Raw genomic sequence first — 87331 nt, 5'->3', positions numbered from 1 at the left:
CCACGGATAGGGAAGTCCTGAACTTCAATCTCAGGGAGGAAACCTTTTGAGTGAAGATGGAGATCAGAGTACTCAGCAGGAATAGTGGCTTTCTCCTCTAAATAAAGAATAAAGCAAGTATCCTGAGAAACATGATTGACTAGGGTAAAGTAATCAAGGATTCCTGAAGGCAAGAACAAGCTTAAAGAAGCAACAGGATCAATCGTTTGGGAAGAGGATGTTTTCATGATGCAAAAATAAGAATTTTAACGCAATCCCCCAAGGTTTCAGACTGAGCCGATATTGGATTTATATCTTCGAAGAGAGAAGAAAAAGATGGAGAATATTTGAGAGTTTATCATAAATCACAAAAAAACAATTAAATATTCCAATCTTCCATAATCAGGTTTTCTTTACTTCAAAATAAGAATGAAACAAAACAGAAATATTTTTCAGTGGTGCAAATGTGGTGCAATTGTATAAAAAGAAAATCGCAAGCGGTTAATTACTAACTACTTGCGATTTTTCTTTGTACTCGAAGCGGGACTTGAACCCGCACAGCCGCAATGGCCAAAGGATTTTAAGTCCTTCGTGTCTACCATTCCACCATTCGAGCATCCTTTCAAAGAAAGAGCGGAAAACGAGACTCGAACTCGCGACCCTAACCTTGGCAAGGTTATGCTCTACCAACTGAGCTATTTCCGCGTTTTTTCAACGGGTGCAAAGATAAGTAGTTTACTTGTTTCTGCCAAATCTTTTCGGAGGAAAGTTTAAAAAACTATCCTCAGAAAGTTTATTTTATCTTCCAAGCAGTGCTTTCTCCGCTTTCTCCATTCCACAAAAGTTGAATCCATCAATCACTTGCTGCATCAATGCGGAGATTTCTGCATTACAAAGGTTACCAATACTACCTTCATGAGTATGGTGTACTTCTTTAGTATGCGAGAATTTACCTGCTTCAATATCCAAACCTACCTTTTTATATGCATCACGGAAAGGCATACCTTCACGTGCCAAACGATTTACCTCTTCCACACTAAAAATAAGAAGGTATTTGTCATCATCAAGAATATGTTCATTTACCTTTATTTCATTCATGATATAGGTTGTCATCTGCAAACAGTCTTTCAGTTCCTGAAAAGCAGGAAGGAAAACTTCTTTGATAATCTGCAAATCACGAAAATAGCCGGAAGGCAGATTGTTCGCAATCATCATAATCTGTTGGGGAAGCGATTGCAATTTATTGCATTTAGCACGTGTCAGTTCAAACACATCAGGATTCTTCTTATGAGGCATAATGCTGGATCCTGTGGTGCAGTCATCGGGCAACTTGACGAAACCGAAGTTTTGACTGTTAAACATACAGGCGTCAAAAGCTAATTTGGAGATTGTTCCGGCAATCGTAGCCAATGCAAAAGCAACATTGCGTTCCATCTTTCCACGCCCCATTTGAGCATATACAACATTGTAATCCATTGAATCAAAACCTAATAAGTCAGTCGTCATGGTACGGTTCAGAGGAAAAGACGAACCATATCCGGCTGCTGAACCTAACGGATTACGATTGCACATTTTAAATGCTGCCTGCAAAAACAGCATATCGTCCATAAGACTCTCGGCGTAGGCACCAAACCACAAGCCAAAAGAAGAAGGCATTGCAATCTGCAGGTGTGTATACCCCGGCATCAAAACGTTTTTATATCGTTCGCTCTGACGGATCAAGACATGAAAAAGTTGTTCTACTGCCTCGGCAACCTCTTTAATTTGCGTACGGGTAAAAAGTTTCAAGTCCAACAGAACCTGATCATTTCTGGAACGGCCACTATGTATTTTCTTTCCGATATCACCCAAACGACGGGTCAACATCAATTCTACCTGCGAATGTACATCTTCCACCCCGTCTTCTATCACAAATTCACCTTTTTCGGCCGAGGCATAAATACTCTTCAATTCCACCAGCAACTGGTCCAGTTCTTCTTTCGTCAACAACCCAATGCTTTCAAGCATCGTAATATGAGCCATAGAACCAAGCACATCATGCTTGGCTAAATAAAGATCCATCTCACGATCACGACCTACCGTGAAACGTTCGATATCCTTATTTACCTGTACGGACTTCTCCCAAAGTTTCTGTGCCATAAAAAAAAGTTTAATATTCAATAACTGCCAGCATATCAACCATCTTCTCCAAACCTTCCTGGAGAGGTTTCTGCACCATTGCTTTCATAAATGGATTAAGATCCATTCCGATAGTAACCTTCACTTTACACTCTTCTTCTGCAGTTTCAACCAGTTGAATCCACATATTAAAAGGAAGAGGAGAGTTAGTTGTTGCCAACTTTATACATTTACAAGGATCGCGCTCTACAATTTGCAAAGTCAATTGCCCAATAGGGGAAACACTAAAACACAACGTGTCCGAATCAAAACTCAAATCCTGCACCTTATCTTTTGGCAAACGGTCTTTGACTGCTTCCAGATTACTTAAATCCGAAAGTTTATTATATACGCGCTCCTGGCTGTAAGGTATTACCTTGACACTACTCTCAAAATTACTCATAAACTTCTATTAGTATAAAACAAAAAAAGAACAATCCGGCCAAATATTGTCCGAACAGTTCTTTTTACCAAATATGTTTGATCAAAAAATGAATCTTATTTTCCAGCATCCCAATGAGCAGGGTCTTTACGCCATTCGTTCAATGTCTGTATGTCTTCTTTTTCAATATAACCTGTACGAAGAGCAACATCAAGCACTGCTTCATAATTGGTCAACGTTACCAAAGTCACCTTCGCATTTTTGAATGCCTCTTCTGCTACCGGGAATCCATACGTATAAGCTGCAACCATACCGATTACTTCGCAACCATCGCGACGAATTGCTTCAACAGCCTTCAAACTACTACCACCTGTAGAAATCAAATCCTCTACGACTACGACTTTCATACCCGGACGAAGTTCACCTTCAATCAGGTTCTCCAATCCATGATCTTTGGGGGTAGAACGAACATACACGAACGGCAGATTCAATGCATCAGCCACTAAAGCTCCCTGCGGGATAGCACCTGTAGCCACACCAGCAATCGCATCCACCTGTCCGAATCGTTCCAATATCAGACGTGTAATTTCAATCTTCACAAAATTACGAAGAGAAGGATAGGACAGAGTTTTACGGTTGTCACAGTAAAAGGGGGATTTCCATCCAGAAGCCCATGTAAAAGGGTTAGCGGGTTGAAGTTTAATAGCTTTAATCTTCAACAGTTTCTCCGCAAATAGTCTCTCTAAGTTTTTCATAACTAAACTAACTATTAATTATTTGCCGCAAAAGTACAGAAATTGAACGAGAATAAAAAGAAGAATCCGTTTATTTTTTCAGTCAATTTGTTCCTCTTCATCGGGAATGTCGATACAACGCTTAATATCTTTCAGTTCAAAACCACGACTCATAGCGAATCGCATCAGCTTTCCATTCAATTCATAATCGTCTGCTGCATGGATACTTTTCCGTTTGGAAGCCAGCAGGTCACGCAGAATAGAAAGGTATTCTTCTTCATCAATTTCGTTCAGATAACGCCATGCCACATCAGATGGGATCTTCTTCATATAAAGCCCTTGGGCTATTTTCATTTTCCCCCACTTGGCAAAGCGGAACTTGTCATTCACAAAAGCTCTGCAGAAACGTTCATCATCGATAAACTTCTCTGATTCCAGTCGGTCAAGAATACGCGCAATGGTATCATAGGCAATTCCCCAACGTTGTAACTTCTCATTTATTTCTGCCCGGCAATGCTCGGCAGTGGAGCAGTAAGAGGCTACGCGATTCAAAGCCTCTTCATCAGTTAATTGTGCACTCATCGGTTAGCTGTAACTATTCTATCTTTTCCAAATATGTCTTTTATAACACGAACATCACGATATTGGTTCATTTCAAGTATGTGTGCTGTTTCCCGGCCATAGGCCTGGTTGATTTCAAAATAAAGTTTCCCACCCGGCAAGAGCAATTCACTTCCCAGACGGGCTATACGATTATAAAACCGTAAAGGATCCTCGTCAGGAACAAACAGGGCCAGCCCCGGTTCCCAATCAAGGACATTAGCGTCCATTTCGTTCTTTTCCGTTTCGGTCACATAAGGCGGATTGCTGACAATAACATCGAAAGACGGTATCTTTTCCCAGTCATCGGCCAGAACATCTCTTTGTAGAAATCTCACCCGAGCTTCCAAGGCGTCATTGTTTTTACGAGCAATAGCCAATGCTTCTTCCGAAATATCCCAAGCTTCTACTTCTGCATCCGGAAGTTTTTTATCCAAAGAGATCGCAATGCATCCGCTTCCCGTACCTATATCTAATAGACGACGAGCATTCGGATTCTCCTCTACTATTAGTTCTACAAGCTCCGCGGTCTCCGGCCGGGGAATCAGCACGCCGGAAGCAACCTTAAAATTCCTTCCACAAAACTCCGCAACACCACGAATGTACTGTATAGGTTCATTTTTCTGTAAACGGAATATAATGTTTTCTAATTCACGCTGTTTGCATTCGGATAAAATTATATCTTTGCCCATGTAAATATCGAGCGCATCTAAACCTAACATGTCGCAACAAATCAGCATCGAAAGGGCTTTTACCTCCTCCGGTGGATAGATTTCCTGCAAAGATTGGCGAATGTAAGCGGTGATACGATTCATATTTTCACAATTTCGGAGTGCAAAAGTAAGAATAATATGGCGAAGAGCACCAAAATGGAAGAAGAAAAATACATGAGACGTTGCATTGAGCTTGCAAAGAATGGGTTATGCAACGTATCTCCAAACCCGATGGTAGGGGCCGTTATCGTATGTGACGGGCGAATTATCGGCGAAGGTTACCACATTCGCTGTGGCGAGGCGCATGCGGAGGTTAATGCGATCCATTCTGTCAAAGATGAGTCATTATTGAAACGTTCTACGATTTATGTCAGTCTGGAGCCTTGTTCCCACTATGGGAAAACGCCTCCTTGTGCCGATCTTATTATAGAGAAGCAGATACCACGCATTGTTATCGGTTGTCAAGACCCTTTTTCAGAAGTGGCCGGACGGGGAATTCAGAAATTACGGGATGCCGGACGAGAAGTGTCAGTCGGTGTATTAGAGGAAGAATGTAAATCGCTGATTCGCCGTTTTATCACTTTTAATACACTTCACCGCCCTTTCATTACACTGAAATGGGCAGAATCAGCCGATCACTTTATTGATATAGAACGTACAGACGGAAAACCGATAGTCCTCTCCTCTCCTCTTACTTCCATGCTAGTGCATAAAAAAAGAGCGGAGGCGGATGCGATTATGGTAGGCAGGCGAACTGCTTTATTGGATAATCCGTCACTTACGGTACGCAACTGGTATGGGCACAACCCGATACGCGTTGTGTTAGATCGCACGCTATCCCTACCTAATGATTCACAAATATTCGATGGCAACGTGCCTACATTAATCTTTACTGAAAAGCAACAGCCAGAAAAAAAGAACATCACATATATCACCATCAACTTTAGCCATAACCCACTGAAACAGATCATGGAAGCATTGTATCAACGAAAAATACAATCATTATTGGTGGAAGGAGGCAGGCAATTGCTGCAATCATTCATTGATAATGAGCTATGGGATGAAGCCTATATCGAAAAGTGCCCCAGCCGGTTACACTCCGGTATTAAAGCACCTCAAATGGACGATAATTTTAGTTATTCGATAGAAGAACACTTCGAAAGACAAATTTGGCATTATGTTCGTCGATTATAGCTAAGATAGTTCTATTCAGGGGGTTTTACGTCGATAAAAACAGTGTTATTATCTATAATTTTATATAAAACTTACCTGTAATGTTCATTATCGGAAAAAATGTTTCTATTTTTGCAACTTGTAAATAAACACAATCTTTCAAATGAAAATAAAGTTTTTATCATTCATTGCGAGTTTTTTCATGGTGTCATTTGTTATAACGTCATGTCTTGATGACGATAATAACATCGAATATAGCCCGGATGCAACTATACATGCGTTTGCACTTGACACTGCAGGCCTTGGGAGTTATAAATTCACTATTGACCAATTATCACGTGAAATCTATAACGAAGACTCTCTTCCTGTTCATGCCGACACCATCATTGACAAGATTTTAATCAAAACATTAACAACGGCATCAGGTGTCGTTACGATGAAGGACAAAAGCGGAAACGATTCCGTTTTAAACATCAATGATTCGATCGATCTTCGGAAAGAACTTACTATAAAAGTATGGTCAACAGAAGCATTAGCGGGTATATCTCCTAATCAAACTAAGGAATACAAGATCAAAGTAAATGTGCATAACTATGATCCGGATTCGTTAAGATGGAAGTATATGGATAAAATTAATAACCAAATTCAAATTACAGGAGAACAAAAGTCTATTATTTTTGGAAGTGAAGTTTTCACATACTCTGTAGTGAACAACAAGTTATATGTATATAAGAATTCTTTAACTAACTTCGGCAATGGGGCTCCACAAGCAACTGTAGGATTACCGGAAGATAAACTTCCGACTTCTATCATTGCCTTCCAATTCAACAGAAGCAAAACCATGTTATATGCCACCTCCAATGGTGATGGTAAAGTATATGAATCGGCAGATGGGGAAAATTGGAATGAATCAACGATATTTGGTAAGGGAGTGGAATTGCTACTAGCCACATTGACTAATAACGATGTCAGCAGAATTTGTTATATAAAGAAAGGAGCAGATGAACAACGCTATTTCTATTATCAAACAAATGATGTACCAAAAGAGACTTTGGATAACGCTGAAAATGGAGGAAAAGTGCCATCTAATTTTCCAACTAAAAATATATCCTATACAGTATATAAGTCTTCGACAAATATTAATTCAGTCCTTTTAGTAGGAGATACAGAAACTACGACTTTGGCTGATGACAGTAAATTAGAAACGACCATTGTATGGGCATATGACGGAAACAAATGGGTTGAGTTCTCAACTACTTCCTCTGTTGCATACTGCCCTAAATACACTCAACCATCTATTATATATTATAATGACTTAGTATACATATTTGGTCAAGACTTCAGTTCTATTTATGTTTCCAATCAAGGGTTATTCTGGAAAAAGGCGAATGCTAAATTTTCCTTCCCCCATAGAGATTGGAGCAAAGGAGGAACTCCAGATCCCGATGTAGATCCTGAATTCAGAGGCAAAACCAACTATTCAATGGTACTAGATCCTGATACTCAAAATCTATGGATTATCTTTAGTAAAGGAAGTGCTAGTTTCAAAGAAGAGGTAGAAAAAGAAGAAAGTACGAAGGCAACCACAACTGAAACACGCACATATGAACATGATTCAGAGGTATGGCGTGGTCGTCTTAATCAGCTATGGTTTGATTTGGCAAATGCCGGGAAATAAAAACGTATACGTTTAAAATAAAAAGATGTCCTATATAGAACAAATAGACAAAACTCGGATACCACAACACGTAGCCATCATTATGGATGGAAACGGACGATGGGCAAAACAACGAGGGGAAGAACGTACTTACGGTCACCGTGCTGGCGCAGAAACGGTACAGAATATTACTGAAGATGCTGCCAGACTGGGGATTAAGTACCTGACACTTTATACCTTCTCAACCGAGAACTGGAATCGGCCGCAAGACGAGATAGCGGCTTTGATGAATCTATTGCTAGAATCTATTGAAGAAGAGACACTGATGAAGAACAATATTCGCTTCAACGTAATCGGTGATTTCAAGAAGTTACCGGTTGAAGTTCAGAAAAGTTTGACGTCATGTATAGAACGCACGTCCAAAAATAGTGGAATGTATATGGTACTAGCTCTTAGTTACTCATCCCGTTGGGAAATAACAGAAGCGGTACGGCAAATAGCAACGCAAGTAAAAACGGGAGAAATATCTCCCGAGCAAATAACCGATGAGTGTATCTCATCTCATCTGGATACTAATTTTATGCCCGATCCGGATTTACTGATCCGAACGGGAGGAGAAATCCGGCTAAGCAATTACCTTCTATGGCAATGTGCTTATTCGGAGCTTTATTTTTGTGATACCTTCTGGCCGGACTTCGACAAAGAAGAACTCTACAAAGCCATTTGGGAATACCAACAAAGGGAACGCCGATTCGGCAAAACCAGTGAACAGATCAGCTAATATAACTCGAAACATCAAATTATAACATAAATGCATTATCGTATTTCCTTTATATTCATAACGTTTGTCTGCCTGTGCTGCTTTGCGACAACAGGCGTTGCGCAAAATGCTAATACTGATGAAGACTCAAAACCTGTCATCTTATACTCCGGAACACCCAAAAAGTATGAGATAGCAGATATTAAAGTTGAAGGCGTAAAGAATTATGAAGACTATGTATTGATTGGACTATCCGGACTATCGGTAGGACAAACAATTACTGTGCCGGGTGACGAAATCACTGGAGCAATCAAACGTTATTGGCGTCATGGTTTGTTCTCAAATGTACAAATCACAGCCGAGAAAATAGAAGGCAACAAAATCTGGTTAAAAATCAGTCTGACACAACGCCCACGTATCGCAGATGTACGCTACCACGGTGTGAAAAAGTCAGAACGTACCGACCTTGAGGCCAAGCTAGGAATGGTAAAAGGTATGCAGATTACTCCGAATACCGTAGACCGTGCCAAAACATTGATCAAACGTTATTTTGATGACAAGGGATTCAAAAATGCCGAAGTAATCATCGCACAGAAAGACGATCCTTCCAGCGAGAATCAGGTGATTGTGGACATTGATATAGACAAAAAGGAGAAAATCAAAGTACACAAAATCACCATTGCAGGAAACACTGCAATCAAGGCTTCCAAGCTGAAAAAAGTAATGAAGAAAACCAATGAGAAAGGTAAACTTCTAAACTTGTTCCGCACCAAGAAATTCGTGCCGGAAAACTTTGAAGCAGATAAACAACTTATCATCGACAAGTATAATGAGCTGGGATATCGTGATGCAATGATCGTTAAAGACAGCGTTTCACAATATGATGAAAAGACGGTAGATGTATATTTGGATATAGACGAAGGTCAGAAATACTATCTCCGCAACGTGACATGGGTAGGTAATACTCTTTATCCGTCGGAACAGTTGAACTTCCTACTTCGTATGAAGAAAGGCGATGTATACAACCAGAAGTTGTTGAATGAGCGTGTTTCTACAGACGACGATGCTATCGGTAACTTATATTACAATAACGGTTACCTCTTCTACAACCTTGATCCGGTAGAAGTAAATATCGTAGGCGACTCTATCGACCTTGAAATGAGAATCTATGAAGGCCGTCAGGCTACTATCAATAAGATTAAGATCAGTGGTAACGACCGTTTGTATGAAAACGTCGTTCGCCGTGAACTTCGTATCCGCCCGGGACAGCTGTTCAGCAAAGAAGACTTGATGCGTTCTTTACGTGAAATCCAGCAAATGGGCCACTTTGACCCGGAAAAACTGCAACCGGATATTCAACCGGATCCGATGAACGGAACTGTTGACATAGGTTTGCCTTTGACTTCCAAAGCCAACGACCAGGTAGAGTTCTCTGCCGGTTGGGGACAAACGGGTATCATTGGTAAGTTGAGTTTGAAGTTTACCAACTTCTCTGTAGCCAACCTGTTACACCCGGGTGAAAACTACCGTGGTATCCTGCCGCAAGGTGACGGCCAGACATTGACTATCAGCGGACAGACGAATGCTAAATACTACCAATCATACAGTATTTCATTCTTCGATCCATGGTTTGGCGGTAAACGTCCGAACTCATTCTCTGTATCGGCCTTCTTCTCTGTACAGACAGACATCAGTAGCCGTTACTACAATTCCAGCTATTTCAACAACTACTACAACAGCATGTATAGTGGTTACGGTGGTTATGGTATGTACAATTACGGTAACTATAACAACTACGAAAACTATTATGACCCGGACAAGTCTATCAAGATGTGGGGACTTTCCGTAGGTTGGGGTAAACGTCTGAAATGGCCGGATGACTATTTCACTCTTTCTGCAGAATTAGCTTACCAACGCTACAACTTAAGCGACTGGCAATACTTCCCGGTAACCAATGGTAAATGTAATGACCTTAGCATTTCATTAACTTTGGCACGTAACTCTATTGACAACCCGATCTTCCCCCGTTCAGGTTCAGATTTCTCATTGTCAGTTCAGCTTACACCGCCTTACTCATTGATGGACGGTAAAGACTATAAGGGATATTATAGTAACCCTGAAACAGGTAGCATTACCCAAGACAACATGAATAAACTTCATAAATGGATAGAATACCACAAATGGAAATTCAAAGGCAAAACGTATACTCCGTTGATGGACCCGATTGCACATCCGAAATGTCTGGTGTTAATGACACGTACTGAATTCGGTTTGTTAGGTCACTACAACCAATACAAGAAATCTCCGTTCGGAACATTCGACGTGGGTGGTGACGGTATGACCGGTTATTCAACTTATGCAACTGAAAGTATCGCTTTACGTGGTTACGAAAACAGCTCATTAACTCCATACGGATCTGAAGGTTATGCTTACGCACGCCTCGGTATTGAATTAAGATATCCGTTGATGCTGGAAACAAGTACTAACATTTATGTGTTAGGTTTCCTTGAAGCTGGTAACGCATGGCACGATATCAAGAAATTCAATCCATTCGAGTTGAAACGTTCTGCCGGTGTCGGTGTTCGTATCTTCCTGCCGATGATTGGTATGATGGGTATTGACTGGGGTTACGGTTTCGATAAAGTATTTGGTTCTAAACAATACGGAGGAAGTCAATTCCACTTTATCTTAGGACAAGAATTCTAATGTATCATCAAAAACTAAACGTTATGAGAAAGTCTGTTCTATTAATCATGGTGCTGTTTGCTGTCAGCATGGCGGCAAATGCACAGAAGTTTGCACTGATCGATACGGAATATATCATGAAGAATATTCCGGCAGCTCAAAGTGCTAATGAGCAAATGCAAGAAGCTACGAAGAAATACCAGAGCGAAGTAGAAGCCCTGGCAAAAGAAGCACAGAAGATGTTCCAAGACTACCAGGCAAAATCTTCCACTCTTTCTGCCGCACAAAAGACAAAGACAGAAGATGCAATCGTAGCTAAAGAAAAAGCAGCAGCCGAGTTGAAGCGTAACTACTTCGGTCCGGAAGGCGAATTAGCCAAGATGAGAGACAAGTTGATTACTCCGATTCAGGATGATATTTATGAAGCCGTGAAAGCTATATCACAGCAACATGGATATGATTTAATTATCGACAGAGCCTCTGCTACAGGTATAATATTTGCAAATCCACGCATAGATATTAGTGATGAAATACTAAGAAGATTAGGATATTCAAATTAATTTCATACATTTGCAGCTGGAAATAACTAAAAATCATTCAAATAAATTATAGAACTATGCTAAAAAAAATTGCACTTGTAATGTTGCTTGCACTCCCAATGGGTGTATTTGCACAGAACCTGAAATTCGGCCACATTAATGCACAGGAAATCATCACTGTGATGCCGGAATTCACCAAAGCTCAAAATGACATTCAGACTTTAGAAAAACAACTTACTGCTGAACTTCAGAGAACGCAGGAAGAATTCAACAAGAAATATCAGGAATTCCAACAAGCTATCGCTAAGGATTCTCTTCCTCCCAACATCGCTGAAAGAAGACAAAAAGAATTGCAAGATATGATGCAAAGACAAGAGCAATTCCAACAAGATGCTCAACAGCAAATGGCGAAAGCACAAAATGATGCCATGGCTCCTATCTATCAGAAGTTGGACAATGCTATCAAAGCCGTAGGCGCTGCTGAAGGTGTAATCTACATCTTCGACCTGGCAAGAACTTCGATTCCATACGTAAACGAATCACAGAGCATCAACTTGACTAGCAAGGTAAAAGCAAATCTTGGTATCAAATAAGAACTGACCAAGAATAAAGAAATACCAAAAGGGAAAGAGAAAGAAGGATCAACTTCTTTCTCTTTCCCTTTTTTTGGCGTACATTTGCGTATATAAATCAAGTGTGTCATGAAGCAACATCTATCCCATACGCCCGGACCGATCGGAGTATTTGACTCCGGTTACGGAGGTCTGACCATCTTAGATAAAATAAGAGAAGTATTACCGGAATATGATTATATCTATTTGGGAGATAATGCACGTGCTCCTTACGGAACACGTTCTTTTGAGGTCGTATACGAATTTACCCGGCAAGCGGTCAACAAACTATTTGATATGGGCTGCCACCTGGTTATATTAGCTTGCAATACAGCTTCCGCAAAAGCTTTGCGCAGTATTCAGATGAATGATTTACCAGGCATCGATCCGGCTCGCCGTGTGCTCGGAGTCATCCGCCCTACCGTAGAGTGTGTCGGAGAGATAAGCAAAAACCAGCATATCGGTGTACTGGCAACAGCAGGCACCATCAAATCCGAATCGTATCCGTTGGAAATACACAAGCTATTTCCTGAAATCCAGGTCAGCGGCACAGCCTGTCCGATGTGGGTATCACTAGTTGAAAACAATGAATCACAGGACGAAGGAGCAGACTATTTTATCCGGAAGTACATCGACCAATTGCTATCGAAGGATCCTCAAATAGATACTGTCATTCTCGGATGTACTCATTTCCCCATACTTCTACCCAAAATCCGGCAATATATTCCGGAGCATATCAGTGTAATTGCGCAAGGCGAGTATGTTGCGGAAAGTCTGAAAGACTATCTGAAAAGGCATCCCGAAATGGATGCAAAATGCACGAAAAATGGGAACTGCCAGTTTTACACGACCGAAGCGGAAGAAAAGTTTTCAGAATCGGCCTCTACTTTCCTAAAACAGCAGATTAATGTAAAACACATCACGCTCGAATAAAATTTAAGAAAAAAAGTAACCATTTCTCTCTCTTTTTTGTTATATTTGTAGATAACCCCTAATAAGCAAGATCATGAAAGAAGAAGATTATAGCAAAGCAATAGAAGTATTCTCCGGATCCCCATGGGAAGCCGAGATCATCAAAGGGCTATTAGAAAGCAATGACATCCGTTGCGTAATCAAAGATGGGATTATGGGTACACTGGCACCCTATATCGCTCCTTCCGTATCCGTTCTTGTCACCGAGGATCAATACGAAGCGGCCACCGCACTTATCAGGAGCCGGGCCGAGAAAGATAACGACTGATGCGGTCGAGCCCTTCGCGGATATTCTCCAATGAGTTTGCATAGGAGAAACGTACATATCCTTCGCCTCCCGTACCAAAATCCACCCCGGGAGTAATGCCGACGTGTGCATGTTCGAGTACATCGAATGCAAAACGATAAGAGTCGGTAGTAAATTTGCGTGCGTCAGCAAAAATGTAAAATGCCCCTTGAGGTTCTACTTTTATTTCAAAACCCATTTCCCGAAGGCGGGCAATCATATATCGGCGACGCTCATCATAAACCTGCTTCATCCGTTCCACGTCCGGTTCAGCCTGCCGCAATGCGGCAATCCCTGCCTGCTGGGCAACACTGGACGCACAGATAAACAGATTTTGCTGTAACTTTTGCAAAGATCGCATACAAGATTTAGGTGCGATCAAATAGCCCAACCGAAGCCCCGTCATCGCAAAGCGTTTAGAGAATCCGTTCAGGACAAAAGCCTGATCGGTATATTCAAGGATACTGTGTGCACGCCCTTCATACACAAGGCCGTGATAAATTTCATCTGAAATGACAGGAACTCCTAATGCAGCTACGTCCTTCAAGAATTTTTCATCCAACAACATTCCGGTCGGATTCATCGGAGAATTGATAAAGATAGCCGCAGTATGCGGATTCACACACTTACGGATAGCCTCTATGTCGTATTGCAGATATTCTTTAAACAAAGGAACCAAAACAGGTTTGGCTTGCGTTGCCAACACAAAATTGCGATAGCAAGCGTACCCCGGATTGGAAAGAATCACTTCACTATCCGGATTGCAGAGCAACATCAATGCAAGAAGAATAGACGGAGAAGACCCGGAAGTCACGACAATACAATCCGGATCTACCGTTACCCCATATTCGCGCAGATAAAAAGCGGCAATTTCCCGTCGCAGTTCCGGATCACCCAAAGAATGTGTATAATGAGTCAGATGACGATCATAAGCCGCTTTTGCCGCTTCCGCCACACAGGCCGGCACATCAAAATCAGGTTCGCCAACTTCCAGATGAATAATATCAATGCCTTGTTTTTGCAATTCGTTCGCCCTCTCCAACACATCCATTACGATGAAAGAGGTCATCTGTTCTACTTGTGGGTTTGTATGTTTCATTGCTTATCTTTTCTCTATCTGACTGCAAAGATAATTCTTTTTAGCCTGTTTTGGTAACATATCGGTAAAAAGCTCTATATTTGTGCTTTCAAATCGTTAGTAGGAATGAAACAGGAATTTACACGAATCGCAGTAAAAGTAGGAAGCAATGTATTGACACGCCGAGACGGAACGCTGGACGTTACCCGTATGTCGGCACTTGTTGACCAGATAGCGGAATTACATAAATCCGGGGTGGAAATCATTCTGATTTCTTCGGGAGCTGTTGCTTCCGGGCGCAGTGAAGTGCATCCACAGAAAAAACTCGATAGTGTAGACCAACGCCAGTTGTTTTCTGCCGTAGGTCAAGCTAAGCTCATCAACCGTTACTACGAACTTTTCCGCGAGCATAGTATTCCTGTTGGTCAGGTGTTAACCACGAAAGAAAGTTTCGGTACCCGCCGCCATTATCTGAATCAGAAAAACTGTATGACGGTAATGCTTGAAAACAATGTTATTCCTATTGTCAACGAGAATGATACAATTTCCGTCAGCGAGCTTATGTTCACTGATAATGATGAATTGTCCGGACTCATCGCTTCCATGATGGATGCACAGGCTCTCATTATCCTAAGCAACATCGACGGAATTTACAATGGTTCTCCTGCCGATCCGGGTTCTTCTGTTATCCGGGAGATCGATCACGGAAAAGATTTATCCAATTATATTCAGGCAACGAAGTCCAGTTTCGGACGGGGGGGAATGTTGACGAAAACAAATATTGCCCGCAAAGTAGCTGATGAAGGAATTACAGTGATTATTGCCAACGGGAAACGGGATAATATTCTGGTAGATTTGCTTCAGCATCCGAAAGAAACGCTTTGTACACGTTTTGTTCCTTCAAACGAACCGGTATCCAGTGTCAAGAAATGGATTGCTCATAGCGAGGGGTTTGCCAAAGGAGAAATTCACATCAACGAATGTGCGACAGAAGTTCTAAACTCTGAAAAGGCTGTCAGTATCCTCCCCATCGGAATTACTCACGTTGAAGGTGAATTTGAGAAAGATGACATTGTGCGTATCATGGACTTTCAAGGAAATCAAGTGGGCGTTGGAAAGGTGAACTGCGATTCCAAGCAGGCACAAGAAGCAATCGGTAAGCATGGAAAGAAACCGGTAGTACATTATGACTATCTATACATTGAATAATCAATAATAAGGTCAACTGTAGATAGGGTTAGTAATATTGCAAGTCAACCCGAAGCAGTGATAAGAAATTGAAGCTATTATTCAGGAGAATATTAGCATCTTGATTGAAGGAAAGCGTTTATTTTCGGTTGTATAATGTATTGTAGATAAAACATCTGCATTGAGACGCCCGTATATTGCTGATATACCACCACAAAAGCAACATTTATTTCTGCTTTCAACAAGTTTTATTCACATCATTCACTATATTTGCATAGTTTATCTTTCCATTTAATGCAAAAAAGGAGCAAATGACTACAAATTTAAACGAAACCTTTGCTGCCGTACAGGTGGCAAGTCGGGAATTAGCCTTGCTGAATGATGACATCATCAATCAGATTTTAAATGCAGTAGCTGACGCAGCAATTGCAGAAACACCTTTCATTCTTGCAGAGAATGAAAAAGACCTCGCACGGATGGACAAAAATGATCCGAAGTACGACCGGTTAAAATTGACGGAAGAACGTTTAAAAGGCATTGCTGCCGACACACGCAATGTAGCTACACTCCCCTCTCCTTTGGGTAAAGTGTTGAAAGAAAGTGTTCGCCCCAATGGGATGAGATTGACAAAAGTCAGCGTTCCTTTCGGAGTGATAGGAATCATTTATGAAGCCCGTCCGAATGTCAGTTTTGATGTTTTCTCCCTTTGTCTAAAGAGTGGAAATGCCTGCATATTGAAAGGAGGAAGTGATGCCGATTGTTCCAACCGGGCTATCATCAGTGTGATTCATGAAGTATTGAGGAAATTCAATATCAATCCGCACATTGTAGAACTACTTCCGGCCGACAGAGAAGCTACGGCAGCATTGCTGAATGCAGTGGGTTACGTAGATCTGATTATCCCCAGAGGCAGCAGCAGCCTGATCCATTTCGTACGCGAGAATGCAAAAATTCCCGTTATTGAAACAGGGGCAGGTATCTGTCACACTTACTTTGATGAATTTGGAGATGTAAACAAGGGGGCAGCTATTATTCATAATGCGAAGACACGCAGGGTTAGCGTATGTAATGCGCTGGACTGCGCCATTATACATGAGAAGAGACTGACCGATCTCCCTATGCTTTGCGAGAAACTAAAAGACAGCCATGTCATTATCTATGCTGACGCACAGGCTTATCAAGCATTAGAAGGCAGCTATCCTACCGAACTTCTGGAACACGCCAAAGCAGAAAGTTTCGGCACAGAGTTTCTGGATTATAAAATGGCTGTCAAGACCGTAAAAAGCTTCGAAGATGCCTTAGGACATATTCAGGAAAACAGCTCCAAACATAGCGAGTGTATTGTTACCGAAAACAAGGAACGTGCAGCCTTATTCACAAAGATTGTGGATGCAGCTTGCGTATATACCAATGTATCTACTGCCTTCACTGACGGAGCGCAATTCGGATTAGGAGCAGAAATCGGAATCAGTACGCAAAAACTACATGCGCGCGGTCCGATGGGACTGGAAGAGATCACCTCTTACAAATGGGTCATCGAAGGAGACGGGCAAACGAGAAGAAATTGAGACGATACCTTTATCGTTAAAAATCAAACAAGGTATTGAACGAAACTAATTGAAAATTAAGAATTAAAAGATAAATGATATGAATAAATTTACTTGCGTACAGGACATCGGCGATTTAAAATCAGCCCTTGCAGAAGCATTCGAAATTAAAAAAGATCGTTTCAAATATGTAGAACTGGGACGAAACAAGACTTTGATGATGATCTTCTTCAACTCCAGTCTGCGCACCCGCCTTAGCACACAGAAAGCTGCAATCAACTTGGGAATGAATGTAATGGTACTAGATATCAATCAAGGTGCATGGAAACTGGAAACCGAACGTGGCGTAATTATGGATGGCGATAAACCGGAACATATCTTAGAAGCCATTCCGGTGATGGGCTGTTATTGTGATCTCATCGGAGTACGCTCTTTCGCCCGTTTCGAAAACCGCGACTTTGACTATCAGGAAACGATTATCAATCAATTTATCCAATACTCCGGACGTCCCGTCTTTTCGATGGAAGCGGCAACACGCCACCCATTGCAGAGCTTTGCCGACTTGATTACCATTGAAGAATACAAGAAAACAGCACGTCCTAAAGTGGTCATGACCTGGGCTCCACATCCACGTCCATTGCCACAAGCTGTTCCCAATTCTTTTGCCGAATGGATGAACGCAACGGACTACGAATTTGTCATCACCCACCCCGAAGGTTATGAACTCGCCCCGCAATTTGTAGGCAACGCAAAAGTAGAATACGACCAGATGAAGGCTTTCGAAGGAGCCGACTTTATATATGCCAAGAACTGGGCAGCTTATTCCGGCGACAATTACGGGCAGATATTAAGCAAAGATCGCGATTGGACAGTCAGCGACCGTCAAATGGCAGTTACCAACAACGCTTATTTCATGCATTGTCTTCCGGTTCGCAGAAATATGATTGTGACAGACGATGTGATCGAAAGCCCGCAATCGATCGTTATTCCGGAAGCGGCCAATCGTGAGATTTCGGCAACTGTCGTTCTGAAGAGACTATTGGAAGGACTGAAATAACCGAAAAATAAAGAGGCCGAAAAGCCTCTTCCATCAACGCATAAGAACAAAAGAACATCTCCTTAAAATCCTACTTATAAATATAAAAACAGGATTTGAAAATTGAGATGTTCTTTTGTTCTTATTGTATTTAAAATAAAAGCGGGCTATTACTTACCCCGCTCTTTACCTTATTTCTCTATTTCTTTGCCAGCCTCCTGCCAGGAATTAAATCCTTTATCAAGCTCAAAGACCTTATAGCCCTTCTCACTCAAAATTGCCGCAGCCTTCTTGCTCCGATTACCACTACGGCAATACACAGCCACCGGTTTATCCTTCTGTAATAATGAATCAGCCATTGAAGCAAAAGAATCATCCATCACATTGATATTGATTGTCTTCGTGATGTGCCCCTCCGAATATTCCGCAAGTGTGCGGACATCCAGACGTTGTATATCCTCATTCTGAATAAGAGAATCAAATTCCTCTACATTCATGGATTGAAAATCTCCTTTCTGCTGACAAGAGAAAAGGGAAGAGAGAAATAAAAATATCCCCACGATTAATTGATTCAATTTAAACATATATACTCTATTATTCAATTCTGCCCAGGAGTATAGTCAAACCCGGGATCACAATACTTTTCAGATACTACCGCAGATCCATCCTTATCGTACGTACAATATTTAAACTTAATATTTATAGTCCGGCCAGGATGCTCTTCATCAATATATTGCGCCAAAGGAACAGAGATGTAAGCACGCCGATTATAGTATTCTTCATCACTGTTCGCATCATGGTATAATAACATATTCACAATACCATTTGTTTTAAGTTCAGACACATCTTCCACTATGCCGAAAGTATGTCCTTTGCCTGTACTGACTTTTAGATTCAGAATCATATTCAGATAATCCCTCCCCAGCCAGATACTGACCACCTCTACCGGGTCTTGCTTTATACCGTCTTTATACACCGGATCATCTTCCGGCTTAGGCACCGGCACAATGAGCGATTGCAAAGAATATATAGTAGCCGCACTTCCATCCGGAAGCACTTCATAGTTACTCATTACACGTCTGGAGGTATTTGCGGCAATAGTAGAACCCGTACGGTCTTCCGCCACAGGCAAAGCCTCTCCCTTATCAGGAATAAGCGTTTGTATACGACCGTCTTCCCCGGCCTCTACAGTCACAAATTCCAGTTTCACCGAAGGATAATAATAATCATCATCTCCACAGGCAGTCATCAGGAAAAGCAATCCCCACAACCAAATAACATGTAATTTTCTTCTTTTCATCGGCAAGCTGCTAAATAATTAACTAACGGATTGGAATACATTAATAACAACTTCTCACGCAAAAAGTCCTCATCCTTATTCGGAATCTTGATCTTTGCCAATTGTTGTTCAATATAGTTCATAAACTGTTGTTTCTCTTCTTCCGTGTAATTGGACACGAATTCCGTCGTGCCATTCAGCCAATCGTACGCCACATAATTTCCCGGATATATCTGGTAGTTACGATGAATGCGGCGGTCAATACAGGCAGAGATACGGGCAAACAAATCCGGTTTCGGCAACGAACGGTCCAACTCTTTCAGATCATCATTCAGACAAGGGGCAACCTGAAAATGTACCCTGCCTTTATATCCGAAAAGACCGGTTTGCATATTAATCAAATCGTCCTGCGTCGTCTTCTTATACCCTTCGATGTCTCTCTTCAACTGAAACTCCTGCGCTTTCAGAAAATCACACGGGTCATATTCGTATGAAATAGCAAGCGGAGCAATATTCATTTCCATCAAACGGTCTATCAAATCACCTTCACCACCCATTGCCAGCATTTTCAACACACTGTCTTGTGTACGGTCATTCGAATCTTTTGCACGTCCTTCACGCTGCGCAATCCAAATAGACTGTTTGTTCTCCGAAATGGTGTAATGCATATAACGGGACATACGTGCTGAAGATTCCAACATCTGCCGCATTGTCAATGCCCGCTGCACAATGAATGATTTATTGACACGTACCAGTTTCTTAATCCAGGGATAAATCAGCAAATTATCTCCAATCGCTATTTCTACCGTATCCATTCCCTGGTCAATCAACAAAATAGAGAGAAAGCCCGAATCGAGAATAATGTCTCTATGATTCGATATATACGTATAAGCTTTACTTTTATCCGGTATGGCGGTATGATCCAGTGTCAGCCCGGCGGTATGATCTGCCGCTATCTTCCACAAAATGCCATAGCAAAATGCCTCCTGAAAATCAAGTTTAGTCTTACAGGCACGCATTTTCTGCGCCAGAAGTTCAAATGGAACGTTCGGTATAGCCCCGGTAGCAGCTTTCTGAAAAGCCGGATCGGCAATCAGTTCCTCAAAGATTTGAGGAAGTTCCTCATCATTGTAAGGACGAATTTCATTAAACTCTGTCAGATCCATCACGTGATTAAAATTTGTTTTCAATAATATCGGTCATCACATCCTTTATATCCAGTCCGGCTGCACGCACCTGCTGGGGAATAAAGCTGGTAGTAGTCATTCCCGGAGTAGTGTTTACTTCGAGAAGATTCAGTTTTTCACCGGCAGTCACAATATAATCTACACGGATAATGCCGGAGCAACCTAATATATCATAGATAGCCGAAGTCAACATCTGCACACGCTTGGTCAGTTCGTCCGAGATACGCGCAGGAGTGATTTCATCTACCTGTCCATTATATTTAGCATCATAATCAAAGAACTCATTGTGCGTCACCACTTCCGTAGGCGGGAAGATGACTGTCTTCTCTTTGGTCTTATAGCAGCCGCAAGTCAGTTCCGTTCCATCCATAAACGCTTCTACAAGCACTTCTTGCGCCTCTCCGAAAGCTTTAACAATAGCCGGCTGTATTTGTTCTTTTGTCTTTACTTTCGTAACTCCGAAGCTCGAACCTCCCAGACTAGGCTTGATAAAACAAGGCAGACCGATCTTTTCCACTACTTCCTCGTCAGAAATCGATTGTCCCTGGCGCAGCAACAATGATTCGGCAATGCGCACTCCAAAAGCTTTCAGATATTGATTGCAGGTAAACTTGTCGTATGTAATGGCAGCTGCCAATACTCCACAACAGGAATACGGTATACGCATCATATCAAAATAGCCTTGCAGGCGACCATCCTCACCGGGCGTACCATGGATGGTAATATAAGCAAAGTCGAACACAACCTTTTCCGTTCCGTTCGTAAAACTAAAGTCATTTCTATCTACCGGCACTTTATTTCCGTCCGGCAATTGTACTTCCCAGCGACGGCCTTCCATCTCCACGATATACAAATTATACTTTTCCTTATCAATAAAGGAATAAATACCCTGTGCACTACGCAGGGAAACTACGATTTCAGAGGTATCCCCTCCTGCTACGATAGCGATGTTGCGTTTCATTCTAATTCTCTATTACTTATATAGCCTCTCCACTTCTCGATAAGCCGGGTCATGTCATCCGGAAGTTCGGAAGTAAAGTACATCTCCTCACCTGTGACGGGATGCACAAACCCCAACGTCATAGCATGCAAAGCCTGTCGGGGACAAGTGTCAAAGCAATTATTTACAAACTGTTTGTATTTACTAAAATGAGTTCCTTTCAGTATCTCATGCCCGCCATAGCGTTCGTCATTGAACAATACATGGCCGATATGCTTCATGTGGACACGAATCTGATGGGTACGTCCTGTTTCAAGTATACATTCCACAAGGGTTACGTAGCCCAGTCTTTCCAATACACGGTAGTGCGTAACGGCATGCTTGCCCACCGTCGGGTCGGACATCACCGCCATCTGCATCCGGTCTTTCGGATTGCGGGCGATATTACCGACAATCGTTCCTTCATCCTGTTCCACAACGCCCCACACCAGAGCACGATATCTGCGTTTGGTAGTCTTATTAAAAAATTGGAGTCCCAGATTTGTTTTGGCATCCGGTGTCTTGGCAATCACCAGCAAGCCCGAAGTATCTTTATCGATGCGATGAACAAGTCCCACGTGCGGGTCATTGGCATCGTAATCCGGTATATCCTTCATGTGCCAGGCGAGCGCATTGACCAGCGTACCGTGATAGTTTCCGTGTCCCGGATGCACTACCAACCCTGCCGGTTTATTCACCACCATTACGTATGGATCTTCATAAACAATAGTAAGGGGAATATCTTCAGGAATAATTTCGTTTTCATAACGGGGGCGATCCATCATCACCGTTATGACATCCAGCGGTTTCACTTTGTAGCTACTCTTCACCGGCTTGCCATTGGCCATAACGAACCCGCCTTCAGCAGCCTTCTGAATACGGTTGCGCGAAGCATTGACAATACGTTCGAACAGATATTTGTCGACTCTGACCATCGCCTGTCCCTTATCTACAACCACGCGGAAGTGTTCGTAAAGCTGGGATTCGTCACCGACAGGTTCTATATCGTCCAAATCATTCTCCAGTTCATCCGGAAGTTCTTCCTCTATCATGCGAGTCCGTTTCTGTTATTTATCTATTAAAACCAACTATCATCTTGAGTAGATGACGATTCTGACGTAACCGGCTGGTCCGTATCTACGGAAACATCGGCTGAATCTTCTTCCGACGTATCACCGGAGCCGTTTCCGACCATCAATGTTAACGAAGATCCCACAGGTATTTTCTCACCCGCAGCCAACTGGCGTCCCTGGTACTTCACGCCGTATACCCAGTCTTTCTCACCATTTACCAATTGAACCTGATTCAGTTTGAAACCGGCATTTAGCAATTTAGCCTGCGCCTGGCGGAGCGAGCTGTTGTCCGCCACATCAGGAATAGCACGCAAAGGGACATCCAACGTATTGACAGTCAGATATACCGTACGTCCTTCTTTCACTTTCTCGCCGGCTCCCGGCTTCAGTTCGAGAATGATACCTGCTGCTTTATCCTTTACATATTTGGTATCAGAAATCACATATACCAAACCGTGATTCCGGAACATTTTCGCTGCTTCGTCCACCGTCATCCCTTTCACATCGGGAACGGCAACAGTTTCACCATGATGAGTATGTATATCAAGCCATTTCAATACACCGAATATCATCACTACCACCACAACAATCATGGCGATCATGTTCACCCAGAAGAATTTATTTGTTTTAAAAGAAAAGAATTCTTTAATAGTCATACGCATTGCTGTTAATATGCGCCAAAGATACGACAAAATAGTTGAACTTTTAAAAAGTAGGCGATGAAAAATGTCCTCATCTATTATGCAAGAACGCTTATCATCGCCAGAATTGCTGCAACTATAATCCCCACTCCTATAGATTTCAACAACATTATTATATTTATGCGGGGTTTCAAATCCCCCGAATCTGCTCTTCTATTACGTATGTTTGTTTATGAGTCTTGTTCTATTCCACAAAGAAAAGCAAAAAGTCATAAACAAGAGCAAACAATAGCGCTTTTTAACATACTATTCTCCTGAAAATCAGGAAACAAAAAAGGCGAAGATTAAATTCCCCGCCTTTTTTGTTTCCTGATGACAAGTGATTATCACTTTTGTCCGTTGTACTCATCAGAAACAGTCAGTTTCTTTCTGCCTTTTGCACGACGAGCAGCTAATACTCTACGACCATTAGCCGATGCCATTCTCTCACGGAAACCGTGTTTGTTCTTTCTCTTTCTGTTAGAGGGTTGAAATGTTCTTTTCATTACTGTATCTTGTTTTTATGTTATTATTCTACGTAATCGGGCTGCAAAAATAGGCATTTTTTTTAAATTAACCAAGAGATAACTCATTTTTGCTCAAAAGTTTTTGTGTTTTTTACCGATTTAGATTACTTTTGCAGTCGAATTCCTGCGAAAACAATTAAATAACAATAATATATTAAGAAAAATAGCAGTATGATTAATGCTCAAGACATCAAAAACGGAACTTGTATCCGTATGGACGGAAAGCTCTATTTCTGTATCGAATTCCTGCATGTAAAACCAGGTAAAGGTAATACTTTCATGCGTACTAAACTGAAAGATGTAGTCAGCGGTTACGTTCTTGAACGCCGTTTCAACATCGGTGAAAAGTTGGAAGATGTACGCGTAGAACGTCGTCCGTACCAATTTTTGTATAAAGAAGGAGAAGATTATATCTTCATGAACCAGGAAACATTCGACCAACACCCTATCGCTCACGATTTGATTAACGGTGTTGACTTCCTGCTCGAAGGTGCAGTATTGGAAGTTGTTTCTGACGCTTCTACTGAAACTGTTCTTTATGCAGATATGCCGATCAAGGTTCAGATGAAGGTGACTTATACAGAACCGGGCGTGAAAGGTGATACAGCTACCAACACACTGAAACCTGCCACTGTAGAATCAGGAGCAACCGTACGTGTTCCGTTGTTCATCAACGAAGGTGAAACAATTGAAATCGACACTCGCGATGGTTCTTATGTAGGACGTGTAAAAGCATAATTGACAAGAACATATATAAAAAACCGGAAGTTTTTGGACTCCCGGTTTTTTTATGTCTTTACCGATATTTATTTGTATCCGGCTGCTTTCGCAATTCTTTTAGGAATCTCCGTGTTATCAATCTTTTCTCCAAACAGTTGAGAACCTGCGCCGATAGCAAATACAGGTACATAACCGGCAGAGTGACCGCCACTTACCCAACCTACCATAGCAATCTCATCCATCACTTCCTTAGCACGTGCAGCCATCGGTTCACTCTTAGAGTACATACTTTCAGCAAATACGACTTTATTCTTCACGAATGATTTTTCAAACTCATCACGTAATTTCTTTTCCTGTTCCCAAGAAATAGGGAATTGTTTCCAGAAACCCATTTCTTCGCCCAGGAATGTTTTCATATCTTCCCAAGTCACTTTATTGCCTTTTGATTTTCTCAATTCGCTGATACGTTGTGAAAGTCCGTCAGCAGAATGTTTCTGATGCTGCAATGCTTTCAGGTTCAATTCATATTTTCCTGTACCCAGCACAATACCACCTGTTTCATGGTCGGCAGTAACGACAATAAGGGTTTCTTTCGGATGCTTTTTATAAAACTCATAAGCTACCTTGATAGCATTATCCATATCCTTTACTTCGTTGAACACTGTAGCAGCATCATTCGCATGACACGCCCAGTCTATTTTGCCACCTTCTACCATCAAGAAAAACCCTTTCTTATTATCTTTAGTAAGAAAATCAATGGCACTTTCTGTAATCTGCGCTAAAGTCAAATCACCTTCTTTACGATCGATAGCATAAGGTAAACAAGATGGATTAGCACCTTCTTCCTGAATCAGGATCATCTTTTCTGCTTTTGCAGCTTTTGCCTTATAGTCATTGTAGCCACGTGCTACTGTATATCCGGCTTCTTCAAAAATAGGGAAAATACTTGGGGCTTCTTTCTTGTCAAAAGATGTAGTCGGTTTAAGAAAACCACCACCTGCATAAAAATCAAAATTTGCTTTTGGCAAATCCAAAGCTATTTCATAATATCTATTACGATCGGGTTGATGTGCATAGAATGCGGCAGGAGTAGCATGATCTACACTAACAGAAGTAGTTACACCAACTTTCTTACCAGCTTTCTTTGCCTTTTCTGCTACAGTCTGAATAGCATTCTTGTCCTCTCCCACAGAAATTGCATGATTATAAGTCTTCTTGCCTGTTGCTAATGCAGTACCTGCAGCAGCAGAGTCGGTTACTGAATTTTTAGCAGAGAAAGTAGTTGCCATAGTAGCAACCGGGAATTGAGTAAATAACAAAGGTTCAACACCAATACGGCCATTTTGAATTTCCGCCTGATACATCTCCGTACCATTTACTTGATTGACTCCCATTCCATCCCCGATGAAATAGAATACGTACTTTGCCTGCCCGTTGGCTACAACGGAGATAAAGACAAAGAACAATGTGTAGATTAACTTTTTCATTCTCTAGTATATTTATTTTTAGATTATTTGTCTACAAAGGTAGAAAAAAAGAAGAAATTATCCGGATGCCATATTACAAATTCATCACATCTTGCTCAAACCTGTCCTTATCACCGGCAGCCTTGTTACGCATCCGGCTACGATAATTATAGATAGTCGCCAAAGAGTAGCCCAGAAAATGGGCTATCTTGTTACTATCTATCACTCCCAAGCGAATAAGGGCAAAAATGCGGAGTTCCGTTGTCAGCAGTTCATCGGATTTCGGGTATATGCGCCCTTCTTCTACCAGCAGTTCATTAAAGGCGGTAATAAAGTTCGGGAACAGTTTCAGGAAAGACTTATCAAACTCATTATAGAATTCATTCCGCTCGTCACGGATAAACTGCTCGGACTTGATGGCTTTGAACAAGTCTTCAATACGTGACGCCATAGCCAGCTTCGCCAGTGAACGACGGTAAGTTTCCAGCTTATCCAGATAGTTGACGCATCTGTCCAGATAGCGGGCGATATACACCTCTTTAATTTTCCCCGTCTGTTCCAGTTCTTTGTTTACTGCCTGCATTTGTTTGTTCGCCAAGCTTAAGTCACGCCGCATGGCAGACAGTTTCTTCATCCAACGATACAAATAGAAAACAGCAATAAGGAGAAAGAAAGACAACAGACTGACGCTGACAAGCATTGCCTGTGAAACCACACGTTCTTTTTCTTCCTTCAGTTTATAAGCCTTGTCGATAATAGGAAAGAACTCCGTCACCTCAATAAAACGCAGGCGGGCATTGCAAGCTACGGCGTCTTCCATCGAACAGCTCAGATATTTGTAAGCGCGGTCTACATCGCCCAGTTCATACATCAAGTGTGCCAGTTTCTGCAATGAAGCATATTCCCTGACCGAAGATTCCAAATCGGCAATAGCTGTCAATATCAGATAATATACTTCTTTTTCCATATCGCCTTTCATGCCATATGCTTCGGACAGCGTATAGTAGATATAGACTTTCTGACGTTCGTCAACCGCATCCTTCAACGCGTCGCTGAGCATCACCAAAGCTGTATCAGCCTTACCTGTAACGATACATTTCTCAGCCAGTACAATCGTACGGTTTATTTCGGGCGGCATTATACCAATGATAGAGTCCCTGTATAAATCTGTCTTTGTCAGGTATTTCTTCTTTTCCTCTTTATTAGTGGTATAGTCTGCAAGCCAACCATAACAGGCACGATAAGTCTGATAATAGGATAGTAATGTTTGTTTGTCCAGCTTCTCCGAATTTATGCTCTCCAGTTCTTTCATGGCTTCAATATACATTCCCATCACTCCCAATACTGTTGCACGGTCAATTATTATCTCATCTGCCAATTCCGGACGGGTCAGTTGGGGGAGAAGCTGTTGTCTCCTGTTTATATAATAAAGTGCAGAATCTGCCTGATAATGAAGATAAGCATCGAACAAAGAACCATACAAGCGATATTTATCAGCAGGAGCAACCGAATGAGCGAGCTGCATTTTCAGCGCATCAATAGCTTTCTCTTTCTGAACCTGAAAAGTCTCTTTCTTATTTATAATATCATCCAGTCTTTTAAGGACTGCCGCATTATCATCCGTCTGTGTCGCAAACAGTAAAGTCGGACAAACTAAAAGAAAAGCTAAGATATAGGCTATATTTCTCATAGGTTACTTTTTAAAGATGTCACAAATATAATGAATATAGTAATGATTATGAAACAGACGGTCAAAATAATTTTAATTCCTACTTGTATTTTCTCATAGTCTTTTCACAAGCAATGCATTCATTTTCAACAAAATGAGCATCACAAGTATTTATATTTATATTCTAGTCCCCAAATGCTTTCCCCTATCCCCCTACATTTGCAACATCGGTTCGCCGAGCAAACATTTAAAATCTATGTTACCATGAAAAAGAATTTTCTATTTGTAATCTTACTTGTACTACTATTTGGTTGCAGCCCGGTATATGCCGCAACTGTCATAAAAAAAGTAGTCCCTGCTTTTTGGTGGGCAGGTATGAAAAATCCGGAGTTGCAGGTTTTGCTATATGGAGAACATATAGCATTTGCAGAAGTCAGTATCTCTTCCGAAGACATCACCTTGCAAGAGGTTGTCAAGCTAGAAAATCCAAATTATCTGATTGTCTATCTGAATATCTCGGAAGCAGCCCCGCAGACATTCAACATGATTCTGAAACAAGGTAAAAAACAGACTGTAATTCCTTATGAACTCAAAGAAAGAAAGCCGGGTTCTTCTCAGATAGAAGGTTTCAACTCTAGCGATGTGCTTTATCTCATTATGCCGGATCGTTTTGCTAACGGTGATTCTTCTAATGATATAATTTCCGGAATGTTGGAAGCCAGAGTAGACCGTAACGACTCCTTCGCCCGCCATGGCGGTGATTTCAAAGGGATAGAAAAGCATCTGGATTATATCGCGGACTTAGGTGTGACGAGCATATGGCTGAATCCGATTCAGGAGAATGACATGAAGGAAGGCTCTTACCACGGTTATGCCATCACTGATTATTATCAGGCAGACCGCCGCTTTGGGAATAATGAAGAATTCCGGAACCTTGTAGACCAGGCACATGCCAAAGGGATGAAAGTAGTCATGGATATGATTTTCAACCACTGCGGTAGTGAAAACTATCTATATAAGGATATGCCATCCAAAGACTGGTTCAACTTCAAAGGCAACTATGTGCAGACAACTTTTAAGACTGCCACCCAACTAGACCCGTATGCTTCTGATTACGAAAAGAAAATAGCAGTTGACGGTTGGTTCAGCCAGGTTATGCCAGATTTCAACCAACGGAACCGCCATGTAGCTACTTATCTGATTCAGAGCAGTATCTGGTGGATAGAGTATGCCGGTATTAACGGAATCCGCCAGGATACGCACCCTTATGCGGACTTTGACATGATGGCTCATTGGTGCAAGGCAGTGAACGAAGAATATCCCAAATTCAATATTGTAGGCGAAACTTGGTTAGGCAGCAATGTACTTATCTCTTATTGGCAGAAAGACAGCAAACTGACCTATCCTAAAAACACCTACCTGCCCACTGTTATGGACTTCCCATTGATGGAACATATGAACAAAGCTTTCGATGAGGAAACAACCGACTGGAACGGCGGACTGTGCCGACTTTACGAATACCTGTCGCAAGATATCGTCTTTGCCAACCCGATGAATCTATTGACTTTCCTGGATAATCACGACACTTCCCGTTTTTATCGTTCGGAAGCGGATACTAAAAACCTGAACCGATACAAACAAGCATTAGTGTTCCTTCTGACAACACGCGGAATTCCACAAATATATTACGGAACAGAAATCCTGATGGCTGCCGATAAAGCCAACGGTGACGGATTACTTCGCTGTGACTTTCCGGGCGGCTGGCAAAATGATACTCATAATTACTTCGATGCGGCAAACCGCACTCCGCTACAAAATGAAGCTTTCTCTTATCTGAAGAAACTGCTCCAATGGAGAAAAGGAAACGAAGTTATAGCCAAAGGAAAACTGAAACACTTCGCACCGAGTAAAGGTATCTATGCGTACGAAAGGAAACAGGGTGATAAATCAGTCGTTGTTCTCCTGAATGGAACAGACCGGGAACAGACTATCAGTTTGGATACTTACCGGGAAATACTGCCTGATACTTCTGCATACAATGTATTGGAAGATAAAAAAGTAGAATTAGGAAAGGATTTAACACTTCCGAGCCGTGGGATATACCTTTTATCCTTTTAAAGAAGTTCACTACGACTTATATTTATCCGAAGTACCCAAGCAGTTATTTAGCTATAAATCAAAATAATAAAGTTTATACTAACTTGTATTTTTATTCCAATTGGAAAACTCAGTTCAGACGGTCGCTACATTTGCAATATCCGAAACAAAAGGAATAAAAACATAGGTTAGCTCACAATTTAATACCATAAAAATAAAATGAAAAAGAATCTTTTGCTTATCGCATTTTTCTGTATCTCGTTTATAGCGAATGCACAACAGAAACTCACTTCGCCGGATGGAAATCTAGTAATGACCTTCCAGGTTAACAAAGAAGGTGCTCCAACGTACGACTTGATTTATAAAGGCAAAACGGTTATCAAACCAAGTACCCTGGGACTGGAATTAAAGAAAGAAGATAATACCCGCACAGATTTCGACTGGGTAGACCGCCGGGATCTGACAAAACTTGATTCAAAGACTAATCTTTATAACGGATTCGAAGTGAAAGACGTCAAGACTTCCACATTCAACGAAACTTGGCAACCGGTATGGGGAGAAGAAAAAGAAATCCACAATCATTATAACGAACTGGCAGCCACGCTGTATCAGCCCATGAACGACCGTTCTATCCTTATCCGTTTCCGGTTGTTCAACGATGGTTTAGGATTCCGCTACGAATTCCCGCAGCAAAAATCTCTGAACTACTTCATCATCAAAGAAGAACATTCCCAGTTTGCAATGGCAGGCGACCACATCGCTTACTGGATACCGGGCGACTATGACACTCAGGAATATGATTACACTATCTCCCGCCTGTCAGAAATCAGAGGTTTGATGAAAGAAGCCATTACTCCGAACTCTTCTCAGACTCCTTTCTCACAGACAGGCGTACAGACTGCACTGATGATGAAAACGGATGACGGTTTATATATCAATCTTCACGAAGCTGCTCTCATCGATTACTCATGTATGCACCTGAATCTGGACGACAAAAATATGGTATTCGAATCCTGGCTGACTCCGGATGCTAAAGGAGACAAAGGTTATCTGCAAACTCCCTGTAATACTCCGTGGCGTACCGTTATCGTCAGCGATGATGCCCGCAATATTCTTGCATCCCGCATCACTCTGAACCTGAATGAGCCATGCAAAATCACAGATGCCGCTTCATGGGTGAAGCCTGTGAAATATATCGGCGTATGGTGGGATATGATTACCGGAAAAGGTTCATGGGCTTATACCGACGAACTGACTAGCGTAAAACTGGGAGAAACGGATTACTCTAAAACCAAACCGAACGGCAAACATTCTGCCAACACTGCCAACGTGAAACGCTATATTGACTTCGCCGCAGCAAACGGGTTCGACGCTGTATTGGTAGAAGGCTGGAATGAAGGTTGGGAAGACTGGTTCGGCAATAGCAAGGACTATGTATTCGACTTCGTCACTCCGTATCCGGATTTCGATGTAAAAGAAGTACATCGTTACGCAGCGAGCAAAGGTATCAAGATGATGATGCACCACGAAACTTCCGCATCTGTCCGCAACTACGAACGCCATATGGACAAGGCTTACCAGTTTATGGTAGACAACGGTTACAATTCTGTAAAGAGCGGTTATGTAGGCAATATCATTCCGCGCGGCGAACACCACTACGGACAATGGATGAACAACCACTACCTGTATGCAGTGACGAAAGCAGCCGACTACAAAATCATGGTAAATGCTCACGAAGCAACCCGCCCGACAGGTATCTGCCGCACGTATCCTAACTTAATCGGCAACGAATCCGCACGCGGAACCGAATACGAATCATTCGGCGGAAACAAAGTATATCACACAACTATACTTCCTTTCACCCGTTTGGTCGGCGGCCCGATGGATTACACTCCGGGTATCTTCGAAACTCATTGTAACAAGATGAATCCTGCAAACAATTCACAGGTACGTTCTACCATCGCCCGCCAGTTAGCCTTGTACGTGACCATGTACAGCCCGCTGCAAATGGCTGCCGATATTCCTGAAAACTACGAACGTTTCATGGATGCTTTCCAATTCATCAAAGACGTGGCAATCGACTGGGACGAAACAAACTATCTGGAAGCAGAACCGGGAGAATATATCACTATCGCCCGTAAGGCAAAAGGTACAGGCGACTGGTATGTAGGTTGTACAGCCGGTGAGAACGGTCATACTTCCAAACTGGTATTCGACTTCCTCACACCGGGAAAACAATACATTGCCACTGTTTATGCGGATGCTAAAGATGCCGACTGGAAAGAAAATCCGCAAGCTTATACCATCAAAAAAGGTATCCTGACAAACAAAAGCAAACTGAACTTGCGCGCTGCCAACGGTGGCGGTTATGCCATCAGTATCAAGGAAGTAAAGGATAAAGCGGAAGTAAAAGGACTAAAGAAATTTTAGGGAATAAGATTGGGAGAATATAGTTTTCAGTAGGTATTTTTTAGAGAGATATATTTGATTTTGATAAAATAACTTTAAATTAGAGACATGAAAAAGAGCTTAAGACTAAAAGCCCTGCTCACATTATTGGTGGGACTCTTCCTTTCCATTGGAGCATTTGCTCAGCAAATAGCTGTCAAGGGGCATGTGAAAGACACAACGGGTGAGCCTGTCATCGGTGCTAACGTACTGGTGAAAGGTACAACCAATGGAACAATAACTGATTTCGATGGTAACTTTATGTTGAATGTACCGAAAGATGCCATTCTTTCCGTTTCATTCGTCGGCTATAAATCAGCAGAAGTGAAAGCGGCTTCTACTGTTATGGTTACATTGGAAGATGATTCTCAAGTACTGGACGCAGTAGTCGTTATCGGCTACGGCTCGGTGAAAAAGAACGATATGACCGGTTCGGTTACGGCCATCAAACCGGACAAACTAAACAAAGGTTTGATTACCAACGCACAGGATATGATGACTGGTAAGATTGCCGGTGTAAGCGTTATCAGCAAAGGCGGAGCTCCGGGCGAGGGCGCAACGATTCGTATTCGTGGCGGTTCTTCACTGACTGCAGAAAACGACCCGCTGATTGTAATCGACGGTCTGGCAATGGATAATAAGGGAGTGAAAGGTTTGGCCAATCCTCTGTCTATGGTCAATCCGAATGATATTGAAAGCTTTACCGTATTAAAAGATGCTTCGGCTACCGCCATCTACGGTTCGCGTGCTTCTAATGGCGTTATCATCATTACAACGAAGAAAGGTCAGGCAGGCGCACGTCCTACCATTTCTTATGACGGCAATGTATCTGTCAGCACTGTAAAATCTACCGTCGACGTAATGGACGGAGACCAGTTCCGTTCTTTCATCAAAGACATTTGGGGAGAAGACAGCGAAGCTTATAGCAAATTAGGAAATGCCAACACCGACTGGCAGAAAGAAATATTCCGCCCAGCCGTAAGTACAGACCATAACCTCACCATTTCCGGTGGATTGAAGAATATGCCTTACCGTGTATCGTTCGGTTATACCAACCAGAACGGTATTGTGAAAACATCCAAGTTCGAACGTTATACGGCTTCTGTCAGCTTGGCTCCTTCTTTCTTTGAAGACCATCTGAAAGTAAATGCCAACCTGAAAGGTATGATTGCCAAGAACCGCTACGCTGACGGTAGTGCGGTAGGTTCTGCGGTCAGCTTTGACCCTACACAGTCCGTCCGCTCCGACGATCCTTACCATCAATATTATTTCGACGGATATTTCCAATGGAATACGGACGCTTCTTCTTTGAATGACGACACATGGAAACGTACTTTCAACAGCAATGCTCCGGGTAATCCGGTTGCCTTGTTGGAAGAAAAGGACGACCGTGCCATCTCCAAATCTTTAATCGGTAATCTGGAACTGGATTATAAGTTTCATTTCTTGCCGGACTTGCACGCACACGTGAACGGTGGTATGGACCTCTCTACGGGTAAGCAATATACGGATGTCTCTCCCTATTCTTCGACCAACAACTATTATGGCAGCTATGGCTGGGAACAGAAAGACAAGTACAACCTCTCTTTGAATGCTTACCTGCAATACAGCAAAGATTTTACCGACAAACATCGTTTCGATGTAATGGCAGGCTATGAATGGCAGCACTTCCATGATACGTCCGACCAGGAATATTGGGGACTCTATCCGCTGTCGAACAACGTGGTAGAGAACAGAGGTCAGCGTTACAACAATACCTCAAGTGGTTCGGCTACGGAAAGTTATCTGGTATCTTTCTTCGGTCGTGTCAATTACACACTGTTGGACCGTTACCTGTTTACGGCAACCGTACGCCAGGATGGTTCTTCCCGTTTCCACAAAAACAACCGTTGGGGATTGTTCCCGTCTTTTGCCTTGGGATGGAAGTTGAAAGAAGAAGCTTTCCTGAAAGACGTTGATGTACTTTCTGATTTAAAACTTCGTCTTGGCTATGGTATTACCGGTCAGCAGAATATCAATTCGGGCGACTATCCGTATCTGGCTGTTTATGAGACAAACAAAGACGGGGCTTACTATCCTATCCTGGGAGAAGGAACCACTTACCGCCCGAATGCATACAACCCGGACTTGAAATGGGAAAAGACGACCACTTATAATGTAGGTTTGGACTTCGGATTCCTGAACAACCGCATCAACGGTGCTGTGGATTATTACTATCGCAAGACCACCGATTTGCTGAACAGCGTATTCGTTTCTGCCGGAACGAACTTCAAAAACAAGGTATTGTCCAACGTCGGTTCATTAGAAAATTCAGGTATCGAATTCTCTATTAATTCAAAACCGGTTGTAACTACCGACTGGACATGGGACCTTGGCTTCAATATCACTTACAACAAAAACGAAATCACCAAATTAACTACCGGAGATAGCGAAAATTATTATGTTGCTGCCGGAGACAATATCGGTGGCGGACGTGATATGAAAGCAATGGCGCATGCCGTAGGGCATCCGGCTTCTTCCTTCTATGTTTACCAGCAAGTGTATGACGAGAATGGAAAGCCTATCGAGAACGAATTTGTAGACCGCAACGGAGACGGAACGATTAACGGCGACGACCGCTACTTCTACAAAAAGCCGACAGCCGACGTACTTATGGGACTTACTTCCCGTCTTTCATACAAGTCATGGGATTTCAGTTTCTCACTGCGCGCCAGCCTGAACAACTATGTGTATAACTCTGTCGAAGCAGGTGGTTCCGACTGCAACCCAACCTCTGTCTATTCATTCGGCGCACTCAACAACCGTCCGTTGATGGGAGTGGCAAATAATATCCAGAACCTGAAAGACAACACCTTATTATCCGATTACTTCGTACAGAATGCTTCCTTCATGAAATGTGACAACATCACTTTGGGATACTCGTTCAAAAAGCTGTTCGGCGCTCCGATTGGCGGACGCGTATATGCAGCCGTACAGAACGTATTCACTATCACCAAATACAAAGGACTTGACCCTGAAGTAGAAAAGGGATTGGATAACAATATTTATCCGCGTCCTCTGACTACATTAATCGGTTTAAGCCTTAATTTCTAAACCTACTAAAAATACCAATTATGAAATTCAGATATATAAAATCAATCCTATCGGCTGCCTCACTATTACTGGCAGTCAGCGTGACTTCATGTATCGGTGACCTGGATGCGACTCCTATCGACCCGAATATAGTGATGACATTCGACCAGGCAAGCGTTTTTAACAAGATATATGGAACCCTCGGACTGACAGGTCAGAAAGGCCCCGACGGAAGCGGTGACTTGGACGACATCGACGAAGGTACTTCCTCTTTCTACCGTATGACTTGGTGTGCCAACCAATTGATGACAGATGAAGCGATTGTCAATTCATGGAACGATGCCGGTGTCGCTACTATTGCCGATTGCAGTTGGAGTTCTTCCAATGAAATCGTGACAGGACTCTATTACCGTCTGACATTTGACATCACATTGTGCAACTACTTCCTGGAACAAACGGAAGGACTGACAGATGATGAAACGACACGCCAACGTGCAGAAGTACGTTTTATCCGTGCTTTGAATAACTATTACCTGATGGATATGTTCGGCAATCCGCCTTATTGCGATAAAGTATCGACAGAGAAGCCTCAGCAAATACAACGTGCGGATCTTTTCGCGAAGATTGAAGAAGAGTTGAAAGAAATCGGTGACGACGCTACCGCCACACTGGCACAGCCGCTTCAAACGACTTACGGCCGTGTAGACCGTGTTGCCGCCTGGTTATTGCTGGCACGTATGTATCTCAACGCAGAAGTCTATACCGGCACGCCTCAATGGGGAAAAGCCAAGGAATATGCCCAAAAAGTGATTGGTTCCGGCTATAAACTGGCTCCCGTCTACAAACACCTGTTCATGGCAGATAATGATGGCAGCAATGTCAACAAGGCAAGACAGGAAGTGATACTTCCCATTTTGCAGGATGGTGTGAGAACCAAGAGTTGGGGTGGTTCGCTGTTCTTGATTGCAGGTACGCACAAAAGTGACACAGGCATGAATCCCTGGGGAAGTAAGCAAGGATGGGGCGGCCCGCATTGTCGTCAGGCAATGGTAGCCAAATTCTTCCCAAACGTAAATGATGCTCCTTCCGTATTGGAAGACCAGATGGTAGTGGCAGCAAAAGATGACCGTGCCTTGATGTGCGGAGTGCAGAGAAGTACGTCGACAGGAGACAATATGAGCTTTACGGACGGATTCGCATGTGCCAAATTCTCGAACATCCGTGCAGACAACGGACTGACAAGCGATACGGATAATCCTGATATGGATATACCTCTTCTTCGTATGGCAGAAGCTTATCTGATTGTAGCAGAAGCCAGTATCCGTGCCAACAATGGTGTTTCTACTCAGGAGACCATAGACGCTATGCATGAAATCCGTAAGCGTGCGAACGCCGCCGAATCTGATTCATATACATTGACGGACATCCGTGACGAATGGGCACGTGAGTTCTGGTTTGAAGGTCGCCGCCGCATTGACTTGATTCGTTTCGGCGATTTCGGCGGACACACCGACTATAACTGGGATTGGAAAGGTGGAGAAAAACAAGGTACTGAAATAAAAGAGTTCCGCAACATTTATCCTATTCCTGCCAATGATATCAATGCGAATACAAATCTGGATCAGAATCCCGAGTATTAAATCAGACCGAAGTTATACTTTTAAATAAACAGAGTAATATGAAAAAAATAAATATATTGACGTCCATACTAGTAGCGACAGCCCTGCTGACCGCCTGCGAGGATGACAGGGACTCAAATCCTACCATACAGGAACCTACTACTTTTGTATTGAACACCCCTGCCAATGCAACGTACAACGTCTATGACCTAAATCAATCCAAGAATATCGAGTTGACTTGTACGCAACCGGACTATGGCTACCCTGCCGTAGTGACTTACACCATGCAAGCGGATTTAACAGACAAATGGACTGATGAAACGGAAACGGCAGACGCCTCTTATCTGACACTACCTTTCATATCTACATCAGCCAAAGTGGATGCCAACACACAGGAATTGAATAAGGCAATCGTAAAACTTGCCGGCTGGACATCGGAGAATGATTATGACGGCGAACCGATGAGTGTATTTGTACGTTTGTACGCACATATCGGAGATAAAGGGTATCCTATACATTCCAATTCGATAGAATTGAAAGTTATACCTTATTATATGGATATATCTGATGCCGTTCCTGCCACTTATTATTTACTGGGCGATTTCATCGGTGAAGTTCCCTGGGGAAATCCGACAATGGCAGCAGGTACCGCTTATTTCCCGATGTCACTGGTAAAAGGATATGCGTATGATGCCAATACTGGTAAAGGAGAATTTACCTACACAGGATATATCCCAGCAGATAAAGGATTTAAGGTAGTGGCTACTCCCGGTGCATGGGACGACCAATGGGGAAATGCTGACAGCGAAGGATTCACCAATTTGGTAAATGACAAGAACTCTCAAAATATTAAAGTGAATGCGGCCGGCTGGTACACACTTCATCTCAATACGCTTGAAAATAAACTGACAATGAAAGCTACTACTTTTGAAACTCAACCGACAGAATATGATGCCGTCACATTGATTTATGGTTCGGAATCTGTAAACATGACCAAAGTTACCATGGAGCATTCACATGTATGGTATGCCGACATAACAATCGCGGCAAGCTGCAAAGCCAAATTTACTTCCGGCGACAAGACTTGGGGTGGAGAGGTATTCCCATTCGGCTCATTTGTTGATGGAGCTACCATCAGTTGCAAACCGGGTGATTATACTGTACTGTTCAACGAACTGGACGAGTGCTATTACTTCAAAGCAAAATAGATTAATCTTAAATGCAGATAGATATGAAAAAATTATCAATATATATAACCGTGTTACTGGCTGCCGCACTAACAGCCTGCAACGAAGATTTTAATGAAGGGGTAGCTTCCCCACAGTCTTACGGACAGGAAGAAGCTGCCGGCAAAATAACTTTTACAGCTACAGGTGTAGCCCCGATTAATATTGGAAATGTCGAGGAAGAATCCGTAGCGGTTGCCGTATTTACAGCTCCTGCCGTTGAAGAAGAAGCCACTTTATCCTATAAAATGAAGTTAGATAATAAAGTGACTTTAATTGTAGACGACAAAGGATACGTAGCAACGGAAGATTTGCAGAATGCAGTGGCGCAAATATATGGTATCCGTCCGGTAGAACGTACCATGAATGCAGTATTAACGTCATACGTGGCTGTCGGAAAGACAGTATATGCGGCACCGGCTGAAAGCTATGAGTTGAAAGTTACTCCGGAAGCACCGGTTATTGAAAGCGCTTATTATATTAATGGCTCTCTGACTTGGGAACAGAATGTAGCATTTGTTAATACAAGTGGTGATCCTTATACCAATTCAGTCTTTACAACAACAGTTCCTGCTCTGGTTACAGATAACACCGGTGCAAAAGATGCCTATTTCCTGATTAAATCCAACTCAGGCAAATCACTTGGCGCGGTTGATGCAGACAACGATGCTCCAGAAGGCAATCTCATTTTATCAGAAACAGCAAATCCTATCAAAATATCCGGTGGCGATTATAAATCAGTTAGAATCTCCATCAACATGATGGAAGGCACTTACAAGATTGAGAAAACAATGGATGCACCTCATTTATGGATACCAGGAAATCATCAGGAATGGAAGCCTTCACAAGCACCGACTTTATATAAGCCAGAAGGAAACAATGCTTATTGGGGAATGTCGGAATTGAACGGTGGCTTTAAGTTTACCGCACAGCCCTATTGGCCGGATGGTTCGAATGGCGGACTTGATTATGGATATGACTATTTTACCTCGAAAGAAGGTATGACAAATGATGGTGGAAACTTATCTTTACCACAGGGTATTTATTACATTGTAGTCAATTTGGACGACAAGTACGTCTCTGCAACAGAAATAACATCTATGGATATTATAGGTACAGCCACAGGAGGATGGGAAAACGGCAAAGAATTAACTTATGATGCAACAGAAAAATGCTGGACTGCAAAGACTGAAATGACTGTGGGTGAATTTAAACTCCGCGTCAATTCCAGTTGGGACTCCGGTGTTAGTTTCGGGGGAACATTAGATACACCCAGTCCTTTTGCTGGAGATAATATTTCAATGGACGCAACCGGTAACTATACCATCAAATTCTATCTGAACGGTAGACTAGTCCTCATCAAAGAATAATAAATGGAAAATACATTATGAAAAAAGATATAAAACATATATTCCGGATGCTGCTCTGTCTATTCACGATAGTAGCATGTTCCGACGAAAACCATGAGATGTTAATCACCGGTCCGGAAATCCCCGAACTGGATCACGAGCCGTCTATCGAAGAATTGGTAGAAGGAATCAATAATTACCCCACTAAATTCAAGGGCGACAAGCAAGGTAAAATCTGGTATAAAGCAGCAGCCGGCGACGACTTGTACGGCTATGAAGGTGATGTATATGTTCACATCGGTATCAATGACTGGATGTATGTTCCTACGGAATGGGGGGTAAATGAAGATAAATACAAGGCAGAGAAAGTGGCGGATAATATTTGGTGCTTTACACTTGCCCCGACAGTACGCGAATGGTTTGGCGCGGAAAATGCAGCAAACATTCAAAATGTCTGCATCCTCTTCCGCAATGATGAAGCGTTGACTGACGAAAAGAAAACCAGCGACTTTTTTATCACAGTAACAGGAGACAAGACTTTCACACCGGCTCCGGTAGAGATAGCTGCCTGCCCGGTAGAAGAAGCGGGTATCCATCCATCGGCTGACGGAACGTCTGTGACTTTCGCACTATACGATTTGGATACGGATAACAATTACAAGGATTATGCTTGTCTCATTGGCGACTTCAATGATTGGGAACTTAGTACTGAATATCAGATGAAGCGTGATAACGACAAACACTTCTGGTGGTACACCGTTACAGGCATCGACCCCGCCAAAGAGTATGGTTTCCAATATTACATGGGTAGTGAAAAAGACGGCAATGTTCGTATTGGCGACCCCTATTGTGAAAAAGTGCTGGATGGCTCGAACGATAAATATCTTGTAGAACAAGGAGTTTATCCGGCTAGTGCCATACAGTATCCGAATGGAAAGACAACAGGCATTGTCTCCGTATTCCAAACAAAACCGGCATCCTACAATTGGCAAGTATCCGACTTCAAGATTGATAATCCTGACAATATGGTAATCTATGAGTTACTATTCCGTGACTTCACACAAGTAGGTTCCGAACTTGCTACGGGTACAATCAAAGAGGCTACTAAACATTTGGACTACATCAAGAGTCTGGGAGTGAATGCGATTGAACTGATGCCTATACAAGAATTCGACGGGAATAATAGCTGGGGATACAATCCATGTTATTATTTTGCAATGGACAAAGCATATGGAACGAAAGAGGAATATAAGCAATTCATTGATGAATGTCATAAACAAGGCATTGCAGTATTACTGGATGTAGTCTACAACCATGCTACTGGCAGTCATCCATTTGCTAAACTTTATTGGAATTCGAAAGAAAGCAAGACAGCCAAGAATAATCCGTGGTTCAATGTCGATGCTCCGCATCCATTCAGCGTATTCCATGACTTCAATCACGAATCGCCGCTTGTACGTGAATTTGTAAAACGTAACTTGAAGTTCTTGTTGGAAGAGTATAAGTTTGACGGTTTCCGTTTTGACTTAACCAAAGGATTTACTCAAAACAAGAGCAATGAATCAACGGCAAGCAACAAAGATGACTCCCGTATTGTTATCTTGAAAGATTACTATAAAACAGTGAATACGACCAATCCTAATGCAGTGATGATTCTCGAACACTTCTGCAATTTGGATGAAGAGTCAGAATTGGCTAAAGCAGGGATGAAACTATGGCATAATATGAATGAAAGCTATTGCCAATCCGGAATGGGAGAATCAAGCAATTCTGATTTTTCATACATGCGAAATAGCGGAATGCCTGCTGAAGGATGGGTTAATTTCATGGAAAGTCATGATGAAGAAAGAGTTGCATACAAGCAAACTGCTTTTGGCAATCTTCAAAATGCAGGTCTTGATATCCGCATGAAACAACTGGGAACAAATGCAGCCTTCTTCCTGACCGTTCCAGGACCGAAAATGATTTGGCAGTTTGGCGAACTAGGATATGATTATTCCATAATGTATAAGTACGATGGAACAATGGGAACTGAAAAGAATACTGATGCCAAGCCTGTGAAATGGGATTATCTTACTGACCAATATCGGAAAGGATTATACGACACTTATAGCACTTTGCTGAAATTACGCAATGATAATCCGGACTTATTCAGCGACAACGCATTCAAAGACTGGAAAGTAAGTGTTTCCGATTGGGATAAAGGTCGTTATCTAAGATTGGAATCCACTACAAAGAAACTGGTTGTAGTAGGCAATTTCAAGAATGAACAGATTAATACAGGTGTGTACTTTGGTAACACGGGAGATTGGTATGAATTGAATGGTGAAACATTGAATGTGACTAACAGTTCTGAACAGCCTGTTGTTATACCTGCTAATAGCTTCAAGTTATACACCAACTTTCCAGTAAACAATTGATTGAACGGTTGTAATCAGAGTTATCATAGAAAACAACCCATAATAATGTAATAAATCCCTGTTCCACAATGTTGGAGCAGGGATTTATTGCTTTAATTATTTCTTATCGGTAGAGATTTTTCTCTTCAAGCATGAGCTCTTTTTCAATCCTTTTAAGCGAGCTAGTTGTTTCATGCCTTGAAACTGTTTGTTTCTCACCGAGAAACGAAGTGTTTCACACCGGGAAACTTTTTGTTTCAAACCGGGATGAAACTATCCGCCTCAAACCTGCGTCTCTCCTTCTATATATTCTTCAAGAAAAAGGTTCTCGCCGTCGAATACGGCATAAGAAAAGAAATTAATCCAGTCTCCAAGTATCAGCACACGTGAAGTGACACTTAGCATCAAATCAAGTTCAATGTGGCGATGTCCGTAAATAAAGAAGTTTATATTGGGATGACTTTTCAAATACTCTTTTGTATATAGTACCAGATGCTCCTGATTTTCCCCCATATAATCCGGTTCCTTTCCGTCAGTCCGTTTCTGCCTGCTGCGTTTCGCCCATGATAAACCAAGTTCCACGCTCCATCGGGGATGAATAGCGGAAAACAATGTTTGTAATGTTTTGCTGTGAAACATGGAACGAAGCAGTTTGAACTTCTTGTCCGGGTCGCCCAGTCCGTCACCATGAGCAAGATAGAACTCTTTTCCGTATATTTCGGTAGTCAGCGGTTCACGGTGCATAATGACACCACATTCTTTGGTGAGATAATCCCCACACCATATATCATGGTTGCCAATAAAGAAATGCACTTCCACTCCCATATCCGTCAGTTCGGAGATTTTTCCCAAGAAACGGGTATATCCTTTGGGGACGACCAGCCGGAATTCATACCAGAAATCAAACATATCTCCCAACAGATAAACAGCAGAAGCCTTGTGCTTTATACTATCAAGGAAGTTCACCAAACGCCGTTCCTGCGTGCGTCCATGCTCAATAGCACGGGACCCAAGATGCGCATCGGAAAGGAAATAAACGTTCTTCATGAGTTTTGAGTTGTTAGTTATAAGAGATTGATTATGAGGTTATCACTCGTAACTAGAGAAAACCGAGTTCGAGTTTCGCCTCCTCACTCATCATATCTTTGTCCCATTCCGGTTCAAACACCAAATTAATGGTAGCCGCAGTCACACCCTCCACCGATTCCACTTTCTGACGAATATCTTCCATGATAAAATCAGCAGCCGGACAGTTAGGGGCTGTCAATGTCATATCAAGTACCACTTCTCCAGTATCGGAGACATCTATCTTATAAATCAGTCCAAGATCGTATACATTCACCGGAATTTCCGGATCGTACACCGTTTTTAGCATGGCTACAATCTTTTCTTCTATTTCAATCTTTTCCATACGTCTTCTCATTTTGTTATGTATCGCAAAGATAGAGATAAAAAATGAAACATAAAAAATTAGGTACGGAATGAGCATCGTGTACCTAAAGAATATTACATCTATTCTCTATCTTCACTAATATGAAAAACGTACCCAGATGGTAAATTGTTGCAAAAGGGAATAAAGATGTAGAGAAAATTAAAGCAATCCTTCATCCGCAAAGCTAAAGAACCCGTCTTCACAAACGACGACATGATCTATCAGGTGGATATTCATTGTATCTGCCGCTTTACGAATATGTTCTGTCAGTGTTTTGTCAGGCTGACTAGGACGGATATTCCCTGAAGGATGATTATGGACCACAGCTATTTGGGTGGCTCTTTGCAGCAATGCTTCCCGAAGGATGGTGCGTACATCGGTGTATGTTCCATCTATTCCACCGGTACTGATACGCACCTTATCAATCAGTTTCGTTGCCTGATTCAATAAAAGAACCCAGAATTCTTCTTGTTCGAGGTCGCACATCAAAGGTTGAAAGATATCATAAATATCTTTTGAACAGGTGATTTGAGGCCTTTCTTTTGTGTTTTGCAGTTTCCGACGCTTTCCAAGTTCCAATGCAGCCATCACTGTAATACTCTTCGCCGGTCCCATACCTTTAAAACGGGAATAATCGCAGACTTCCCATTTTGCCAGAGAATTGAGATTGTTATCACAAGACAGGAGCAGGCGCCGCATCAGTTCAACAGCGCTTTCTTCCGTATTTCCGGAGCCGATTAATATAGCGAGTAGTTCGGCATCGCTCAATGCTGCTGCTCCCTTTTCCATCATTTTCTCCCGTGGGCGGTCCTCCAGTGCCCATTGGTTGATGGATAGTTTGTGTTTACTTTCCATTTGCTATGTTTTGAAGGTGTAAAGGTAGGCTTATTTAATTTAATGATAGAGGCAATGGGAAAAAAATTGGTTGCAGGCTTCTTCTTTTTTCTATGCAGAGACAAGTTGTGCGACACCCGGGTCTCAGCATACCTGACACCCGGGTGTTGAGTAGCATGAGACCCGGGTGTCAGACGTATTGAGACCCGGGTGTCATGCAACATTCCTTTTAAGTAAAAATAGGAATGGTAGTAAACAAATTAAAAGTAGGTTACTTATAAAAATTCTTTTGGAAAGCCTCAAACTCATCTTTCCCTCTGACACAACGCTGCCACCATGCACGCCAAAAGCCTGTACCATAGCCGATAAGTTGTATAAATGCAGCGGCTATGGAATATATGCCAATAGTCAGACTCTTATTCTGAATAGTAGAATCCATGCATACCAGCAATGCATAAAGAATGATCAGCGTAAAACTGAAAAGACAGAATGGGGTTCCTAATAATAAGAGTGCCACTCCCAGCGTAAATACAGCAGGAAGCAAATGCACCAGTTTCAGAGAGTCCGGGTATTTCTTATAAAGATTAATACGGGCAATGCCGGAGTTATGCACTTGCTTGAAGAACTTCTTCAAATCAGTACGACGTTTGTGATACACCCAGGCATCCGGAAAAAGCCGGCAAGTATAGCCGTTCTTAAAGATACGGATACTAAAGTCAATATCCTCTCCAAAACGCATCTTTGAGAATCCGCCCAAAGCCTCATACACTGCCCGGCGAACTCCCATATTAAAACTACGGGGATAGAATTTGTCCATCTTCTTTTTCCCGCCACGGATTCCTCCGGTCGTAAAGAAAGAAGTCATGGAATAGTTTATCGCCTTTTGGATATCCGTGAAAGAATCGTGCGCACGGTCGGGACCGCCGAAAGCATCGGCAGGAGAAGCGAGAAGTTCCTTCTCTACCGCATCGAAGTATCCTTCGGGAAGAATGACATCAGAATCTAATATAATAAGGTATTCTCCTTCGCTACGTTCTGCCCCGTAATTGCGGGTCTGTCCCGGACCGGAGTTAGGTTTAGAGAAGTATTTTATATTCAACCGGTCTGCATACCGTTCTACTACTTCTTTACAGGGAATGAAGGAACCATCTTCTACAACAACGACTTCGAAATCTTTAAAGTGTTGCATGGTAAGACTTTGCAATAATTCATCCACTTCATCGGGACGATTATAAACGGGGATTATGACGGAGTAACGCATAGTAAATTCGTTTTAAGAATGAATTTGAGATGCAAATTAAGACAAAAAAGGGGAAACTACTCCCAAATCTCCAGAAAAACAAAAGAACTAACTATATTTCCTATCTACTTTTTATCAAGATTCCCTCAAAAAGTTTTCTATTCTCCGTTAGAATCATTATAAAAAGAGATTGAGTTTCTCCAACTATATTAGTTTTGATAAATCTTACAGAATAAAAAAGGGCGTTCCTGGGAAATAAGGGAAAATTGGAACGCCCTTCGAAATAAAGGTTTATTATTAGACTGGTCTTTCACAAGTGCAGTCTTTACCTTTTTTCATCTAACAAATTAAGGATGTCAAAAATCCTTAGTGGGAAATAACATATTCATCTTTTCACAAAGATGAATAATTCGACAAATAATATCCGATACCACCATATCGGACAATTATATTATCAATAAAAGGGTAACTCTACACAAAGGAAAAGAGTTACCCTTTCTTTCTTATTTAAAATAGGACTATTTCAAAGAAGCTTTCACAGTGATCTTATTAATAGTTTCTGTACCCCAGTTATGATTTACAGTTACTTTCACATAGATGTCCAATGACTGAACAATCGCTGTATTGTTACATGTAATCACACCTGTTGACGGATTAATAGTATAGGTACCCTCATTTACAGTAGCACTATATCCATCAATTGCATAAGTAATGGCGCCAGCAGCATCAATGCCATAAGCTGCAGCCCAAGGAGCTTTTGCTACTCCATTTTCAATAACTACATTCTTCTTGGTTACATTGATATCTTTGTCAGACATCTTGATTTCTGCTTTCGTTCCTACATTGATAGTCTTATTCTGATCACCATCTATATTCCAATCAATAGAAGACTTGTAAGACAAGACATCAAGCGGAGAACGCAATACAGGTTCACAATAAGTCACTTCTTTTCCATTTATATCAAGAATAGTAGCTTCAATATCAGTTCCTTGTATTTTAGCTCCGATCTTGATAGCACCTAAAGTCTTCACATCTACATCCGGAGTTACAGTAATAACATTACCAGCAATGCTTATCTGACTATAAACAGCTTTAACAGCATCAGACTGTTTTGCTTGCGGAGCCAGATAATATTCAATAACTTCACTAGAAGTACTGTTATCTGTATTATATGCAGCATAAAGAACTGTCAAATCAGCCGTCATACTGAATGACTTATCAGCTTCAGTCCATGCACCGGTAATAGTTGTCTTACCATTCACAACAAATGCACTATTTTGCTTGATGTTCACTTTACGTTCGCACTTAACAAGATCCTTCAATTTCAAAGTATACTGTTTGTTAGAACCGTTAACACGATGAGTTGTTGTGGATTTACGCCATGCATATTCTTCAGAATTTGTAATTTCATATTTTGAGTTTCCACCACCTGGCCATGTTTCGAATGAATACAATTGCTGATCTCCATTGATAACAGTTTCGGCAGGGAATATCAATTTAAGATTATCCAAATCTGTGCTTGTACCCGGTGTGAATTCAATATATGCATCAACCTTGTTAGCATAAGTTTTACCATCTTCATTAGTCAAGTAATACAAACCATATTTAACAGGAGTTACGTTTTCATTGTCAGACATATAGTCACGTCCACCCAGTGAATTCAAGAATGCACGAACATTCAAGTCAATAGTTTGTTCACTTGTGCTATACTGCAATTTAGCTAACTTATCAGCTGCAGCTGCATCTTTCGTTTCTACATCAATATCAACCAATGCCGGAGCCACTTGCTGCTCGCGAACAGCTTTCACTGCAAAGTCATAAGAAATGATTTCCGTACCTTTTTCATTCTTATAAGTTGCTGTCACATAGCATAATTCATTGATAGCCGAAGCTTGCTCACTAGATTTAGCTGTAATAACACCGTCTTTAATTTCAAAGATACCTTTTGCCTTATCAGCTGTTTGTTTGAATTCAACAGTGATACCACTAAATCCTAAATCAGCCATTGAAATGAAATCCTCTTCCACATCATGTCCCAATGCTACAGAATCATTCAAATTATAAGATTTGTTATAAACAAATGTATATTCAACATAAGATGAAAAATCGGATTCGGTAGTTGCATCAGCCAAAACATCAGTAGGAACTTCAACTGCATCTTTTGTATGCACAAAACTCAAATCAGCCGGAGTCCATTTTTCAGCTTTGAAGTTGAAATAATCAGAGGCTGTTGTATAACCGTTAATTGTTACATCCAGAGAAGAAGCGTAAGGTTTATCAACTTCAATGTTTTCGGAAATCATATTTACACTCAAGATACCTTGTCGGTTATCCACCCATTTTGCACTACCTTCTACATATTTCAGTGCAGGAACAAGTGCTCTGGTTTTATATGTATCGGTAAATGCAAATACAGCTTTACCTAGATCCAGTGTAGTAGGCCATACTTTGAAAGTAGCTACAGAAGCACTGGTTGCCAATAATTCCGCATCAGGATCATTGGACGACATCAACCCGATTGATTTTACAAAATCATCTTTATCATTAGCAGCTTGTCTTCTGTAAATAATGCTTTGCAAACCATTATAGGCAGAACCTTCTGCCAACATTTTATATTCTTTACCGTCAAGAGTGATGACGTACAAACCATCTACCTCATTTATAACAATAGAAGGAACTTTAGTATCAGTTTTCAAGCTTGTTACCACATCACCGATAACGATATACCCATCTTTATTAATAGACACGTTAGCTGATGCATCCTGACCTGGTTCGCCAGGCTTACCAGGTTCACCTTGTTCTCCCTTCTTCCCAGTAGCATTAACCTTATTTCCATCTGCATCTAAAACATACTCATAGGTTTTGCCATCATCAGTACTTACCTGCCAATAGTTGTCACTTGATACTTTAAATTTAGGAATGACCGTTTCACCATTTAGTCCCGGCTGTCCGTTCTCTCCATCTTTACCATTGGTGATAGTCAATTTAGAACCGTCAGAAAGAGACAACTCATAACCATTTGCTACAGGAGTATAACTGACAATAAATTTACCGGCTTTCATTGCAGCATCCACCTCTTCAATTTTACTCTTATTGGCGTCGACCTGCTGTTGCAAACCATCTATATCATCATCGTAGTCTTTGCATCCTACGTAGCTGATAGTAGAAAGCGCCAGCGCCCCGAAGAGCATCACTTTTACAAACTTTTTCTTCATAACTACTTAAAAATTACATTAATAATATATTATTAAACACTAAGTTTCAATAATAGCATACCCGTTACTTTGTAGGTAACGGCAAACCTTTGTTCCTGCTCTTCTTGAGTAGTCAATACTAGAAAATGATATAATATACAATGAAACATTTTAACCCCTACTTCATGAAAGAGGTAGAGGGGAGAGAAATCTTATGCAAAATTTAGAGGTTGACATGCCCTAATACAAAGAATCTACGTGTTTTATCTGTTTATGTTCTTCTTTTGAATGCTTTATTAGAAAAAAATGTGTGATTTCGTTTGGTTGTTTTAAGAAATATGCTCATATTTGCACCGGTATTTATTCCCGTTACCTACAAAGTAACAGACTTATATTCAGCAAATTGCATTTCGAACTGAATATCGGATAAAATCAATAACCCGCTTGTTTGCTTCATCTATTTTCTTATTCTGAAAAGGTTTCAGATAAGTCTCCGTCACTGTAATGGACGAATGCCCCATCGCTTCGGAAATAATGCCCGGATGAATTTCACAATAATACGCTGTTGTGGCCCATGTATGGCGGGCGGTGTATGAACTCAATTTATCCCCCAGTCCCAACAATTCACCCAACAACATTAATTGCCGATTAAATGTGCGCAATGCTAACTGATACTCTCGATATGCTTCTTTTGTTCCTTCACGACTTTTCAACAATGAGAAAAGGTATGGAGAAGAAGGGTCACAATTCATGTACTTCTTCACCAAAAGCATTGCCTCCGGAGTCAATGTCACCGACAATGTACGCCCCGTCTTACGCCTACGATAAGTAATCACATTATCATGCAAATCACTCTTACGCAAATATGCGAGATCGACAAAAGGTAAACCACGAAGTAAAAACATCAGAGTAAATAGCTCTTGTGTACATCGCAAAGCCGGAGTTGCAACCGATGAATGTAATTTTGCAAATACCTTTTTTATGTCTTCCTCACATAAAGCTCGCTTACGGTCAGCGCGAGTACCGGTATAAACCGAATGGAACAAATTCGGCACATAAGGTGCTTTTCGAAGATCGACCGCACGATTATAGACTGCACGAAATGTGCGCAAATAAGTTGAAACTGTATTCCAACTACAACCACGGCTACGAAGATGTATCTCGAAGCCTTTCAACCATCCCGGAGTTACTTTATCAAAAGTGAAATCTCCTTTCCCACAATAAACAATAATGGCATTGAGACTGCTACGATATACGTGAGCCGTCCCAAAGTTTCCCCCCATTTGTAGCCCATTAGCCACTTGCCTCATAAATGCTACTACTTTTAACATGTTACTATTACTTAATTTAATTACACAATAAACATACAGGTATTTTTAAGAACAAGCAAACCTGTTAGCTACAAATAACAATAATAATAACAATGTTGTTTCTTGGAAGTAAATGAAAGGAACCATGAGGTAAAACTAAAACAAAAAAAGACGGGGATGTCCCAATCTTGGCACATCCCCGTACAATATAAATCAGTTCAGTTATTATTTCTTCAGAATATCCATTGTATCGGACGCAATCAACAGTTCTTCATCTGTCGGAATCACTACTACTTTCACTTTAGAAGCAGGAGTAGAAATAATTGCTTCCTCACCACGAACTTTAGCATTCACATCGTTGTCAAGCTCGATACCCATGAATTCCATATCCTTACAAACTTCACGGCGACATTCCATCTGATTTTCACCTACACCACCTGTAAACAGAATGATATCTACACCGCCCAATGCAGCAGCATAAGCACCGATGTATTTCTTGATACGATAATAATACATCTTCTCTGCAAGGATAGCTTTCTCATTGCCAGCCGCACAAGCAGCCAAAAGTTCACGCATATCGCTTGATACACCTGAAATACCGAGTACACCGCTCTTCTTGTTCAACAGGTTGGAAACACCCGTAGTATTCAAGCCTTCTTTTTCCATGATAAACGTCACTGCACCGGCATCAATGTCACCGCTGCGAGTACCCATCATCAAGCCTTCCAATGGAGTCAAGCCCATAGTAGTATCTATACATTTACCATCTTTGATAGCGGCAATAGAACCACCATTACCAATATGACAAGTGATGATTTTCTTTCCTACCGGATTTACACCCAAGAATTCGCATACACGTTTGGACACGTAACGATGAGATGTTCCGTGGAAGCCATAACGACGCACACCATACTTTTCATACAATTCATAAGGAATAGCATACATGTAGGCATAATCCGGCATGGTCTGATGAAAAGCCGTATCAAATACACCTACCTGCGGAATGTTAGGAAGAATAGCAGAAACTGCATTCACACCTTTCAAGTTAGCCGGATTGTGCAACGGAGCCAGATCATTGCAAGCTGTAAAGGCTTCCAATACCTCCTTATTCAGCAATACAGATTCGCTGAAACGCTCGCCTCCGTGTACCATACGGTGACCTACGGCATTGATTTCATCCAAAGATTTGATAGCGCCATATTCGGGGTGAATCAACGTATTCAGGATAAACTCAACTCCTACTGTATGTTCAGGAATATCTTTTTCCAGAATTTTCTTTTCACCATTCGGCAAAGTCAGTTTCAAGAAAGATCCTTTCAGACCGATTTTTTCGATACCACCTTGCGCAATCACTTCTTTGCTGGTCATATCGAACAATTTATATTTAATAGATGAACTTCCGCAGTTCAATACCAGAATTTTCATGTCGTTGTCGATTTAATACTTACTACTTTATATCTAATACTTATTTATTTGCCTTTGCAGCAATAGCCTGGTTAGCCGTGATAGCAATCATACGATATACATCTTCAATAGAACAACCACGAGACAAGTCGTTTACCGGGCAAGCGATACCCTGAAGGATCGGGCCGATAGCATCAGCATGTCCCAAACGTTGAACTAGCTTATAAGAAATGTTACCTACTTCCAGGCTCGGAACAATCAGTACATTTGCTTGTCCGGCTACCTCCGAACCCGGAGCTTTGCTTGCACCTACTTCAGGAACAAGAGCCGCATCTGCCTGCAGTTCACCGTCCAAATCAAGAGTCGGAGCCATTTCCTTAGCTATTTTAGTTGCTTCTACTACTTTGTCTACCACTTCATGTTTAGCAGAGCCTTTGGTAGAGAAACTCAACATAGCTACTTTCGGATTTTCGATACCGGCAACCGCCTTGGCAGTCTGCGCTGTACAAACTGCAATCTGCGCCAATTGATTAGCATCAGGAACCGGGGTTACGGCCACGTCACCCATGACCAAAATGCCATTCTTTCCGTATTCAGGAGCATGAGTCAAAAGCAACATAGCACCAGACACGCAAGTGATTCCCGGCGCAGTCTTGATAATCTGCAAAGCAGGACGCAATACATTACCAGTAGTGTTACGGGCACCAGCCAACTGACCGTCAGCATCACCGCTCTTAATCATTAAACAACCAAAGAATAAAGGATCATTCGTTAACTTGCGGGCTTCTTCGATAGTCATCCCCTTCTTTTTACGAAGTTCACACAACAACTGCGCATATTCTTCGTGTTTCGGAGAAGTTTCAGGATCAATGATAGTAGCTTTACCGATGTTTCCCAATCCCCATTTTGCAGCAAGTTCATTAATTTCTGCCGGTTTACCCAGTAAAATTAGATCGGCTACTTCGTCTGTCAAAATCATATTGGCAGCTTTCAATGTGCGTTCTTCAGTTCCTTCCGGAAGAACAATACGTTGGCGATTTGCTTTCGCACGCGCCACGATTTGGTTGATTAAATTGAGCATAGATATATTGAATATTATTATAAAACGTCCTTACAATTTGTAATTTGCGGTGCAAAAGTACTCAATTTTGCAATATCCACATTACAATTTCGCCTATTTTTCTCTTCCAAGTCTAAAATATTGTAATATTTAACACTGTACTCCTATTTTTCATACCTTTGCAGCGTTTTCAAACAAAATCAATAGGTTATTAGTTATGATACGTCAGTGCGCCATTTTATTTGGCTGTTTGGCTTTGGGTGAATTAATAGTTTATCTTACGGGTATCAAGCTCCCCTCCAGCATCATCGGTATGCTGCTGCTCACCCTCTTTTTAAAATTAGGTTGGATTAAGTTACACTGGGTACAGGGATTGTCCGACTTTCTGGTTGCCAACTTAGGATTCTTTTTCGTTCCGCCCGGTGTGGCTCTTATGCTATACTTTGATGTCATTGCGGCAGAGTTCTGGCCGATAGTGACAGCGACCATTATCAGCACCGCGCTTGTACTTGTCGTTACGGGATGGGTACATCAAATCGTCCGCAAGTTCAGGCTGGCACGTCAGATTAAGCTGGCGCGCAAACTTCACCTGACGGATTTCCATCTGTCGGAGAAACTGCACCTTAAAGATAAAATCAACTTAACGAATAAAGACAAATGAGCTTCTTAGAGAATAATTTCTTCCTGCTGGCTATCACCTTCGGGATTTTCTTCTTTGCCAAATTGCTTCAGAAGAAAACAGGACTGGTATTATTAAATCCTATATTGCTGACCATCGCCCTATTAATCATCTTCCTTAAAATGACAAATATCTCATACGAGACCTATAATAAAGGAGGACATTTGATCGAGTTCTGGCTCCGCCCGGCTGTTGTTGCTTTAGGCGTACCTTTATATCTTCAATTGGAAATGATAAAAAAGCAGTTACTGCCTATCCTTCTGTCTCAACTGGCAGGCTGCATTGTCGGAGTTATTTCAGTAGTGCTGATTGCGAAGTTCATGGGAGCTTCCCAAGAAGTAATCCTGTCTCTGGCTCCCAAATCGGTTACGACTCCGATTGCGATGGAAGTAACCAAAGCCATTGGCGGTATTCCGTCACTGACGGCGGCAGTTGTTGTGGCAGTAGGTTTATTAGGAGCGATCTGTGGTTTTAAGACCATGAAAATCATGCGTGTAGGCAGTCCGATCGCCCAAGGGCTTTCGATGGGGACAGCCGCTCATGCTGTCGGAACTTCCACCGCAATGGATATCAGCAGCAAATATGGAGCATACGCCAGTCTGGGACTGACACTGAATGGAATCTTCACCGCACTGCTCACACCTACAATCCTTCGATTATTAGGTGTCTTGTAAAAACAAAATCTCTTGATTTTCCGTTATATAAAGAGTTAAACGCAAAAAGCAATTTTATGATTCCATTTAAAGATATCACATTAGCAGACAAAGACACAATCACCTCATTCACGATGAAAAGTGATCGCCGCAATTGCGATCTTTCATTCTCCAATCTTTGCAGTTGGAGGTTCTTATATGACACTCAATTCGCAGTGGTCGACAACTTTTTGGTATTCAAGTTCTGGGCGGGAGAACAACTTGCTTATATGATGCCCGTAGGCACAGGAGATTTGAAAGCAGTATTGTGGGAACTGATAGAAGATGCCCGCAAAGAGAACCAGCATTTCTGTATGCTGGGAGTGTGCAGCAATATGCGCGCTGATCTCGAAGCTATCCTTCTGGAACAGTTCACTTTCACAGAAGACCGCGACTATGCGGATTATATTTATTTGAGAAGTGATCTATCTACGCTGAAAGGGAAGAAATTCCAAGCGAAAAGAAATCATATCAACCGGTTCCGCAACACTTATCCGGATTACGAATACACACCGATTACCCCGGACCGTATTCAGGAATGTCTGGATCTGGAAGCAGAGTGGTGTAAAGTGAATAACTGTGACCAACAGGAGGGGACAGGCAACGAACGTCGCGCCCTGATTTATGCTCTCCACAACTTCGAGGCACTCGGACTGACGGGAGGTATCTTGCATGTGAACGGTAAAATTGTCGCATTCACATTCGGTATGCCTATCAATCATGAAACATTCGGCGTACATGTAGAAAAAGCGGATACCAGTATTGAAGGTGCGTATGCCATGATTAATTATGAATTTGCCAACCGGATTCCCGAACAATATATCTATATCAACCGGGAAGAGGATTTAGGTATTGAGGGTTTACGCAAAGCCAAACTGTCTTACCAGCCGGCAACGATTCTGGAAAAATATATGGCTTGCCTCAAAGAGCATCCCATGAATATGGTAAAATGGTAAATCCATTATAAATATGATGATAAAGGAGCAAGTAAAAGCATTGTGGAAAATCTGTTTTGACGATAGTGAAGAATTCGTTGAAATGTACTTCAGACTGCGCTATAAAACAGAGGTGAATGTCGCCATCCAAAGTGGCGATGAGGTAATCTCTGCGCTTCAGATGCTTCCTTATCCGATGACTTTTGGTGGAGAGACTGTACAGACCTCCTATATTTCAGGAGCCTGTACGCATCCCGATTTCCGAAGCAAAGGGGTCATGCGAGAGCTCTTATCACAGTCTTTCGCCCGGATGCTGCGGAATGGAGTACATTTCAGTACATTGATACCGGCAGAGCCCTGGTTGTTCGACTATTATGCCCGCATGGGATATGCTTCCGTATTCAAGTATTCAACTAAAGAGATCGTTTTGCCGGAATTTATTCCTGCTAAAGAGATAGCGGTCAGTGTTGTTTCAGAATTTCAGGAGGAGGTCTATTCCTATTTGAATAAGAAGCTTTCCGAACGGGCTTGCTGTATTCAGCACACATCGGAAGACTTTCAGGTTATTATGACCGATCTTGCCATTAGTGGAGGTTATTTATTTGTAGCCAGACAGGAAAACGAAATCAAAGGAATAACCATTATATATAAAGGAGACAAACATATCATTATCAATGAGCTTTGCGCTGAAAATAAAGATGTGGAATATAGCCTGTTGTATGCTATCCGGCAACACACCGGATATAAGTGCATGGTTCAAATCTTGCCTCCCGAAGAGAAACAGCCTCAACATCCGCTAGGCATGGCACGTATCATCAATGCCAAAGAAGTGCTGCAAATCTATGCCGCAGCTTTTCCCGAAGATGAAATGCAGTTGGAATTATCGGATAAACAATTATCTGTCAATAACGGTTATTATTACCTGTGTAAAGGGAAGTGCATGTATAGTACCGAGCGACTGCCCGGTACGCATATACAGATGAATATTAGTGAACTAACAGATAGAATACTTCAGCCGTTAAAGCCGTATATGAGCTTGATGATGAATTAAGGCACAGATTACATGGATTATGCTGTTGACTTATATGAAGATATACCTCTAAGAACCGTGAAATCCATGTAATCCATGCCTGAAACTATTGATTCAAATGACGAACCCGTTCGCAAGCTGCCAATAGGAATGCACCCACTCCAAAATTTGAAGTAGAGTTGGCGTCTACTACCTGTCCGGGTATCGCTTTCTCGCCAATTGGTTGTACATATCCAATCTTTCCATCAGGCTGCAAAGCAACCGTCGAGAGATATTTCCATGCTTTTTCAACCACCGGCTGATATTCTGCGGCATTCAGGAAACCGTTATTGATTCCCCATTGCAGACCATACGTAAAGAAAGCTGTTCCACTGGTTTCCGGTCCCGGTGCATGTTGCGGATCGAGCATACTGCGTGTCCAGTAGCCTTCCGGCTGCTGACAGGCAGCAACAGATTTGGCTAATGTGCGGAAACGGTCCATATATTCCTGACGATACTGATCTGTTTCGGGCAAGTCTTTGAGTACTTTTGCCAGTCCGGCCAATACCCAGCCGTCTCCACGGGCCCAGAAGTCCTTCTTGCCGTTCACACTCTTGTGTTTAGGATATACGTATTTTCCATCCCGGTAGTAGAGTCCGGCTTCTTCATCATACATGATACTATCGGCATAGGCAAGGTACTCATGCAATTTTTCCAGATAAAGCGGGTTCTTGGTGATGTTATACATCTTTGTCATGACCGGCATTACCATATATAATCCATCCGCCCACCACCAATAATCACGGTTGGGCGTACTCATCTGATATTCCATCACTTCACGGGCACGCGCTATTTTTTGTGTATCCGGTTCCAGATTATAGAGATCGGCATACGTCTGAAAACAAATCTGATAGTCGCCGAAAAGCACATAGTCATCACTCTCGCCATAGCTGTATTTCCAGTCGGCCTTATTATCGGACTTGGCGCCTTTCCATTCATTATGTTCCGCCCAGGCTTTCGAGTAGTCCAGATATTCCGGCTTTTTAGTCAGGAAATAGGCTTCCATGTTTCCGGTATGATAGGCGGCATTATCCCAGAAGGAACGTCCGTGTTCCGGATGGTTTGCCTGCCAATAATTATTCACTTTGTGAATGATGTTTATCACTTCTTCGGAAGAGGTATCCTTCTTGTCCGCGCAACCTGCACAGATAGCACCACCCAAGAAGAGTGCGGAAAGAAGAGTTGCAGATAGTTTCTTCATATCTTTACTTATTTATATTCATATCTGTTTCTAATACATATACCATTTGAGGGTCAATTTCCGCTGTGCGTTCACCATCTCCCTGACGGGTGTGTTGCACAAAGAGGTGAAGTTTCCGCTGTTTCTTCCAGAGCTCCGTATCATGGGACGGTTCCCATGCATCCACTGAAAAGTCGGTCAAATCCGTTATTGTCCATTTACTAATGCCGACATCGGACGCATGTGCCATCGAGACACGGCTTCCCCGTTCTTCGTCGCGGAAAATATAAAAGACTTCCCCACCCTCTACCACAATACGCGGACGGGCAATAGGTATCATTTTCGTACCGCCACCCTTCAAGGTAAAAGGTGTTTTGCGATCTGTGATCTGCCGTTGATGCCATACTTTCCCGTCATTCCAGACGATACGGTATTGGGGCACGTCACTGTCGGAGTCCCGCCAATAAGTAGCTATATACGGATTTCCTTCTGCATCGGCACTCATACTTGTCTGATTAATCAACTCACAGTTTTGAGGCAAACGACAGGCATACTCTGCATTAGACAATCGGATAGGAAGTTCATATTGCTCTCCACTTGATTTATACCAAGTCACTCCATTATCAAACGAACGGGCATAACATATATCATGGTTTGTCTCCACATGCCAGCTTTCGCGCCACACCCACGAAAGATGGATGGTTCCTTTCTCATCGACATACATTTGCCAATAAGCATTCCGTTTATTTTCTCCGTCAATCAGTATATCCTGAATACGAGTCCATTTACGATCTTTCAACGAATAACGGTTCATCACCAAGTTACCACGACCGGAAGAACCGGAACGATAAACAAACAGTAAATCTCCTCCGGATAAAGAATAAAACTCCGGATAGGTGACATTTCCTTCGTCAACTCCGGTCATCGGTATTTTATCTCCCAGTTTCAGAGAACCGGGAGCAATGCTCCGGCAATAATTCAGTTTATGTCCATGATGATCGAAAGATACGTGTATGTAACCTTCTCCATCCACCATCATACTGATTACATTATGAGCATCCTTTACATTTCCCTGATATTGGGTACGGTGTAAAGTCCATTGTTTCGAATCCAGTTTCCGTTTTCCAAGTATCAGATAGCCGTCGTTATCGTAATAACTGATATATTGTTCATCACCATGCGTCACCAGCGAGTTATTGCGAAAGACCGCAGTATTGACCGAAGTACAACTGTATCCCTTTCCTACTTCCACCAAACGCTGGGAACAGACAAGAGTAGGAACAAGTATTATTCCGCAAAGTAGTAGTAATATCCGTTTCATGCTTATCTTCTTTTTTATTTGTCAAAGATGGAAAGAGTCCATTTTTCATGCCAGGGAATTGTTATCTTTCCGTCTTTTACAAGTACAGGCAGCCATACATAGCGTGAGTCTTCCAAGTCTTTCTTTTTCCAGCGGTCGAACATAGCGATGTATGCGTCCTTCTTTCCGATAACAGGCTGAACGTAAGTGCTCTGTGCGTAAAACGTTTTATCCGCATCCGGTCCCGTACAAGGATCACCGATCGTTTTCCACGTTCCCATAATAGAATCAGCAACTGCAATCTCGGCCACATTCGGATCCCAGCCTGTGCAACCGGAGCTTAACATACAGTATTTACCATTATATTTAAACACAGCCGGAGCTTCACGAGACTCTTTGACGAAATTACGAGTAAACCGTCCGCTGGGTTTCAGATAATCATCAGTCAAAAGACTAATATACATGGTTTCATTATTTTCCGAAGAATAGAACTGATAAGCACGTCCGTCATCATCCACAAAAACTGTCTGATCGCGGCTCATCGCATTATTCGGACGGAAACTTCCCTGATAGACGAACGGTCCGACAGGAGAATCGGCAACCGCCACTCCGGCACAAGCCTTACTGTAATCGGCGCTTTCCACATGTGCCCACATTACAAACTTACCGGTCTTCTTATTAAAAATAACTTTCGGACGTTCCAACACTTTGGAGGGATGCAGGTCATGATTCGGATCGTCTTTGACTGCCGGAAGCACAATTCCTTCAAATTTCCAATTCAGCAAGTCTTTAGAAGAGTAACAACCGACTCCGGTCACGTCTGTACGATAACACTCCCACGTAGCCCAGTCCGGCAAAATCGTTTTTCCTTTCTTGTATTCACCATACCAATAGTAAGTACCATTGTGATAAAGAAGTCCGCCACCATGGGCATTGATCGGATTTCCATCGGTATCTTTCCACACTTGTCCGGGGGTAAAGTCCGTATTCTTCTGAGCCTGTACGGATATTGGAAGCAAGCCTATGCAAGCTACAAACAGTAATAATAGTCTAGTCATATATCAATATTTGTTGGTTAATTCATTATTAATGAAAAGCATGGTCTTTCGGGAAGTCATTCCCTTCCCAGGCTTTTTTACTTGTCCAGTCTTCGGCAGGAGATGTCCAGAAGGGATGGTCAGCCGGAAGTCCAAGCGGCATGAAAGCAAGTGATGCCATATATAAGCTACCATTATTTGTATACCAATCGGATATATTCGGTTGCTTGCCATTGAAACCCAAAGTAAGGAATCCTTTTTCATTGAAATTGCGGTCATCGCCAAACATTCGTTTAATAACTGCCGTCATGGCTGCACGCACTTGTCCGTCGGGCAATTCCTTGGGTAACCATTCTCTCCATGCCAACAATGCCAAAGGCTGCAAAGTTCCTGTACGATAGGTAATAGAACGCCCAAAGACAGGGAGTGTCCCTTCGGGAGAGATGAACCGTTCCAAAATCATTCCGAAACGTTGCATTCGTTTTACCGCACGGTTGTAGTCACATTCAGGCATATTCCAAACTTTATTCTTTCCGCTATTGGTCATTATTTCCAGTGGCTCTATGTACATGGGATGCAATACAAAACTATTGTAATAGTCGAAAGCAAAGTCCTTTCCATCCGAATACCAACCATCACCAACATACCATTCTTCCACTTTGCGCAACGCCGAAGCTATGCGGTAAGTATCACTTGGCGCACCCGCTTTCCGCAGAAAGGCTTCTACGGTAGCAGAGAACAATAACCAATTCGTATAAGGAGGGTCTACCCGGCGAAGCTGTGTAAACTCGGTAATATAACGTTGTTTCGTCACGCTATCCAACGGAAGCCATAAAGCATCATATCCTCTTATGAAACTTTCCGCGATATAAGCGGCATCCACTAAAGTTTGCCCTTCCTTTCTCCACAACAGATAATCGGGACTTTCCGGATCGACAGCCTGCGCATAACTCTTGAGCGCCCATTCACGCAGTTGTTTCCGCCAGATACCTTCGGATGTATCATCATCCGGCAATGAAATCCAGGGAGCCAGTCCTGCCATCAAACGTCCGAAACATTCCATATAAGTAACCTTTTTATTTCTTCCATCCCATGTCGGACTTAACTCAACCAACATATTCTGTTGCAGCTTGCCTTCACTCATATTACTAAGCACCGGTTCAGCCATACGATACAACACTTCCGCCCATAACTCTCGGTCGGTCGGTTCTTTCACTTGTTTCTTTTTTTTTGCCGACAAGTCTTGTGACGGAATCATTAAGATTACCATAAGCAATAACAATACGTAATGTCTATTCAAGTTCATGATATTATTTAGGTTTTTCATTTACAAAGATACTTTATACTCACAAGAATAACATCCAAATTTATGTCAAAAAAGGGATACTTAAAGACCAAATTTAATACAGAGACAGTTATATATACGAAATTAATAAATTTTCCACCTATCAATCCATTCAATAAAAGGTATTCCTTTTTCATTAAATTGAATAGGCAACCAAATATAACGTGAATCCGACAAACTCTCCGGACACCAGCTATCTGCCATAAAAACAAACCGGTCTTCCTTCCCTTGCAAAGGAAAGCTATATGTACCCTGTCCCCCGAACGTCTTATCCGCTTTCTCTCCGACACATGGATTCGGAAGTTGTTTCCATTCTCCAAGAATCGAAGTAGCAGTTAATAACCGGGCTTTATTAGGCTCCCATCCCGTACAACCGGAAGTTATCATCCAGTACGTTCCGTCTTTCTTGAAAATAGCGGGAGCTTCATTATGTCCGCCGGGAAAAATGCGTATATACCTGCCTGTATGACCGAGATAATCATCAGACAATTCAGCAATCTGCAAAGTCAAGTTATCTTCCGAAGAATAAATATGATAAGCTTTCCCATCATCATCCACAAACAAAGTCATATCGCGAGACATCTGTCCGCCTTCCATATCTCTTTTCAGGAACAATCCCTTCTCAATAGCACTATACCATTCTGGAGTCCACCATTCCTTATATTTAGAAAAGTCCCATTCGATTTCCCGCTCCTTTGTATCCATATTCAACGGATAGACCCCCTTATTGACACGACCAGAACGAATAAACCTATATGATCCAGTTGGTGAGTCACTGACAGCAACGGCTGCACATGCAGAACCGTACCCATTCCCTTTCTTTTCCAAATGAAACCACATCACAAACTTTCCGGTTTTCTTATTATATATCACTTTCGGACGTTCCATGATGCACCCTTTTTCAATATCAGCCCCTTCCTCGCCGGATACAGCCAAGACAATGCCTTCAGGCTTCCATTTGCACAAATCAATAGAAGAATAGCAGTTTATTCCTTTTTCGGTCACAAAGCCCGATTCGGGACGATGTTCACCAAACCAATAATATTTTCCTTCATGATACAAAACGCCTCCACCATGAGCATTAATCACATTTCCATCCGTATCTCTCCAAACTTTACCAGAAACAATATTTTTCTCTTTCTGATAAACCCGTACATAATCTATCTCATACTTCATCGGCAAAGCACTCTCATCAATCGGTCCACCGTTGATGCCGCCAATAGCCAAATTCAACAAAAGATATTGCGGTTTCATAAAAGGATTCGTTCCCCTGCCGATACTTCCGTTTACAGCATCCTTTAAAGGAATCTCATTCAACAATTCATCATCCAAATAGAGTTTGATGGCTTCTTCATCCCAATCCATCCGCCAAATGTGAAACTTAGAAGCCCAGTTCGGATCTTTCTCCGTAAAATAAACATAAGGTATAGCCTTACTATTCCATTTAGCCCCCCATTGCTTGTCCGTGCCCCACGCTGCATTTGCCAAAATATGAGGAGTCCCTTTGATTTGGTAATATTCCATGATATCTATCTCTCCACATGAGGGCCACTCCATATTACTACCTAACGTCCAGATAGCCGGCCATGCACCTTTCGCCACCGGTATGCGAGCACGTACTTCAAAGCGTCCGTAGAGAAACTCCTTCTTTCCGGCAGTCGTCACCGATGAAGAAGTATATTCTACAAACTCCCGTTTCTTGCGCCAATCGTTACTACCACACACATAAAGAGGATTTCGGCGACCTTGTTCCTTCCGGGCTTCGATGACAAGAAAGCCCCCTTTACAGAATGCATTATCCGTCTGATACCACTGAGCCTCCTCGTTGCGGACATAACCTTGTTCATAATTCCATACGGAAGGGGATAATCTCCCCTCTGTATTAAATTCATCGCTCCAAACCAGCCGCCAATCGTCATTCCGTGCAGTTGCAAGCAAAGGTAGGGTTAACAGTAATAACAATAGTATATATACGTTATTCTTTTTCATTATCAATAGATGTCTATAGTTGAACAAATCCTGCATTGCCCGATTCTAAATCAGCCAGCAATACAGGATATTGCTACCTTTTATTTTTTAGACTGATAGATACGTATATAGTCTATATGGTATTTCAAAGGGAACGCAGTGTTATCCACAGGTCTTCCATTAATACCACCGATTGCAAGATTCAACATCATACGCTGTCCAAACCCCTCGTAATCGTTTGAATAAGGATTCTGGTATCCACCTTGTCCGGCACCATTGTCACCTTTATTCACTGTCAAAGTCAAATCCGTTTCATTCAGTAACTCGCCATCCAGATAAATTCGAATAAAATCCTTATCCCAATCCATCACCCACAAGTGATACTTGTCAGACCATTGTTTATCTTTGGAAGTGAAGTTAGTGATGGGATAGTTCTTGGAATTCCATGTTCCTTCCCAACGTTTATTACCTCCCCAACAAACATTAGCATGAATCTTCTCTTTATAAAACTCAAGCATATCTATTTCACCGCCTAACGGCCATTCCCACCAGTTTCCTGTAGACCAAATAGCAGGCCACGCCCCCTGTTCAACAGGTATCTTAGCGCGCACTTCCATACGACCATATTTGAACACATACCCAGGTTTCGTCAAGATACATGAAGATGTATATTCCGAATATTCACGGTTCTTTTTCCAATCACTACTACCTTTCTGATAATTAGGATTCTTCACAGCCTCTATTCTTCCTTCAATAAGTAAAGCCCCATCCTTCATTTTTGCGTTCTCTTTCTGATACCACTGATCTTCTTCATTACGAACAAAACCTGTTTCAAACTGCCAAATATCCGGATTCGGCTCTCCCGTCCCATTGAATTCGTCATGCCATAACAATTTCATTCCGTTTTCCAGTTCATGGTCATCAGGTATCCCCACCTTGTCGGGCATGTACGCTTCTTGGTCTTCTGGTTCCTCCGGTTTTACATAGGTCACATTAAAAAGTAACATCAATGTATTTGTTTTAGAATTAACTCCATAAGATGATGAAGACTCAATCGTCAACGGAAGTACATACAGCAGATTTCTCTCTGCCTCTTGACAAGCAGTAATCAGTTCACTAGAATAGACTGTTACTGATACGGCATCCGATTTTGTTTCACCAGCCTGTAATGTCAATGTCTGAGAAGATAAATGATAATAGGATTCCGGAAGTAGTTCCGCACCGTCATATTTTGCATAAATACCTCCTTCGGGCACCTTAGCCAGTACTTTATTTAACGTATCCTTATTTACAACTAAGTTCACTTTAGCTTCTTGTTCAGCTTTACGTCCTTGATAAAGAGACAAATTCAACTTATAAGTAAAGTTTTTAACGGTCGTCTCATCCTCACTTTGCTGTAAAGCCGTAGTCACATTACACTCCGCACCATCCCACACATCACGGGCCTGCGTCAGGTTCAACAAATTCAAATCCAGTTGACCTTCATAACTAAAGTCTTTATCATCGTCGCAGCCATACACTCCACCGATGAAGGCGGTCGCCATACAGGCGACCATCCATATTTTATTCATTTTCATCATACGTTTCATTTTAAATTAATCCAAAGGAACAGTTTCCGGGTCATACTTTTCAATATCCGCATCAAAGAAGGCAATCTCTCCAATATGGAAATACTTTTTATTCTGCGAACTTGTTAACACATTGAAACGGAAATATTTAAACTTCTTACCGGGCATTACAAAATCCGAAGCGTATTTTGTCTGACGTGTTGTAGGCAATCCGGTCAAAGTAGAAACTGTTTCCCAGTGTTCACCATCCGTACTAATCTGTAATTCCGCGGAAGTAGGAAATCCATCCGAATTTCCGGTATCCCGTGTATAGTATTCAAATGCAAAATTTTCATGTTCTTCCTTTAAATCAATCTGTATATAATGCGGCAGATCGACTTGCGGAGAATGCCAGTTAGTGTGGAAGAAAGAAGGATCCGCCGTTTTACCGTCTATCAGACGATCGAAATATCCCTCAGACGCATCCGGATAATTACAAGATAACTGGTCTACCGTCAGGCTAACTTGTGCACGAGATTTCTCCGTATACGATGCTGGCATCGCTCCCGACCGCGCTTTTAATTCCTGAACCGTTCCAGCTTCATGAGCCGCATTAAAAGTCTGCAAATAGAACGTATAGTCTCCGAAACGTGCACGAGTATTCTCTATCAACATTTCCGTTGTTCCCTTAGAAGCAATCTTACAAACATTTTTCTTTTGCAAAGGATCATAATAGCGAATCTGCATATAAGCATAATCTCCTTCCGGTGCTTTCCATGACAGTTTTATCTGCCCCGGTAAAGCCTCCGGTATGACAGTCGAAAGTTCAACGGCTGCCGGAGCTCCTCCCCCTACTATATCGAATTCTTCAAAATTCTTATCACAACCAACCATTCCCAGAAAAGTAAAGGCTGCAATCATATGTTTAATATTCAATTTCATAGCTTTTATCTTTTTCATTAATTAAACTTACCATCCCGGATTCTGATTCAAATTCGGATTCTTGCGCATTTCCGAAGCCGGAATCGGAAAGAAATACATCTTATCATCCCAAACCAATGGCTTATTTATTCGATTATAGCGGAAGCTCCCATCCGCATTTTTAGTAATCTCCATACGCCCGATATTAATGAAGCCACCTTCTTTCCATCGGCGGACATCCCAAAATCGATGTTGTTCAAAGGCCAATTCTACCATTCTTTCTTTTTTATACCGTTCCCAAAAATCAGTATTAGAAATATCATCAGGAAAATCCGGCATTTGTACATCCGAACGCTGACGCACCTTATTGACAGCTGCGCAAGCCGACATTTTAAATTCATTGTCTGTGGTACCGGCTGAGCCCAAATAGCGGAATATTGCCTCTGCGTAATTCAGATAGAATTCTCCCAAACGAAAAATGACCCAGTTATGCCGTTTACCTCCACTACCACTCTCCGCACTGATATCAGTAGACGCATCCAAATACTTCTTCAAATAATAACCGGTGGGGGTAGCATAAGGAAGAGGTAAGCCGTTCTTACCACCAATAAATGTTTCCAACGGATTCGGATTCGTATTCGGCCATTTGTCACCATTGCAGGCGATTGTCATGCTGAAACGAGGATCTTTATCTCCATTAGCCTTAGATTCATAAGCATCCACCAATGTTTGTGTCGGGCAATTACCAGAATTGGCATTCTCCATACCAACCGGGAAGTTTGTATATTCCGGGCTACTTGTATCTCCGATACGACGAACGAAAATCATTTCAGAAGCTTGATAATTATCAGTACCCCAAATATCCGTATATTTTCCAAGCCGGATGCCGTTAGCCGTACAATAATCAATAACAGCCTTATTAGCCATGGCAGCTTCACGCCATAAATTCCGATCTTCACCACCACTGAACAACTTGCTTGCTCTATATAATGCGGCACGGGCTTTTAAAGCCAAAGCCGTTCCCTGTGTGACACGGCCAGCCTCCGGATTGGAGCCACCTGCAGCGTCATTGTCCAAAGCAGAATAAGAAACAGGCAATTCCGGTGCCACTTCCTCACATTCACTGATAATAAAATCAAATATTTCTGATGACGGAGTACGTGAAAGAGAATTGGCTTCTTTCTCTGTCAATACATTCTGTGTAAAAGGCACATCCCCATACGCACGCACTAACAAGAAATAGTAATATGCCCGTAGCAGACGAACTTCATATTGGTAACGGTTGAACCTATTCATTTGAGCCTCATAATCCTGTGCATAGCGTAGATCATAGAAATCCAGTTCTTTACTTTCTTCCAGATAATAATTAGCCGCGCGGATACCAGAATAATACCCCCATAGAGATTTAGGATTCAATGCACTCCAAGCACCATTCGTATAGTCGAGAACGGATGAATAAGTAACAGCCATTTCTGCTTCATCACAAGCGGAAGCCATTGACTGATAACTTGGTAAATCAGAATCCAGATAACTATAGATATTATTCACAAATCCTGCCGTACGGGAAAAGTCCGAAAAGACATAGCCCTTATCGTATGATGTGTATTCATGATAATCCATTTTATCGCTGCAAGCTGACACCACCGCTATACAAGCTATTCCTAAGCATATATTTTTCAATTTCATAGTTTCTTTCTTTTTATAGCGTTAAACGTTAAAATCCTACCGACAAACCAACATGAATAGAACGAGTAGCAGGATAAGAAGTACTCATCGCTTCCGGATCCAGTTGGTCAATACTATCGAAGCAAAGCAAATCGACTCCTCTTACATATACTTTCGCAATTTTCATCCAGAATTTGTTCAACCAAGAAGAAGGGAGCTTGTAGTACACTTCACAATTGCGCAACTTTAAGAAAGAACGATCTGCCAGCCACAAAGAACTTGTCTGTAAGTTGTTATCAACAGTCTCCGTTGTCAACCTTGGAAAACGAGCGTTCGGAGTTTCCGGTGTCCAGCGATTCCGGTAAACATAATTAGAAATTGTCGTATTATCCACCAAAGGATGATAGTAAGTTCCTGACAAAATCGCCGTATAATTTCCCACTCCCTGGAATTGAGCACTAAAACCTAATCCCTTCCATTCCAGACCAAGACTGAACGAATAATAAGTTTCAGGGCACGTACTATTATATCCCATAGCTACTCTGTCATCCGAATTAATGACTTTATCACCGTTCATGTCCTTGTATTTGATATCTCCGGCCTTTACCGGTCCAAACTGCTGCGGCAAGCTATTATCTATATCCGCCTGATCCACAAAATATCCAATAGCCTGCAATCCAAAGATCTGTCCCACCGGATTGCCCGTAGAACGAGTATAGTCATAAGCGGCAGGTTCTTCCAGCATCTCTATGATTTTGCTTCGGTTGTAAGTGAATGTTCCTCCCAGATTGAATTCCACGTTACCAATCTTCTTGCAGTAATTGGCACCGATTTCCGTACCCCAACTATCTACGATACCTGCATTTACATAAGGACTGGTTGCGCCGAGCACCGCCGAGTTTTGTCCGTCTGAACTAACCCAAATATCCGAACGTCTTTCATAAAACCCATCTAACGTCAAAGTCAACCCCTTGAACAAGGTAGCATCCACGCCTACATTATATTTATAGGCTTTCTCTGTGGTTCCGTTAACAGAAGCCAAACGACCTTCATGCCAGCCTCCGTCACCACCGAAATTGTTATTTATCGGATAACCGTTACCACCGCCTACGGTCTCATTCCAATAACCGTTACCGGGAATATTATCAGTATTCAGCATACCGAACGAAGCCCGTAGTTTCAGGAAATTCACCACATTCTGACTTTGCATGCACTTCTCATTAGAGATAAGCCATGCCAACCCAACTGTAGGAGATACATTCCAACGATGATCAGGCGCCAACAGGTTGGAAGCAGAAGCCATCAATGTGAAATCCGCAAAATAACGGTTCTTAAAACCATAATGAGTATACCAACCCGCATTCTGACGGTAGAACGTATTATTAATGCCTTTAGCATTATCATATTTATAGGTATAGAGCAACATGGAATACAGACTGTGCGCACCAAACTGACGTTGCCAGTCTACATTCAATTGAAAGTTAAAGGCACGGTATTGCCAGTCAAGTTTGCTGTCGCCCGACATTTCCGTATCTTTTCCTCCGGTTATTTCCTCACCTGCTACCGGCAGCCCGTTTTCCCAGGAAGCGACAGATACCATACCATACTTATATCCTTTTGTATGATTCTCCCAGTAAGAAGCGAGATTGTCATATCCCATACGGACAGAAGCCCCCAGACCTTTTGTCAAAGAAGATAAGTCCTGTCGCAAAGACATATCAGCATATAATCCACGGGTATGTCCTTTTGAGTATGCACGTCCTTCGGTCAATGCTACCGGATTCCAGTTTTCGCCCCAAGTAGTGTTTCCTCCCCACAAGCCACTTTCCGTACGAATTGGGAAAGCTGCCGAAGGCAGTTGGTACAACTTGGCTATCAAATTATCGCTGCCCATACCCGGACGACTGAATTCATTCAAAATCCCCATGATATTGGCCTGCATCTTTGTTTTCGGAGACAAATCAATATCCAAGTTAGTACGGAAATTAGCTTTTGAATACTTTTCCTGAGTAGAATAGTCAGCATTTGTATCAAAATTCTTGATAAATCCACGGTTGTTCTGCAAATTCATCATCGTATAATAACGCATCTTGGTAGATCCTCCGCGAAAACTCAATGTCGCGATATCTGACGCTCCACGATCACGAAAGACCTCATCCCACCAGTTTACATTCGGATAAAGATAAGGAGAGGTGCCATTCTTAAACGCATTCAGTTCATTCTGAGAATAGCGCACCTGCTTACCATCATTTGTCAATGCCTCATTCAAAGCAGAAGCATACATATAAGCGTCCGCCATTTCCGGCTTACGTGTCATATAATTAAAAGCATGATCATAGGAGAAATTAATCTCACGAGTATTGTATTTACCGCGTTTTGTCACAATATTGACTACACCATTCACTCCCCTATAGCCATAAAGAGCCAATGCTGCCGCATCACGAAGGACACTGACCGATTCCACTTCTTCCGGAGTGATATATTTCAAAGCCTGCCAATTATTATCCCGCTCAAGCCCGTCCACTACCAACAAGATTCCATTATTGCCATTCAGTGTCTTCAGTCCGCGAATATACATTGACGGCATCTGTTCCCATACCACACCGGTACTTTGCATGGTAGTCAGTCCCAACACATTGCCATATAAGGAATTCCCGATTGAAAAAGCCGAACTTTTGTCTATATCCTCCGCATATACAGTAGATACGGCACCGGTAGACTCCGCATTCGTTTGCTGCAGACCAAATCCGTAGTTTACTTTCTCTGAAGAGTAATCCATGACAACGGTCAGTTCCGAGCCGCCGTTTACTTTCACTACCTTCGTTGCATCATCACCGGTCTGTACTTTCAACCGATTTCCTTTCACCGCGATGATTTCAAAACGTCCATTTTTATCTGTAGCCACCCGTACCAACGGATTCTCTTCAACTGAGACTAAAGCTCCCGCTACCGGTTTCCCTTCTTTATCGAGCACCCTTCCGGTCACATTATCTTCACTTTGCGCCCATCCGTTCAAGGTGACACAAGCGAACATCGCTAAAGCTAATATCTTATATTTTTTCATTGTATTCTTATCATTAATCGTAGTTATTCCACATTAGTTCCATCCCGGATTTTGAGTCAATCCGTATTTCTTATTCACCTCTGATGGTGGAAATGCTGACAAATACCACTTCGGACTAAAATTACTCCACCATGCACGAGAAGGATTCACTAAAGGAAAAGCTTCATAAGTGAATTGCGTTGGTTTGGGATAAGTGCTGCTGTTTCCGGTACTTCCTGACCAAGGCGTGTTTCCTCCCCCATCGTTTCTATAAATCTTCAATCCGTGGAGTTGTTTTCTGAAAAGATCATCTCTTTTATATCGTGTCATATCAAACAAGCGTACATCTTCCAATCCCAGTTCGCAAGCACGCTCTCTAAGAATCTCTTCCAATAAAGCGTTAGCGTCGTTCGTCAGATTCTTATCCGGATTGCAAGCCGCCAAGTCACCTAACCCAACACGGGCACGTACCTTATTTACTTGCTCGATAGCCCCCGTTAAATCATTCTTAGACTTTAGCAATGCCTCCGCATAAATCAGATACATTTCTGCTAGACGCAGATACGGCCATTGCAGATATTTATCTTTCAGTGAGTTGACACCTTCTTTATAGAATTTATAACATCCGAATCCAGTAGCATATTTGCCAGTTTCTTTCTCCGTATCATTGATGTTGTCACGTCCTCCAATCCATAATTCGGCAGCATGATCGCCAAACTGTGTTCCATTCACCAGCATCGTTTCATACAGTCGCGGGTCACGAGTCGGCTTGTTATAATCATTGTCCGTATAAAACGGGTTTGTGGTAGAATTCAACTGGAAAGGTTCACCCTTACTCATTGGAAACATCTCCATAAATTCTAATGTAGGAGTTAGTCCACCCGTAATAACTGTACCATTTCCGCTATTGACAAAAATATACTGCCATTCATCCCATGAATTAAATTTACTAAAGCGGGAAATATGCGTAGAAATCAACAGTTCTTTATTATTCTCACGAGTAAAATAAGCCTTATTGTAGGCATCTCTGTAACCTTTTGCTGTAGCTTCTGTCGCCTGCGTCAGTTCATAATATCCTTTTGCTTGAAGTTCCTTAAAAAAATCATCACAAGCCTGCCAACACTGCTCCCACAATTCCGGCTTATAAGCACCATACCACACCTGATGATTAGTTACAGCATCTTGTGGCGGTTCCGTACAATAAGGTTCATCATCATTAAACAACGGACTGGCTGCAAACAAAAGAATCTTACACTTTAGCCCCATAGCGGCCGCTTTGGTGAAACGTCCTTGCCAGTTCGTGTCATCTGTACCCAAATCCCACGGGAGTTCGGGAGTAGCAGCAGCCTCATCTAAAAGATCAACCATATACTTCACTGTTTCTTCCACCGTAGCGCGAGGCAATTCATAAGAAGGCTGTACGTCATAAGTTTCCTTGATTAAAGGAAGCCCTCCAAAATGACGAAATAAATCAAAGTAACGAGATGCGACAATCACCTTAGCCTCTGCCGCCAAACGCTTTTTCTCTGCATCCTCCATATCCGGAACTCGACCTACATTCTCCACAAAAAGCAACGCAGCGCGAATCGCCTCCCAACAGTTCTCTTTCGTATACCCGAAGCGTGTATCATCGCTGCTATCCTCATCTCCGGCCTTATAAGAGCCTGAATAGTATTTCCGGTTAATTCCATTCCAGTCTGTATGGCTATGCCAACAATCGGACATCATTTCAAAGATTCCGGTATTCATTTTTCCCTCCACCGTATTCCAATATACTGGGAGTGCGTAATAAAGTTTGCTATAAGTATTCCACAAGAAAGCACGAGCATACGTAGCTTTTCCGAAGATTGTATCTTGCGTTACTGCCACACCTGGAGCTTTTTCCAGAAAGCTATCTCCAAATTTTACCTGATCGACACAAGAAGAGACAAACAAAGCTACTCCCACAAATGCCGCTATAAACCATTTACTAAAATGTTTCATCATATTATTCATAAAGCATTAGAATCCAAGTTTCAATCCAACATTAAACACACGTGTCAAAGGATAATTAGGGCGAGAACTCTGACGAGATTCCGGGTCTCCCCATTTGAATCCGGTAATAGTAATCAGATTATATCCATTTACATATAACCGGCAATTATCCATTTTCAATTTCTTCATAAAAGGGAAATTGAAATTATAGCCTATTTCCACACTTTTCAGACGCAAATAGCTGGCATTAATCAGATACAAGTCAGACCCAGCATAATTATTGGAAGCATGCAAACTGGAAGTACGCGGGAATTTAGCAGTGAATGTATCAGCAGATGAACGCCACGTCGTATTATACTGATAGAGCAACAATCCCTTTTCATTCGTATCACCCAACGGACGTCTGAATTCGTCCAACATGCGATCCACATTCCAAGCTCCTGTCCATTGCATAGAGAAATCGAAGTTCTTCCAACTGAACCCGGTATTCAATCCGGCAGTATATTCCGGCATATCCGTATATCCTATATCGCGCGTAGCATCATTGGAATTTATTTCACCATCGGCATTCAAGTCCACATAAACACAATCACCAGGCACCAACGTTATACCATGATTAGCTATCGGATGTCCAAACTCTTCCTGATAACGCATATCCGCCGTTTCATCATAAAATCCCCAAAACTTATACATTGAACGGGAACCGATTCTACGCCCTGTCTCATACATCCAAGGTTCATTTTGTTCTACCTCATTTTTATAGACGATTTTATTTCTTGAGAAAGAAATATTGAAATTTGCCCAGTATCTGAAATCATTCTTCAGAGTTTCATTCCACTTCAACTGTACTTCAAATCCTCTATTCAATGTTTCTCCAACGTTCACGGAAGGAAGTGACATTCCCAAAATACCCGGCAAATAATCCGGTTTAGATAAGATATCACTACGATCTTCCCTAAAGTAATCTAAAGAAACCGTCAAACGCTCTGCCAGGAAAGTGGCATCCATTCCATAATTCTGCTTTATAGCAGTCTCCCACTTGGCATCCGGATTAGAACGGCTGACTTCACTGGCACCAGGCATTTTATTTCCAACATTCTGTCCAAAATAATATCCACCATCACCATATTGATAGGAATCGGGCAAATATAAGAATCGTTGTGATACATCATTACCCACCATTCCTACAGAAGCGCGCAACTTTAAATAATTCACTACGCTCTTAATCGGCTGGAAGAAAGACTCCTCACTTACAACCCACCCCAATGAACCAGCCGGAAAGAAACCATACCGATTTCCCGGACGGAAGTTCTCCGAACCATTATAGCCCGCATTAAACTCTGCCATATAACGGGTTTTCCAATCATAGGTCACACGTCCTACCAAACCTACATATCCGGTAGGTATGTCGGAGTACTCTGACGGATAATATTTCTTCGACTGATTATACAATAACAATCCTGTCACATTATGGTCACCAAACTTACGGGCATAATTCAAAGCCAGCTCCATATACCAGTTACGTGCTTTAGAAAAGCCATTGTCAGGTTCCCCGTAACTTAATTGAGAATCAGTTCCATATTTACGAAGAGAAATAGAACCATCCGCATTTGCAACAGGCGTATAATAAGCCTTGGATGAACTTGCCTTTTTGGTATTGGCATATTCTGAATTATAAGCACCTTTCAGTTTTACGGACAGTCCTTTTGTGATGAAATCCAACTTCTGGTTCAATGCAAGGTCTACATTCAGAACATTTGTCGTCTTTGTCTGAAAACCTTTTCCATAATAAGAACTCAATCCGTCCACTCCCGTAAAAGGAAGAATCTCAGAATTAGATACGACCCGTTCACCGTTTACAATACCTGCACCCGCAAAAGGAACCGCCCAATAAAGCTTACGGAACAACTGGTTCTGGTCTTCACCTGATTCCGGAGTACGTTTGGTTTCTATACGACCGCCAATATTCACTGAAAGCAAGGTCGTCTTCGTTACATCAAAGTCCAAATTAGCACGATAATTGTATCGTTTGTAATCAAAGTTAAAGTCATCCGTCGCATTGAACTGTTTGAACATACCACCCTGTGTAAACAAACCGGCAGAGACGAAATATTTCATATTACTGGTTCCACCTGATATATTCACATTATGTTGAGACTGAAAAGCAGCCTTATTCATACAATAATCAATCCAGTTAATATCCGGATACAGCAACGGATTAGAGTGATTACGGAACGTTTCCAACTGTTCGTCGCTAAAAGTTGCCACTCCACCATCATTGACTTTCATCATATTATAATAAGAAGCGTACTGGTAGGAATTGGCAAACTCCAAATCTTTCGTCCGCACATTGACACCCGCCGATGTGGAGAAAGAAACCTTAGCCTTTCCTTCCGCACCACGTTTGGTAGTAATCAAGATAACGCCATTGGCACCCCGCACACCGAATACTGCTGTAGCTGAAGCATCTTTCAACACAGTCACACTCTCTATTTCATTCGGGTCAATCTGTGAAAAGTCACGTTCTACACCATCTACCTGAATCAACGGCTTCGCATTGTTCCATGTAGCGACACCACGTACATAAATATCTGCCGCATCCGCTCCCGGCTCACCCGAATACTGTACGGATGAAATACCGGTTATTTGCCCGGACAACACATTGGATAAAGACCCTGCCGGAGTTTTCAGCAAATCATCTCCCTTCATAGAAGAAATAGCTCCCGTGATGGACACCTTTTTCTGTACACCATAAGCTACTACCTGAACTTCTCCCAATGACTGTGCATCTTCTTCCAAAACTATATTGAGACTAATACCTTTCTTAATGGTTACCACTTTTTCCTTGTAACCGATAAAACTAACTTTAATTTTCGCACCGGAATTCGCATTGAGAGAGAAACGCCCGTCTATATCGGTAATGGTCCCCAGCGTCGTTCCCACTAACGTTACATTAGCACCAATCACAGGCTCACCATTGGCATCCACCACCGTACCTGTCACTTTGGAATGTTGTTGCACTACCTCTGACATGGGCCTGTCATCACCATATCCTTTCAGAGGGATCAAAAGAAACAAAAACAACGAGAGTGCTATCGGCAATAGCCGACATTTCTTTCCCGCTTGTCCTTCATAGAATTGCTTTTGTCTTTCCATTTAGTATAAATATTAAGATTAAACATTAAGTGAACTATATGGTTATTCTATCATCCATATAGAAAAACCAATGCAAATGTAAGAACCCTCCTATCAGCAGGGCTCCAATAATGCTTATCTTAGGGTGAATTTTAATTACTCTACCAAATTGAATGATAATTCAACCTGTGAATACGAAGATTCTTCCCTCTTACTTGGCAGGAACAGCCAAGAAGCGTTCAATATACTCAGAAGGTAACATTCCGAACTCTTTCTTAAAGCAGGAACTGAAATATTTGGGATCATTGAATCCCACCGCATAAGCCAATTCGGAGATACGGATATTACTACCTTTTTCCTCCATGATCCGACAGGCAGATTTCAGGCGGACATTACGAATAAAGGCCGACGTATTCAGCCCTGTCAAAGATTTAAGTTTCTTATATAAGGTAGACTTACTGGTTTTCATTTCATCAGCGAACTGTGGCTGATCAAATTCAGCATCTTCCAAATGCCCATTCACACAATCAATAGCCCTTTGCAGAAAATCCTCATCCAGACTTGTATAATTCAAATCCTTCAACTCGAATACCAACTGATGTTTGAAGTCGCGTACTACTCCTTCCTTATATTTCAACAGATTACGGATACGTGCATAAAGCACCGGCAGATTGAATGGTTTGCTGATAAAAGCATCCGCCCCCACTTCATAAGCTTCCGCCCGATCCTCCTCCTTATTTTTGGCAGTCAACAGTATCACAGGTATATGACTGATCTCCAGATTACTTTTCACATATTTGCAAAACTCTATCCCGTCCATTTCGGGCATCATCACATCCGACACTATCAAATCTATGTCCTCATTCTCCAACACGGAAATTCCTTCCTTCCCGTTTTCCGCAGTAAATACATTATATTCACGTTTCAACAGTCTTGTCATAAGTTGCAGTAACTCTTCATTGTCTTCTATCACCAACACCGAATGTTTCTTCTTCTCTACCTCCGAATCATCCATTGGCTGCGTATCTTCTTCAGCGTAAGTCATCATTTTCTGTATCGGCACGATAGCTTCATCATCAATCTGGTCTTCTCTGAAATAAGAGCGGTCAATAGGAATACAAACAATAAACTCCGCACCTTGCCCGGTTTCGCTCTCTACAGAGATCGTACCTTCATGCAGTTCTACCAGATTTTTGGTCAGCGACAGTCCGATTCCCGTCCCAATCGTGTTGAACTTGCGATAGTCTCCTTCATAAAAACGTTGAAAAAGAGTTGTCTGCTTCTCTTTTGAAATTCCTTTTCCGTTATCTTTCACTTTCAGGAGTACATGGTCTCTATCTTCCGCATACGACAGAGTGACTTGTATAAAGCCGCCTTCTACTGTATATTTAGCCGCATTAGACAGTAAATTATATAGAATCTTATCCAACTTGTCCGTATCAAAATAACCTGTGATTGACTCCGGGTTACACAATACAGAGAAATGTATTTTCGATTTCTTTATCAAAGGCTGAAAGCTTTCCGCTTCCTTTTTCACGAAAGCGGCTATGTCTCCGGGAGAGACCCGAAGCTTTAAATTCCCTGTTTCTGCCTTACGAAATTCCAAAATTTGTTGCAGCAAACGTATCAACCGATGGATATTGCTCTGCATCACCGCATACAAGTCGGTATGCCGGGGAGCCTGAGTTTTAAGTTCATCCACCGTGGCAGAAATAATGGTAAGCGGTGTCAGTAATTCATGAGTTATATTGGTAAAGAATTGCAATTTGGCATGATTCAATTCCTCCGCCTTCATTTTTTCCATTTCGCGCAACCGAAGCTCATTACGCAACAAAATGCGGTTGCGCGTGATTTGGAACAGCCAGAAAACTGCTCCGGCAACCAACAATACATATAAGATGTACGCCCACCAAGTTGCCCAAAACGGGGGAAGTACCACAACCGTCAATTCTCGGACATAACCGCTCCATATCCCATTTTCATTGGTTGCCTTCAGACGGAATATATAAGTTCCGCTTTCCAAATTATTATAGTAAGCGAAACGTCGGTCGGCATTCGTGTATACCCATTCTTTATCAAATCCTTCCAACTGATAGGCATATCGATTCAGTTCCGGATTCTTATAGGTAAGTGTGGCAAACTCTATACTAAAATTATTGTATTGGTAAGGTAATTCTATTTTTTGAGTGAAAGCCGGAGTGAACTTAGATATTTTTCGCTGTATATCCAATGGCAACAAAGTTATGGAGCGGTTGAATATCTTAATATCAGTAATAGCAAGCGACACCTCTCTCTGTTTCTCTTCCATATTCTCCGGAAAGAAACAGTTATATCCCCTGTATCCTCCAAAAAACAATTCTCCGTCGCGGCTGCATGCAGACTGGGAAATGAAGAAATTCCCCTGCAGCCCGTCAACTTCAGTATATACGCGAACCACTGCATCCCGTCCTATCGGTTGTGCGCCCAACTTCACCAACCCCGCATTGGTACCTAACCACAGATTTCCAGTTTTATCTTCTTCAATACTGCCGACCATATCACCGGGAATATTATATTCCTGATTTTTCCCATCAAAGCGGTCATTTTTACGGTCGTAAAGATAAAGTCCTCCTCCTTCTGTCCCTGCCCACAAACATCCGGCCTTGTCTTCATAAAGACACAACACATTATTTGTCGTCAAGGCTCCGTTATAAAAGCTGTAATTGCTATACTTTAAAGTGGAAGGATGCTGAATATCCCCCTGAATATGAATTATCCCGTAGTTTGAAGTCGCTATCCACACACTATTCTCACTGTCGGTGATGATGTCGCGCACATAAAGCCAGTCAAGCCGTGTATTGTCCGTAAATGTTATATTACTGAACAAAAAACTCTTTCCATTAGCCAACAATACTCCCAAACTGCCACGAGTTCCTACCCAGCAGTTTCCATGTTCATCCTCATAAAGTGCAAAGACACAGGAGTTACCCAAGAATTTACAGTTATCCACCGTCAGATTCCTGACTTTCTCCCCCTTCTGATAAATAAAAATTCCCCCATCGTAAGTGCCAAACCAGATTTCCCCGCTATTCCGCCGTTGCATCACAGAGTAAACGGTCGGAACAGTTATGCCTGCAAATTCCGGCATTTGTGAATGAGACTTCAGTTTACCGGTCACAGATTCAACGCAAGCCAACCCATACGTACCAATCCCCATCCAAATATTACGTTCTGAATCCGCAAACAATGCACGTACGGAAGTAATGGGGATATCATTGTCCGCAAAATCCAGACTATGGAAAGCAAACATCGGTTGATTGGTATCAACCGCCAATACGCCTCCACCGATAGAACCAATCCACATCATTCCTGCCTTATCGCGCAGAATTGTATTGATTTCATCACAAAAGATGTAATGGGAAGAACTGCGGGACCTATAATTAATGAAGCGGCCAGGGATATTTTTACTCATAATACTTAGTCCGCTACGGGTCCCTACCCATAATGTCCCGGTATTCAGGTCTTCATTTATATCATACACAATATCATCGGATAAACTTGTACTGTCACCTGTTTTATGCCGATAGTTCACATAAGATACCGTCCGGAGATTTTTGGGGTTGTTAAGTTTAAAAAGCCCACAGTCCCAACTGCCTACCCAAATATTCTTATTTGTATCTTCATAAATGACATGTGCAGAATTACGTTCATTCATGGTAGGATAAGCATAAAATTTTTCGGTGGAAGGGACATATCTATATAACCCCGACGACCAGGTACCTATCCACAAATCCCCCTCCGAATCTTCCAACAATGATTTAATAGCGGTATAATCCAACACTCCTCCGGTCAGTTCCCGGTTATAAACCACAAACGTGCCATTTTCGGCATCGTACTTACACAATCCGGCATCCGTACCCAGCCAAATGGAATGGTCACGCATCACCAGCAGACAAGATATCACATTGTTCGGAATAACGGGAAACAGTATTTTCTTTATTTCTCCGGTTTTCTTATCCAATATATTCAAACCTTCCTGCGTACCTATCCACAAGTTATGGTCATAGTCGTCCGCCAAACAGAGGATATTATTATTAGTCAGCAGTCCGGGAGTATACAGGTTTGATTTATACAAAGTAGTTTCATAACCGTCATATTGATAGAAGCCATAACGACTTGCCAGCCAAACAAATCCATCTTTATCCTGATATATTTTTTGTATTTCGTCCGACGGCAAATTATTCAAGGCAGGAAACCGCTTGAATTTCAGATTGGCGACAAGGTTATCTCCTGATGCAAGTAGTGCAGTAGAAGGTTGCATGCAGAATAAAAATAAAAGAAGTATAATCTTTCTATTAACAATATTTACGCATCGTTTGTTTTTCATATAGTAGATTTGTAGTTTTATTGCAACAAAAATAAACACTTTTATCTATTTAATGAGAGAATTATCATTCTTTTTTGTCTGTTTTTAGATTATTGTCTATCAAGAGAACCGCACTACGCCATTATTACTTATTTGTTTTTCACGGATTTGAATTAATTCATCGCTACATCTATCTATGCAACTGAAGACACACCTTACCTGCTTCCTTATTCATTACTAACTGCCCTCTCTTTCATTAATAACAAACTTTCTTTTGATTATAGGTAAACTTCCTATTACCAGTATGTAAACTTACTTTTCATTAAATGCAATCTATAAATGAAAGTTGCGTTTATAAAAACAAAACTTGCAATTATATAAATGGAAGTTTCATTTATATAATCAAAGCTTGCATTTATAGTTTTCTTATAATGCAAAGAAAGTTTGGGTTCTATACAAAGGAAGTTTATCCCTTATAGAAAAGAAGTTTTCCTATAATAGTTTGGAAGCTATCTATTAACACTTCTTCTGCCAACGATAGATGAAGGATTTAGCAGAATAGACAATCTGTGAAAATCAGGGTAGAAAGGTGAAAGGAAGGTGAAAGCCAGCCCTTCACCCGCTAATGCCGATGAACAGGGCATTGTGAAAGGTGAAGGGTGTTTTCTTGAATATGATTATTTTAGTATACCAGCGTAAGGCAATGTCTGCAACCACAACTGAATGAATTATATCCACGAAACATTTCTCAAATATGGTTTCATTCAAAGAATAAAGAAAGCAGTCTATATTGTTTATATTCAAGCAATTATTCATAGTACAATTTGTGTAGCATAAAAAGTGCTACATAAATTATGCTATAAATATTGATTCTATCAAACTTTTACCGAACAATCATTGCCACATGATCCCACAACAAACGATAGAGATATCATCTATTTGTTTACCAATACAGCACCTCCCTGTGGAAGAAGTTCCAGCTGCACTTTACCGTTCTCTTTCACTTTCAACGGCATAAGCTGTGGCTCTCCTTTCTTATCATCCTTATACAGGGTAACCGTTTTTCCGGCAAACATCTCTAAATCCAGTTTCAACTTCAACGTTTCTTTTCCTGCATTCACAGCAGCCAGATACCAAGTATCATTGTGACGACGTGCCAAGACTACATATTTCCCCGGATATCCATCAATGAAGCGTGTCTCGTCCCAAGTGGTAGGAACCGCTTTCATATAGTCCATACAAACAGGAGAAACATCTTTCAGGTTGTTGGGAGCAAGCGCAAAGTTTTGTACCGGATTCTGGAATAATACGGTAGTGGCCAGTTGGAATATATCAGTAGTGCGGCGGGTAGTTCCTCCGTCATTGTTGCGGTTCAGTCGTTTGTTCAGGAAACAGCCGCCGAATTCCATGCTGCCCACTGCATTGCGGATAAACGGATGCAGGCAAGCATTGAAGGCTTCTTCATCGCAGAAATGTTGGTTGAATACCATATTCTCGGATGCCAGTACGGCTTCACTACCTACATAATTCGGATACATGCGTTCCCATCCGCGAGGGATTGTACAACCGTGGAAGATCACCATCAGGCCGTGATCGTCAGCATCACTCAAGATATCTTCATACAGGCGCATCGTCTCTTGCTTGTCACCACCAAAGAAATCGACTTTGATGCCTTTTACTCCGAGGCTCTGTAACCATTTCATCTCCCGTTTGCGAATAATGGCGTTGTCCATGTGATTAACCGGTCCTTGCTCAATATCATTCCAATAACCGGAAGAGCTATACCATAAGAAGAGTTCCACGCCTTTACTACATGCGTATTCTACCAAAGACTTCATGCGGTCACGACCGATGTTCGTATCCCACCAGTTATCAATCAACGCATACTCATATCCCATTGCCGCAGCAAAATCAATATATCGCACCTGATCGTCATAGTTGATACTACCATCCTGCCAAAGAATCCAGCTCCATGTGCCACGTCCGAAACGGTAGTCATATTTTGTTTCATAAAGAGGACGCACGACATCCCACGCAACAGTTGTTTCCACAATCGGTTTCAAAGTTTCGCCAACAGTTATGGTACGCCAGGGAGTGGCACCGGGAAGAGCGAACGCCGGAGCTGAAGTCCCGTTACCGTTATTTTCTTCTGCCATCGGGAAAGCAATCGTATACAGATTACCTTCGCTCACATCACTCAAGCGTGAGCCGCAATATCGACTGTCCACTCCTGTCTCGCTAACCAGCACCCAACCATCGTCGCCAATACGGAACAGGCAAGGGAATGTGTAACCATGCCCGTACTGGGAACGGTCACTCATCGGAGCATCTGCCTTGTATTCTTCCTCATAACTGGGTTTTGTACGCTTCCATCCTATCATGGCATCGCTTTGCGGACACAAGAAAGTAGTAGTCTGTTGCGGGAAACGGAAACCGGTTTCTTCGGCAGTCACCGTCACACTTCCTTTTCCGTCCTGACGCGGCAGGGCATAACGAAAAGCTACATCATTGTTGCTGACACGAAAGACAACATCTATTTTCTGTCCTTTCGGATTCTCAAAATGACAGTTCAGCTCGTTTGCCTGATAATGCACTTGTGAGGTTTTAATACGATCCTGACGATAGACGGTATCAATCGGGGTGACCGTATGCCCTGTCAGTTTCATTCCTTTAGCAAAGTCACCGATATTCGTGTTCATACCTAAAGGTGATTTCTCCAGCATGGTTTTCCCATTATAGGTAATGGAATAACTTGGCTTTTCGGCAGGGGAAGTAAAGACAACCAATTGCAGTTTTTCATCCGGTCCTTTCACGACCACGTCTTGTGCCATCAGCGAAGTCAGACAGCAACCAGCCACCATCAGAGCGCTTATTATCTTCTTCATATTATTCATGTTATTATGTTCTTCATTTATTTCCTGTTATTTCTCATTTGCCTTTTTTATCCGGATCACCGTAAAAGAGTAGGCAGGCAATTGGCAATCAAACTTTTCTGCCACTTCCACCGTATCTTCAACAGGTAGCGGAGTATCTGCCGGTTTACCGGTTAGTACGGTTCTCTTTGCAGAAGGCTGTATCACACCGATTCCGGAAAGGTCGACATGGGTATTAACCTCTACTGGAAGTAAATTGACCAACTTCACAATCACATCTCCACTTGCCGAATCGCGGACAATGGAAGAAGCAAAACGTTTCTGCACTTTATCGTCTTTATTATCCAAAGTGATCTTCGATGGCAAATATTCGTTTCCAGCATTCTGTCCGTAGAGTTTCTGCACATAATATCCGGTGGTCGGTTTCACTTCCCGGTTATTGAAGTAAATCAAATCCGGATTCCATTGGGTATGTCCTTCTTTGGCGAGAAGAGGAGCATAGGAAGTCATGTGTACAACGTCTCCATTACGTTCCAAGGCAGCAAGATAAAGAGCTTCCGTCAGTGCAGTTTCGATATTCGCTTTTCGTCCCGGGATATGAGTCGCATATTCGCCCAAGTATACTTTTGTCTTTTTCGAACGGTCGTATTTATCGTAGAAATCCTGATTGTTCAGGAACCATCCCGGAGTCTGATAATAATGTTCGTCCACCATCGGCACACCCAGTTTGTCGGCCAGTTTCCATCCTTCTACGTAGTCTGTGCCTTCATTGAACGGTCCTACTGTACCTACAACGATCATTTCCGGATATTTTTCCTTGATGGCATTAAATATCATTGTAAAACGTTCTTCGAAGATATCGGTGATGAGATCTTCATTTCCGATACCGATGTATTTCAGGTTGAAAGGTTTCGGATGGCCTGCTTCGGCACGTACCTTTCCCCACTTTGTCTTCTTAGCGTCGCCGTTTGCCCATTCTATCAGATCAAGAATATCCTGAATATAAGCCCCCATTTCGCTCATTGGGATACCGCCTTGCTGCCCGCCTCTCAAGTCACCGTGACAGGCAGAGTTCTGGCAAGGAACACCGGCTGCCAATACCGGAAGCGGTTCTGCGCCAATATCTTCGCAGAATTGAAAATATTCAAAATATCCCAGTCCCATGCTTTGATGATACCCCCAAAGGTTGCGTTGAGCCTTTCTTGCTTCTAACGGACCGACTGTGTTTTTCCATTGATAGATATTCTTCAGACCATCACCATGAGCCACACAGCCACCGGGAAAACGGATGAAACGGGGATGAATGTCAGCTAACACTTGAGCCAGATCCTTGCGGAGTCCATTCTTGCGTCCTTTAAATGTATGCTGCGGAAACAGGGAAATCATATCCAGATTCAATTCTCCAGCAGATTGCGGAATGATTTCGAGGCGAGTATCTGCGGTTGCTTTGGCAGTAATCACTGTTTTATACGTTTTCCATTGGCGGGAAGATACAGTCAGAGAAGTCTCTCCACATATATTTCCTTCTCCATCTACCAAACGAACCTGTAATTTATTTGATTGACCCTGCGGAACTCTCGCGAATATGGAAAAATCATATTTCTCTCCAACATTCAGCGCGATACCATCAAAGCCTGTATTTTCTAACGCGGCTCCCGGTTGTTCTACATTCAATACGGCATAATGCGGATTATTGGCATGAATAGGATCGGTAGTGTTAATGGTGAAAGTGGTTTTATCTCCTTTCAATGTCCAGGAATGAGTACTATTCCAATTCTTATCCCCTTCCCTGTCTGAAGGGTCGTATTCGAAATCACGGTTCTGGATCAGCTCTGCATAGAGTCCTCCGTCTGCCGAATAATTAATATCTTCAAAGAAAGCACCCAACAAGACATCGCTGATGTCTTTGGCACGTTCGGGCTGTACGGTAACCGTTGCTTTTACAGGCTTCAAACCGGCGAAACGTTCTCCATCCTGCACCGGACGCTCTTCATGCAATGAGTTCCGATATTGATTCCAGCCATAATTCTTATTTAATCCATCTACCAAAGTCCACGCTACCCGGTTAATAGTTCCTTTCTGCTCCTCTCCGGCAACTACGGCTTTCACTCTTGTTCCGTCAAAATCGGAAGTAGTACGGGGATATTTCTGGCTGGTCCAGTTTATCAAGTCCTTAGAAGTAGCCTGACCGTATCCATCACGATCATTCAATTTCCAGGTACATATCCATTCGCCAGCGGGCGACTGTTTCAAATAAGGGTCGAGCATTTTCTTCTGTGATCCCCAACGGCTGTAATCACACCGGAGATATCCGTAGTTCCGGCCGACTTCAAACCAGTTTTCCTTATCCATGCTCCAGGCAAAACGAAGCCCGCTACGTCCGTCGTCTCCGGAAGTAGCGAAGGAAAAGAGATAAACCGAATCGGGGGTACTCGTCATTTCTTTGATTGCAGCTAAAGTGACTTGCTGAAACGACAAAAACAAGACAACTAAAAACAAGAATAATTTTCTCATGGTATCTATTGCATTAAGATTATCAATCGCAAAGTTAAGATTTTCATTATTCTAACTGATATATTTCAAGCTATAATTGGTTGTTTTACACTTAAAAATATATAAGAAACAAGTAAACAAGGGTAAAATATACACCTTTTCCAATATCGTATACTATTTTCCTGGATTACACTAGTGAATCCACCTTATCTTAATAACTCAAAAAAAGACGAAAGGGTGAATGTATTTATCTGAAAATGAAAATTACCCGCTTGAAATTCATTGAATTTGTAGATGAGAGGTACCCAAATTTCCTTTCAACGAAATCATCTTCGCGACAAGAAGCTGTGGCGAGGATGATTTCTAATTTAGATGGGTTTTGACCTTCCTCCTTTAGATCAGAAACCTTCCGGTTTACCATACGCCTTGAAAAGGCGTTGCAATTCTTTTTGAGTAATCGGAATAACAGTACCGTGGCGTGGATGGAAATCCATACTGATAGCATGGTCAATCACTTTGAAGTGTTCCAGATCGACACTTTCCGTAAACTGGTATTTGCCTTTCATATACACATCATACATCAAGATGTACTTATCCGAGCCAATCAATGGAAAGATACCCGCACCCTCTACTGCATCCTTCGTCTGCTGCTTATAGTCATCTGATTCCGTCCACTGTCCGGAGATCAGAGAAGGAGAAGTAGCCTTTTTAATGCCATTTCCATTCCCTTCCGTTTTATAGAACAGGTGATAAATTCCATCTTTATAAATAATGTCGCCGTCAATACATGACTTTTCGTTTTTCGGAAGAAACAGTGGTTTCGGTTCTCCTTCTATATCGGTAAAATCCTTGTTAGCATAAGCATAATAAATGATGTCCGGACCATTGCCATGTTGCATGGACCAATAGATCATGTATTTTCCGGCTTCCTTGTCATAAATCGTTTGTGGCGCCCACACACGTTTCAGGTTTTCCTGATCGGGATATTTCTTCTGGATATTCACGATATTGGAAGTCCAGTGTACAAGGTCTTTCGATTTCAGCAATACCATGGCGCGATTAGAACTCCATCCATTGGCAGATACCATGTCCGTAACTACCATATAAAATGTCTTCCCGTCTTCACAACGTAAAATATGAGGATCGCGCACTCCGCCTGTTGAACTAATCACCCGGGAATCAAGTACCGGTTGATTTCCATTCAAAGCTTTATAATTATATCCGTCGAGACTAACAGCCATCCTGACGGCTTCTTCACTCATGCGATTGCCGGTGAAATAAACGAACAGGTAGGCAGATTGTTGGCAATATCCAGTCAACACTCCTACGAAGAGGAGTGCGAAAAGGATTATATTTTTCTTTATATCTATTATCATTTCAATACTTGTACATCAATAGTTTAGTAATTAAAGTCGGCAGATTTCACATACACCCGATATTCTTTAATCATGCCCGGATATTCTTTCTCGGCACGGGGCAGATAGCGGAAGCCGGTCACTGTTTCCACTTTACTCAAGTCAATCACCAATTGATGAGGATAAGGAACATTGTCCACGGTCATCCAGAAAGTAGATTCCTGCAAATCAAATATTTTGTCGGCTGTACGGTTGCCGCTACGCGTTTCTTCGCTATCGGCATAACGAATCTTCCAATGCTCACGAGATACCGGTTTGCCATCAGCTCCCAGGACATCGAACTCTGCCACTGCTGCGATGTTATCATTTGCTTGCGGAGAAAGCGCTTCCAAACAGAAATAACGTCCTTTCACTGGAGCAGCAAATCGTACTTCCTGCCAACCGTTACCCGGAGTGAAAGCTCCTTCGTATGTTACTTTCTCACCCGCCAGTTTCAGTTTTTCTCCATCCTTGCGGTGTGTTTCGGGAGCTTTTTCACGAAGCACATCAAGAATAGGTTTCTTCAAGCCTTTGATAGAGGCTTTGGCAGGACCTTTCAGATCCAATACGAGAATTTCATTCTCTCCTTCTTTCAGCCAGCAGCCCGGCATAAAGAGGGTCTGTTGCGGACCGATTTCCCAAAAACGTCCCATTGCATGACCGTTCACCCAAACCATGCCTTTTCCCCATGTGCTCATATCCAGGAAAGTATCTCCTACTTTATCCAGTTTAAAAGTGCTCTTGTAGTAAGCAGGCATAGCCGGTAGTATTTTTGTATCGTTATATTTCTTGTCTTTAATAAAAGAATAATCTACCGGGAAGTTGTACACAGTCCAGTTTTTCAATTCCTTAGCCTGGTTACCCAAAATAAGTTCTACCTTTTCCGTGATACCTTTGCGATCGTGGATGGATTTAGCAAAGTTGACACGTCCCATTGCTTCCACCAGAATATCCAGTTGCGTACCTTTCTTCAAAGCAGGCAAAGTCGTAGTAAATTCTCCTTTACGACGGTCCAAACGCGCCAGAAGTTTGCCGTCAGCATATATTTGTGCCCAGTCGTGCACTTCCGTAATCTTCAAAACGGTTCCTGCGGGGGTTGCTTCAGGCAGTGTGGTCCGATACAGAATAGTTCCCCATCCCTGATTGAACTGTTCCATCGGTTGAATATCCACTGTTTGTTTGGCTTCCGGCAAATTCGAGAATAGTGGAGCCACTTTATTGAAATGAATTTCGGGAATCTCAATAACAGGCAAAGCAGCGGGGACTTCAGGCAATGATTCACCGGCCGGAATATAGTTTTTCAATAAATCGCGAAGCAAGAAAAACTTTTCGGTGGTCCATCCGGCTTCACTGATTGGAGCGTCATAATCATACG

62 protein-coding genes, 2 tRNA genes and 1 pseudogene are annotated in these 87331 nt (G+C 42.1%); 23 read left to right on the top strand and 42 right to left on the bottom strand.

Annotated features, from left to right (window positions below):
- From BSAG_RS25425 to prmC, 8 genes and pseudogenes are all read right to left on the bottom strand, one after another.
- Window positions 1–227: pseudogene (locus BSAG_RS25425) on the bottom strand (transposase); the annotation flags it as partial.
- A gap of 284 nt (window positions 228–511) precedes the next feature.
- Window positions 512–595, bottom strand: a tRNA-Leu gene (locus tag BSAG_RS19935).
- A 16-nt stretch (window positions 596–611) separates the two neighbouring features.
- Window positions 612–684 (bottom strand) — tRNA-Gly (locus BSAG_RS19940).
- Window positions 685–777: 93 nt separating this feature from the next.
- Entirely contained in the window at window positions 778–2118 is a 1341-nt protein-coding gene (gene argH, locus BSAG_RS19945; protein WP_004313010.1) for an argininosuccinate lyase, read from the bottom strand.
- A gap of 10 nt (window positions 2119–2128) precedes the next feature.
- A complete protein-coding gene (locus BSAG_RS19950) occupies window positions 2129–2539 on the bottom strand; it encodes an SRPBCC family protein (RefSeq protein ID WP_004313009.1) in 411 nt (136 codons plus the stop codon).
- Between the two features lie 95 nt (window positions 2540–2634).
- Window positions 2635–3273 (bottom strand): orotate phosphoribosyltransferase, encoded by a 639-nt coding sequence (gene pyrE, locus BSAG_RS19955; protein ID WP_004313008.1) that lies wholly within the window; start codon window positions 3271–3273, stop codon window positions 2635–2637.
- Between the two features lie 78 nt (window positions 3274–3351).
- Complete coding sequence (locus BSAG_RS19960; RefSeq protein ID WP_004299786.1) at window positions 3352–3834, bottom strand: regulatory protein RecX; 483 nt, start codon at window positions 3832–3834, stop codon at window positions 3352–3354.
- On the bottom strand, window positions 3831–4667 hold the full coding sequence (gene prmC, locus BSAG_RS19965) for a peptide chain release factor N(5)-glutamine methyltransferase (protein ID WP_004313007.1): 837 nt from the start codon (window positions 4665–4667) through the stop codon (window positions 3831–3833). The genes BSAG_RS19960 and prmC overlap by 4 nt, the downstream gene beginning before the upstream one ends.
- Before the next feature lie 36 nt (window positions 4668–4703).
- Here prmC and ribD point away from each other — a divergent pair, with 36 nt between their 5' ends.
- From ribD to BSAG_RS20005, 8 genes are all read left to right on the top strand, one after another.
- Window positions 4704–5759, top strand: coding sequence for a bifunctional diaminohydroxyphosphoribosylaminopyrimidine deaminase/5-amino-6-(5-phosphoribosylamino)uracil reductase RibD (gene ribD / locus BSAG_RS19970; RefSeq protein WP_008770357.1), 1056 nt, complete (start codon window positions 4704–4706; stop codon window positions 5757–5759).
- Window positions 5760–5901: 142 nt separating this feature from the next.
- Window positions 5902–7416, top strand: coding sequence for a DUF6242 domain-containing protein (locus BSAG_RS19975; RefSeq protein WP_004313005.1), 1515 nt, complete (start codon window positions 5902–5904; stop codon window positions 7414–7416).
- 25 nt (window positions 7417–7441) lie between these two features.
- Entirely contained in the window at window positions 7442–8176 is a 735-nt protein-coding gene (locus tag BSAG_RS19980) for an isoprenyl transferase (RefSeq protein WP_004313004.1), read from the top strand.
- Between the two features lie 30 nt (window positions 8177–8206).
- Window positions 8207–10861: an outer membrane protein assembly factor BamA gene (gene bamA, locus BSAG_RS19985; protein ID WP_004313003.1), complete on the top strand. Its 2655-nt coding sequence runs from the start codon at window positions 8207–8209 to the stop codon at window positions 10859–10861.
- A gap of 23 nt (window positions 10862–10884) precedes the next feature.
- Window positions 10885–11400, top strand: a complete 516-nt coding sequence (locus BSAG_RS19990; protein WP_004313002.1) for an OmpH family outer membrane protein — start codon at window positions 10885–10887, stop codon at window positions 11398–11400.
- 56 nt (window positions 11401–11456) lie between these two features.
- Window positions 11457–11972, top strand: a complete 516-nt coding sequence (locus BSAG_RS19995) for an OmpH family outer membrane protein (protein WP_004310501.1) — start codon at window positions 11457–11459, stop codon at window positions 11970–11972.
- Between the two features lie 108 nt (window positions 11973–12080).
- Window positions 12081–12923 carry a glutamate racemase gene (gene murI / locus BSAG_RS20000; protein WP_004313001.1) on the top strand — a complete coding sequence of 281 codons (843 nt, stop codon included), beginning with the start codon at window positions 12081–12083 and terminating at the stop codon, window positions 12921–12923.
- Window positions 12924–12996: 73 nt separating this feature from the next.
- Window positions 12997–13230: a DUF2007-related protein gene (locus BSAG_RS20005; RefSeq protein ID WP_004313000.1), complete on the top strand. Its 234-nt coding sequence runs from the start codon at window positions 12997–12999 to the stop codon at window positions 13228–13230.
- On the opposite strand, the gene BSAG_RS20010 is transcribed toward BSAG_RS20005, so the two are convergent.
- Window positions 13199–14347: a pyridoxal phosphate-dependent aminotransferase gene (locus tag BSAG_RS20010; RefSeq protein ID WP_004312999.1), complete on the bottom strand. Its 1149-nt coding sequence runs from the start codon at window positions 14345–14347 to the stop codon at window positions 13199–13201. The two genes, BSAG_RS20005 and BSAG_RS20010, sit on opposite strands and share 32 nt — an antisense overlap.
- A gap of 105 nt (window positions 14348–14452) precedes the next feature.
- On the opposite strand from BSAG_RS20010, the gene proB reads away from it, so the two are divergent.
- The 3 genes from proB to BSAG_RS20025 all read left to right on the top strand — a co-directional run bounded on the left by proB (window position 14453) and on the right by BSAG_RS20025 (window position 18118).
- On the top strand, window positions 14453–15535 hold the full coding sequence (proB, locus tag BSAG_RS20015) for a glutamate 5-kinase (RefSeq protein ID WP_004312998.1): 1083 nt from the start codon (window positions 14453–14455) through the stop codon (window positions 15533–15535).
- Between the two features lie 290 nt (window positions 15536–15825).
- The gene (locus tag BSAG_RS20020) at window positions 15826–17082 is read left to right on the top strand and encodes a glutamate-5-semialdehyde dehydrogenase (RefSeq protein ID WP_004312997.1); all 1257 of its coding nucleotides are present in this window, start codon (window positions 15826–15828) and stop codon (window positions 17080–17082) included.
- Window positions 17083–17161: 79 nt separating this feature from the next.
- Window positions 17162–18118: an acetylornithine carbamoyltransferase gene (locus BSAG_RS20025; protein ID WP_004312996.1), complete on the top strand. Its 957-nt coding sequence runs from the start codon at window positions 17162–17164 to the stop codon at window positions 18116–18118.
- Window positions 18119–18288: 170 nt separating this feature from the next.
- Here BSAG_RS20025 and BSAG_RS20030 read toward each other — a convergent pair whose 3' ends face one another.
- The 7 genes from BSAG_RS20030 to rpmH all read right to left on the bottom strand — a co-directional run bounded on the left by BSAG_RS20030 (window position 18289) and on the right by rpmH (window position 23801).
- Entirely contained in the window at window positions 18289–18681 is a 393-nt protein-coding gene (locus BSAG_RS20030) for a rhodanese-like domain-containing protein (RefSeq protein ID WP_004312995.1), read from the bottom strand.
- Between the two features lie 14 nt (window positions 18682–18695).
- On the bottom strand, window positions 18696–19397 hold the full coding sequence (locus tag BSAG_RS20035) for a NigD-like protein (protein WP_004312994.1): 702 nt from the start codon (window positions 19395–19397) through the stop codon (window positions 18696–18698).
- A complete protein-coding gene (locus tag BSAG_RS20040) occupies window positions 19394–20542 on the bottom strand; it encodes a 1-acyl-sn-glycerol-3-phosphate acyltransferase (RefSeq protein WP_008770360.1) in 1149 nt (382 codons plus the stop codon). The genes BSAG_RS20035 and BSAG_RS20040 overlap by 4 nt, the downstream gene beginning before the upstream one ends.
- A gap of 7 nt (window positions 20543–20549) precedes the next feature.
- Window positions 20550–21524 (bottom strand): D-alanine--D-alanine ligase, encoded by a 975-nt coding sequence (locus BSAG_RS20045; protein ID WP_004312992.1) that lies wholly within the window; start codon window positions 21522–21524, stop codon window positions 20550–20552.
- Window positions 21521–22594, bottom strand: coding sequence for an RluA family pseudouridine synthase (locus tag BSAG_RS20050; RefSeq protein ID WP_004312991.1), 1074 nt, complete (start codon window positions 22592–22594; stop codon window positions 21521–21523). The genes BSAG_RS20045 and BSAG_RS20050 overlap by 4 nt, the downstream gene beginning before the upstream one ends.
- A gap of 26 nt (window positions 22595–22620) precedes the next feature.
- Window positions 22621–23271, bottom strand: coding sequence for a PASTA domain-containing protein (locus BSAG_RS20055; protein WP_008016764.1), 651 nt, complete (start codon window positions 23269–23271; stop codon window positions 22621–22623).
- Between the two features lie 371 nt (window positions 23272–23642).
- Window positions 23643–23801, bottom strand: a complete 159-nt coding sequence (gene rpmH / locus BSAG_RS20065) for a 50S ribosomal protein L34 (RefSeq protein WP_004299762.1) — start codon at window positions 23799–23801, stop codon at window positions 23643–23645.
- Window positions 23802–23993: 192 nt separating this feature from the next.
- Here rpmH and efp point away from each other — a divergent pair, with 192 nt between their 5' ends.
- A complete protein-coding gene (gene efp, locus BSAG_RS20070) occupies window positions 23994–24560 on the top strand; it encodes an elongation factor P (RefSeq protein ID WP_004312989.1) in 567 nt (188 codons plus the stop codon).
- Between the two features lie 68 nt (window positions 24561–24628).
- Here the strand turns inward: efp and BSAG_RS20075 are convergent, their stop codons facing one another.
- Window positions 24629–26029 (bottom strand): alkaline phosphatase, encoded by a 1401-nt coding sequence (locus BSAG_RS20075; RefSeq protein WP_004312988.1) that lies wholly within the window; start codon window positions 26027–26029, stop codon window positions 24629–24631.
- A gap of 73 nt (window positions 26030–26102) precedes the next feature.
- Complete coding sequence (locus BSAG_RS20080) at window positions 26103–27698, bottom strand: DUF6377 domain-containing protein (RefSeq protein WP_004312987.1); 1596 nt, start codon at window positions 27696–27698, stop codon at window positions 26103–26105.
- Window positions 27699–27941: 243 nt separating this feature from the next.
- Between BSAG_RS20080 and BSAG_RS20085 the strand changes: the two genes are divergently transcribed.
- The 7 genes from BSAG_RS20085 to BSAG_RS20115 all read left to right on the top strand — a co-directional run bounded on the left by BSAG_RS20085 (window position 27942) and on the right by BSAG_RS20115 (window position 41908).
- Window positions 27942–29795 (top strand): glycoside hydrolase family 13 protein, encoded by a 1854-nt coding sequence (locus tag BSAG_RS20085; RefSeq protein WP_008016763.1) that lies wholly within the window; start codon window positions 27942–27944, stop codon window positions 29793–29795.
- 198 nt (window positions 29796–29993) lie between these two features.
- Window positions 29994–32204 carry a glycoside hydrolase family 97 protein gene (locus BSAG_RS20090; RefSeq protein ID WP_004312985.1) on the top strand — a complete coding sequence of 737 codons (2211 nt, stop codon included), beginning with the start codon at window positions 29994–29996 and terminating at the stop codon, window positions 32202–32204.
- A gap of 87 nt (window positions 32205–32291) precedes the next feature.
- Complete coding sequence (locus BSAG_RS20095; protein ID WP_004312984.1) at window positions 32292–35315, top strand: SusC/RagA family TonB-linked outer membrane protein; 3024 nt, start codon at window positions 32292–32294, stop codon at window positions 35313–35315.
- Window positions 35316–35335: 20 nt separating this feature from the next.
- Complete coding sequence (locus BSAG_RS20100) at window positions 35336–36934, top strand: RagB/SusD family nutrient uptake outer membrane protein (RefSeq protein ID WP_008016762.1); 1599 nt, start codon at window positions 35336–35338, stop codon at window positions 36932–36934.
- A gap of 38 nt (window positions 36935–36972) precedes the next feature.
- Window positions 36973–38121: a SusE domain-containing protein gene (locus BSAG_RS20105; protein ID WP_004314444.1), complete on the top strand. Its 1149-nt coding sequence runs from the start codon at window positions 36973–36975 to the stop codon at window positions 38119–38121.
- A 23-nt stretch (window positions 38122–38144) separates the two neighbouring features.
- Complete coding sequence (locus BSAG_RS20110) at window positions 38145–39509, top strand: DUF5115 domain-containing protein (protein ID WP_008997326.1); 1365 nt, start codon at window positions 38145–38147, stop codon at window positions 39507–39509.
- Between the two features lie 17 nt (window positions 39510–39526).
- Window positions 39527–41908, top strand: coding sequence for an alpha-amylase family glycosyl hydrolase (locus BSAG_RS20115; RefSeq protein ID WP_008016761.1), 2382 nt, complete (start codon window positions 39527–39529; stop codon window positions 41906–41908).
- 261 nt (window positions 41909–42169) lie between these two features.
- Here the strand turns inward: BSAG_RS20115 and BSAG_RS20120 are convergent, their stop codons facing one another.
- The 8 genes from BSAG_RS20120 to pta all read right to left on the bottom strand — a co-directional run bounded on the left by BSAG_RS20120 (window position 42170) and on the right by pta (window position 52382).
- Entirely contained in the window at window positions 42170–42934 is a 765-nt protein-coding gene (locus BSAG_RS20120) for a UDP-2,3-diacylglucosamine diphosphatase (RefSeq protein WP_004314435.1), read from the bottom strand.
- 52 nt (window positions 42935–42986) lie between these two features.
- Entirely contained in the window at window positions 42987–43298 is a 312-nt protein-coding gene (locus BSAG_RS20125) for an iron-sulfur cluster assembly protein (RefSeq protein WP_004314431.1), read from the bottom strand.
- 180 nt (window positions 43299–43478) lie between these two features.
- A complete protein-coding gene (radC, locus tag BSAG_RS20130; RefSeq protein ID WP_004314429.1) occupies window positions 43479–44174 on the bottom strand; it encodes a RadC family protein in 696 nt (231 codons plus the stop codon).
- A gap of 250 nt (window positions 44175–44424) precedes the next feature.
- Complete coding sequence (locus tag BSAG_RS20135) at window positions 44425–45414, bottom strand: glycosyltransferase (protein WP_004314428.1); 990 nt, start codon at window positions 45412–45414, stop codon at window positions 44425–44427.
- A 497-nt stretch (window positions 45415–45911) separates the two neighbouring features.
- Window positions 45912–48608, bottom strand: a complete 2697-nt coding sequence (locus BSAG_RS20140; RefSeq protein WP_008770361.1) for a PL29 family lyase N-terminal domain-containing protein — start codon at window positions 48606–48608, stop codon at window positions 45912–45914.
- A 374-nt stretch (window positions 48609–48982) separates the two neighbouring features.
- Entirely contained in the window at window positions 48983–49918 is a 936-nt protein-coding gene (locus tag BSAG_RS20145; RefSeq protein ID WP_004314426.1) for a tyrosine-type recombinase/integrase, read from the bottom strand.
- 204 nt (window positions 49919–50122) lie between these two features.
- Window positions 50123–51322: an acetate kinase gene (locus BSAG_RS20150; protein WP_004314424.1), complete on the bottom strand. Its 1200-nt coding sequence runs from the start codon at window positions 51320–51322 to the stop codon at window positions 50123–50125.
- Window positions 51323–51362: 40 nt separating this feature from the next.
- Window positions 51363–52382, bottom strand: a complete 1020-nt coding sequence (pta, locus tag BSAG_RS20155) for a phosphate acetyltransferase (protein WP_004314422.1) — start codon at window positions 52380–52382, stop codon at window positions 51363–51365.
- Window positions 52383–52578: 196 nt separating this feature from the next.
- On the opposite strand from pta, the gene BSAG_RS20160 reads away from it, so the two are divergent.
- Genes BSAG_RS20160 through BSAG_RS20175 form a run of 4 tightly spaced genes read left to right on the top strand, consistent with a single transcriptional unit; the run spans window position 52579 to window position 55718 of the window.
- Window positions 52579–53022: a CidA/LrgA family protein gene (locus BSAG_RS20160; RefSeq protein ID WP_004305056.1), complete on the top strand. Its 444-nt coding sequence runs from the start codon at window positions 52579–52581 to the stop codon at window positions 53020–53022.
- Window positions 53019–53714: an LrgB family protein gene (locus BSAG_RS20165; protein WP_004305057.1), complete on the top strand. Its 696-nt coding sequence runs from the start codon at window positions 53019–53021 to the stop codon at window positions 53712–53714. The genes BSAG_RS20160 and BSAG_RS20165 overlap by 4 nt, the downstream gene beginning before the upstream one ends.
- Window positions 53715–53770: 56 nt before the next feature.
- A complete protein-coding gene (locus BSAG_RS20170) occupies window positions 53771–54688 on the top strand; it encodes a DUF2156 domain-containing protein (RefSeq protein WP_004314421.1) in 918 nt (305 codons plus the stop codon).
- Window positions 54689–54701: 13 nt separating this feature from the next.
- A complete protein-coding gene (locus tag BSAG_RS20175; RefSeq protein ID WP_008770362.1) occupies window positions 54702–55718 on the top strand; it encodes a GNAT family N-acetyltransferase in 1017 nt (338 codons plus the stop codon).
- Between the two features lie 85 nt (window positions 55719–55803).
- On the opposite strand, the gene BSAG_RS20180 is transcribed toward BSAG_RS20175, so the two are convergent.
- From BSAG_RS20180 to BSAG_RS20255, 16 genes are all read right to left on the bottom strand, one after another.
- On the bottom strand, window positions 55804–56937 hold the full coding sequence (locus BSAG_RS20180) for a glycoside hydrolase family 88 protein (protein WP_008770363.1): 1134 nt from the start codon (window positions 56935–56937) through the stop codon (window positions 55804–55806).
- 4 nt (window positions 56938–56941) lie between these two features.
- A complete protein-coding gene (locus tag BSAG_RS20185; RefSeq protein ID WP_004314417.1) occupies window positions 56942–58237 on the bottom strand; it encodes a BNR repeat-containing protein in 1296 nt (431 codons plus the stop codon).
- Window positions 58238–58251: 14 nt separating this feature from the next.
- Window positions 58252–59274 carry a glycoside hydrolase family 43 protein gene (locus tag BSAG_RS20190; protein WP_004314416.1) on the bottom strand — a complete coding sequence of 341 codons (1023 nt, stop codon included), beginning with the start codon at window positions 59272–59274 and terminating at the stop codon, window positions 58252–58254.
- Window positions 59275–59302: 28 nt separating this feature from the next.
- Window positions 59303–60559, bottom strand: a complete 1257-nt coding sequence (locus tag BSAG_RS20195; protein ID WP_008770364.1) for a DUF2264 domain-containing protein — start codon at window positions 60557–60559, stop codon at window positions 59303–59305.
- 123 nt (window positions 60560–60682) lie between these two features.
- On the bottom strand, window positions 60683–62623 hold the full coding sequence (locus tag BSAG_RS20200) for a family 43 glycosylhydrolase (protein WP_004314414.1): 1941 nt from the start codon (window positions 62621–62623) through the stop codon (window positions 60683–60685).
- Between the two features lie 44 nt (window positions 62624–62667).
- Window positions 62668–64146 (bottom strand): BT_3987 domain-containing protein, encoded by a 1479-nt coding sequence (locus BSAG_RS20205; RefSeq protein WP_004314413.1) that lies wholly within the window; start codon window positions 64144–64146, stop codon window positions 62668–62670.
- A gap of 15 nt (window positions 64147–64161) precedes the next feature.
- Window positions 64162–65055 (bottom strand): discoidin domain-containing protein, encoded by an 894-nt coding sequence (locus BSAG_RS20210; protein WP_008016750.1) that lies wholly within the window; start codon window positions 65053–65055, stop codon window positions 64162–64164.
- Window positions 65056–65082: 27 nt separating this feature from the next.
- The gene (locus BSAG_RS20215) at window positions 65083–66720 is read right to left on the bottom strand and encodes a RagB/SusD family nutrient uptake outer membrane protein (RefSeq protein ID WP_004314411.1); all 1638 of its coding nucleotides are present in this window, start codon (window positions 66718–66720) and stop codon (window positions 65083–65085) included.
- 28 nt (window positions 66721–66748) lie between these two features.
- Entirely contained in the window at window positions 66749–69763 is a 3015-nt protein-coding gene (locus BSAG_RS20220; RefSeq protein ID WP_008770366.1) for a SusC/RagA family TonB-linked outer membrane protein, read from the bottom strand.
- A 33-nt stretch (window positions 69764–69796) separates the two neighbouring features.
- Entirely contained in the window at window positions 69797–71737 is a 1941-nt protein-coding gene (locus BSAG_RS20225) for a RagB/SusD family nutrient uptake outer membrane protein (RefSeq protein WP_004314409.1), read from the bottom strand.
- A 6-nt stretch (window positions 71738–71743) separates the two neighbouring features.
- A complete protein-coding gene (locus BSAG_RS20230; protein WP_004314408.1) occupies window positions 71744–74872 on the bottom strand; it encodes a SusC/RagA family TonB-linked outer membrane protein in 3129 nt (1042 codons plus the stop codon).
- A gap of 190 nt (window positions 74873–75062) precedes the next feature.
- A complete protein-coding gene (locus tag BSAG_RS20235; protein WP_008770367.1) occupies window positions 75063–79217 on the bottom strand; it encodes a hybrid sensor histidine kinase/response regulator transcription factor in 4155 nt (1384 codons plus the stop codon).
- Between the two features lie 914 nt (window positions 79218–80131).
- Window positions 80132–82081: a glycoside hydrolase family 97 protein gene (locus tag BSAG_RS20240; protein ID WP_008997321.1), complete on the bottom strand. Its 1950-nt coding sequence runs from the start codon at window positions 82079–82081 to the stop codon at window positions 80132–80134.
- 36 nt (window positions 82082–82117) lie between these two features.
- Complete coding sequence (locus BSAG_RS20245) at window positions 82118–84583, bottom strand: alpha-L-arabinofuranosidase C-terminal domain-containing protein (RefSeq protein WP_004314405.1); 2466 nt, start codon at window positions 84581–84583, stop codon at window positions 82118–82120.
- A gap of 377 nt (window positions 84584–84960) precedes the next feature.
- Window positions 84961–85938 (bottom strand): glycoside hydrolase family 43 protein, encoded by a 978-nt coding sequence (locus BSAG_RS20250; RefSeq protein WP_004314404.1) that lies wholly within the window; start codon window positions 85936–85938, stop codon window positions 84961–84963.
- A 23-nt stretch (window positions 85939–85961) separates the two neighbouring features.
- The coding region (locus tag BSAG_RS20255) for a discoidin domain-containing protein (RefSeq protein WP_008997320.1) at window positions 85962–87331 on the bottom strand (1370 nt) is incomplete at its 5' end.

This window comes from Bacteroides sp. D1 (genome assembly GCF_000157095.2).
Lineage (GTDB): Bacteria > Bacteroidota > Bacteroidia > Bacteroidales > Bacteroidaceae > Bacteroides > Bacteroides xylanisolvens.
This window is presented reverse-complemented; position numbering and strand designations above follow the sequence as displayed.

Excerpts from the sequence above, each read along its gene's own strand:
- argH (WP_004313010.1), bottom strand. The coding sequence starts at position 2,118 with ATGGCACAGAAACTTTGGGAGAAGTCCGTACAGGTAAATAAGGATATC.
- BSAG_RS19950 (WP_004313009.1), bottom strand. The coding sequence starts at position 2,539 with ATGAGTAATTTTGAGAGTAGTGTCAAGGTAATACCTTACAGCCAGGAG.
- pyrE (WP_004313008.1), bottom strand. The coding sequence starts at position 3,273 with ATGAAAAACTTAGAGAGACTATTTGCGGAGAAACTGTTGAAGATTAAA.
- BSAG_RS19960 (WP_004299786.1), bottom strand. The coding sequence starts at position 3,834 with ATGAGTGCACAATTAACTGATGAAGAGGCTTTGAATCGCGTAGCCTCT.
- prmC (WP_004313007.1), bottom strand. The coding sequence starts at position 4,667 with ATGAATCGTATCACCGCTTACATTCGCCAATCTTTGCAGGAAATCTAT.
- ribD (WP_008770357.1), top strand. The coding sequence starts at position 4,704 with ATGGCGAAGAGCACCAAAATGGAAGAAGAAAAATACATGAGACGTTGC.
- BSAG_RS19975 (WP_004313005.1), top strand. The coding sequence starts at position 5,902 with ATGAAAATAAAGTTTTTATCATTCATTGCGAGTTTTTTCATGGTGTCA.
- BSAG_RS19980 (WP_004313004.1), top strand. The coding sequence starts at position 7,442 with ATGTCCTATATAGAACAAATAGACAAAACTCGGATACCACAACACGTA.
- bamA (WP_004313003.1), top strand. The coding sequence starts at position 8,207 with ATGCATTATCGTATTTCCTTTATATTCATAACGTTTGTCTGCCTGTGC.
- BSAG_RS19990 (WP_004313002.1), top strand. The coding sequence starts at position 10,885 with ATGAGAAAGTCTGTTCTATTAATCATGGTGCTGTTTGCTGTCAGCATG.
- BSAG_RS19995 (WP_004310501.1), top strand. The coding sequence starts at position 11,457 with ATGCTAAAAAAAATTGCACTTGTAATGTTGCTTGCACTCCCAATGGGT.
- murI (WP_004313001.1), top strand. The coding sequence starts at position 12,081 with ATGAAGCAACATCTATCCCATACGCCCGGACCGATCGGAGTATTTGAC.
- BSAG_RS20005 (WP_004313000.1), top strand. The coding sequence starts at position 12,997 with ATGAAAGAAGAAGATTATAGCAAAGCAATAGAAGTATTCTCCGGATCC.
- BSAG_RS20010 (WP_004312999.1), bottom strand. The coding sequence starts at position 14,347 with ATGAAACATACAAACCCACAAGTAGAACAGATGACCTCTTTCATCGTA.
- proB (WP_004312998.1), top strand. The coding sequence starts at position 14,453 with ATGAAACAGGAATTTACACGAATCGCAGTAAAAGTAGGAAGCAATGTA.
- BSAG_RS20020 (WP_004312997.1), top strand. The coding sequence starts at position 15,826 with ATGACTACAAATTTAAACGAAACCTTTGCTGCCGTACAGGTGGCAAGT.
- BSAG_RS20025 (WP_004312996.1), top strand. The coding sequence starts at position 17,162 with ATGAATAAATTTACTTGCGTACAGGACATCGGCGATTTAAAATCAGCC.
- BSAG_RS20030 (WP_004312995.1), bottom strand. The coding sequence starts at position 18,681 with ATGTTTAAATTGAATCAATTAATCGTGGGGATATTTTTATTTCTCTCT.
- BSAG_RS20035 (WP_004312994.1), bottom strand. The coding sequence starts at position 19,397 with ATGAAAAGAAGAAAATTACATGTTATTTGGTTGTGGGGATTGCTTTTC.
- BSAG_RS20040 (WP_008770360.1), bottom strand. The coding sequence starts at position 20,542 with ATGGATCTGACAGAGTTTAATGAAATTCGTCCTTACAATGATGAGGAA.
- BSAG_RS20045 (WP_004312992.1), bottom strand. The coding sequence starts at position 21,524 with ATGAAACGCAACATCGCTATCGTAGCAGGAGGGGATACCTCTGAAATC.
- BSAG_RS20050 (WP_004312991.1), bottom strand. The coding sequence starts at position 22,594 with ATGATAGAGGAAGAACTTCCGGATGAACTGGAGAATGATTTGGACGAT.
- BSAG_RS20055 (WP_008016764.1), bottom strand. The coding sequence starts at position 23,271 with ATGACTATTAAAGAATTCTTTTCTTTTAAAACAAATAAATTCTTCTGG.
- rpmH (WP_004299762.1), bottom strand. The coding sequence starts at position 23,801 with ATGAAAAGAACATTTCAACCCTCTAACAGAAAGAGAAAGAACAAACAC.
- efp (WP_004312989.1), top strand. The coding sequence starts at position 23,994 with ATGATTAATGCTCAAGACATCAAAAACGGAACTTGTATCCGTATGGAC.
- BSAG_RS20075 (WP_004312988.1), bottom strand. The coding sequence starts at position 26,029 with ATGAAAAAGTTAATCTACACATTGTTCTTTGTCTTTATCTCCGTTGTA.
- BSAG_RS20080 (WP_004312987.1), bottom strand. The coding sequence starts at position 27,698 with ATGAGAAATATAGCCTATATCTTAGCTTTTCTTTTAGTTTGTCCGACT.
- BSAG_RS20085 (WP_008016763.1), top strand. The coding sequence starts at position 27,942 with ATGAAAAAGAATTTTCTATTTGTAATCTTACTTGTACTACTATTTGGT.
- BSAG_RS20090 (WP_004312985.1), top strand. The coding sequence starts at position 29,994 with ATGAAAAAGAATCTTTTGCTTATCGCATTTTTCTGTATCTCGTTTATA.
- BSAG_RS20095 (WP_004312984.1), top strand. The coding sequence starts at position 32,292 with ATGAAAAAGAGCTTAAGACTAAAAGCCCTGCTCACATTATTGGTGGGA.
- BSAG_RS20100 (WP_008016762.1), top strand. The coding sequence starts at position 35,336 with ATGAAATTCAGATATATAAAATCAATCCTATCGGCTGCCTCACTATTA.
- BSAG_RS20105 (WP_004314444.1), top strand. The coding sequence starts at position 36,973 with ATGAAAAAAATAAATATATTGACGTCCATACTAGTAGCGACAGCCCTG.
- BSAG_RS20110 (WP_008997326.1), top strand. The coding sequence starts at position 38,145 with ATGAAAAAATTATCAATATATATAACCGTGTTACTGGCTGCCGCACTA.
- BSAG_RS20115 (WP_008016761.1), top strand. The coding sequence starts at position 39,527 with ATGAAAAAAGATATAAAACATATATTCCGGATGCTGCTCTGTCTATTC.
- BSAG_RS20120 (WP_004314435.1), bottom strand. The coding sequence starts at position 42,934 with ATGAAGAACGTTTATTTCCTTTCCGATGCGCATCTTGGGTCCCGTGCT.
- BSAG_RS20125 (WP_004314431.1), bottom strand. The coding sequence starts at position 43,298 with ATGGAAAAGATTGAAATAGAAGAAAAGATTGTAGCCATGCTAAAAACG.
- radC (WP_004314429.1), bottom strand. The coding sequence starts at position 44,174 with ATGGAAAGTAAACACAAACTATCCATCAACCAATGGGCACTGGAGGAC.
- BSAG_RS20135 (WP_004314428.1), bottom strand. The coding sequence starts at position 45,414 with ATGCGTTACTCCGTCATAATCCCCGTTTATAATCGTCCCGATGAAGTG.
- BSAG_RS20140 (WP_008770361.1), bottom strand. The coding sequence starts at position 48,608 with ATGAAGAAAAAGTTTGTAAAAGTGATGCTCTTCGGGGCGCTGGCGCTT.
- BSAG_RS20145 (WP_004314426.1), bottom strand. The coding sequence starts at position 49,918 with ATGTTAAAAGTAGTAGCATTTATGAGGCAAGTGGCTAATGGGCTACAA.
- BSAG_RS20150 (WP_004314424.1), bottom strand. The coding sequence starts at position 51,322 with ATGAAAATTCTGGTATTGAACTGCGGAAGTTCATCTATTAAATATAAA.
- pta (WP_004314422.1), bottom strand. The coding sequence starts at position 52,382 with ATGCTCAATTTAATCAACCAAATCGTGGCGCGTGCGAAAGCAAATCGC.
- BSAG_RS20160 (WP_004305056.1), top strand. The coding sequence starts at position 52,579 with ATGATACGTCAGTGCGCCATTTTATTTGGCTGTTTGGCTTTGGGTGAA.
- BSAG_RS20165 (WP_004305057.1), top strand. The coding sequence starts at position 53,019 with ATGAGCTTCTTAGAGAATAATTTCTTCCTGCTGGCTATCACCTTCGGG.
- BSAG_RS20170 (WP_004314421.1), top strand. The coding sequence starts at position 53,771 with ATGATTCCATTTAAAGATATCACATTAGCAGACAAAGACACAATCACC.
- BSAG_RS20175 (WP_008770362.1), top strand. The coding sequence starts at position 54,702 with ATGATGATAAAGGAGCAAGTAAAAGCATTGTGGAAAATCTGTTTTGAC.
- BSAG_RS20180 (WP_008770363.1), bottom strand. The coding sequence starts at position 56,937 with ATGAAGAAACTATCTGCAACTCTTCTTTCCGCACTCTTCTTGGGTGGT.
- BSAG_RS20185 (WP_004314417.1), bottom strand. The coding sequence starts at position 58,237 with ATGAAACGGATATTACTACTACTTTGCGGAATAATACTTGTTCCTACT.
- BSAG_RS20190 (WP_004314416.1), bottom strand. The coding sequence starts at position 59,274 with ATGACTAGACTATTATTACTGTTTGTAGCTTGCATAGGCTTGCTTCCA.
- BSAG_RS20195 (WP_008770364.1), bottom strand. The coding sequence starts at position 60,559 with ATGAACTTGAATAGACATTACGTATTGTTATTGCTTATGGTAATCTTA.
- BSAG_RS20200 (WP_004314414.1), bottom strand. The coding sequence starts at position 62,623 with ATGCAGGATTTGTTCAACTATAGACATCTATTGATAATGAAAAAGAAT.
- BSAG_RS20205 (WP_004314413.1), bottom strand. The coding sequence starts at position 64,146 with ATGATGAAAATGAATAAAATATGGATGGTCGCCTGTATGGCGACCGCC.
- BSAG_RS20210 (WP_008016750.1), bottom strand. The coding sequence starts at position 65,055 with ATGAAATTGAATATTAAACATATGATTGCAGCCTTTACTTTTCTGGGA.
- BSAG_RS20215 (WP_004314411.1), bottom strand. The coding sequence starts at position 66,720 with ATGAAATTGAAAAATATATGCTTAGGAATAGCTTGTATAGCGGTGGTG.
- BSAG_RS20220 (WP_008770366.1), bottom strand. The coding sequence starts at position 69,763 with ATGAAAAAATATAAGATATTAGCTTTAGCGATGTTCGCTTGTGTCACC.
- BSAG_RS20225 (WP_004314409.1), bottom strand. The coding sequence starts at position 71,737 with ATGAATAATATGATGAAACATTTTAGTAAATGGTTTATAGCGGCATTT.
- BSAG_RS20230 (WP_004314408.1), bottom strand. The coding sequence starts at position 74,872 with ATGGAAAGACAAAAGCAATTCTATGAAGGACAAGCGGGAAAGAAATGT.
- BSAG_RS20235 (WP_008770367.1), bottom strand. The coding sequence starts at position 79,217 with ATGAAAAACAAACGATGCGTAAATATTGTTAATAGAAAGATTATACTT.
- BSAG_RS20240 (WP_008997321.1), bottom strand. The coding sequence starts at position 82,081 with ATGAAGAAGATAATAAGCGCTCTGATGGTGGCTGGTTGCTGTCTGACT.
- BSAG_RS20245 (WP_004314405.1), bottom strand. The coding sequence starts at position 84,583 with ATGAGAAAATTATTCTTGTTTTTAGTTGTCTTGTTTTTGTCGTTTCAG.
- BSAG_RS20250 (WP_004314404.1), bottom strand. The coding sequence starts at position 85,938 with ATGATAATAGATATAAAGAAAAATATAATCCTTTTCGCACTCCTCTTC.